Annotated in this window: 83 protein-coding genes (2 of these 83 only partly in view); 39 read left to right on the top strand and 44 right to left on the bottom strand. The window is 42.3% G+C overall.

Annotated features, from left to right (window positions below; translation table 11 throughout):
• The 3 genes in view from MMU05_RS03470 to MMU05_RS03460 are tightly spaced (at most 38 nt apart) and all read left to right on the top strand, a layout consistent with a single transcriptional unit that may run on beyond the window.
• Window positions 1-1832, top strand: partial view of a cation-translocating P-type ATPase gene (locus tag MMU05_RS03470; RefSeq protein ID WP_241140276.1) — the 3' portion only. The gene continues 916 nt to the left of window position 1, outside the view; 1832 of the gene's 2748 nt are visible here — the last part of the coding sequence; the start codon falls outside the window, past its left edge; it ends in the stop codon at window positions 1830-1832.
• A 32-nt stretch (window positions 1833-1864) separates the two neighbouring features.
• Window positions 1865-4003 carry a glycoside hydrolase family 97 protein gene (locus MMU05_RS03465; protein ID WP_241140275.1) on the top strand — a complete coding sequence of 713 codons (2139 nt, stop codon included), beginning with the start codon at window positions 1865-1867 and terminating at the stop codon, window positions 4001-4003.
• A 38-nt stretch (window positions 4004-4041) separates the two neighbouring features.
• Window positions 4042-5547 carry a glycoside hydrolase family 32 protein gene (locus MMU05_RS03460; RefSeq protein ID WP_241140274.1) on the top strand — a complete coding sequence of 502 codons (1506 nt, stop codon included), beginning with the start codon at window positions 4042-4044 and terminating at the stop codon, window positions 5545-5547.
• A gap of 180 nt (window positions 5548-5727) precedes the next feature.
• Here MMU05_RS03460 and MMU05_RS03455 read toward each other — a convergent pair whose 3' ends face one another.
• Both MMU05_RS03455 and MMU05_RS03450 read right to left on the bottom strand, forming a co-directional pair.
• Window positions 5728-8577 (bottom strand): PD-(D/E)XK nuclease family protein, encoded by a 2850-nt coding sequence (locus MMU05_RS03455; RefSeq protein ID WP_241140273.1) that lies wholly within the window; start codon window positions 8575-8577, stop codon window positions 5728-5730.
• Window positions 8570-11794, bottom strand: coding sequence for a UvrD-helicase domain-containing protein (locus MMU05_RS03450; RefSeq protein ID WP_241140272.1), 3225 nt, complete (start codon window positions 11792-11794; stop codon window positions 8570-8572). The genes MMU05_RS03455 and MMU05_RS03450 overlap by 8 nt, the downstream gene beginning before the upstream one ends.
• Before the next feature lie 267 nt (window positions 11795-12061).
• Between MMU05_RS03450 and MMU05_RS03445 the strand changes: the two genes are divergently transcribed.
• A complete protein-coding gene (locus MMU05_RS03445) occupies window positions 12062-12376 on the top strand; it encodes a hypothetical protein (RefSeq protein ID WP_241140271.1) in 315 nt (104 codons plus the stop codon).
• Complete coding sequence (locus MMU05_RS03440; protein ID WP_241140270.1) at window positions 12366-12692, top strand: hypothetical protein; 327 nt, start codon at window positions 12366-12368, stop codon at window positions 12690-12692. The genes MMU05_RS03445 and MMU05_RS03440 overlap by 11 nt, the downstream gene beginning before the upstream one ends.
• Before the next feature lie 127 nt (window positions 12693-12819).
• On the opposite strand, the gene MMU05_RS03435 is transcribed toward MMU05_RS03440, so the two are convergent.
• The 10 genes from MMU05_RS03435 to MMU05_RS03390 all read right to left on the bottom strand — a co-directional run bounded on the left by MMU05_RS03435 (window position 12820) and on the right by MMU05_RS03390 (window position 29139).
• Entirely contained in the window at window positions 12820-15765 is a 2946-nt protein-coding gene (locus tag MMU05_RS03435) for an FAD-binding and (Fe-S)-binding domain-containing protein (RefSeq protein WP_241140269.1), read from the bottom strand.
• Between the two features lie 253 nt (window positions 15766-16018).
• Complete coding sequence (locus tag MMU05_RS03430; RefSeq protein ID WP_241140268.1) at window positions 16019-16744, bottom strand: DUF6438 domain-containing protein; 726 nt, start codon at window positions 16742-16744, stop codon at window positions 16019-16021.
• Window positions 16745-16878: 134 nt separating this feature from the next.
• Complete coding sequence (locus MMU05_RS03425) at window positions 16879-17988, bottom strand: Gfo/Idh/MocA family protein (protein WP_241140267.1); 1110 nt, start codon at window positions 17986-17988, stop codon at window positions 16879-16881.
• Window positions 17989-18351: 363 nt separating this feature from the next.
• Window positions 18352-18744, bottom strand: coding sequence for an HIT family protein (locus tag MMU05_RS03420; protein WP_241140266.1), 393 nt, complete (start codon window positions 18742-18744; stop codon window positions 18352-18354).
• Between the two features lie 51 nt (window positions 18745-18795).
• On the bottom strand, window positions 18796-19269 hold the full coding sequence (gene greA, locus MMU05_RS03415) for a transcription elongation factor GreA (RefSeq protein ID WP_241140265.1): 474 nt from the start codon (window positions 19267-19269) through the stop codon (window positions 18796-18798).
• Between the two features lie 168 nt (window positions 19270-19437).
• Complete coding sequence (locus MMU05_RS03410) at window positions 19438-20367, bottom strand: 2-hydroxyacid dehydrogenase (RefSeq protein ID WP_241140264.1); 930 nt, start codon at window positions 20365-20367, stop codon at window positions 19438-19440.
• A gap of 161 nt (window positions 20368-20528) precedes the next feature.
• On the bottom strand, window positions 20529-21278 hold the full coding sequence (locus tag MMU05_RS03405; RefSeq protein WP_241140263.1) for a TerC family protein: 750 nt from the start codon (window positions 21276-21278) through the stop codon (window positions 20529-20531).
• A gap of 212 nt (window positions 21279-21490) precedes the next feature.
• A complete protein-coding gene (locus MMU05_RS03400) occupies window positions 21491-22945 on the bottom strand; it encodes a sulfatase (protein ID WP_241140262.1) in 1455 nt (484 codons plus the stop codon).
• Between the two features lie 7 nt (window positions 22946-22952).
• Entirely contained in the window at window positions 22953-23864 is a 912-nt protein-coding gene (ypfJ, locus tag MMU05_RS03395) for a KPN_02809 family neutral zinc metallopeptidase (protein ID WP_241140261.1), read from the bottom strand.
• A gap of 151 nt (window positions 23865-24015) precedes the next feature.
• A complete protein-coding gene (locus MMU05_RS03390; RefSeq protein WP_241140260.1) occupies window positions 24016-29139 on the bottom strand; it encodes an adenylate/guanylate cyclase domain-containing protein in 5124 nt (1707 codons plus the stop codon).
• Window positions 29140-29364: 225 nt separating this feature from the next.
• Between MMU05_RS03390 and MMU05_RS03385 the strand changes: the two genes are divergently transcribed.
• Entirely contained in the window at window positions 29365-30927 is a 1563-nt protein-coding gene (locus MMU05_RS03385; RefSeq protein ID WP_241140259.1) for an SRPBCC family protein, read from the top strand.
• Between the two features lie 226 nt (window positions 30928-31153).
• Here the strand turns inward: MMU05_RS03385 and MMU05_RS03380 are convergent, their stop codons facing one another.
• From MMU05_RS03380 to MMU05_RS03310, 15 genes are all read right to left on the bottom strand, one after another.
• Entirely contained in the window at window positions 31154-32680 is a 1527-nt protein-coding gene (locus MMU05_RS03380; protein ID WP_241140258.1) for a Dyp-type peroxidase, read from the bottom strand.
• A gap of 7 nt (window positions 32681-32687) precedes the next feature.
• Window positions 32688-33947: a hypothetical protein gene (locus MMU05_RS03375; protein WP_241140257.1), complete on the bottom strand. Its 1260-nt coding sequence runs from the start codon at window positions 33945-33947 to the stop codon at window positions 32688-32690.
• A gap of 10 nt (window positions 33948-33957) precedes the next feature.
• A complete protein-coding gene (locus MMU05_RS03370) occupies window positions 33958-34863 on the bottom strand; it encodes a patatin-like phospholipase family protein (protein ID WP_241140256.1) in 906 nt (301 codons plus the stop codon).
• Between the two features lie 161 nt (window positions 34864-35024).
• Window positions 35025-36362 (bottom strand): SanA/YdcF family protein, encoded by a 1338-nt coding sequence (locus MMU05_RS03365; protein WP_241140255.1) that lies wholly within the window; start codon window positions 36360-36362, stop codon window positions 35025-35027.
• Between the two features lie 101 nt (window positions 36363-36463).
• Window positions 36464-37939, bottom strand: a complete 1476-nt coding sequence (locus tag MMU05_RS03360) for an MACPF domain-containing protein (protein ID WP_241140254.1) — start codon at window positions 37937-37939, stop codon at window positions 36464-36466.
• A gap of 425 nt (window positions 37940-38364) precedes the next feature.
• Window positions 38365-41595: a S41 family peptidase gene (locus MMU05_RS03355; RefSeq protein ID WP_241140253.1), complete on the bottom strand. Its 3231-nt coding sequence runs from the start codon at window positions 41593-41595 to the stop codon at window positions 38365-38367.
• Window positions 41596-41958: 363 nt separating this feature from the next.
• Complete coding sequence (locus MMU05_RS03350) at window positions 41959-55245, bottom strand: CARDB domain-containing protein (RefSeq protein ID WP_241140252.1); 13287 nt, start codon at window positions 55243-55245, stop codon at window positions 41959-41961.
• 598 nt (window positions 55246-55843) lie between these two features.
• Window positions 55844-56143 (bottom strand): hypothetical protein, encoded by a 300-nt coding sequence (locus MMU05_RS03345; RefSeq protein WP_241140251.1) that lies wholly within the window; start codon window positions 56141-56143, stop codon window positions 55844-55846.
• A gap of 34 nt (window positions 56144-56177) precedes the next feature.
• The gene (locus MMU05_RS03340) at window positions 56178-56915 is read right to left on the bottom strand and encodes a hypothetical protein (RefSeq protein ID WP_241140250.1); all 738 of its coding nucleotides are present in this window, start codon (window positions 56913-56915) and stop codon (window positions 56178-56180) included.
• A gap of 273 nt (window positions 56916-57188) precedes the next feature.
• On the bottom strand, window positions 57189-57857 hold the full coding sequence (locus tag MMU05_RS03335; protein ID WP_241140249.1) for a hypothetical protein: 669 nt from the start codon (window positions 57855-57857) through the stop codon (window positions 57189-57191).
• Between the two features lie 227 nt (window positions 57858-58084).
• The gene (locus MMU05_RS03330) at window positions 58085-58690 is read right to left on the bottom strand and encodes a hypothetical protein (protein ID WP_241140248.1); all 606 of its coding nucleotides are present in this window, start codon (window positions 58688-58690) and stop codon (window positions 58085-58087) included.
• Window positions 58691-58724: 34 nt separating this feature from the next.
• Window positions 58725-58874, bottom strand: a complete 150-nt coding sequence (locus MMU05_RS03325) for a hypothetical protein (RefSeq protein ID WP_241140247.1) — start codon at window positions 58872-58874, stop codon at window positions 58725-58727.
• A 261-nt stretch (window positions 58875-59135) separates the two neighbouring features.
• Entirely contained in the window at window positions 59136-59744 is a 609-nt protein-coding gene (locus MMU05_RS03320; RefSeq protein ID WP_241140246.1) for a hypothetical protein, read from the bottom strand.
• A 152-nt stretch (window positions 59745-59896) separates the two neighbouring features.
• Window positions 59897-61435 (bottom strand): histidine kinase, encoded by a 1539-nt coding sequence (locus tag MMU05_RS03315; RefSeq protein WP_241140245.1) that lies wholly within the window; start codon window positions 61433-61435, stop codon window positions 59897-59899.
• A gap of 12 nt (window positions 61436-61447) precedes the next feature.
• The gene (locus MMU05_RS03310; RefSeq protein ID WP_241140244.1) at window positions 61448-62170 is read right to left on the bottom strand and encodes a LytR/AlgR family response regulator transcription factor; all 723 of its coding nucleotides are present in this window, start codon (window positions 62168-62170) and stop codon (window positions 61448-61450) included.
• Between the two features lie 291 nt (window positions 62171-62461).
• Between MMU05_RS03310 and MMU05_RS03305 the strand changes: the two genes are divergently transcribed.
• Both MMU05_RS03305 and MMU05_RS03300 read left to right on the top strand, forming a co-directional pair.
• A complete protein-coding gene (locus MMU05_RS03305; protein WP_241140243.1) occupies window positions 62462-66403 on the top strand; it encodes a hybrid sensor histidine kinase/response regulator transcription factor in 3942 nt (1313 codons plus the stop codon).
• A gap of 69 nt (window positions 66404-66472) precedes the next feature.
• Entirely contained in the window at window positions 66473-66796 is a 324-nt protein-coding gene (locus tag MMU05_RS03300) for an antibiotic biosynthesis monooxygenase family protein (RefSeq protein ID WP_241140242.1), read from the top strand.
• 123 nt (window positions 66797-66919) lie between these two features.
• Here MMU05_RS03300 and MMU05_RS03295 read toward each other — a convergent pair whose 3' ends face one another.
• From MMU05_RS03295 to MMU05_RS03275, 5 genes are all read right to left on the bottom strand, one after another.
• Complete coding sequence (locus MMU05_RS03295; RefSeq protein ID WP_241140241.1) at window positions 66920-67309, bottom strand: helix-turn-helix domain-containing protein; 390 nt, start codon at window positions 67307-67309, stop codon at window positions 66920-66922.
• Window positions 67310-67331: 22 nt separating this feature from the next.
• Window positions 67332-67637, bottom strand: a complete 306-nt coding sequence (locus MMU05_RS03290) for a type II toxin-antitoxin system HigB family toxin (RefSeq protein WP_241140240.1) — start codon at window positions 67635-67637, stop codon at window positions 67332-67334.
• Between the two features lie 289 nt (window positions 67638-67926).
• Entirely contained in the window at window positions 67927-69036 is a 1110-nt protein-coding gene (gene dinB, locus MMU05_RS03285) for a DNA polymerase IV (protein ID WP_241140239.1), read from the bottom strand.
• Between the two features lie 3 nt (window positions 69037-69039).
• A complete protein-coding gene (locus tag MMU05_RS03280) occupies window positions 69040-70290 on the bottom strand; it encodes an anthranilate synthase component I family protein (RefSeq protein ID WP_241140238.1) in 1251 nt (416 codons plus the stop codon).
• Window positions 70291-70369: 79 nt separating this feature from the next.
• Window positions 70370-71089, bottom strand: a complete 720-nt coding sequence (locus tag MMU05_RS03275; protein ID WP_241140237.1) for a YceI family protein — start codon at window positions 71087-71089, stop codon at window positions 70370-70372.
• Between the two features lie 150 nt (window positions 71090-71239).
• Between MMU05_RS03275 and MMU05_RS03270 the strand changes: the two genes are divergently transcribed.
• The 7 genes from MMU05_RS03270 to MMU05_RS03240 all read left to right on the top strand — a co-directional run bounded on the left by MMU05_RS03270 (window position 71240) and on the right by MMU05_RS03240 (window position 77707).
• Window positions 71240-71764, top strand: a complete 525-nt coding sequence (locus MMU05_RS03270) for a gamma carbonic anhydrase family protein (RefSeq protein ID WP_241140236.1) — start codon at window positions 71240-71242, stop codon at window positions 71762-71764.
• Entirely contained in the window at window positions 71761-72252 is a 492-nt protein-coding gene (locus tag MMU05_RS03265; protein WP_241140235.1) for a hypothetical protein, read from the top strand. Before MMU05_RS03270 ends, MMU05_RS03265 begins: the two co-directional genes overlap by 4 nt.
• 533 nt (window positions 72253-72785) lie before the next feature.
• Complete coding sequence (locus MMU05_RS03260; protein ID WP_241140234.1) at window positions 72786-73499, top strand: alpha/beta hydrolase-fold protein; 714 nt, start codon at window positions 72786-72788, stop codon at window positions 73497-73499.
• Window positions 73500-73516: 17 nt separating this feature from the next.
• On the top strand, window positions 73517-74473 hold the full coding sequence (locus tag MMU05_RS03255) for an ATP-grasp domain-containing protein (RefSeq protein WP_241140233.1): 957 nt from the start codon (window positions 73517-73519) through the stop codon (window positions 74471-74473).
• A 3-nt stretch (window positions 74474-74476) separates the two neighbouring features.
• Window positions 74477-75586, top strand: coding sequence for a carboxylate-amine ligase (locus MMU05_RS03250; RefSeq protein WP_241140232.1), 1110 nt, complete (start codon window positions 74477-74479; stop codon window positions 75584-75586).
• A 95-nt stretch (window positions 75587-75681) separates the two neighbouring features.
• On the top strand, window positions 75682-76506 hold the full coding sequence (locus tag MMU05_RS03245) for a type 1 glutamine amidotransferase (RefSeq protein WP_241140231.1): 825 nt from the start codon (window positions 75682-75684) through the stop codon (window positions 76504-76506).
• A gap of 10 nt (window positions 76507-76516) precedes the next feature.
• Complete coding sequence (locus MMU05_RS03240; protein ID WP_241140230.1) at window positions 76517-77707, top strand: hypothetical protein; 1191 nt, start codon at window positions 76517-76519, stop codon at window positions 77705-77707.
• A 5-nt stretch (window positions 77708-77712) separates the two neighbouring features.
• Here the strand turns inward: MMU05_RS03240 and MMU05_RS03235 are convergent, their stop codons facing one another.
• Entirely contained in the window at window positions 77713-78405 is a 693-nt protein-coding gene (locus MMU05_RS03235) for a polysaccharide deacetylase family protein (protein WP_241140229.1), read from the bottom strand.
• Between the two features lie 428 nt (window positions 78406-78833).
• On the opposite strand from MMU05_RS03235, the gene MMU05_RS03230 reads away from it, so the two are divergent.
• Genes MMU05_RS03230 through MMU05_RS03220 form a run of 3 tightly spaced genes read left to right on the top strand, consistent with a single transcriptional unit; the run spans window position 78834 to window position 81675 of the window.
• Complete coding sequence (locus tag MMU05_RS03230; RefSeq protein ID WP_241140228.1) at window positions 78834-79958, top strand: Re/Si-specific NAD(P)(+) transhydrogenase subunit alpha; 1125 nt, start codon at window positions 78834-78836, stop codon at window positions 79956-79958.
• Window positions 79959-79960: 2 nt separating this feature from the next.
• Window positions 79961-80278, top strand: a complete 318-nt coding sequence (locus tag MMU05_RS03225; protein ID WP_113924364.1) for an NAD(P) transhydrogenase subunit alpha part 2 — start codon at window positions 79961-79963, stop codon at window positions 80276-80278.
• Entirely contained in the window at window positions 80275-81675 is a 1401-nt protein-coding gene (locus MMU05_RS03220; RefSeq protein ID WP_241140227.1) for an NAD(P)(+) transhydrogenase (Re/Si-specific) subunit beta, read from the top strand. Before MMU05_RS03225 ends, MMU05_RS03220 begins: the two co-directional genes overlap by 4 nt.
• 482 nt (window positions 81676-82157) lie before the next feature.
• Here MMU05_RS03220 and MMU05_RS03215 read toward each other — a convergent pair whose 3' ends face one another.
• A complete protein-coding gene (locus MMU05_RS03215) occupies window positions 82158-83285 on the bottom strand; it encodes an aldose epimerase family protein (RefSeq protein ID WP_241140226.1) in 1128 nt (375 codons plus the stop codon).
• A gap of 126 nt (window positions 83286-83411) precedes the next feature.
• Here MMU05_RS03215 and MMU05_RS03210 point away from each other — a divergent pair, with 126 nt between their 5' ends.
• Entirely contained in the window at window positions 83412-84260 is an 849-nt protein-coding gene (locus MMU05_RS03210) for an OmpA family protein (RefSeq protein ID WP_241140225.1), read from the top strand.
• 102 nt (window positions 84261-84362) lie between these two features.
• On the opposite strand, the gene MMU05_RS03205 is transcribed toward MMU05_RS03210, so the two are convergent.
• From MMU05_RS03205 to MMU05_RS03195, 3 genes are all read right to left on the bottom strand, one after another.
• Window positions 84363-85808: a PhoPQ-activated pathogenicity-related family protein gene (locus tag MMU05_RS03205; protein ID WP_241140224.1), complete on the bottom strand. Its 1446-nt coding sequence runs from the start codon at window positions 85806-85808 to the stop codon at window positions 84363-84365.
• Window positions 85809-85955: 147 nt separating this feature from the next.
• Entirely contained in the window at window positions 85956-86522 is a 567-nt protein-coding gene (locus tag MMU05_RS03200) for a fasciclin domain-containing protein (protein ID WP_241140223.1), read from the bottom strand.
• Window positions 86523-86661: 139 nt separating this feature from the next.
• Complete coding sequence (locus MMU05_RS03195; protein WP_241140222.1) at window positions 86662-87099, bottom strand: RrF2 family transcriptional regulator; 438 nt, start codon at window positions 87097-87099, stop codon at window positions 86662-86664.
• Between the two features lie 165 nt (window positions 87100-87264).
• Between MMU05_RS03195 and MMU05_RS03190 the strand changes: the two genes are divergently transcribed.
• On the top strand, window positions 87265-87891 hold the full coding sequence (locus MMU05_RS03190; RefSeq protein WP_241140221.1) for a class I SAM-dependent methyltransferase: 627 nt from the start codon (window positions 87265-87267) through the stop codon (window positions 87889-87891).
• A gap of 59 nt (window positions 87892-87950) precedes the next feature.
• Here the strand turns inward: MMU05_RS03190 and MMU05_RS03185 are convergent, their stop codons facing one another.
• The 5 genes from MMU05_RS03185 to MMU05_RS03165 form a co-directional block, all read right to left on the bottom strand.
• Window positions 87951-90221 carry a TonB-dependent receptor domain-containing protein gene (locus MMU05_RS03185; RefSeq protein ID WP_241140220.1) on the bottom strand — a complete coding sequence of 757 codons (2271 nt, stop codon included), beginning with the start codon at window positions 90219-90221 and terminating at the stop codon, window positions 87951-87953.
• Window positions 90222-90380: 159 nt separating this feature from the next.
• Entirely contained in the window at window positions 90381-90755 is a 375-nt protein-coding gene (locus MMU05_RS03180; protein WP_241140219.1) for a hypothetical protein, read from the bottom strand.
• Between the two features lie 85 nt (window positions 90756-90840).
• Complete coding sequence (locus MMU05_RS03175; RefSeq protein WP_241140218.1) at window positions 90841-91935, bottom strand: hypothetical protein; 1095 nt, start codon at window positions 91933-91935, stop codon at window positions 90841-90843.
• Window positions 91936-92005: 70 nt separating this feature from the next.
• A complete protein-coding gene (locus MMU05_RS03170) occupies window positions 92006-92203 on the bottom strand; it encodes a DUF542 domain-containing protein (protein ID WP_241140217.1) in 198 nt (65 codons plus the stop codon).
• A gap of 129 nt (window positions 92204-92332) precedes the next feature.
• On the bottom strand, window positions 92333-94129 hold the full coding sequence (locus MMU05_RS03165) for a hypothetical protein (protein ID WP_241140216.1): 1797 nt from the start codon (window positions 94127-94129) through the stop codon (window positions 92333-92335).
• A 327-nt stretch (window positions 94130-94456) separates the two neighbouring features.
• Here MMU05_RS03165 and MMU05_RS03160 point away from each other — a divergent pair, with 327 nt between their 5' ends.
• Window positions 94457-95830, top strand: a complete 1374-nt coding sequence (locus MMU05_RS03160; protein WP_241140215.1) for a hypothetical protein — start codon at window positions 94457-94459, stop codon at window positions 95828-95830.
• A 12-nt stretch (window positions 95831-95842) separates the two neighbouring features.
• Here the strand turns inward: MMU05_RS03160 and MMU05_RS03155 are convergent, their stop codons facing one another.
• Window positions 95843-96079: a hypothetical protein gene (locus tag MMU05_RS03155; RefSeq protein WP_241140214.1), complete on the bottom strand. Its 237-nt coding sequence runs from the start codon at window positions 96077-96079 to the stop codon at window positions 95843-95845.
• 43 nt (window positions 96080-96122) lie between these two features.
• On the opposite strand from MMU05_RS03155, the gene MMU05_RS03150 reads away from it, so the two are divergent.
• From MMU05_RS03150 to MMU05_RS03105, 10 genes are all read left to right on the top strand, one after another.
• Entirely contained in the window at window positions 96123-97502 is a 1380-nt protein-coding gene (locus tag MMU05_RS03150; RefSeq protein WP_241140213.1) for an MBL fold metallo-hydrolase, read from the top strand.
• Between the two features lie 397 nt (window positions 97503-97899).
• Window positions 97900-98799, top strand: a complete 900-nt coding sequence (locus MMU05_RS03145) for an SDR family NAD(P)-dependent oxidoreductase (RefSeq protein WP_241140212.1) — start codon at window positions 97900-97902, stop codon at window positions 98797-98799.
• Window positions 98800-98844: 45 nt separating this feature from the next.
• Entirely contained in the window at window positions 98845-99309 is a 465-nt protein-coding gene (locus tag MMU05_RS03140) for a phosphate-starvation-inducible PsiE family protein (RefSeq protein ID WP_241140211.1), read from the top strand.
• Between the two features lie 48 nt (window positions 99310-99357).
• Window positions 99358-100134 (top strand): glucose 1-dehydrogenase, encoded by a 777-nt coding sequence (locus tag MMU05_RS03135; protein ID WP_241140210.1) that lies wholly within the window; start codon window positions 99358-99360, stop codon window positions 100132-100134.
• 26 nt (window positions 100135-100160) lie between these two features.
• Entirely contained in the window at window positions 100161-100958 is a 798-nt protein-coding gene (locus MMU05_RS03130) for an SDR family NAD(P)-dependent oxidoreductase (RefSeq protein WP_241140209.1), read from the top strand.
• 60 nt (window positions 100959-101018) lie between these two features.
• The gene (locus tag MMU05_RS03125; RefSeq protein WP_241140208.1) at window positions 101019-102749 is read left to right on the top strand and encodes a hypothetical protein; all 1731 of its coding nucleotides are present in this window, start codon (window positions 101019-101021) and stop codon (window positions 102747-102749) included.
• Between the two features lie 20 nt (window positions 102750-102769).
• Window positions 102770-103225 (top strand): hypothetical protein, encoded by a 456-nt coding sequence (locus tag MMU05_RS03120; protein WP_241140207.1) that lies wholly within the window; start codon window positions 102770-102772, stop codon window positions 103223-103225.
• On the top strand, window positions 103222-103938 hold the full coding sequence (locus tag MMU05_RS03115) for a hypothetical protein (protein WP_241140206.1): 717 nt from the start codon (window positions 103222-103224) through the stop codon (window positions 103936-103938). The genes MMU05_RS03120 and MMU05_RS03115 overlap by 4 nt, the downstream gene beginning before the upstream one ends.
• Complete coding sequence (locus MMU05_RS03110) at window positions 103935-105002, top strand: PCMD domain-containing protein (protein WP_241140205.1); 1068 nt, start codon at window positions 103935-103937, stop codon at window positions 105000-105002. Before MMU05_RS03115 ends, MMU05_RS03110 begins: the two co-directional genes overlap by 4 nt.
• A 26-nt stretch (window positions 105003-105028) precedes the next feature.
• Window positions 105029-105622 (top strand): DUF502 domain-containing protein, encoded by a 594-nt coding sequence (locus MMU05_RS03105; protein WP_241140204.1) that lies wholly within the window; start codon window positions 105029-105031, stop codon window positions 105620-105622.
• A gap of 6 nt (window positions 105623-105628) precedes the next feature.
• On the opposite strand, the gene MMU05_RS03100 is transcribed toward MMU05_RS03105, so the two are convergent.
• Window positions 105629-106276, bottom strand: a complete 648-nt coding sequence (locus tag MMU05_RS03100) for a TetR/AcrR family transcriptional regulator (RefSeq protein ID WP_241140203.1) — start codon at window positions 106274-106276, stop codon at window positions 105629-105631.
• Between the two features lie 1211 nt (window positions 106277-107487).
• Between MMU05_RS03100 and MMU05_RS03095 the strand changes: the two genes are divergently transcribed.
• The 8 genes in view from MMU05_RS03095 to MMU05_RS03060 are tightly spaced (at most 45 nt apart) and all read left to right on the top strand, a layout consistent with a single transcriptional unit that may run on beyond the window.
• On the top strand, window positions 107488-107745 hold the full coding sequence (locus MMU05_RS03095) for an HPr-rel-A system PqqD family peptide chaperone (RefSeq protein ID WP_241140202.1): 258 nt from the start codon (window positions 107488-107490) through the stop codon (window positions 107743-107745).
• Entirely contained in the window at window positions 107732-108778 is a 1047-nt protein-coding gene (locus MMU05_RS03090) for an ATP-grasp domain-containing protein (RefSeq protein WP_241140201.1), read from the top strand. The genes MMU05_RS03095 and MMU05_RS03090 overlap by 14 nt, the downstream gene beginning before the upstream one ends.
• Before the next feature lie 21 nt (window positions 108779-108799).
• Window positions 108800-110158: an alanine racemase gene (locus MMU05_RS03085; RefSeq protein ID WP_241140200.1), complete on the top strand. Its 1359-nt coding sequence runs from the start codon at window positions 108800-108802 to the stop codon at window positions 110156-110158.
• 30 nt (window positions 110159-110188) lie between these two features.
• Window positions 110189-112369 carry an urea transporter gene (locus MMU05_RS03080; RefSeq protein ID WP_241140199.1) on the top strand — a complete coding sequence of 727 codons (2181 nt, stop codon included), beginning with the start codon at window positions 110189-110191 and terminating at the stop codon, window positions 112367-112369.
• Window positions 112351-113700, top strand: a complete 1350-nt coding sequence (locus MMU05_RS03075; RefSeq protein ID WP_241140198.1) for a tetratricopeptide repeat protein — start codon at window positions 112351-112353, stop codon at window positions 113698-113700. Before MMU05_RS03080 ends, MMU05_RS03075 begins: the two co-directional genes overlap by 19 nt.
• Window positions 113688-114347 (top strand): tetratricopeptide repeat protein, encoded by a 660-nt coding sequence (locus MMU05_RS03070; protein WP_241140197.1) that lies wholly within the window; start codon window positions 113688-113690, stop codon window positions 114345-114347. Before MMU05_RS03075 ends, MMU05_RS03070 begins: the two co-directional genes overlap by 13 nt.
• A 45-nt stretch (window positions 114348-114392) precedes the next feature.
• Window positions 114393-114872: a hypothetical protein gene (locus tag MMU05_RS03065; RefSeq protein ID WP_241140196.1), complete on the top strand. Its 480-nt coding sequence runs from the start codon at window positions 114393-114395 to the stop codon at window positions 114870-114872.
• A gap of 27 nt (window positions 114873-114899) precedes the next feature.
• A protein-coding gene (locus MMU05_RS03060) for a protein-L-isoaspartate(D-aspartate) O-methyltransferase (RefSeq protein ID WP_241140195.1) crosses the window boundary here: on the top strand, window positions 114900-115343 show its 5' portion. 231 nt of this gene lie beyond the right edge of the window; only the first 444 of its 675 coding nucleotides appear in the window; its start codon is at window positions 114900-114902; the stop codon falls past the right edge of the window.

The raw sequence follows: 115343 nt of genomic DNA, 5'->3' as shown, positions 1-115343 counted from the left end.
AAAGGATGGCCAAAAGAAATGTCATAGTCAGAAAACTTACTTCTGTTGAAAGTTTGGGTAGCTGTACAGTAATAGCGAGTGATAAAACCGGAACGCTAACAGTTAACCAGCAAACTGTGAAAAAAATCTACCTTCCAAACGGTAAATCATTTGACATTTCAGGGGAAGGATATAATGGAGAAGGTGAAATTTACACCACGGAACCCTATGAAAGAGTGAGGGATCTTTCCGATTTTATTGGATTGAAACAAATCATTGAAATTTCCATTTTGGCAAATGAAGGTGTGCTGGAAAAGAAGAAGGAAGGATGGGATTACCATGGTGATGCCATGGATGTCGCCCTCCTTGGGTTGGGATATAAAGCCGGAATATCCCCCATGGAGATCAGTAAAGTTTTGCCTTGTCTGGGAAAAATACCCTATGAATCGGAGAAAAAATTTTCTGCATCCTTTTATAAAAGAGGATCCAATACTCATTGCGGGATGAAAGGGGCTGTGGAGACTGTATTGGATTTTTGTGTAGTTCCGGAGGAAGGAGGGTTTTCCAAGCAACAAGTCCTTGACCAGGCAGAAGAACTGGCAAAGAATGGCTATAGGTTACTTGCTTTTGCTGAAAATACTGTCGGCTTATTCAAACCAGAAGATCATGCTAGGGAAGAAGATATACCGAAACTTGAATTTGTAGGTCTGATTTGCTTCATAGACCCATTGAGAGCGGAAGCCAAATCATCGATAGACAAATGTAAAAAAGCAGGGATCAAAGTCATCATGATTACAGGAGACCATCCTGCCACCGCTGCAAATATTTCCAGAGAACTTGGAATCCAAAATGATGATCAGCCTGTAATCACCGGGAAAATGCTTCTCCAAGCAGGCAATCCCGACGGAGATAAATTTAAAGAATTGGTCTTGTCGACATCCGTATTTGGAAGAGTTTCTCCCCAACAAAAACTTGAAATCGTCGATGTTTTGATAAAAAGTGGAGAATTTGTCGCAGTAACAGGAGATGGAGTCAACGATGCACCGGCACTGAAGAGGGCAAACATAGGCGTTGCGATGGGTTCGGGCACTGATGTTGCAAAAGATGTTGGGGCAATGATTGTCGTGGACGATAACTTCAGCTCTATCGTTGCCGGCGTAGAAGAGGGAAGATTTGCCTATGATAATGTGAGGAAGGTAATTTATTTATTGGTCTCTACCGGTGCCTCAGAGGTATTTATGGTTCTATTAGCCATTATATTTGGACTTCCGTTGCCGTTGTTAGCTGTCCAACTACTATGGCTTAATTTGGTTACAAATGGTATTCAAGATAAAGCTTTGGCATTTGAAGCAGGTGAACCTGAAACAATGAAAAGGAAACCTAGGAAGCCAAGCGAAGGAATTTTTAATAAAATCATGACCATGCAAATTCTACTGTCCGGTTTAATAATTGGCAGTATCGCCTTTGGATTTTGGTACTACCTGATCAAACAGGTGCAAATGGAGGAAGAATCTGCTAGAAATCTGGTTTTACTCTTTATGGTTTTGGTGCAGAATGTACATGTTTTTAATTGCAGGTCAGAAAGAAAATCAACCTTTAAGATTTCAATACTCAAAAACTATTGGTTGATAATTTTTATTATTGCTGTTCAGGCCCTCCATATCAGCAGTATGTATATCCCATCTATGCAGGAGATGTTAAGAATTTCTCCGATATCCTTAAATGATTGGGTAACTGTACTTATTTTAGCTTTTCCAATTGTCATTGTAATGGAAATTTTTAAATTAATTTACAACAAGATGGCAAGTGATAACAACGAACATTTCCCAAAAAGGAATTCAATTCTTTCTTAAGGTATTAATCTAGACAAAATCAAATAAGCTTCATGAAAAAGCACATTATACTCCTTATCATTTTCTTTCTTTTCCCAATATTAATATGGGCACAGACCCTGCAATCCCCCGATGGTAACCTGATATTAAACTTCGAACTGAAGGAAGGCCAACCGACCTATCAACTTGCATTCAAAGGAAAAGAGGTCATCAAGCCTAGCAAATTGGGCTTGGACCTTAAAAACAAACCTTCGCTTACAGATGGATTCAGCATGAAAGATTCCAAACTTGACTCCAAGAATGAAACCTGGACTCCGGTCTGGGGAGAGGAAAAGGAGATCCGTAACCATTACAATGAGTTGGCTGTCACCCTAACGCAGCCAGAAACAAGCAGGACTTTGATCATCAGATTCCGCTTGTTTGATGACGGTCTGGGATTCCGATATGAATTCCCTTCCCAGCCTAATCTTGCGCATTTCGTGATCAAGGAAGAAAAAACCCAGTTTGCAATGGCAGGTGACCATACTGCTTTTTGGATTGCTGGAGATTATGATACGCAAGAATACGACTACACCGAATCCAAACTATCTGAAATCCGGCCTTTGATGGCATCTGCTGTTACAGCCAATTTAGCGCAAAAGCCTTTTTCCCCAACAGGAATACAGACATCGCTGATGATGAAAACTGATGAAGGTCTCTATATTAATCTTCACGAGGCGGCCTTGATCGATTACTCGACCATGCACCTGAACCTCGATGATAAAAATATGGTTTTCGAATCTTGGCTGACACCCGATGTTTTGGGGGACAAAGGCTATTTGCAGACCCCAAGTCATTCGCCATGGAGAACCATCATCGTAAGCGACGATGCAAGAAAAATCCTCGCATCAAGGATGACCTACAACCTCAATGAACCATCCAAAATCGAAGACACTTCATGGATCAAACCCATGAAATATGTGGGTGTTTGGTGGGAAATGATCACCGGAAAAAGTTCTTGGTCATATACAGACGAGTTTCCTGCAGTGAGAATCGGAGAAACTGATTTCTCCAAAGCGAAACCAAACGGAAAGCATGGTGCGACGACTGCTAATGTCAAAAAATACATCGATTTCGCAGCAAAACACGGTTTTGATGGCGTTTTGGTGGAAGGATGGAATGTGGGATGGGAAGATTGGTTTGGCAATTCCAAAGATTTTGTATTTGATTTCCTGACACCCTATCCTGATTTTGACTTGGTTGGAATCCGCGATTATGCCAAAAGCAAAGGCGTAGAAATGGTCATGCACCACGAAACGTCTTCTTCTGTCAGGAACTACGAAAGGCATATGGATGAAGCCTACAAATTCATGAAGGACAATGGCTACAATTCCGTGAAAAGCGGTTATGTGGGATTTATACTTCCCCGTGGAGAGAATCACTACAGTCAGTGGATTGTCAACCACTACCAATATGCTTTGGAAAAAGCAGCTGACTACAAAATTATGGTCAATGCCCACGAGGCTGTTCGTCCGACGGGAATTGGCCGAACCTACCCCAACCTGATCGGAAATGAATCCGCAAGGGGAACAGAATACCAGGCATTTGGCGGTTCAAAGCCTAACCACGTGACCGTCCTTCCTTTTACCCGATTGATCGGAGGGCCGATGGACTATACTCCGGGGATTTTTGAAATGGATATCAGCAAGATCAATCCACAGAATAACTCTTGGGTCAACAGTACTTTGGCAAACCAACTTGCACTCTATGTGACCATGTACAGCCCGCTTCAGATGGCTGCTGACTTACCGGAAAATTACGACAGGTTTCCCGATGCATTCCAGTTTATCAAAGATGTAGCTTTGGATTGGGATGAAAGCAAGTACTTAGAAGCAGAACCTGGATATTACCTGACCATTGCAAGGAAAGAAAAAGGGGCTTCGAACTGGTTTGTCGGAAACGTGAACGGAACGAGTGAGAGGGTTTCCAATATCAATTTTGATTTCTTGGATGCAGGCAAAACTTACATTGCGACCATTTATTCAGATGCAAAAGATGCTCACTACCGAAATAATCCCCAAGCCTACAACATCAGAAAAGTGGTCGTTACTTCCAAATCCAAATTATCCCAAATGAGCGCTCCCGGCGGTGGCTATGCCATCAGCATCAAGGAAGCAAGTAAAGAGGAAATAAGGGGGCTGAAAAAATTGTAAATCATAGAGTTATTTTGAAAGGAGATATTTCCAAAACCATGAAAAAAATTAATCTTTTACCCTTCTTACTATTTCCAATTTTGACGATTTCGTGTGATCAGCAGGGATCTGTGGCGCAAGAATCAATCATAGAACACAACGAACCTCACCGGCCGCAATACCACTTTACCCCTGCCGCCAATTGGATGAATGATCCAAATGGCATGGTGTATCTCGATGGGGAATATCATTTGTTTTATCAGTATTATCCAGACAGTACCATATGGGGTCCGATGCATTGGGGCCATGCGATTTCCACTGATTTGGTTCATTGGGAGCATCTGCCTGTAGCCATCGAACCCGATTCTTTGGGTTATATCTTCTCTGGTTCGGCAGTGATCGACCATGAGAACACCAGTGGTTTAGGAACCAATGAAAATCCTGCCATGGTAGCCATCTATACCTACCATGATCCTGTGGGAGAAAAAGAAAAAAGAATCGATTTTCAGACTCAAGGAATAGCTTACAGCACGGATAAAGGTAGAACTTGGATAAAATACGCGGGTAATCCTGTGTTGAAAAACCCGGGAATCAAAGATTTCAGAGACCCAAAAGTGGCTTGGTTAAAAGGAGAAGATGGTTCAGGCAAATGGGTTATGTCCTTGGCGGTTTTGGACAGAATCAGTTTTTATTCTTCTCCAAACCTTTTGGACTGGACTTTGGAAAGTTCCTTCAACCCGGATTGGGCGGCATATGGAGGCGTTTGGGAATGTCCAGATTTGTTCCAATTGAAAGCAGCAGACGGAACTGAAAAGTGGGTTCTGTTTGTCAGCATCAATCCCGGTGGTCCAAACGGCGGCTCCGCAACCCAATACTTTATTGGAAACTTTGATGGGAAAAACTTCACAGCAGAACATGACGATATAAAATGGTTGGACTATGGTGCTGACAATTACGCCGGAGTAACATGGTCCAATGTGCCTGAGCAAGACGGTAGAAGGCTTTTTATTGGTTGGATGAGCAATTGGGATTATGCCCAAGTCGTACCAACACACCCTTGGCGCTCAGCGACAACTTTGCCCAGAAGTCTGGAATTGGTTTCATCGAGAGACGGCTATCAAGTAGCTTCAAGACCTGTAGCAGAATTACAAGCCTTACGAAAATCCACGTTGGAGATCTCTGGGGAATCCATTGTTTTGGAAGAGGAATTGGTGGAATTAGAACTTGCACCTTCCGTCGGAATTGATTTTGAGATTGAACTTTCAAACGAAAAAGGAGAAAAAGTCATTTTCAAAAAATCAGAGAATAGTTTGGTTTTTGACAGGACAGCTTCAGGTTTGGTAGACTTCGAAGCAAGATTTGCCAAAGTCCATACCGCCCCGCTTAATGGTTTGGAAGTAAAATCCCTCAAAATATACATCGACCGCTCGTCTGTTGAGATTTTTGCCAACGATGGTGAAATGGTCATGACGGAATTGGTTTTTCCAACTGAAGCCTACAGCAAATTGAAACTTACAGGCTTTGAAAATCCTGGATCCATGCATTACCTCAAGTCAATTTGGTAAGAGAAAAGCCTATCGCCTTTGGCAATGTCTCCACTGCCAAATTTACTTAAAGAATGTCCGTGAAGGCACGCAAGGAGGGCAAAGTTTTCGACATTGGCAGTGTCTCCACTGCCAATCTTTCAAGGATCTGAATGTTCGTGGAGACACGAACGTTGGCTATGATTTTCATGAATTGAATACTCACCTTCCACAAATTTCTGAATAGGGGCAATATTTACATTTTTCCAGATTATCTGTTTGTGAAAAAGAAACTTCAGGATCGTACATTTCTTCAAGCATTTTCCTCAAACCTGATTCATATTCGACTGCATATTCTATGTAGTCCTGTACTTCAGATTTTTGTTCTTTGTTTTTGAGGTATGGATTGAAATCCTCTTTGAAAATCTCCTTAAAATTAAATAGCGCAGGTTTCAGAGGTTTGGAATTTTCAGGATGCATGGCCTGATATAGCAATCCATAATACATGGTCTGCATGGCTGCTTTGTTCCGGTTTCTATCCTCCCGGTCAAAAAGACTTGCCACATTGGAAAACACTTTCTTGTCCCCGCCGGATTTATAATCAATCAACCTAATCGTACCTTCTTTCTCATCCACCCTATCAATAAAACCTTTGAGGCTGATCTTTTTGATTCCGTTTACAGTCTTGATTTCGAATTGGGCTTTGTGGGCTTTTTCCATAGATACCAGGCGGAAAGGCGCATCTTCTTCATCAATCTCGAGCAAGCGGACCATGTATTTTTGCATCACATCCCTCACGATGGTCATTTGCCCACTGAGTTTGGTATCGGCATTTTCTTCAAGGTGATAAAACTTTCTTACCCCCAGTTCGATTGATGGGAAGACCCAATTTTTCCTCAAATCCTCGAAATCCCCTTTTTCAAGTACATCTCTGTTTTTCCTTTTCCTAAACCCATCATAGAGAAATTCCATGCTGTAATGGGCAATATTCCCAAAAACTGCTGCGTCAATCTCTTCTTTTACCTCATCTTTTTCCTGAATGTTGGCGAGGTATTGCAGGTAAAACTTAAGCCTGCAATCCAGATATACGCTCAGAGCGGAAGGTGAAAATGAAGTCTGCGCAAAACCTTCCGCGGAAATCACATATCTATCCAATAGATTGAGCACTTCGGGAGTTTTGGAAATGGAAATGGCATCTGTATTTTTCAAGTCAATGGGTACATAGATGATTTCTTCCTTCATCTCAATTCCCAACTCGACCATCATCTGCTGAATATATCGGCTCTTTTCACCGGCCTTGCCCTGATCGGAAGCGGTGGTATAGATCATATGTACTTCCTCCGCACTATGCAAAAGCCTGTAAAAAGTATAGGCATAAATGGCATCATTCTGTTCCTGAACAGGAAGACCAAAGGCCTTTCGGATATTAAAAGGAATCATGGAATTAAGCCCGGCTGAAGGAGGGAAACTGTCCTCATTCATATTACAAATGATCACACGGCGAAAATCCAGGTTCCTGGATTCCAACACACCCATGACCTGCAATCCCTGCAACGGTTCCCCTTCAAATGGCAATTTTACCTCTCTGAATACCTGTCTGAACAATCGGATAAAAAACTCGCGGTCCACAGTCGTCGATTCCTGCTTTTCAAAGATTTCCCTTAACCTGTTCAACTGCTTGAAGCATTGGTAAAGGTACAAGCGCTGCAATGGTTCATCTGTCAATCTCTCCGCAAGCTGTTCCATCAGGACAGAGAGATAAGGAAATAGGGTTTCACTTTTGAGTTGCTGAAAGATAAGCTGGAACAAAGCCCCACCTTGATGGAGCGTAGACACAGGAATATATATTTGATTTTTCTCCTGCATGTCTGCCAAAGTCTTTGCTACAAAAGACTCATTTTCAGCTTTGAGGTAAATCGAAGACAGCAGGTTTTTGACAGGCTGATGGTAAAATAAAACTTTCCCTTCCTCGACTTTGATAAAGCGCTGCATTTCCAAAACAGCCTCCAGAAAAGCATAGACAGGGGCGTTTTTGACAGGATAACCCATCGTCACGTTGACTTTATCGATTTGGCCGGGTAAGGTGTGTAGAATCGGAAACAGCATCTGCTCATCCGGCAAAATCACCACTGTCTCCTCCCAATTTTCATCCTGTCCTCCTTTTTCTAAAATAGACCCAACCAAATTCGCCTGATTGGTTTTGAGCGGGGTGGCATAGGTATGGATTTTAGCTTTTCGGTTTTGGATATGGGTGGGAATTTCCTTTGGAAATGTCGGCCCAAAAATTTTGTCTTTTTGGTATTCTCTAAAGAAAAGACCGGCTTCCTGATTGGCATCATCCAAATAATATCCATCGATATCCCAAAAAATCCTGGCTCCAAACTCAGAAATGAAATGCCTGATCAATTTCTCTTCCGTACAGGTAAACGCATTGAAACCGATGAAGATAAAATGCTTTTCAGGCTTTGAAATCTCATCCAATGACTGTGCTACTTTTCGGTACAACTTTCCTGAATAAGCCAATCCTGAAACTTCCAGAGAAGCCTGGTAAGCTTGGTATAATGGACTGAGCATTTGCCAAAACTTCAGAAATTTTTCCTGATGGCTTCTGTCCTGTTTTTCAAATGAATTCCAGAATTGACGGATCAATTCAATCTGACTGTTGCTCAAAAAGCTAAGGTCAGATTCCAGTTCCTTGATTTCTGACAAATGGAGATAGAGTTTTTTGGCATCAGCCATAAACTGATCCAAGTCATTGAAGTCTTTGAGGATCATTTCTCCCCAAAAATAAAACCTGTCAAAAGTCTCCGGTTCAGGATGAAGGCTTTGGTAAACTTTATAAAGTTCAAATATCAAAGTCAGATCGTCTGAAGGCCGCTGTCCGGCATATTGGTAAAAAACATCCTCAATCGTCTTTACCTCCGGCATCCAAGTCGGCTCCTCTATCAATGCCCCCAAATGTTGTGTAAAGAACAATCCAGCCCGGCGATTGGGTAAAACGATAACCAGATTTTGGAGTTCCTGATATCCTTGAAGAATGGAAGCTGCTGTATTTCTTAAAAAACTATGCATTGATCTTGACTATTTCTCCTGTTTCCAAATAACAAATAAATCCTCTGACTGGCTTTGCAGCCAGTTTTCCTACCAAGTCCATATATTCGCGAACCTGATTTTTATATTTTTCATAAGCTTCACCTGTCTTAAAATCCACGATAAGAGCCTCAGAATCTTTGAGAATAATCCTGTCCGGCCGCTTTTGCTTTCCTCCCGGAAGGAGGATTCCCTGTTCGGCCAACAAAACACCTTCTGTATCAAACCAAGAAGCAAAAAGCGGATCCGCAAACAATCCCTGAAGTTGGCTTTCTACCTGAAGACGCTCCTCTTCTGAAATTCTTCCTTCATAGTAAAAGGCTTGTAAAATGGATTGGCATTCAGTCAATGTCCCGGATTTTTCTAAAATCTCATGAACCAACAATCCGAAATTCTGCTTTTTCCGCTGCGCTATCCCTTCAGCAGAAAAATCAACGGCATACTGTTTCACCTTCAGGAGTTCCGACCAATTTTGGTAAGCCCACCGGAGTTGTGGCATATCCTTCTCCTCCTTTTTCTTGGTTTCTGTTTTTGGCCAAGATCCATAATCAAAGACCTTGGTGTCAGGATCGAAATATTCGGAAAGGCTCAATTCTCTGTCATTGTCTATAAAACCGCTGAGAACCTTTTGAAGATGTATTTCCAAGTTGTTCAATGAAGGATCCTTTTTGATTTCTTTAAAAGGCACCAAACCCCAAATCACTTCCTCAGCCCTTGTCAAAGCCACATAAATCATGTTCAGACTGTCCAGATACGCCAAAGTAGCCTCCTCAGAATAGGTTTCATTGAAATCTGATTTGGCCAATTTGCCATTCAAAGTCAGAGGAATGATGGCAGATAAATTCCATTCAGAATCCTGAAAAGGTGACCAAACCACATTGCCCTTTCTGGTATCAAAAATTTCCCATTTCAAAAATGGCATCAAGACTACTTTGAACTGCAACCCTTTGGATTTATGGATAGTAAGGATCCTCATGGCATTATGTCCCTCGGGAATTTTGACAGTGCGCTTTTCTTTGTTTTCTTCCCACCACTCCAAAAATCCTGATAAATCAGCTCTGTTGTTAGCAGTAAAATCATAAACAGCTTCTTTGAAACCCGAGATGTAGGCTTTCTCCAAGCCATTTTGCTGAAGCTCCAATTCCCCGATCAACTCCTCCACTGCCTCCATCAAAGGCAACTGCAAAAGAATTGTCTCCTTTTCTTTGAATGACTTTTCCTTTTTGACTAAGTACTCGGGGGTTTTCTCCAAAGCAAACAAGTCATGGTTGACCGCTTCGTTTTTCAGAACGGAATAGTAGTACCACATCGTCTTGAACTGAACTTTGTCTTCAGGTTCATGGAGATAATGGAGTCCTGCCACCAAGGCCTTGACAGAAGCGGACTTCTGCAGGTACATTGACTCATCCGAGAGTACATCAAAGCTGTATGGCAATTCAGGATTGTCTGCTCCAAATCCCATCAAAGTATCTGCGATGGCTTCTCCTTCTGACTTTCTTCTAACCAAAAAAGCAATGTCTCTAAGCTCGTACCCTTTATCCTGTAACTCCATCACGATTCTTGGAAGTCGGGAAAGTGCCTGTGCGTCAAATTTTCCCTCTTCCTCACTTTCCTTGACATCGATAAATTCAAATCGAACTTTTCCTTTCGATTCCAGATTGGCTTTTCGGTCGGAGACCTTTTGGTGGACATCATGGTATGCCCGGGAAATAATACCCGCATCGCTTGCGCTATAAACTCTTTCCACCACCTCTTCAAAAGCCTTGGGAAGCTGCTTGAAAAGTGCATTGTTGAAGTTGATAATATTGGGAAGGCTTCTGAAATTGGTGTCCAAGTTTTCATTTCTGACCCTTTGGGCGCCGATTTCTGATTCCACTTGCTCAAGCAAAAGCTTCATCTCTCCTCCCCTCCACCGGTAAATCGACTGCTTGACATCTCCTACAAGCAGGTTGATATTTCCTTGGGAAAGGGAGTTTTCAAGCAATGGTTTGAAACTCGCCCATTGGAAACCTGAGGTGTCCTGAAATTCATCAATGAGGTAGTTTCGATATTGGTTGCCCACTTTTTCATAGATAAAAGGAGCATCGTTTTCTTTGGTGATTTCTTTCAAAAACTCATTGGCATCAGAGATCAACAGGATGCTTTCTTCGTCTTTGAGCAGGGTAAGTTCTTCAAGGAGGTTTCGAAAAATCCCAAAAACAAAAATATTCTTGGATATTGCCTCGAGCGTATTCCATTTGGTCAATAGGGTGTCAAACTGAGAAAGGATAAGGTTCAATCCCTGATGGTAGGCACTTTCGATCCGCTCCATATTCGGATCTTTTTTCTTGTACCAACTTTCAGGATTCCCGATTTTGTCCACCTGCGTAGGGCTGAGTTCGGGGACAGGATTGTATCGGTCGCCCAAAAGGTCAAACTTTTTAGCAAAAGAAACGGTCGCTCCGGAAAAATCAGTCCATTCCAAACCATTGTTGATTCGGATCTGATTGGCTTCTTCCTTGAGTTGACGTGTGACCTTGATGAGTTCTGCTTTCCTTTCGCGAACAAAAGCATTCAGGTTTTTGATGTTTTCTTTTTCCTTCAAAAACTCCCTGATCTCATTCCCATATTTCTTGAAATCTTCCTGAAAAATCTGCTTTCCAAGTTCTTTTATATTTTTTCGGATATCCCAGGATTTGCCGTTTTGGATTTGCTCGACAGCATAATCCACGAGCCATTTGTGCAAAAACTCATCGTCCATCACCTTTGCCACCACCCTGTCTACAACGCGGTCTAGTACTGCATCCTGATCCATTTCGACTTCAAACTTTGCATTGAGGTCCATTTCTCTGGCAAAAGACCGAACGACTTTCTGGAAAAAACTATCTATCGTACTGACAGAAAACCTCCCGTAATCATGCAGTATAGCAGTCAGGACTTTAGTTGCACGGGATTTCAATTCGTCTTCACCGATATTCAAACCGTCCAATAATTCCCGATCCATTTTTTGGTCAGGCTGTACGGTATGTTTAAGCCTTTTCAACTCTTTGAGGATTCTCTCCTTCATTTCGGCCGTTGCTTTATTGGTAAAAGTCACCGCCAAGATGGATTTGAAACTATCAGGAAATTTTAAGGCCAATTTGAGGTATTCCATTGTCAGGGTATAAGTCTTACCCGACCCTGCAGAGGATTTGTAAATGATAAAGTTTTTGTCTTCCATTTTCAAAAATCAAGATAGACAAAACAAGTAGAATTTAGGAGGATAAAAAAACGGTTGACGGAGACTGTCTGATTATAAAAAATAAAATTTACTTTGGGAGAGGGGATATAATTTTGCTATTTTCCAATAAAATATTCCAAATCCACTCAGTTTAGGTTGAATTTGCTTAATAAATTGAAATAAATAATAATATTTACTTTATAAACATTAATATTTTTATTAACCTTAAGTTCAAAATTAATAAAACAAAAGTCACTGCATAATACTATGAAAATTGAAATCAGTATAAAAGACAACAAAGTTGATTTTGTACTTGAGGTTTTGAGCAACTTCAAGTTTGTAAAAGTCTTAAATCCAAAAGAAGCTCCCGTTAGGATTCCCGCCACACAAATTGACCACGACAGCGACAGAAGGCTTTACCGATATGAAAGAATTCGGCAGATTAAAGAACCTATCCCTGTAAAACAACCGAAAGTCATTACCCTGCCTAAACCTTACGCGGAGGCTGTAGAACAGATAAAACAGTCCCAAGAAGGTAAAATAAATCTTAAATCCGCTAAAGAATTATTAAATGAGCTTTAACATAATCTGCACGGATGCCTTTACAAAAGAACTCAAAAGCTTGGTTAAAGAACATCCCTCATTCAGCCACGACTTCAAGTTATTATTGGATAAGTTAGAGGAAAACCCTGACACAGGAACTCCACTAGGAAATCAGTTTTTTAAAACAAAACTATCTTTCAGATCAATGGGAAGACAAAGTAGGGAAAAACCAAATGTTCAGGTCTATTTCTGCATCAGACAGAACAACGTTTATCTCATTGCCACCCAAAACCGACACGTTTCAAGTGACTTTCCTGAAAAGGACATGCAGTTAGTTTTGAAATCTATCAAGTAATTAGATTAAAGCTTTGCTTATTAATTGAAAATCAGGTTTTCATAAACCAGACCCTATGACTTGCTTTTGAAAAAATAAAGCGCAAAGATTATTTTCCTTGCGCTTTATTTTTTTGATATCTCATTGGTCACTTTAAGGCTTCCCAAAAAATTTCAACCGGATGTTTGGCTTTCCTGCCTGTCCCATCCGAGATCTGATGACGGCATGACGTGCCTGGAGCTGCAATGATCGTGGCAACTTCAGCATTTCTAACTGCCGGAAATAACACCATCTCCCCTATCTGCATGCTGATGTCATAATGCTCCGCCTCATAACCAAATGACCCTGCCATGCCGCAGCAACCTGAAGGAATTGTTTCTACACTGTAGTTTTTTGGCAAGGAAAGCATCTTCTGTGTCCAAGTCATGGAAGACAAGGCTTTTTGATGGCAATGTCCGTGAAGCTTGATTTTTTTGGTTTCCTCAGTAAAGGAATCAGATTTGATGTTTCCTGCTGCAATTTCCTTCCCTATAAATTCCTCTATGGTTTGGGTATGAAATTTCAGTTTCTTTGCTCCCTCGACCAATTCCTTTCCCACCAACCTTGGATATTCATCCCTGAAACTCAAAATAGCAGAAGGTTCGATTCCCAACAAAGGTGTGTTTCCATCAATGATATCCTGAAATATCCTCACATTGGCTTCTGCATGTTTCTTAGCTTTTTCGAGCAATCCCTTGGACAATGCGGAACGTCCACTTTCCTCGTGGTCCACTACCTTTACCTCATAACCCAATTTCTTAAGCAATTTGATCGCTGTGATCCCAATTTCAGTATCGTTATGGTTGGTAAATTCATCTATGAACAAGTACAGCGATTTGACCACAGGAGTTTTCCCGGGAAGTTTGCTGTAATTGTTTTTGTACCATTTTCTCAAACTCACCTTGCTGATTTCCGGCAGATTCCTTTTTGGAGCCACTCCCAAAACCGATTTCATCAATCCTCCTGTAATTCCATTTGCCAAGGTAAAATTGGCTAAACCTGGAACGATTGCCGCCAATCCATTCAGTTCATTGATATGGGCAAAAGCTTTGGAGCGCAACGGAACCCCGTGGGTTTTCTGGTATTGATATAAAAATTCCGCTTTCATCGAAGCCATGTCGACATTGGATGGACATTCTGCAGTACATCCTTTGCAGGAAAGACATAAATCCAAAGCCTCCTTGATCTCCGGATGGTCAAAGGCATTTTCCTTTTTGTCCATAGTCAAAAACTCGCGCAAAGTATTGGCACGGCCACGGGTAGTATCTTTCTCATTTCTGGTAGCCTGATAACTTGGGCACATCGTGCCACCAGAAGCCGGCAACTTGCGGCAGTCACCTGAACCGTTACATTTCTCCGCCAACCTCAAAATGCCTCCTGCGGCACTGAAATCCATCAGGGTATTTTGCTCCGGAGTCACCATTTCGGCTTCATACCTCAATGAAGTATTCATAGGGGCAGTGTCTACGATCTTGCCGGGATTGAAGATATTATCAGGATCCCAGGTGTATTTGACCCGGCGAAGCAATTGGTAATTTTCCTCGCCCACCATCATCGGGATAAACGGCGCACGGACCCGGCCATCTCCATGTTCGCCACTGAGTGAGCCATTGTATTTTTTGACCAATTTGGCAGAAGCCTCCGAGATTTTATAAAACTCCTCCTGATCTGCTTTCTTCTTCAAATCCAAAATCGGGCGCATGTGGATTTCCCCTGCGCCGGCATGGGCATAATGCACAGGATTTTGGTTGAACCCCTTCAGGATTTCATCCAATTCATCAATATAATCCGCCAGATCATCGATGTCCACCGCGGTATCTTCAATACATGCCACGGCTTTTGGGTCACCGGGAATATTCGCCAACAGTCCCAAACCTGCACTACGCAAAGCCCAAGCGGACTTGGTCAGGTCAGGCCCGATGACAGGATAGGCATATCCCAATCCTGCAGCTTTCAGGTCAGCGATCAGTTTGTCTCCTTTTTCCCTTGCTTCAGATTCTGTTTTTCCGGTGAATTCAATCATCAGCAATGCCATCGGATCGCCCTCGACGAAATAGCGGTTTTTGCTGTACTCGATGCTTTCTTTGGTACAATCCAAAATGATTTTATCCATCAGCTCCACGGCTGTGGCAGGATGTTTCATGGCAACCTGTGCAGCTTTCATGCTTTGGTGGATGGACTCAAAGTGTGCGGCCACCACGATTTCCAAAGGATCGGGAACAGGGTCCAAAAGGATTTTGATCTCTGTGGTAAAGGCCAATGTTCCTTCTGAACCGGCCAACAGCTTGCAGAAATTGAACTTCCCTCCACCTTCTGTAAATATTTCGGACTCCAAAAGAACATCTACTGCATAGCCTGTATTGCGGCGGTGAATGGTTTTCTTTGGAAATTGTTCTTCAATGTTTTTTTGGTTTTCCGGATTGGAAAGTTCCTGTCTGACCTGACGGTAAAGCTGTCCTTCCAAAGTTTCATAATGGCACTTGGCTTCAAATTCAGCTTGGGACAATTCGCCAAAAACCACCTGAGAGCCATCACTCAAAAAAACTTTCAACTCCATGACCTTATCCCTCGTGGTCCCATAGACGATCGAGGTCGTTCCGCAGGAATTGTTCCCCACCATTCCACCGATCATGGCGCGGTTGGCGGTGGAAGTGATCGGACTGAAAAACAACCCATGTGGTTTCAAAAATTGGTTGAGTTCGTCCCGGACTACGCCCGGCTGCACACGAACCCATTTTTCTTCTTTGTTGAATTCCAGGATTTTGGTAAAGTTTCTTGCCACATCTACCACGATACCGTTACCGACACACTGTCCTGCGAGTGAGGTTCCCGCTGTCCTTGGGATCAGGGAAGTTTTATTTTTACCTGCGAAAAGGATCAGTTTTTGGATGTCAGACTCTGATTTTGGAAAGGCGACAGCCAAAGGAATCTCCCGATATACGGAAGCATCGGTGGCATAAAGAGTTTTGGTAAGTGTGTCAAATTTGAGTTCCCCTTCTATTTGGGTAGCCAAATTCTCCAATAAAGGCAATAGGTTAGGTTTGGTCAAAGTCATGGTTCAAAAATAAATAAAAGAAACAGGGTATAGGAGAAATTCACGTTGGTTTGGGAAATTATTTTGGGGAAGACAGAAGACGGAAGTTTTTGAAAAAGACCGATGACCGATGACCGATGCTTTAGGTTTGGATGGGCCAAAATGGTTTTAAATAATCTTAAAGAAGATTGGGTATAAAATTGATATTTCATCTAGGTGGACGCTACATATAGTGTATCCATTAAACCTTAATCTCAAAATAGAGGGGGACAGATTATTTTAATCCTTCTTCTATTAAGTGTTTATCTATTAAATAAAATATTGGTTTGATTCTATAAGGAAGTTCCCAATCTGTTGTTGAAAAGGTTACTGTTTGATTGTCATTATAATTAATGTCAAAATTTATCAACCAACCATCCATAGCAGGAATGGCCACCCATTCAGGATCAATTTCCTTTATATTTGACCATTTAAATAGACTATCTATCTCCTTTAATAAAATATCATTCAATCTGCCTTCCTTTAATCCAGAAGTCTGAGTATTGTATTTACCATTAAATACCGCAAAGCCGTCGCTTTGTATCGTAAAATCAAACTCCCAACATAAATCCATACATCTGTAAGTGGAAATTGAGATAGAATTAAATTTCAAATCAATATCGTATTCTAATTTTCTTGAATAGTAATGGGTGATCATTCCATTTTTTTCAAGTGTTAAACTATCTTTGGTATGATTTAGAATAGTGAATTCATCAATACCATCAAAAGTATCCGCAATAATACGATCTTCAAAAATAAAATAAGGACCAATTACCACGTCCCAACGGTCACTAATTTTAAATACAGTATCATTTTCAAAATTAAGACCTGACCAATCATAAAAAAAACCAATGTCCTCAAAAACTGGAATCCACTCTCCTTCTATGGAAATAGGCAGTTCACTTTCAGTTCTTGGAAAACAAGAAATGAAAATTATCAGAATCAATGGTAGGTATTTCATTTTTTATTTTCACATAAGTTTAGCTTTCCTCTATTTTTAAATAGCCTCTCTATTATTAACTGCTTTCTCAAATATTGGATAAAGATTCCCCATAAAACTAAAAGAATTTTTAGCAATCTGATTTACATAAACCCCTATTTCCCCAAAAATACCGTCTCCCCTTTCTCTGCTGACTTTCGGGCGGCATCGAGGATTTCGGCGACAATCATATTGTTGTTGAGGGAATAAAGGCTGTAGTCCTCCACTTTGATTTTGCCCCGTATCACCTCTGCGAAATAGGAAAAAGGATCCACATACACACCGACTTCATCGGGCTGAACTTCGAAGGTTTTTTCCTCAGGAATTCCCCAAGTTCGCGTCCGCATCTTGGACTTATTTTCACTGATTACCTGACCGGTCTTTCCATAAACTTCCATGTCCTTCCTGTCAAAAGGCCAATTCCAAGAGGCTTGGATAATCGCCTGCGCATCTCCATAATCCAAAATGATCGTCGCCTCATCATCCACTTTGGGATAAATGTCCGGCTTGTAGGTGTTCGTAATAGCGGTGACGGAAATCGGCTTTCGCCCTTCCATCAGGTAGGTCATGATATTGGCACCATAGCAACCGAAATCAATCAGCGCTCCGCCGCCATTTTGAACCGGATCTGTCAGCCAATCCAGAAACTCCTTCCCCACCCCGATTTCTTTGGGACCTCGGTGTCCGTGATGGAATACAGCTTTGCGGATCGGCCCATAGGCTTCCTTGTCCTGAAGCAATTGATAGGTCTTTTCGGTGCTTGCGTACCAAGAAGTCTCAAAGTTGGTCAGGAGGTGGATGTTGTGTTTTTTGGCCAAAGCTTCCATTTTCTTGGCTTGGTCGAGTGAGTAGGTCAACGGCTTTTCCACCATGACATGAATCCCTCGAGGAGCAGCGAGTTCCACTGCTTCTAAATGGGCATAAATGGAACCAAAAGCCAAAACAGCTTCCGACTTCACCGCATCAAGCATCACTTTGACATCGGTAAAAAACAGTTTTTCATCCAAGTTGTAGCGCTTGGCATAGGCGGCTGCAAGTTCTGTATTGGGTTCATAGATCCCAACCAATTCTACATCAGTTTTGTCTTTTCTATTGAAAATCCATGGTGAATGCCCGTGCGAAAGTCCCATCATCGCCATGCGGACAGGTTGCTGACTGCTTTGCTGCGCAAATGAGTATTGGAAAAAAGAGAAACAGATGAAAAGAAAAAGGAGGAGTTTTTTCATGGTTTGGCTTGGGTTGATGGATGGAATATCTAAAATGGGAATTTTCATTCTATCTAATATCTGGCCGACAAAGTAATTCTTTTTTAGGTAGCGCACCCAACTGATGGGGTGAATTAATTACACGACAACCTTTTAACATTTTCACTCATTTCCATTTTTCACATCATATCAAATTTGCATCAATCCCGAAGGATAGCAGATGCCACTTTTGAATTGAAGGTTTTGTTCGATATTTCCGTATCGGAAAAGCCGAATACCATCTCCAAGCTGGTGAGGAATCACAGTGACAGTATCAAAGTCTAAACTAAAAAAAATAGAAAATATATTTTGACCGCCCGCGCAATCTAAGAACTGACCGATGGATTAAAACCCTTTCCTGATCGTCTCCGCGATCTCCGCCAATTCTTCCTTGGTGATTTTAAGCTTTGGTCGGGTAAAATTGATGTCATCCATCGTACGAAGCGGAACAAGGTGGATGTGAACATGGGGAACTTCCAATCCGATCACAGCCACTCCGACTCTGGTACACTTGATGGTTTTGTCAATGGCTTTGGCTACTTTTTTTGCAAAAATATGGAGACCTGATAATGTCTCGTCATCGAGGTTAAAAATATAATCTACTTCTTGCTTTGGGACCACCAAAACATGGCCTTTGACCAAAGGCATGATGTCGAGAAAAGCAATGAACCTTTCATCCTCTGCGATGATTTCTGCAGGGATTTCTTTGTTGATGATTTTGGTGAAAATTGTTGCCATGGGAGTAAAAATAAAAAATCCCGAAAGAGAATCCATCGGGAGAAAAGTTTTTTAATAAGAAATATCCAGAATTTCAAACTGCAACGTCCCCGCAGGAGCAACTATTTCGGCAATTTCCCCGATAGCTTTTCCGTTCAGACCTTTTCCAAATGGTGAAGCAAGAGAAATCTTACCTGCCTTGAGGTCAGCTTCTTCTTCCGAAACCAAAGTGTAGGAAACGGTCATGCCGTTTTTGATATTTTTGATTTTCACTGTGCTGAGAATTCCCACTTTAGAAGCATCCATTTTGGAATTGTCCATCACACGGGCATTACCGACCACAGCTTCCAATTTGGAGATTTTCAATTCAAGCAATCCCTGCGCATCTTTGGCGGCATCGTATTCTGCATTTTCGCTCAAATCCCCTTTGTCCCTTGCTTCAGCGATCTGCTTTGCAATGTCTGTCCTGCCCTTTGTTTTCAATTCCTGAAGTTCATCTTTCAGCCTTTTCAAGCCTTCTTCAGTATAATACTGTATTTGTCCCATGGTATTCTAAATTATTACTATGCCTATGAAAAATAAAAGAACGGTCTCATTGCTGAAACCGTTTCTTATATTCTATTTCTTATGTGATGTTACAAATGTAATTAAATCAGTCAGAGAAAGCAATCCTATGATAAAAAGAAAACTTGTTGGATTTTTTAGAACTGGCTTTCAAAGGAAGGATTGCCTTATCTTCTCTACCAACACCTCATTGATTTTGACATAGGACTGATGCGTCCATCCTGCAATATGGGGACTGAAAATCACATTTTCCCGAGCTGCCAGTTTTGAAAACTCCACTTTTTGTTCGGGAGAATAGGTGTTGAACTTCTCGTTTTCCAACACATCTAAGACGGCACCTTTCAAAATCCCGAGGTCCAAAGCCTGGTTTAACGTCTCAAAGGAAATGATTTCTCCTCTAGCTGTATTGATGAGGTAGATGGGTTTTCTAAACTTTTTGAGGACTACCAATGTGAAAAAATCCCTTGTTTCGGGTGTCAATGGCACATGCATGCTGACGATATCTGATTCCTCAAGGATAGACTGAAAATCGGTTTCTTCGACGAATTCATTTCCAAAACTGCTTTTGTATTTGTCATAAGCCAAAATCCTGACATCGAATCCGGTCAGCTTTTTAGCCATAGCCGAACCCATATTGCCATATCCGATGATGCCAACTGTTTTTCCCTGAAGTTCTTCCCCTCGGTTATCTTCCCTTTTCCAGATTCCTTTTCTGACTTCCTGATCTGCTTTGCCGATATGGTTAAACAATGCCAATAACATCCCAATCGCCTGTTCTCCCACTGCATCCTTATTGCCTTCGGCAGCATGAAACAGATGGATTCCCTTTTCTTCCAAATACTCCAAATCTATTTTGTCCAAACCTGCACCTGCCCTGCCGATGAACCTGAGTTTGGTAGCTTTTTGTAGCAAAGGTCTATCCATGGGTGTTTTGGACCGGATGATCAATCCCTCATACTCATGGACAATCTCCATGATCTCCTCTCTTTTGATCTCCGGATTGTAGTCCACCTCAAACCCATCCTTTTCCAACAAAGGAATAATGCTCAGGTGCATTTCATCGATGATAAGGACTTTCATTTGAAGGTTAATGTTGTTGTAATGGTTATAATTGTTATAATGGTTGCATGAGTCGAAACCTTATAGAGTTATCATGTTTTCTGAGTCTGAAAGTCTTAAGAATTCGGGAAATTTTTCTCAATTCCTTCAATTCCCTTCTTACCTCTTTGAACTGAAAACTCTCACTTACCCTCCTTGAGTCGCGGGTTCAATTTGACAGGTTTTGCGGTATCTTTTTTCCTCATTCTCATATTAATCACCTCAACCGCCAGGGAGAAGAATACCGCAAAATAGATGTAACCTTTCGGAACTTCTACATGGAAGCCTTCGACGAGCAGCATAAATCCGATCAAAATAAGGAAAGAAAGGGCCAAGATTTGTAAAGTCGGGTGCTTGTTGATAAAACTGCTGATTTTGCCTGCAAATACCATCATAATCCCAATTGAAATCGTCACTGCGATAATCATGATCAACACTTCTTTGACCAAGCCAATGGCTGTCAGAATACTGTCAAAGGAGAATACCAAGTCCAACAGGATGATCTGAAAGACTACCCTAGCAAAATTATTAGCAGAATTAGGCTTGACTTCCTCGGCCTTGCCTTCCATCTTATGGTGGATTTCAACGGTAGATTTAAAGAGTAAAAACAAACCTCCACCGGCCAGGATCAAATCCCTTCCACTCATTTCAAAATCAAAAACAGTGATCAAAGGTTGGGTAAATTGAATAATATAGGAAATCCCCAAAAGCAAGAGAATCCTAAAAACCAATGCAAAAGCCAATCCTAATGTTCTTGCTTTTCCCTGCTGTGATTCAGGAAGTTTGTTGGATACAATGGAGATAAAAATAATATTGTCTACCCCGAGGACTATTTCCAAAAAGGTCAAAGTCAATAATGCAATCCAGGTTTCGGTTTGAAGAAAGATTTCCATGTGTGGTTTAGTTGAGATTTAGCCGATAAGACGTGCGAAGGTAAATAGAGTTGTGAATATTTGATTAAGGATATTTAAGATTATCATAAATTGACAACAAATTCCATGAATTGTATAATACCCCAAAAACCGGATTCCAGGCCTTCAATTTTTTTTCTTTAGAGATTTGAGAAGTGTAATTAGGTCGAATAGTTCCTATTTGTTTCCAAAAATTATCCGGCCTTAATGGGAACCCTTGCATTTGTTTCCTCTAGCCATTTCTCTAGTTTTTTCAACAGAAAACCGGCCGTTGCCGGATCCGAATCAATCCTATTCAAGCTTTCCCCAGGATCATTTTTTAAATCAAAAAGTTCTGACTTACTGCCATCAAAATAATGTATCAACTTAAAATCCTTAGACCTGACAATGGCATAAGGAACGACATCCGCACCCCTATAATGTGGAAAATGCCAAAACAAATCTCTTGGGATAGTTTGGTCAGGATTACAAAAAGCAGAAACCAGGCTGACGCCATCCAAGGCCTCTATATTCGATTCTTCTCCCAAATATCCCAGGATGGTGGGAATCCAGTCCATAGTGATGATTGGGTTTTTATTTACCTGGCCAGCTGCTATTTTCCCAGGCCATCTCACAATCGTTGGGACCCTGATTCCCCCTTCGTAAGGATATCCCTTTTGAGAGCGCAAGGGGGAATTGTCCGTGATGGGCTGAGTTGGATTACCGATCAAACCACCATTGTCGGAGGTAAATATGACCAGGGTATTATCCCTCAAACCCAACCTATCCAGTTCCGCCATCACTTTTCCTACATTTTGATCGAGGCTTTCGACTAGGGCGGCATAGACAGGATTGCCCTGTTTGCCTTTTTCTTTCTGTTGGTATTTGGCGATGATTTCGGCTTTGCCCATGATCGGAGTATGGACCGCATAAGGCGCCCAATGAATAAAAAACTTTTTGTCCCTTTGGTTCTGAATAAAAGCTACCACCTCATCCCCTTCCCTGTCTATTAAAAATTCACCGGTTTTTCGGGCAGGAAGGTTATTTAAATGATAATTTTCTATTGGTTTTTCCGGCAGGTATGGATCAAAATAACTTGGTGGCTGACCCAAATCATTTCCGCCGATATTGATATGAAAACCTTGGTCCTCCGGAAAATGACCTTCTTCTCCCAAATGCCATTTACCAATATGAAGATTGGTGTAACCATATCGAAGCAGTCTCTCGGCCAAGGTGATTTCCTCTAGAGGCAAAAAGCCCTGATTCTTGGGTGTCCGCCATTCTTTTCCTTGATTTTCTTCATAGTCACTAGGCAAAGCCATCTCGCTTCCCCCTTGGAACTTTGCCCGAATCCAATCAGTGATGCCCGTCCGAGCCGGATATTTCCCTGTCAGCAATGCCGCTCTCGTCGGCGAACATATGGCGGCAGCAGCATAAGAGTTGGTGAACAAGATGCCTTCGGCTGCCAGCCTGTCAATATTTGGCGTTTCATAAAAATCACTCCCCAGCAAGCCGATATCTGCCCAACCCAAATCATCCACATGGATCAAAATGATATTGAATTCTTCCTTTGCTTTTTGGGCAAAGCAGACGGCCCTCATGGAAAGCACCATCACCAAAAACAAGAGAAATGCCTTTAAGTGCCTATTTTGAAAAAAAGATGAAAGCATTGTTTTATTACAGTCTTCTTGCATTAAAAGTGTCTCCCTGAGTTACATCTCCTGTGTCAAATCCGAGCTTAAACCAACGGGATCTTTGTTCAGAGGTACCATGGGTAAACGAATCGGGAACAACCCGGCCTGTTGCCTGCTTCTGAAGACGGTCATCTCCCACCGAGCTTGCCGCATTCAAAGCTTCTTCTATATCCCCGGGTTCAAGGGAATTGTTAATCTTTTGGGTATGGTGTGCCCAGACACCCGCATAAAAATCAGCCTGCAATTCCAGCATCACCATCAGCCTGTTGAATTCTGCTTCGGGTAATTGTCCACGCTTAGACTGTACCCTTTCTAGTGTTCCATCCAATCTTTGTACGTGATGTCCAACCTCATGCGCGATGACATAAGCTTGGGCAAAATCACCGTGCGCTCCCAACTTCCTCCCCATATCCTGAAAAAAGCTTAAATCGATATATACTTTCTCATCACCGGGACAATAAAAAGGTCCTGTAGCAGCCGAAGCGTTGCCACAGGCAGAACTGACCTGACCGGTAAATAAGACCAAAGCCGGTTCCCTATACCCATCCATCAATTGGTTCCAAACATCCTCTGTGTCTGCCAGGACAACAGCAGTAAATTCCGCCAATTGTTCTTCTTCGGGAGAGGCCTTGTACTCCCCTGCTGCCATTTGGGTAGTCGGACCACCTGTAAATTGGGATAATAAAGCGAGAGGATTGGTGCCTGTGAGCCACATGACAAGGATCAATCCTCCTACTATGACCAAACCTGTTTTGGAAAAAAGCATCTTTAGCAATGGAGCAAGCAACATTGGATTGATCCCCCCTCCACCACTCCCGCCAAAATTAACTCCGCCACCCGATTGACCCCTCCGGTCTTCTACATTGCTACTTTTTCGTCTTCCTTGCCATTTCATGGTCGATTGATTTATATTGTGATGAACAAAGGTTATTGTTTGCCCCTTTTGGGAGCATTAAAAATGATCTTGAATACTTTTGTTAGTAATGGTCGTTTTGCAATTAAATGACCATAATCAGGGATGGCAATTGACATGCCAATAAAACTGATTACCTGGCCCCTTCCACAAAATACATATCTACCACTCCCTTATTTTTTGCCATTATTTTACCACGGTAAGTACATACAAAATGGTCTTTGACCAGCTCATAAGTTGTTCCTGAAATATTGATCCTTCCGGATTCACTGCTGCTTTCCATGCGGGAGGCGAGATTTACAGTATCTCCCCAAATGTCATAGGCGAATTTTTTTAGCCCTACAATCCCGGCTACCACATTTCCGGTATGGACTCCGATACGGACTTCAAAAATCGGTTTGTTCTGTGCTTTCTTTTTCTTCTTGTGCTCCTCTATAAAATCCCTGATTTCCAATGCAGCCTTAATGACATCTACAGCATGGGTTTGGTTGGTGACAGGAAGACCGCCCACAGCCATGTAGGCATCCCCGATGGTCTTGATCTTTTCAATTGGATATTTTTGGATAATCCTGTCAAATTCTTTGAAGCAATAATCAATCTCCGAAACAAGCTCATCCGCACTCATATTTTCCGCGATGATGGAAAATCCCACAAAATCCGTAAATAGCACTGTGACACTTTCAAACTTTTTGGCTTGTGCAGTACCTTTTTCCTTGAGCTCACGGGCAATATCCAGCGGTAAAATATTTAGCAGCAACTCATCTGTTTTTTCCTTTTCGGATTGCAGGTCAATGGTTCTTTCGTTGACTTTAAATTCTAGATTGGCGTTGTATTCCTCCAGCCTTTTTTTATTGATTCTGAGGCTTTCCTCTACTTCTTTTCGTACTTCCACCTCTTGTTTGAGTTCCTCATTGAGATGGATGGTCTGTTCCAACAGCATCGCGTTTTGAAGAGAAATGGCTGTTTGGGTGGCCATCACCTGTAGGATTTCAATTCTTTCCTTGGTAAAAGCCCCTGAAAGCAGCCTGTTTTCCAGATACAGATAGGCAAAACCTTCGCCTGCATGTTTCAAAGGAAGACAGACCACTGATTTAATTTTGTTTCTCAAAATATACTCATCATTGGAATAAGGAAGTATTGCACTTGCATCTTCCAAAACCAAGGTCTCTCCCGTTCTGATGACATAATTGACCACCGAGTGACTGATTTCTTCAAATTGGTCAAATGGATCATCCTGCAATACCCGGATCTCATTGTTTGAAATATCCAAAGATGCCTTGATTACTTTTTTATCCTTTTCCTTGGTGACCAGAAAAGCCTTTTCGGCTCCGGCGTTTTCAGTGACCAACTTCATCAGGCCGGTAAGGATGTTTTCCAGGACCATTTCCCCTGAGATCAGGTTGATGGTTTTCAGTATGGTGTCCAAGTCAAGATTATTGGATTTCAGGCCAATTTCCTCAGGAGAAATAAATCCTGAATACGCCTCTTTCATCTGTTCAAGCTTGGCTTTGGCTCCCCATTTTGAATATGCTTTGTAGGCATTGGAAAAATAAAACTGGGCAACTTCAGATTGATTCTGGGATTGGTAGAAAATCCCAAATCGTTCCCAAGCCAATGCTTCGTCCTGTATGAATTTGTTTTTTCTTGCATACCTGATGGCATTCGAAAAATGTTTTACTACCGGATCCATATCATTTAGCAACCAATGATATTCAGCTTCCATCATTTCTAATCTGTGAATAAAGTTATCCTCATTATGTTCAAGGTATTTTTTGAACTTTTCGATATTCTTCTTGACGGTTTTTAAGAACTTTTTTTGCTCTTCGCCATTTCTTGAATGATAAATCAGGGAAATACAAATGTTTTCATAGAAGTAATAGAGATATTCTCCCATGGTACCAATTACGGAGACCAAATATGGCTTTTGCTTGACTGAATTTTCGTAGGCAAGCTCATTCTTGTTGAAAACAATGGCTACCACTTTCTTCAATTCATACAGATTTCCATAATAACTGGATGAAACCGGTCCATCAGGAAAGTCCAGCTTATCCTCATCCAAAATCTCTCCCTTGATCTTACTGTAATCAGAAACTCCATCAACCAAGGAGATTGCGACCTGTCTGAACATCTTCACTCTTTCAATCTGCAAGGATTGATTTAATGGAGTCATCTGCTTGGTCAACAATTCACCCCTCTTTATTATATTTTTCAAAGGTTCCCCTGAAAAAAACTGATTGAACATGATCATCAGTGCGTTGAGGGAATTGAATTCAAATTCACCTGTTTGCAGTCCTCTTTTGAACGAATCCTCCAAATCTGGAAGCGTTTTGGACATCGGCATCAACCAAAACGAGATGAAAATATGGAAGTTGGCTCGGACTTTGGTTCCATTTTCCTCATCCGTCAATAGTTCCGATAATTTATACCCCAATTGAGCCAAATCAAGACCCTTATCAATCTTGTTCATGAATACAATATTGATGTATCCAAATACCACAATAACAAAAGGGGAGTTTGGAGAAAGTCCATGTTTCAAGGTCAGCCTGAACATCTTAAAAATATACAGGGGCACAGACATTGGCGCAAGAAAATAGGAAGCAAAGGCCAGATAAGACAATATTTCCATGGAAAGGATGACGGACTGATCGGTATTCTTTGGAAGCTTTGCTATATCATCCAATGAAAACTTCCTCAACATGTAACTTGTAAAGAAAAACCCTGCAAGAAAATCAGCTTTTGAAGGTTTTTTCTTGGGGTGATAATCAATCTGTTTGAGGGCATCCAAGCCAATTTCAATCACCAACTGTTGGTCATTTTTAATGTTGGCATTTTTGATCTTTAGAATTGCCAGCTTGAGTTTGTTGATTTTATCAGCAACATGCCCGTCCAAGGCTTTTGTCAATTGCCCAAATCGCTCCTGATTATTGGATTGGTAGGCTGCTTCCGCTCCTTTGAAGAATACATTGAAAGAAAAATCTTGATCAGAACCCCATTCTTTATTTCCAATCAGAGCAATTGCGTTTTCAAAATACTGTAAAGCGAGGGAATATGCAGTTGCATTTTGCGACCGCTGTCCGGCAATGACATTCAGTTCCTGAAGCCTCTTTGACTCTATTGGGTCCGAAATAAGTTCTTTGGCAAAATTGAATTGGTTTACAATATCGAAAATACTTTCCCTTAGGTCTTCTTCATCGGTATTTTCCAAAAGCAGTCTACCGATTTTGAGATGATATTCTCTTTTGCCCAGTTCATCATTCAATGAATAAAATGCCTGTTGCACCCTATCATGCACAAAGTACAGGTAGCCATCACGACTTTCGATGATGAGATCGAGATCCAACGCAGGCTTCAGATCCTGGTAAACTTTATTTTTGCCGCCTTTCGTGATGATGGCTAATTCTCCCAATCCAAATTTATTTCCTATACAGGAAGCGAGTTTGAGGGCGGCGATACTTTCCGCAGGCAGTTTTTTGATGGTTTGCAAAAAGAGGTTGACGATGTCTCCCTCCACATTATAACCCATCAATTTTTCAGCATCCCATTTCCAACTTGACTCTACGCTGTCAAAATAAAGCATTTCGTTTTTGTAGATGGCTTTCAAATACTGATTGACGAACAAGGCATTTCCTCCGGATTTTTTGTCCACGATTTTGACCAATTCGTCCAATGGAGTTTTTGATTTTCCCAAGGTAGTGGTTACCAAACGGTAGATGTCTCCATATTGGAGGTTATCAAGGTGGATTTCTTCCGGTTTGATGCCCAATTCTTCAATCTCCAACTTAAACTGCAGAAACAAATGGCCGGTGGTGATTTCGTTGTCCCTGTAGGCACCGATGATCAATATGTTTTTAAGGTCTTGGCTGGAAAGGATATTCCTGATCAAATTAAACGATGAAAGATCGCTCCATTGAAGGTCATCTATGAAAATAACGAGCGGTTTATTGGAATCCGAAAACACCTGAAAGAAATTATTCAGGGCATAATTAAACCTCAATTGGGCCTCCAAACCGCTCAAAGCAGGCAGTTCCGGTTCGTTTTCCAAAAGTTTTTCCAAACCCGGGATGATGTCATACAACACCCTACCGATCGGGTGAAGAAGCCTGTGAAGCTCATGCTTCCAATGGGCAAGGTCCTTTTCATTTAGAAGCAAAATTTGATCGACCAATCTGCCCAAAGCCTGGGAAAAAGCAAAATAGGGAACATCTGTTCTGAGCTGGTCAAATTTGCCGGAAATAAAAAAACCACCTTCTTTGATTACCGGACGGTAAAGCTGTTCTACAAGAACCGACTTCCCAACCCCTGAATTTCCAAAAACAAGCATGAGGATTTTTTCATCCTCCATCACCCTTTGGAAAGCCTCATTCAGTTGCCTGACCTGATTTTCCCTGCCATAGAGTTCATCTGAGAATCTCAGGGTTCCAGAAGTATCGTTGGTGCCGAGTTCGAAACCAACCGCAACGCCTTTTCTCTGTAGTGCGTTCAGAATCAATTCCAAGTCAAATGCAACCCCGGAAGCAGAATGGTATCTGGACGGAACATCCTTTTCGAGCATTTTCAGAATCAGGTCCGAAATGATTTTGGGGATATCGACAATATCGCTTGGACTTCGGGGAGTCAATGCGATGTGCGCATGAATTTTGGAAGGACCTACTTTGGATTCGAAAGGGAGTGTTTCTGTAAACAACCAATAAAAAACCACTCCCAAAGAATAAATATCCGTGTAATAGCCAATGTCTGTACTTATCCTACCTGTTTGCTCAGGGGCTATAAAATCATAATCCGCTTCGGAAAATATCAATCTACTCTGGACACCGATTTTCCTTTGAATGCTGGTGGCCAAACCAAGGCTGATAAAATGAACCTTGTTGGTACCGGATTCTATGAGGATATGGTCAGGGTTGAGATTGAGGTGAACTAATTCCTGACGGTGAACTTCCGCAAGCCGCTTGGCGATGGCAATGCAGATTTTTAACTTATCGACAATGTTGAGAGGAACAGCATTATGTTCCCGGAGACTTTGCCCTTTGATAAATTGAAGTTTGAGATTGAGTTCGGAATCGCTGTTTTCGCTCCCCAACACTTTTCTGAAACCTTCGACCGATACTCCTGCAAATGAGGCCTCATTCACTGCCTTGAGATGCTCTATCTGTGACAGTTTGGAAAGTGGAGCCCTTTTTATTACAAAATTCTGTTCAAAAAACGATTCTGACCTCAGAATAGAGTGAATTTTATTTGCATACAAAACATGCAATTCCATTTAGATTGATTTTTGAGGGTAATAAAATAAGCGTCAATAATTCAATAACAGGGTAAAGATGACAAGCGGGAATAATAGGTTTCGTCTTAAATATAATACATTTTTTATTATCTGAACTACCTAATAATATTTTGTTATCAAGAAACTTTACCCTATTTTTAATTACTTTCAGGCTATTTCTATAGGTTATTGGATAAAATATTCAAATTTAAAAAACTTAATTTTATGTCAATTCAGGTTTCAGGTAAAAAGATAGGGCATGAATATGTCTCAGCCGATGAGGACACGATTGCCTCTCAAATGGTAAATGAATTTGAGGCCCAGGTCACGCGGATGTACAAAGACAAGAAAATGCTCCGGCAGGTACATACCAAGATGCATGGCTGTGTCAAAGCTTCTTTTGCAGTAGAACCAAACTTACCTGATGAATTTAAAGTAGGAGTTTTTGCCGGAGCACCTAGAAAATACAATGCTTGGGTACGTTTTTCTAACGGAAACACCGAAACACAAAAAGACAAGAAAAAAGACATCAGAGGGATTGCCATCAAACTGCTGGGGGTACCCGGTGAAAAAATATTAAACGACGAACATTTCCTGGAAACCCAGGATTTTTTGTTGATGAGCAGTGAGACATTTTTTGCAAAAACCATCAAAGAACTGAATACTTTATTAACTGCCCTGACATCTGCAAGCAAGATCAAAACCCTGCTTTACTTTCTGAACCCTTTGCATCTCCCTACATTGATGCGGATCAAAAAAAGTATGGTAGCCTGCGATAATCCACTCAATATCCCTTACTGGAGTACACAGCCTTACCAATTTGGTATAATAGAAAAGGCGGTCAAATATCATCTCAGACCCTCTCCTGATAATCAAATCGTTGTCGAAAACACCACAGATTACAATTACCTGCGGTATAATCTGGCCCAAACGCTCTATGACAATGAGGCAAAATTTGACTTTTATGTACAGTTCCAAACTGATGCGGAAGCCATGCCGATCGAAGACCCGACCGTGCCTTGGACTTCGCAGTATATCAAATTGGCAACACTGACCATCTATTCACAGGTTTTTGACTCCAATGCCCAAATTGAGTTTGGAGACAATTTATCTTTCAACCCATGGCATACTTTGCCGGCCCACCGACCGTTGGGAAGCTTCAACCGTGTCAGGAAAAGAGTGTATGAAGTGATGTCAAAATTTCGCCATGACAAAAACAAATTGCCAGTTATCGAACCAAAAGATTCACCTGATTTCTTGAAGGACATTGTTCATCCATATCGTAAAAATAGCATTGACCAACAGGTGCCTTCCAAAAAAATCCTCCAAACGGCTGCGGAAGTGATTGTTAATTGCAGCAAAGAAAAGGCTTACAAATATATTTCAAGTAATAAAGAATTACCTAATTGGCTATTGAAAGCCGGGCCTGTATACGGTATCATCAATGTGACTGGTTTGCAGACAGGATATGAAAAAGTGGGTGACAAAAGGTGGATCGAAAGAGGAGACAGCGGCAGGTTGAAGGAGGAATTGATTTCAGTTCACCGATATTCCCATTATGCCTATCAGATGACCGACTTCAGCGACTTTTTTAAAAATTTAACCGATAAGGCTTTTGGACAGATGTGGTTTGATACTGTCGATGACCAAACAAGAATCCGCTGGGTGTACACGTTCACTTACAAAAATATTTTGGGTAAATTATTCCTGAGCCTTTTCATACCATTTGCTCTCAAAAAATACCTCCAAAACGGCCTCAACAATGCAAAGGCTTATTTGGAGGATTGATGCAAAAATCTTTATGGTTATCCACTTTTCGGCCAGTCATCCAATATTCTTTTGCAGACTGGTTGGAAGACGGAAGTTGGAAGTCAGAAGTCGGATGAACTCCGCCTTTCGGAGGGCAGGGATATACCGGACATTTCACTCACCTCTTGTTTCTTGCCCCTTGTATCATTCATAATTTTGAATTCCCCAAGTCTCAAGTCTCAAATCTCACATCTCCCGTCTTCTCCTAAACCGTTGCCAAATACCGCAAAGTACTGATGGAAGGAAAGAAGAAATATGCGCCGCCTTTGACAGTGATGACTCTTGGCAGGTCATGGATTGTTCTGTTTACCGGAAGGTCCTGAATGGTGAAATTCTGTTCTTCTCCCTCATCCGGCTTTTCCTTTACTCCGATGATCGGATCAGGATCATTGTACAATTCTTTGACTTTGGGAAGTTTTCCCCAAGTATATTGGAGAAACTCAAACTGTCTGCTAATGTCGGCATTGAAGCAGGCAAAAAGCAATCCCACTTCCCCTTCAGGGGTTGTGTTGGTCGGTGACCCTTCAAAAATCTGTCCATACAACCTCGCTCTTCTGATGATTCGGTGCTGCTTGCTGAGTTTGTAGGATTCTTTGATCCCATGGTCATCCACGCTGTCCCGTGGGTTGCTTCGTCGCAAGTGAGATCCAAAAGGACATTTCAAACCGTCCGGATCAAATTTAGAATAACCAAAATCATTGATGTCGCTGATAACCCCGGGATCTTTGTCCGGAAAAAGGGTGATCGGCGCCCCACTCTGCCACCTTCCCATGATTTTTGCCCCCAATTTCAGGCTTTCTTCTTCATTGGGAGATCCATCAGGATTCTTTGTTTTTTCATTTATAAAAGTCCAAAACTTATGGACATCCTGTTCCAATTGCCGCATAACAAGAAAAGACCCATTCCGTCCTAAATCTTTCAGCCCACTTCCTCCTGCATCAGGGGCAAGGAGGTTCATATTCCCCTGATCTTTGACTATCAGCGGTGTGTCAGGATAAACGCCGAATTCATTTTCATACCCAAAAAGAAATTCCCCGGCCTTCACCACATCATCTTGGGGACCTACCCTTCCCGAACCTTCTATGATCGGTTGGGAAATACCATCCCTAAATCCAAAATGCTCTTTGTTGTCAGGCTGTGTCTGTCCGTCAATGGAAAAAAGTTCCTTCAAGCCACTTTCTGCAAATTGGGCTTTCAACTCCTCATAATAATTCAAACAGACGATTTTATCTTTTTCAATATCATCAACACTCTCTTTGTCATTACCAAAAATCATTAGGCAAAGGTGGATGGGATAATTACGATCCTTTGGTTCAATGAAATCATTGGTATCATCAGAATCACCGGAATCATCTGAATCATCTGAATCACCGGAATAATTGCCCCAATTCCAATGCTTTGGTGCACTGCTATCTGCATCCCCAAGCAATCTTGACCTGTGGCGAGAGACCATTCCCTGACGGAACTCCCTTGAAAAGCCATTAAGATTTTCGTCATTTAGTCCAAGAACACCCAAACCTTTATGGGTAAAAGCAATATTCAAATGCGTATCGGAAATCTTGGCTTTATCATGAATATGTACCGCTGTAGTCATGTCTACCCAAGATTTGGAGAGCCATTTTTTGGCAGCGGTGCGATCCGTTATTTGAAGGTAAACAAACCGTGAATACATCATGTGGGCGTAACCGCGGATGATATAACCTTGAATATCTTCGAGTTCTAACTTTGTCATAAGGATATCAAATGAGTTTTAGGAATTTGGCCGCCTGACGTTCGGAAAGTGATTTCATCAGCAGCACCCTGATTTTAGTGTTGTTGTTGACGTTTTTGATGGAAAGTTTCGGATAGGCGGTGTACCATACATTGGTGACCAATTGCGAATTTCGACTCCAAGCCAGGAAATGCTCCTCGTCGTAAGCACCACCTGTGAGTAAAAAATTGGTTTTGGGAAAGACCTTGGTATTGGAAAAAATACCGGTCAGTCCCCAACCGCTGTTGTCGATAAAGTCCCCGAGGTATTGCTGCCAACTGCCATCAAAATTGCTGAAAAACAAAACCCTTGAATTGTCTTCAAACATGACCCATTTGGCAAAGTGTATGGTCGGGATCCCCATCAGTTTTCCTTGTACAAAGACAAACCTGATCAGACCTTTGGACAGGGCAAACATGGCTTTGATGGTAATCAGCCTGACTTTTCCTTCCTTCATGTCTACCAATTGGGTAAACTGATTTTGGTTTTTGAAGTCCTCATACCTTTCAAGTTCGGTTAAGTAATGACTGTCCAATCCACTCCGCTTTTTGGTAAAGTTCACATCCTTTCTTTCGTAGAAAAAATGGACAATCAACAGCCAAATGATGATCAAAGGAAGTAAAGCAATCAGGATCAGACCGAGGAAAATCAGTCCCAACCAATTTATCCTTGGCATATGGACTTTTTGCTTGAGAAATAAAAATTCTTTCCTATTCAGTACATCCTCTTTGATTTTCTTGTGGATGGTATGCGCGGACACATCCTGCCAAGACCTGGAGTCTAGGTATTTCCTGATATGGTTTCTCAGTTCACTTTCATCCTTTATCTGCTGAACTGTCCGTCCTGGAGCTCCTATATATACTGCAACATCCTTCACCATGTGTTTTTTCAAAAAGGAAATCCTGCTTTCAGTATCCCTCTGTTCTTCTACCGGAAAACCCTCACAAAATGTATAGACATTGTCCAAGATGTCAGAAGAATCCTTGCAAAACCCTTTAAAAAAAGCATCCACTTCTCCATCAAAATCAACCACAAAAACAAGCTTGGGAACTCTCGGAGTCGGGTCATTGATATAGGATTTTCCGTTGTCAATCACCGCCCACCTTGCAAAATGGATAATATCCAATTTTTCGAATTCGGGAGGTCTTCCCTCGTCCAAGTCGGCTTTTATTTTGTTTAGATATTTCAATAAGTCATCAACCTTGTTTTGGATGACCGGGACTATGATGGTGACTGAGCTTTGCCTCATAAATTTTGCATTAACTTATAAGTTTATTTTTCAAGAGAAACATTTTGGTGCATTCACTTCCTGAACGGATCAAGCTATCCATGTCCGAAAGTGACAAATTGAAATCAGTAGCAGGAATCCCCAATCCATCTATCCTGATAGAACGGTTCCCTTCGGCTGTTTCAAATCCTATATCTATGTTTTGGACATTGAGAAGTGTTTCGAATAACTGCTTTAGAAAACTCAAAGGTTGGGAAAAATGCAGGTCCACCTCCTTATCGCTGTCTTTGTCATGCAGGTACAGCCCAATTGCCTCCTCGCAAATAAAATCCGGGGCCGGGGCAAAGCGCTCATTGTCAAAGAATCCCAAGGGATAGTTGAAGGCAATGCCACCGTCCACGAAGATATGGTTGTTGGGATTGGAATTTCTGAATTGCCATGACTTGAAAAAAAGAGGAATGGACATAGAAGCACGGATGGCTTCCGCGACGACGACTTCAGGGGTTTTGAATGCAGAAAATTCCTGAATTGTATGGAGATTCAGGTCGCAGGCAAAGACATATAGTTTTTTGCATCCGGCTTCTTTCATTTGTCTGAAAGTCACATTGGGAGGAAGATTTTTTGGGGATTCGATCAGATACCTATGGATGAAATCAAGAATATAACTCCCTGAGTAAAGCCCGTACTTCCTGAATATACCAAGCGGATTCCAACCTATCTTGAATTTCTTTAAGTCAAAATGATGCTTGAGGAGATTTTCGATCTGATCGACTGAATAGCCTGCACAGATCATTCCTGCCAAAAGCGAACCTACCGAAGTACCGGCCACCCTTTGGATTCCAGAAAGAAGACCTACATGATCCAATTCCCTCAAAGCACCGACATAGGCAATTCCCTTAACTCCCCCACCTTTTAATGCCAGATTTTCGATTGCCATGCGGATTATAAACAGGATTTATGTAACTAATAGAGGTAAATAGGTACTTTGAATATAAAATAAATTATTGGATTATCTAGAATTGAGGGGATTATAGGGATAATTGGACGGGGATTTTGAAAAATCTAATGAAAAATGAGTGGAAATCTAAAAGGAAAAAATCAAAATGGAAATCTTGTTCTCGGTTGGTCTAGGTCAATATCCAGGTAAATCTTAGAAGCAACTTGATGACCGTTTAACTCACCAGGTTCCCAAGATTTCATATCCTTTATAATTGTGGAAATCTGGTTTTTTAAATCACCCAAATACTTTTCGTTGGAAGGCTTTAAGTTATGAATGTCAAATTGCCACTTTTCAATCTCCCCGTTTTTGTTAATCACCATTTCCAATGAGACATGTTGTCTTTCATGTTCCATGTTTACAGAATCCCATTTTGCCGGAAATTTGATTTTGTGCTTTATGAAACTGTCCGCATATCCATAGTTTTCTGAATATTTCGGTTCCTTATCAAGATACCAAGACCTATAAATCTTAGTTTCGAATAATGCTAAAAATATGCTATCAGCTTTAACTCTTTGAAATTCAATGTAATCTTTGCCAAACTTGGCTGAAACTACACTATCCATAAAATAAGCATAGCATATTTGTCCTATCCAAAGTGGATCATAAAACAATTCAGTTTTGATACCATCCATTTCTAATAAATCATCAAATTCCTCTCTATATCTAATGATTTCCATTGATTCAAAAATAGGATGCACGATCTTACCTTTTGAAAAATCAGACCGGGCTGAGTCTAAATAAAGAAGACAATCTGGTTCATTAAAATCAATAAAATCTCTCCAAGTCATTTCTCTTTCCTCTATAACAATTTTTTCTCCCAGGAATTTTGGTTCTTGTTTTAAGATCAAGTCAACAATCATTTTTACCCTTGCAAATTTTTCTCTAAGGTTAGTTTTGAAACCCATAGAAGCATTAAGATCAACAGCATTAAACCCTATCGCATCTATTTCAAAAGCACTTGCGATAAAAATTGCTCTTTCATTATGAAATTCCTGAGAAATCACTGTAAAACTATCTTGACCAAAAATCTCCCTCATCCTGATTACCGAATCATAGGTCCTTAACCCAGCATAATCTAAATAGATATCATTTTCATAGACACCAAGCTTGATCAGCTCCTCTTTCATGTCTTGAGGTTCGTTGTAATCTTTCCGACTATTGTCTCCACTAACAACAATTCTATGGATCTTACCAGAATGATATAATTCAGCAGCGGCTTTAATTCTATTAATAAAATATGGATTTATATTTCCTGAGGAAAGAAATTTGGATGTACCCAAAAGTAAACCTGCATGGTTTTTAGGAATCAGATCGACTGAATTGAATATTTTTGGTTTTGTGGATGAATCTATATAGGAATCCAAACCGAAAACCACAGCCAGAGAAACCAAAATTCCTATTGAAATAACATAAAAACTCTTGGAATTATTTTTCATGATCAGGATCCGCGAATTTGAAAATAACATAATAAAAATCCCCTTTCAAAACCACTGCTTGAAAAGGGATTGGTATTTAATCGAATACTTAATAAATAATGTCAATAGGCGTAAAAAACAATCCCTTCATCCGCGTACCCATTTTTCAAGGCATTTTGATGTTCTGAAATATCTGCAGTGAGTAATTGATGGGTATTGTTTCCTTTGGTCTTTTTGCTGCTGAAGATAGGCTTGGTTCCTGGCGCTTCTGATTCAAAAGCATAAAAAGCGATTTTTTCAAAAACATTATCCCCACCAATAAATGGGTCTTTTATAAAACCCTGAGAAAGGTTTGGTTCCATGGTAAAAAGATGGTTCGAGCTTTCAGAATTTAAATACCTATATACCGGGCGGGTACCAGGAGCGAGATAGGTGAAAGCTTGAAAGGAAACTCCCTCATAATCATATCCCAGCAGACTTTCTTTCGCAGGTTCGGTAGTGTAAATATGGTTACTCCCCTTTTTGTCATGTAACCTATGGATATTTGCCTTCTTGTTGAAAAGTTTGACACTATTATCCGAAATATATTGGTCAACATAGGCTTTAACTTCGGCTTTTTTGACAGGATCTTGGATAAAATAGTATACCGGAATTAAACCATTTGGAAAAAATCCGAGCAAAACACTGTTATCTTCAGTAATGGTGCTTTGCCATTTTGCATGACTTATTGTTGGAGGTGTACCATCTGCCAAATAATGTTTCCCTTTCACTGCGAAAGTCGTATCTCCACCAATCGTTCTCCAAGTATAGACTTCATTAAAAGTTTCATTTGCTCCCGGATAAGATTTAAGAGGGAGTTTTTGAAAAGCCAATTCGCTTCTATTTGGCTCATTCGTTTCAGCTTGAAAATTAACCTCTAACCTTGCACCAAAACTGGCGTCTCTTATTACATGCGTCCCAAAATTTCTGACTATGCTCTGTGCATTGTTGCTTTTGATAAAATTAGCAAAATCATCTGAGAGGTAGTCCTTCTTGATATTGATTACAGTAGGAGATTCATCATTTGTAAAACCGCCAAGAACTTTTGAAAATTTGTACACTATTGACAACTCCCAAGTGCCATAGATTTTCTTACCATCAAATTCCCCTTGGGCATTTCTTTTATTTCCAAACCGGTTAAGTATAGCTCCTCCAAATACCGGTGTTGAACCATCCAAACTTGAATTTAAGGTTAATTGTAAGCTATAATTGGCCGCATCACTACTTACAAGATCAATTGTTTCTTGCCTATTAATAGAACCTGAAGAAAGGAAAGGTTGGCTAGAATTAACTATTTTTTGAATGTCAATCACTTGACCCTTGTTGGAAATGCCATCTTCGATTGCATAATCTTTGGTGACATCATATCCGTGTCCAAGAATGCCAAACTCGGCATAGGAGCCTGTTTTGAGCGGGAAAATCGATGCTTCATCTGCTTCTTCAACAGGAATAAACTCAACGTTTTCTTGAGGAATATTCTCGAGATTCGGTTCGGAAAGGCAGGATGAAAGCAATCCGGCCACCAACAAGAATGAGGGTAGGGTAAATTTTAACTTCATGGTGAATGGGGATTAAGTTAGAGCTGGGATGAATGCAAAAGTAATTTTTTTGTATTCAGATTAACAACGAAAAAGTATAATTTAGGTTAAGGATTTGAAAATTAATTTTTTGCCTAATTTTGTTTCATAGACTACCCATTACTTATATTTTTATTCTGTTTGGAGATGTTATTTTCACTTTAAAATGCAGTCAAAAAATCGACGCTCTTAACAAAAAGGCTAAAAAAAAGACTTCTCCTACGTCGAAGTGACAAGGAAAAGTCTTTTTCTCAATTATTTATTTTTTGTTTCGATTGGCTAAGGTCTTGCCTCTTGGTCCCTGAGCGAAGTCGAAGGGCTCGCTTCTAGTAAGAGATTCTTCGGTCGTTCCTCCCTCAGAATGACGGGTAAGTCTCGCCTCTTGGTCCCTGAGCGAAGTCGAAGGGTTACTTCACATCTTTCATCAATTCCTCCACGGCTTTTTCCAGCTGTTGGTCTTTGCCTTTGTCGATTTGTCCCGGCATGTTTTTTACTTGGAACTGCGGCTTGGTTTCGTTGTTTTCCATCCAATTGCCTGCTTTGTCTTTGGCAGAAATCGGAACCATTCCCCATCTACCGCCATCAGGCAACATTTCCCAACCTGCAAAAGAACAGGTTCCCGGAGTAGGCATGCCGACGGTTTTCCCTATTTTCAGGTCGGTGTACCCACAGGCAAAACAATGTCCATCGGAATAGTTGCTTTCGTTGAACATCGCTAATGTCGGCTTCGTCCAACGGAATGTCGGTTCATAACCTACTTCTCGGTCTTCAGTGGCATAGGTGATGAATTTTTCTCCGGTAAAGAACATGGCCAAATCCGCCACCAAATCTCCCCCACCATTGAATCTTGTATCCACGATGACTCCTTTTCGGTCATGGTATTTGCCCATCATTTCCTCGTAAGTGGTTCTGTATGGCCCATCAGACATGCCGGGGATATGGACATAGCCCAAAGTCCCGTTGCTCAACCTGTCCACTTCTTCCTGGTTTTTCTTTACCCAACGCTTGTATAGCAATTGGTTCTCCTCACCCAAACTGATTGGCTTCACTGTGACCTGTTGACGGGTATTTGTCTTTGGGTCCATTACTTCGATCAAGGTGAATTTACCGGATTTCCTGTTGAGGTATTGGGCAATGTCCTTGTCCAAAGCAATGGTTTCTCCGTCAATTTTCTCGATGACCATGCCGCTTTGGATGTTCATGCCAGATTTGTCCAATGGACCGCCCTTAATCACTTCAACGATTTTGATTCCGGGGTTTTTGAAAGAATAATCCATAAAAATCCCAAAAGATGCCGTGGCATCAGCCTGAGGTATGCTTCGGCCATACCGAGCTCCGGCATGCGAGACATTCAGTTCGCCGATCAATTCAGAAACCATCTCGGCAAACTCATAGCTGTTTCCGATATAAGGAAGGTATTTTTCATATTGCGCGGTCAGGGCGTCCCAATCCACCCCATGGAAATCCGGGGTGTAGAAAGCTCCTTTCGTACGGATTTTGATATGCTCAAACATCTCTGCACGCTCTGCATCGGTATCCAAGGTCATTTCCTCGGCGATTTTGATCTGCTCTCTTTTGGTGCCTTTGTCGGTGATTTTGGAGATGTTTCCATCCGCGAGGAGGTATAGGTTTTTCATTTCTTTGTCCCATTCCAACCTGCCAAATCCGGCATCGAGTTTCAGTTCCATCTTGGTATCTCTTGTGCGGAGATCGGTACTCCAAAGGTTCATCCCTTTTTCAAAACGGGCGAGGTAAAAAAGTTTCTCGCCATCCTTGTCTATGACCGCATCACCCAAAGCAGACGAATGGATCGTCAATTTGGCTTTCCTTTCCCTCAGATCTTCCCAATCGATTTTGATGTCCTCTACTTTCGGAGTTTCCTTTTTCTCCTCCTTTTTGTCTTCCTCCTTTTTTTCCTTTCCTGCTTTCTCTGTTTCTTTCAGCAAGTCAAATTCATCCTTGGTCAACCTGAACCTGTCATAGGCATCCTTGGTCAAAAACAAAGTGAATACATCATTTTGAGAACCTCCACTCGTTGCAAAACCTTTCAAACCGTCTCTGTTGCTGAACCAAATCAATTGCTTACCGCCATTGACCCACTTGGGTCTGCTGTCACCATAACCGCTTTGAGTCAGGTTTTCCATGGCTTTTTTGCCTGAAGCATCCAATAGCACCACTTCGCCATTGGCCATGGTAGGATTGAATTCTGCCAACAGCCATTTACTGTCCGGACTCCAAGTAAAATATTGGTCACCGTCTCCCATGTGGAACAACTGCTCAGGAGTCATCAAAGTCACGGAAGTTTTGGTGGCCAAATCGAGAACTTTCAAGGTCCTTCTGCCTTCGACATAGGCTAGTTTTTTTCCGTCAGGAGAAAAAATCGGCTGGTAATTGTCTACCTCCGAACTCACCAAAACTTCTTCTTTCAATAATGTACTGGCAAAGAAGAAGATCTCCTCTTTTTCCCTCAGCCTTTTGGTTTGGTATATCTGCCACTTGCCATCCCTTTCGCTTGAATACACGAGTGATTTGCCATCCGGGGCAAACTGTACAAAACGCTCCTGCTGTGGCGTATTGGTGATTCTTTTGGTCAAAGAGCCATCCACAGATGTTACAAAAACCTCTCCCCTAGCAATAAAAGCGATCTCTTTTCCGTCGGGAGAAATTGACATTTCCCGCACGCCACCATTGATACTGATATAGCTGTCAGCATTGGATATCCGCTGTGTGGTGATGGAAACCACTACTTTTTTTGGTTGCTCCCCTTCTTTCAAAGTATAAAGTTCTCCGTCATAAGAAAAACTCATCAGTCCATTCTTGGAAATACTCAAAAACCTGACAGGAAAATCCTTCAGGCTTGTCAATACTGTTTTTTGGGTAGGATTGTCCAAACTCATTTTTTGGACATTGAAGCTTCCCTTCTCTTCGGTAAGGTAGTAGACCGCTTTTTCTCCAGGAGCGAAAACAGGATTTCTATCCTCTCCGCCAAAATCTGAGATCATTTTATGGGTATTGGTTTTAGCATCATACACCCAAATATCTCTGGTGATGGCTGATTGGTGTCTTTTGCGCCATTCATTCTCGCCGCCTTTTTTGTCATGGTAGATCATCTTGCTACCATCGGCGCTGACCTGCACATATTCTGCAGGCAGTGTCCAAACCTGATCTACCCTGCCGCCTCCTATAGCTACCTGATAAAGTTCTGCCTGCGAACCTGTCGGGTATTGTCTGTGTTCGGCAAGGTCCTGACGCACACCTCCAAAGATTACATTCCTGTCATCTGCAGAAAAAGTATAGGGCATTTCATCATTGGAATGGTAAGTCAGACGCTTGGCATCTCCGCCAAGAGCACTCATGACATAGACATCAAAATTACCGTATCGGTCAGAGGCAAAAGCGATCTTGCTGCCGTCCTTGCTCCAAACAGGCATAAAATCATGTGCTTCATGGAAAGTCAATTGGGTGGCTTTTCCGCCTGAAGCGGGAATGCTGTACAAATCACCTTTGTAGGTAAAAACAATCTGTGAACCGTCAGGAGAAATGGAAGGATAACGCAGCCATTTTGGGGATTCTTGGGAAAAAGCAAAAGAAAAAACAAAGAGCATCATCATGCTCAAACTCGATTTGATGATAGACATATGGGAATTGGAATAATTTGGACGAAAATAAATAAAAAGAAACAAACTGTTCTTTCTTCTTATAGGAATGGGGCTATACTAAATTTAGAATGAAATAATCCAAACAAAAATCTTACCCGTAGCGAAGCCTTCGCATTATTTCAGGTATTTTTTCTCGTAGACAAAATTTCAACCTAGAGTCTTTAAAACCTCATTAATCAATTAAATTCCCGAAAATCTCTAGTTGGATTCATTTTAATTTGGCTCCAAGTTCATCGGCTACAAATGAATAAAATCTACACATTAAGTCCAAAATGAGGCAAAAAAAGCCTCCAAAATCAAAAAAGAATTTGGAGGCCGGTATTAGTGAGTCAATTGCTAAGTCTACTTTTTCAGGAACTTAAATACTTGTTGGTTACCGTTTGTATTGACCAAAAGGACATGGGTTCCCGGTTTCAACCTCAATTTTGAAATATCCAAAACCAAGGATCCATTTTCAGATTCGTACTCTTGATTTAACAAAAGGATTCCCTTCATATCGAAGATCCTGATCTCGATAGACTCGTTTTCCAATACCGAAAACTCAAGACTAATATGATCTATTACAGGATTTGGATACATCGTGGTAACATGTGGAATATCCCTTTGAATAGAATCTTTTTCTATCACCGAAGCATTTTCATTTGAGTCATCGGATTCGCCATTTTCTGTTTGGTTTCCATCGATCCTGAATGCAGAGCTGGTGATAGAGAAATTAACGGTTTTGGTTGTCCCCATAGTGCCTCTTCTTCCGGATTCAGAATATGCCGTTGCTGTCAGAGTGTAATTACCGGAAGGCAAAGTCCTTCCTTTATAATTGCCCCTAGTATCTCCGAACAAGGCGTAAGGTGCCACATTTTCAGTGATAGAGGCATTTACTGGACCTGATAGTGATATGTACACACTTCCTACCACAGATGGGGCGGTATTTGCCCTGACATTGAGTTTTAGTCCTTGGATCTGGGCTTGCTCGATTTGCAAACCCTCAGTCAGAGTAAACAGATCTCCATTAGTATCTGAATTGATAAGGGTCAGGCTCGTGATACTCAACGGCGGAGCACTTTCGATAACGGTCACCAAAGTCGTAGCAGAGAAATTACCATCTTGGGTGGTGGTGGTGATGGTAGCATCACCTTTTGCTATTGCCGTGACCAATCCATTAGCGTTTACAATTGCAACACTTTGGTCGGAAGAAGACCAAAGTACTGTTTTGTTGGTTGCACTTGTAGGTGAAACCGTAGCTGAAACTTGAAGTGTGCCCCCAACCATCAAAATGGAATTGGATGGCGTTACAGTTATTCCTGTCACAGAAACAGGGGTAGGTACTATTGAGAACTGTAATGACTGGGTCTCTCCTGCTGTACCTCTTCTTCCGGATTCAGAATATGCCGTTGCTGTCAGAGTGTAATTACCGGAAGGCAAAGTCCTTCCTTTATAATTGCCCCTAGTATCTCCGAACAAGGCGTAAGGTGCCACATTTTCAGTGATAGAGGCATTTACTGGACCTGATAGTGATATGTACACACTTCCTACCACAGATGGGGCGGTATTTGCCCTGACATTGAGTTTTATCCCTTGGACTTGGGTTTGATCGATCTGCAAACCGTCAGTCAGGGTAAATAGATCGCCATTGGTATCTGAATTGATAAGGGTCAGGCTCGTGATACTCAATGGTGGCGCACTTTGTGTTACTGTAACATTTTGAATTACTTCATCAGCTTGATTTCCCGAAGCATCAGAAGCTCTCCATGTAACAATAGTCAATCCGACCGGAAATGGCGCGCTGAGAAGTGCGCCATCACTCCTCGAGCCATTGGCCTGAATCAGATTGTCACAATTGTCCGTTACCACAGGAGCTACGATGGCGATAATCGCTGTCGATCCCCCCACGTCGACGGACTGGGTTATAGCGCTGACAGGAGTAATCACCGGTTTTTGGTTGTCGGTTACGGTTACAATTTGTGTAGCGGTCACCCTCATATTTCCTTCCAAATCAGTTGCAGTCCAGATAACCTGAGTCTCCCCGATTGGGAAGGCCAAAGGTGCATTGTTACTGAAAAGAACTTCACCACAATTATACGATGCACTAGCTTCTCCCAATTCTACATTACTTGCTTCACAGCTTCCGATATCCGTATTGATAATAAGATCTGAGGGTACAATGATCAGTATAGGATTCTCTTTGTCTTCAACTGTCACCACCTGCTTTAATTGAGTTGTGTTTCCGGCTTCATCCATTGCAGTCCATAGTACTTCCGTTTTTCCTAATGGGAAGATGGCAGGTGCATTATTGTTGACAGAAACTCCTCCACAATTATCCGTGGCATTTGCTTCTCCCAATTCTACATTGCTTGCTTCACAACTTCCAAGATCTGCTTGGACAGTGAGATCACTCGGAATAGTGAGGTCTGGGGCTTCAATATCAAGGACAGTCACAATTTGAGATGAAGTAGCCACGTTACCATAATTATCTTTGACAGTCCAAGAAACTATTGTCTTCCCGACAGGGAATACCTCAGGCGCATCATTTGTTACATCAGCTAGGTCCACTTCTCCGGTGATTTCCGGCGTACCCAAGTCCGCGATAACCGCTTCACAAGAACCCATCAATGAACTTAATGTTATGTCTATCGGAGCCAAGATGGTTGGCAAACCTGCTGCCCTCACAGTCACTTTTTGGAGAGCCGAATTGGTATTCCCGGCAGCATCTTCAGCAGTCCAAGTAACAGTAGTCTCACCCAATGGAAATATATTTGGAGCATTATTGCCTACAACAACCTCAGAGCAATTATCACTTGTTATTGCAATTCCTAGGACGACGTCCAAAGCTTCCGTTTCTCCAGCACTCAGGTTTATAAACACATTCTCCGGGGCTGTGATAATTGGCATTTCATTATCAAAAACAGTTATGTTCTGTATTATTTCTACCGAATTTCCTGCTGCATCTGTAGCTGTCCATTTAACCTGAGTTTCTCCTATTAGGAAAGTTTCCGGTGCATTGTTACTTAGAGAAACTAATCCGCAATTGTCCGTAGCAGTAGCTTCTCCCAAAACAACGTCAGTTGCTTCGCAGCTTCCAAGATCAGTTCCGATCATGAGGTCCATTGGAACAATCAAAATTGGCCCTTCCCGGTCTTCTACTGTTATATTGAAACTTTCTTCTGATACATTGCCATTGGCATCTCTTGCAGTATAGGTGACTGAAGTGGCACCAATTGGGAAGAGTGAACCGCTAACAGGTCCGGCGGTTTGTTCTATACTGTGCCCGAGGCAGTTATCTATTGATTCAGGTGCATTCCAGGCAACAATAGCACCACAGGCTTTGGGATCATTTGCGACAACCAAATTTGTAGGCATTCCAACTATTTCAGGAGATATATTATCCACTACAGTGACGATTATCTCTTTGGAGGATTCATTGCCTGAGAAATCTTTTACTGTAAATAATACAGCCTGATCTCCGGTTTCGGCGCAACCAAAATTTGTCTGACTCAAAGTCATTCCTGCAATTCCGCATTGATCAAAAGATCCATTATCTGCCAATTCGGGTGAAATTTCCGCAAAACCATTTTCATCAAGATAAACTGTGATGTTTTGGGCATGAACAATTGGTGGCACGATATCTTTAAATTCAGCCCAAATCCAGTTATCCAAATCATCAAATTCAACCGGATCTGAGTTCTTGATTTCCACATAAACGCTATACTCAGGATTGATCACCGTCCAATTGATGGATGTTGAAATCGCACTTTGCAAATCAATTGAAACATTAACAAAATCAATCGGTATGGTATCTGATTCGGTTATGTAATAGAAGTGAACTTCGGCGTTGGAAGCCAAATCTCCTTCATTTTCGATATCTACCTTTATTTCAACTTCTTCGCCTTCTTGCGGGCAAGAGGTACTTAGGCTGATTCCTGTAAAGAATAAGTTTGGTGCTTCTCCTACCACAATTGCCCTGCTCGCCTCATTATTACCATAGTTGACATCATCAGCCTCTTGTTCGACATCGATAAAGCCTCTTACCACTTTCACCCCGGCAGAAGCGCTACTGTAAGGAACTCCAACGGGGACGGTGGTCAATTGACCGGCATTCAAACCATTAACCGGAATATCTATTCCGAGTGGCTGATCATCTACCGTAACCCTAACTTTGAAAGGAAGTGCCGCTGCTGCTCCTATATTTTCAAAAGACACAAAAAGATTGACTTCCTCATCTAAATCAGGATTAAGATTGGTCGGTGAAATGTATTCGGACAAAATCCTTAGGTCAGGCTGAGGGCCACGAACCAGAATATCTCTCGAAACCGAGTTATTAGACTCGTTACACTCTTGATAATTATCTCCCCGATCTACCACCATCTGAAGATTGAAAGTCCCTACTTCCCTGAATGTATATGGAATTGAAACTCCCACTCCCGAGGTGTTGTAACTTGGCGGAAGGACCGCTATGACTTGCGAACCGATTTCCACCCCATCCAACAGGAAGGTAACTGTTACATCAGTGGCTGTAAACAAGCCGAGATTCCTGACTCTTCCGGTAAGACTTTGTGAGGTGTTGACAAAGAAGCCACCATTCCAAACAGATCCAGATTGGACAGCCAAAAAGTCCACACAGAGCGGCATTCCGGCTTTATTGTCAAATTCCGAACTCTCGTCAATCACATCCTCAGAATCCAATTCCACCAAAACCGAGTGATTACCATTGCTTCCTAATAAAGTTTCGATTTCAACCAGTTTTTCTCCGCCATTTAGTATTTGGTCAGAAACAAGGACTGGAATTACCCTTGTTTCTGTTCCTTCAGTCACAGTAAATCTGACTTCGAAAGGTTCAGAAACCGGAGCGCTGCCATTATTTCTGACCTTGGCTTTGATCAGGAAGTTTTGACCGATACCCGGAAGAACAGGACTTACCGACAAATCCGCGATCCCTATTGCAAGATTGGGTCTCAAAACAGGAGGCGGACTGTATCGAACCATGCTGGTGAATTCATTATTGTCTTCACGATACTCAGTGATACTACCGCTGCCAAGAGGTTCGTCTACTTTGATCTTGATCACATGATCCGCTTGAGTTTCAAATTCCAGAGTAATAGGATAGCTAACATGACTGCACTTTCCGAGGTCTTCGAAGGTTCTGGAATCTTTCAAAACATCATCTACATAGACATTGACCACAAATGAACCGGTAGTAGATACTCCTCCAATATTATCTACGCGAACGGTAAACTGGAATGGAGTTTCCATTCTTGAGCTTGTTGCTACAGAACTTTGAGATGGCGTGAGATCAGGCAAAGTTGGAAGTACAGTAAGTCTTCTACTCGCAGAGTTGTTGGTTTTGGTCTGTTCGACTACTTCATTATTGACATCAGCGCTGGCCGTGAACGTACAGTTGTTTGGATTGAAGCAGCTTCCAACCTGACTGAGGGTAGTAGAGAAATTAAAGCTTCTACTTTCCCCTGGTGCTAAGGCTGTTATCAGGACTTCTGCCAAAACTCCTTCACAGGAAGAATAGCGGAACATGAAATTATTCGCAGTCAAATCTCCGAAATTGGAAACCGTGGCAGTACCTGTTACTGTTTCTCCAGCTAGCACTTCAGTTTGATCCAAAACGATGGAAGCCACCAAATCTGGCCGCTCAGGATACGGTATTACTTCTACCTGGAAGGACGGTATTTCACCGGTTAAGGTATAATCTGTGACACTTCCGGTGAAGGTGTAAATTCCAGGTACTGATGGCATTTTCACTGATCGGCTGAAAGAACCATTGGAACCCGTGGTAGCTTGGAAGGAACCTTGTTCGTAAGACATCGAAACATTCGCTCCTGCCACATCCGGATCCACTCCTTCATCAATTCCGAAATAGGATGCTTTTCCGGAAATGGTCACAAAAGAATTCACATAGACAGTCGCTGAATTTGGACTTGCCGTGGCTTCAATACCACCTGGAAGGACATAATTACCGACAATGACAGGACGGATTGCAAAATTGTTGAGCTCATTGATTTCCTCCACGACATCCGTTTCATCGATTACCACTTTGATCGGATAGAAACCGGCTTCTCCAAAACTATATTGCCAGGAAAGATCGTTATGCGATCTTGGTGATAGATTATCGATAGTAGTGGTAAAAATCCGTACATCACCATCATAGGCAGAGACCACAAAGTTTTCGGCTGGGAAATCAGAAATATTTCTGACCCGGGCGAAAATGGTGATCGCTTCATCAGTGTTCGGATTTTCTTTAGTAAAGCTGATATTGTTTGCAAAAATGGCCAAGTCCAGATTACTTGTTTGGATTACAGGCTGATTGATAAATGGTGATTCGGTAATACATCCAAAGTTGTTGACAGCGACCACTCTTGCTTTCCAATCACTTGTTTCCTTCAAACCGCTGACTCGTACCTGATACAATTTGCCATCAGTCATATTCAAATCACTTGGATCTACCTCTTCCATTGCAAAGCTCAAATCGCCTGCATCCGTCAGTACCCCGTTACCGTTTGAATCCAGTTCAAGCCTAGGGAATCCAAGGTTTAGTTGCAAATTGTTAGAATCAACATAGGAGATAGTGAAGGTAAATTCGGTTTCACTTGTACCGAGATCAGGCGTAACCTGTAGTGTTGTAAAGCTACTTTCACAAACCACCGGTAGGCATTGGCCAGCATAACAGCTTGTACCCGGAGGACAATTAATAATTTCACAAGGATCAGTACAAACACCATTGTCACAGATCTTGCCATCCGGGCATACAACGTCCTCACAACCACCAACTGGGGTCATAAATATTTCCAACACCTCAAAATCTTCCGTCACCAATGGCGAATACTCCCATTCATACCCTTCAGCTATAAACAGTATTTGCTCTCCATAAGGCACGGTAACAATGAAGTACCCATTGTAATCTACCAAAGTCGGCAATCCATTGACTACTGCAGAGGCTGGTATTGGTGCTCCTGTATTGATATCTTTTACTGTACCTAAGATGGTCAAATCAGGGACTGGGAAACAGGTTCCATTAAAACAGAATTCACCTGGCTGACAGACTATTCCGGCACATGGATCAGGCACACAATCTCCATTTTTACAAGTAAATCCAGATTCACAAGTGATACCCTCACACTGATCCGGCCCGAGAAGCACATCATACCCTGGATTATCAGCAGACACATTTGGAGACTGGAGCGAAGCATAGCCATCCTTTTCAAAGAAAATGGCATTGCCCATAATCACCTCAATCGTATAAGAGCCAGCTTCATCTGTCTGAGTCTCGGCACCGGGAGTTTTCACAAACGCACCAGAGATCGGTAGATTGGTCAGTTCATCTCTGACTGTACCGGAGACAGTGTAAAAGATGGTTTGACATCTACCGTCAATACAGACCTGTCCTGGCTGACATTCATTGAGTAAGCACCAATTTTTGTGCAACTGCACGTTGTACTGACTTCTTGAGAATGCCACCGGGGGACTGGCGAACTCAGTATAATCCCATCTGGAAAATTCAAGCACATATCCGAATGGGATTTTGACAGAATAAAATCCATTTAGATCGGTGTAGGAAATCGGGTAAATTCCAACTCCCTTATTCACTTCTACTCCAGAAAGTGGCAAACCGGTCCTGGCATCTGTCACTTGTCCTGACACGGTATAGTAGGGATCATTAGCTACTATACAAAATCCTTCCAAGCATAAAGAACCGGGAAGACAGTTGGTATCAAAGCAAGGATCATCAGGTGCAATACACCGGCCTCCCTGACAGATGCTACCTTCAGGACAATCACTGAGCAGACAAAATTCATCATATGCCAGGCAGACTCGATTTCCCATACAAATGGTACCCGGAGGACAATCCAAATCTTGAGAACAGTTTGTTTTGCACTCTCCTGCTACACAACTGGTACCTAAGGCACAATAAACATCCTTACAAGGATCTTGGGGGTTAAACTGCAAAAAGACTTCTAATGGCGCCTGGCCAATACTTATCTCAGGACTGAGATAACTATCGTAGTCAGTTAAATCAAAACCTAATTTATCCCCTTCTAAGACGGTAAATTGGAAGTTGCCATTTTCATCTGATAATATTAGTTCTAAAGTAAAATAACTTCTCACTCTAACATTTGCCAATGGCAGATTTGAGTCAATATCCCTGACAACTCCAGTAACCAGAACTTCCTCAAATGGCATACATAGGCCATTTGAGCACTTAGTGCCCGGAGGACAATCTTGATCCAAGCTGCAATTGAGGTAACATTCACCCTGGAAGCAGGATCTCCCAATAGCGCAATAAGTTCCATCACAATTGCGAGTAAGCGTAACGTTAAAATCACTTGAACTTTGAACTATTGGCTGAGAAGTAAATGAATCAAAAAATTCTCTTTCAAATTTTATTTGTTCTCCATCAAGAACGGAGATCGTATAAAACCCATTTGAATCAGTATATACAACATTGTCTCCTGATCCCTCAGGTACCGAAGAAACTTTCACATATCTAAGAGGACTTTCAGTGGAACTAATAGTGACGATACCAGATACAGTGAATACCTCACTAAACTCAAAGCAATTTCCAAGGTAACAAACTTCGCCAGGCTGACACGTGACTCCCTCACAGAGGTCTATTTTCGGTTGAAGCAGCACATCCAAACCACTTGTCTGTCCTAGAATCGGATCAGAATTGAAATTCTCATAACCTATTTTGGAAAAGGTGATGATAGCTTCATACCCCACTGTAATAGTATAGTTACCATTTGCGTCTGTCAAGACCTCCTCAAGCCCGAGTGAGGTACCAGATGATGCCAGCACACCGGAAAGAGGCTCGTTGGTTTCGGAGTCGCGGACCGTACCTGAAACAGAGTAAAATTCGTCAAAACAGCCTCCTTGGACACATCCAAATCCTGGTGGGCAGGTGACGAACTCACATAAATCAAGGACAGGAAGCAGTAAAATGTCCAAATCTGCTCTAGATTCAAGAATCGGATCAGATGTGAAATCCACATAGCCTATTTTAGAAAAGGTAATGACATCTTCATAGCCTATGCCAATGGTATAGTGACCATTTTCGTCTGTCAAGACTCCCTCAGTAACTGATGATGCCAGCACACCGGAAAGAGGCTCGTTGGTTTCTGAATCGCGAACTGTGCCTGATACTGGATAAAAAAATTCAAAACAGCCTCCTTGATAACATCCAAATCCTGGTGGGCAGGTCAAATCTTTGCAGGCAATATCCACCATAAAAATCTGTAATCCTGTTTGGGAATCAATGATAACCTCGGACTGAACTGTTTCGTATCCGCCCTTTTCGAAAATCATTCGGTCTCCCGACATCACATCTACTTGGAATTCCCCTTGTCCATTTGTCGTCCCTAAAGAAGCCCCGGTTTGTTGCGATTTGATTGCAACGCCGGAAAGCTTATCACCAAGCCCTGAACCAACCACCGTGCCATTCACTTCAAATGAAGTCGGAAAGCATGTTCCTTGAAAACAAGCTTCACCTATAGCACAAGTGACTCCTTCACAGAGATCTATAGACGGCTGAAGCAGTACATCCAAATCACTTGTCTGTCCTGGAATCGGATCAGAAGTGAAATCCTCATAGCCTATTTTGGAAAAGGTGATAATAGCTTCATACCCCACTGTAATGGTATAGTGACCATTTTCGTCTGTCAAGACTCCCTCAGTAACTGATGATGCCAGCACACCGGAAAGAGGCTCGTTGGTTTCGAAGTCGCGGACCGTACCTGAAACAGAGTAAAATTCGTCAAAACAGCCTCCCTCATAACATCCAAATCCCGGTGGGCAGGTGACGCCATCACAGATATCAGGTACAGGAAGCAGTAAAATGTCCAAATCTGCTCTAGATTCAAGAATCGGATCAGATGTAAAATCCACATAGCCTATTTTGGAAAAGGTGATGATAGCTTCATACCCCACTGTAATGGTATAGTGACCATTTTCGTCTGTCAAGACTCCCTCAGTAACTGATGATGCCAGCACACCGGAAAGAGGCTCGTTGGTTTCGAAGTCGCGGACCGTACCTGAAACAGAGTAAAATTCGTCAAAACAGCCTCCCTCATAACATCCAAATCCCGGTGGGCAGGTGACGCCATCACAGATATCAGGTACAGGAAGCAGTAAAATGTCCAAATCTGCTCTAGATTCAAGAATCGGATCAGATGTAAAATCCACATAGCCTATTTTGGAAAAGGTGATGATAGCTTCATACCCCACTGTAATGGTATAGTGACCATTTTCGTCTGTCAAGACTCCCTCAGTAACTGATGATGCCAGCACACCGGAAAGAGGCTCGTTGGTTTCGGAGTCGCGGACCGTTCCTGAAACAGAGTAAAATTCGTCAAAACAGCCTCCTTGGACACATCCAAATCCTGGAGGGCAGGTGACACCAAAGCACGGATTTGGAATCACCTCTACAAAAACAGTCCGAACAACCGAACAGCCATTTGCATCCGTGATTTCCACAGAATACGCTGTAGATTCCATAGGCTGTACCGTGATCGAGGAATTAGTTTCTTCAGTATTCCATAGGTACTCAATTCCTCCAGTCACTTCCAGAAGAATGGATTCTCCTTGTGTAATAGTTGAATTTGGCGTGATGGTAGTGACCAACTCAGGATAGTTTTCTACCGATACAGTCAGAGCATCATTAGCGGAATCGATATCTCCCGCTAAAGCCAAGGAGACAGAAACCTGATAAACTTGTTTCGCTGAGAGATCAGCTTTTTGTGTGAACGTATAGGTCAATGTCCCATTTCCAGGGATCAGATTTTCTCCAGTCAACTCCTCTACGATTGGAGTCCCGCCATTGATTGAGTAGGCCAGGCTAAAGGCACTTACTGGGGTTGAGCTCTTGTTTGTCACCTCGACTGTGATTTCCTCCAGTTGGGTTAAATCACATCCTGAAAGCGGACTGATAATACTAGAAATCCCTAAATCTAGCGGCTCATTTGTCCTCTGTGAAGACGTATAGGCAGGTGCCAAGTATAGTGCACCTTGCTCAGAAAGACTGTATTCAAAAAATGCCAAATGGTAAGTAAGCCCTGGTTCTAGTCCTTCTAAAAGGAAGTTTTCTCCAGTATCATTATAGACAACAAAATTTCCAGATCCGATCTGATCGCCTTGACCAAAACTGGAATTCGCTAAATATTTTGCAAAATCTGAAGGACCTGCATTGACCGGAGCTCCTGCACGTGCAAGCACTAGTCGACGGGTTCCATTTCCTTTTGCAAAAGCAACATCGAATGAATCAAAATCAATATTGGAATAAGAAGCATTCGAAGACTGTACGGTAGGTCTTTCTCCAAAAGTCTCTAAGGCAAAAGCGTATCCAGGTCTTAGGTAGAGCTTTGCCGAACTTCCATTGTATTCAAAAAGGGCAAAGTTATAATTCGTGCCGGATTCGAGATTGGTAATATTAACATTAGTGCCACTTCCTTGATAAAGGAGATAATTTCCCGTTCCGATTTCTCGGGTTCCATACGTTGAACTTACCGTATAATTACTCAAATCTTCAGGCGACACATTGACTGGACCGTCTTTTCTCCCAATCAGAATACGATCCGATCCATTACCTTTGGTCCAGGAAACATTGATCGAAGAACTACTTCTGCTACTGATGAAAGCATTGCTGGATTGGACAGTAGGACTGCTCAAAGTACTTCCTGCAGCAGACAGGTATTGATCTGTCTGAAAAAAAATCTCCGATCCGGTTCCGTTGTATTCGAACACCGCAAAATGATAGGTGGTTTTAGGCTCCAAACCATAAAGCCACATCGCATTGGCTGTCCCGTTGCTCACCACATATTCACCGGGTAAAATCTGAGTTCCCGAGCCAAAAACTTCATTTCCCGTATAGCTCAATCCATCTGCCGGCAAAGCGGTTACCGGACTCCCCTTCTTTGCAATCACTACCCTGCGCGTACCATTTCCCCGAGTAAACTCATAGATAAACCGATCGCCGTCAATGCTTCTGGTGGAAAAATTAGTCGCGGGAAGGGTTGGTGCTGAGGCAGTCAGTTGGCTCCCCGTTGCTCCCGGACGAAGGTAAATCTTCCCATCTCCGCCGTTGTATTCAAAAATCGAAAAATGATAGGTCTTGTTTGGAGCCAAATTTGACAGATTCATGCTCGTCCCTGTCCCGTTGTATATCACATAATTCCCCGGACTGATCTGAGTTCCTCCTCCAAACGAACTGCTCGCTCCGTAATTGGTCAGGTCCACTGGCTCTGCATTCACAGAATCATCCACCCGGGCCACGATCATCCGGGATGTACCATCTCCTTTGGTCCAGTTTAGTGTCATCGAGTTTCCGGTAATATTGGTAAAAGTCAGATTGCTCGCCTGCACCGTCGGACCCGTAAGCGTGCTGCCCGTGCCAGTCAGATAAGGATCTCTGAGGTAAAAAGTCTGCGTTCCCGTCCCATTGTATTCGAAGACCGCAAAATGATAGGTACTCCCCGGCTCCAATCCGTAAATCCACATTGCATTGGCTGTCCCGTTGCTCACTACATATTCACCGGGTAAAATCTGAGTTCCCGAGCCAAAAACATCATTGCCCGTGTAGGTCTCCCCATCCACCGGAACAGCTGTCACCGCACTCCCCTTTTTTGCAATTACAATCCTTTGGGTACCATTGCCTCGGGTAAATTCATAGATAAACCGATTCCCGTCAATGCTTCTGGTGGAAAAATTAGTCGCGGGAAGGCTTGGTGCTGAGGCAGTCAATTGGCTCCCCGTTGCTCCCGGACGAAGGTAAATCTTCCCATCTCCGCCGTTGTATTCAAAAATCGAAAAATGATAGGTCTTGTTTGGAGCCAAATTTGACAGATTCATGCTCGTCCCTGTCCCGTTGTATATCACATAATTCCCCGGACTGATCTGAGTTCCTCCTCCAAACGAACTGCTCGCTCCGTAATTGGTCAGGTCCACTGGCTCGACGTTCACCGGAGCATCTACCCGGGCCACGATCATCCTCGACGTTCCGTTTCCTTTGGTCCAATTTAGCGTCATCGAGTTTCCGGTGATATTGGTAAAAGTTAGACTACTAGCCTGCACCGCCGGGCCCGTGAGTGTGGTCATAGAACCTTCTAAAAATTGATCAGTCAAATATTCAGTAGTGAAATTTGAACCGTTGTATTCGAATATTTTTAAATAGTACGTCGTCGAATGGTTAAATCCATAGAGCCAAGTAGCATCAGCAGTACCCTTGTAAACCACAAATTGCCCCGGACTGATTTCATTTCCCAGTCCGAAATTTCCGGCCAAATAATCTGCTCCATTGACAGGCACAGCCGTAACAGGACTCTCACTGGCAATTATGATCCGATTTTGTCCGTTGCCTCTGGTAAACCTTGCTATAAACCGGTCCCCATCCAAATTCGTAAAGGTAAGGTTAGAAGAGGGTACCGTAGGCGCTTGGGCAAAACTTGGTGATTGTATTAAAACCAGGTAAAAAACAAAGAGACAATACCACACTCTTTTTTTGAAAGATTCAAAAAAATTGAGATGGTCAAAAATTTTCCGAAAACAAGACTGATTTTCAGAATTTTCTAGGAAAAGGAAGAGAATTGAATTCCCTGAATTTCTTAAAAATCGCAAAGCAGAGGCGTAAAATTTTTCCATGGCACTTTTGATTTAATTTTTATCAAAGCAAAAATCAAAAACACCTGACATTGAAGATATCAGAGTTGTACCAAAGAGTATCACTCATGTAACATCCTTAAAAAAAAAGCTCAAAAGTTTATTTCAGGCTTTTGGCATCAAATATTTTTGGACTCATCCCAGTGAGTGTCTAACCACGGAACTGTTACGAAATCATCATTATCAATTTTGCCGCAGATGTACAAATCCCTTGTCACATTATCACACGAAATAATTAAAACTTGTGCTTCAAAAAGATTAAAGGGTTTGCAATTAGTATGATCCATTGATCAAGAAATATCCATTGGCAATTTTCAATGAAAAGAAGGGTTCTCAAAAGTTGTTTTAATATTCTTCAAACTTATCAGTCAGGATCAAAACCTCACCAAAATGACACAATAGGAAATTTTTTAAACATCTTGATGAGGTAACTAAAAAAAACCTGCCCTTTTGGGGCAGGAAAAAAATCGTGTTTAAGTTCTAAAAAAGTGTTTGGTCAAAAACTCCCTGTTTCAATCGATGTCGATTGGAATCAAAATCAATAACTTTTCATTTTCATCACAATCAATAATAATTGGGATCAGAAATAACTCCCAATCCAAAGCATTTTGGAGGGGTCTTTGAGGTTGCTGATGGTTACTTTGGAAGGAAAGGAAGCCCTGATGCTGGGGTCGGTCTCATGCACTTCATGAATGGTGTACTCTACCCAATTGAAGCCCTTTTTCAATTCGATATCAAAACTGTAATGGGATTCAACTTGTTGGTTTTCGTCAACATACACACTGCTGACACAGGTCATGTTGATTGCCACATCTTCCTCCACATACATCACCTCATAAAAAGATCCTTTGACGGCATTAATATAACCTGGGTCTTCCATCCAAGGTCTCAATCCTTCATCTGAAACGCAAAAATCACTTCACCCTCACCCATATAAGATCATTTGGTAAATTTTCTAGTTTTGTTACTTTGATGACCTCTGGAAAAACACCTCCGTTTTTTGATTCAAAAACCTCTTCGATTTCGTATTGGACAATGTTCCAGCCTGGCTCAAGTTCAAGTTCATATAGCGTGAACTTATCATAATTCTCCTCCCCTAATCCCGTATAATTTGTGCCCATGCAGGTCCCCATTGCCGAAGCTTTGTCCTCGGCAAAGTAAAATATCAAATAGTACCCTAAGCCAATATTCCCTTTTTGATCATGATGCAACCAATTTGCAATGAGGGAGTTGTTGACTGCGTAAATTCTTCCGTTCTCTGCTTTTTTCTTATTGTCGGTAAGCATTAAGTCCGGCAAACCGGAAACCAAGCAACCGGGATTTTCAAATTTGACATCAGGATACCTACAAGTAAAAGAATCTTCGACGGTGGGTAATTTTAAGGTAAATCCCCTAGGTGCTTTTTTCTGTGCTTTAGCAGCCATTTTCTTGATCTCGTCCAAATAAGTGGCTGATAAAGGAACCGTAATCATACCATTGTCATCAATTGAGCCCCAAGTGTGTTTATCCCCTGTTACGATATCATACGAAATAATCAGACCATTTCCTTCCGTATAATCAGAGATAATGCCGGATAAAGTCCCTTGGGCAACAGCCACATGATGTAAGTTTAAAATCGAAAGGGATACTAGCAAATATATAGTTTTCATCATCTTTTGGTTAATATATCCAGTCATCTCCTCAGGACTGAATTCATATTTCAGTACTGAAATCTAAACTTAAACAACACCTGATCGGAAGGATATCAAAATTGTATCAAAGAGTATTACTGAGGTAACTAAAAAAAACCTGCCCTTTTGGGGCAGGAAAAAATTGTGTTTAAGTTCTAAAAAAGTGTTTGGTCAAAAACTCCCTGTTTCAATCGACGTCGATTGGAATCAAAATCAATAACTTTTCATTTTCATCACGATCAATAACAATTGGGATCAGAAATAACTCCCAATCCAAAGCATTTTGGAGGGGTCTTTCAGGTTGCTGATGGTTACTTTGGAAGGAAAGGAAGCCCTGATGCTAGGGTCGGTCTCATGCACTTCATGAATGGTGTACTCCACCCAATTGAAGCCCTTTTTCAATTCGATATCAAAACTGTAATGGGATTCAACTTGTTGGTTTTCGTCAACATACACACTGCTGACACAGGTCATGTTGATTGCCACATCTTCCTCCACATACATCACCTCATAAAAAGATCCTTTGACGGCATTAATATAACCAGGGTCTTCCATCCAGTTCTTTATTTTTTCATCGGAGACCAAAAATGCAGTACCAGACCAATCTCCGTTTTTTGTCATCCTGACAAAATCCTGTCTGGCTGCCAATTTTTCTCCATTTTCTCCAAAATCTTTGGCGTCGTCACAATTGAAGTGAAAATTGAAATATAGAGGTCCTAAAGACATTGACTTGAATTCTTCAGGTATTTGGTCGATTTTAATATCGGCAAGGTCAGCGGTAAACTGGCCGTTTTTATCCACAGTGCCAATGGAAATTGGATAATCCATCCCAAATAGCATCAAAACCAGATCCATTTCGGATTTTTCATGATTTTTGACAGTACCTGTGATTTCTTGGGCATTTGCCCAAAAGAAAGCGCACATAAAACATAGTGTTGATAACGTTTTTATATTTTTCATTAGATTATTAGTAATACTTTAAAAGTTTTAATTGTCTAATTTATTTGATCCGCTTCTTTTTGAATATCAAAAATGTATCATAAAATACTACTGATGTAACAAAGCGGAAAAATCTGGAAAAGTTTGACTTGTTGAGTCGCTCCAAATTTTTGAACAGGGATACCTATTATACATCCGGTCCATCATGCTGATCAATCCTTCAAATCATCGTCTTCAGGCCTTACCTGAAAGACCAGTCTCTCTAGGTTCAGTCTCCTGTTGCCATTGAAATTGTATAGCTTGAGTGCCTTGACTTCTCCTTTCAAAAGACCTCCTTCACGCCATACCTTGACAGAAGTATTGGTATTTTCAAAAGTGTAGAATGATATATAATCAACCCTTTCTTCACCGTTCCAGTAACTCACAATCGCATGGTCCGGATAGTTGAGCAATTGATTGATGTAAGGAGTCCTGTACTCCTTATCCAAGGTCCAGGGCTTGGAATCTTTGGATTTGATAGTGATGGAAATCACATCAGAACTGCGGGGATGATCGTCCGGAGGATAAAAATTAATGGTAATCAAAGGATCCATTTGAACCCCTGTAATGGCAACATAGGCATCAAAATCATCTGTAAGGGGCGAATTGGCAGAGGATAAACCTACGTATTTACTTTCATCATAAACCATTTCTCCCTTCAGGTCTCCTGAAAAGACGGCCTCGAATTTCTCAGGGTCATTTATGGTTGGATTCGGTTCGTCCTTATCACAGGCTATAAAAACTGAGCATACTACAAATAAACTGAATATCTTTTTCATCTTTCTATTGGTTAGCATTGTCTGACATTTGCTTTTAAGTCCATTGGTTCGTAGGCCACGCATTCCATGATGCCGCCGGTGTTGTTCTTTCTTCGACCTTTTTCTTCAGGTCCTTTAAAAACTGTGCTTCCGACTCATTGCCCATCATCATAATGATGCATACCAAAAGCAATATTTTTTTCATGGGGAGCTTATTAAAAATGTTTCTCAAATCTCCTTAGGAATACAGAAAAAGGATGAAAGAGATGTATCAAAGAATGCTACGTGTGTAACATCATCCATAAAATCAAAAGAATTATGGCCTTTTATGCCCAGTCCCCAATCTTTTTCGTGTGTTAAAACCAAAAACAGCTTTTTCCAAAACAGAAAAAATACTTTACCGAATTTTAAAAATCTTCTATCTTCTATCTTCTATCTTCTACCGGCACAACCCAAAGAAAAGAACCTAATTTCCGAGATTATCGAGATCAAGGTTATCAGCAAAAAACCACAGATCCTCATGCCGGATATGGTCTCCTTTGATCAATACCAGAAACCTCTGACCGTATATAAATTCCAGACCTGAAAAGTCCTTACCGGGATTTTGTACTTCCCATACCCGCTGTCCATTTCTTTCGTGAATTTTGGAAAAATTATTATCCTCTTTTTCTTCAAAATCCTGTTCCAATTTTTGGAGACTGCCTGCCAAAATAACGGAAGCGACCGGTCCGGCACCATCTAAAATTTCCAACAAAATCTGTTTTGTAGAATCAGAACGGTGGCCGTAAGTAGCCGTAATGGCGCTCATATCTGCAGCATCTTTATATCCTATTACTGTCTTCAGGATATGGAATTCGCCGATACGGTCCGGTAGCCAATTTTTAAAAGCTTCCCGGCTTAAGGGGATCTGAAGGGACAATTCCTGCATCGGCAATTCAGCCTTCCCCGACTTCTCATTGCCTTTCTGCCGGGAGGAATCGCTTTTTTGACAAGAAAGGCCCGGAAATACCATCGCAAAAAGCAACAGAAGTACCTTGACATGACTTTTCGCCACATTCATTTTTCCATTCATCATTTTGGCTGGGATTAATAAAAATGATGGCAAATATAAACCAGCCAAATCCGAAGGGATGTCTCCATTGTATCAGAGAATAAGAAAATTGTAACAAATCCAAAAAGAGAGAACTGTCTCGGGTCAGTCTTGGAAAAAATGTTCTTTTATCAATCTTAATTAGACAATACCTCTTTTCCTAGATAAAGAACCACCTCTGTCCCTTCTCCTCCTGATTGGGCATGATGGTCAAAAATTTCAAAATGGTATCCTACATTCTCACTTTCATTGAAGTACCTCAATCTCTCCGAGGTAAGGTTGATTCCAAGAGATTGTTTTTTGATGATCTTATTGACCATCAATTCCTCAGATTTCTTTCTTCCTACACCATTGTCCCGGATAGATATCACCAGATTGCCTTCTGATTTAAAAACTTTCAATACAATGTTTTTATCCCCTTTTTTCATCGTGAGTCCATGCCATATCGCATTTTCCAGAAAAGGCTGCAAAATCAAAGGCGGCAACTTGCTGTTTCTCAGGTCTACATCTTCCCCGATGATGATTTCAAAATTGATGCTTTTTTCAAACCTTATGGACTCCAGACTGACATATAGCTTGGCAATATCAAGTTCCTCTCCCAATTGAATGCTGAACACCCTCGAACTTTCGAGAACCATCCTGATCAATTTTGCAAATTTATTGAGGTAGGTGATTGCATTTTCTTTGTCATTTTCGATAAGATAGACCTTGATGGAATTGAGCGCATTGAATATAAAATGCGGATTCATCTGACTTCTCAGTGATTGAAGGTGAAGAAGGGTGATTTCCTTTTCATAGTCAGCCTTTAATTTTGCCATCCGTTGTTCTTTGGCATCAGCTTCGAGGGTATTGATTTTTTTCTCTTTGAGCTTTAGTTCCTCCTGAAGTTTTTCATTGAGCTGTGCCCTCAGGATTTCATTCTCTCCCAATTGGTCAAAAAGGTCTTTTTGAATGGAGATTTTCTCATTATACACCTCCCGTTGTTTGATGGCAAGGGCGAAAGTGTAGAGAAAATTTTCGATTAAAACAGGGATATAATACAGGTAATAATACTTATTGGTGAAACTGACATCCTTTCCAAAAGTCAAAAAAGCGAAGATGGACGTGAAGACCGCCAAAACCAAAAATCCTGTGAGAATAAAATATTTGACTTTTTCAGGAATCCTTATGACCAGAAATATTCCAAAAAGTGTAAATAAAAGGGTGATGGGCATAAAAATATTGATGTAAAAACCCCGCATCAAGTCATATCCATCCCACAGATACCGTCCCGCTACCAAAGTCCCAAAAACCAAACTAATGACTATGGCATACTTGGTAAAAAATGCTTTGAATTTGGGGTAATGCTTTTTGAAATTGAGGATTTCCAGAATAAAAAAGGAAAACAACAAATAGCTCGCAAACTGCACCGGGAAATTGGTATGGATAAAAAGGTCCGGCCAAGAATTGTAGATATCTTCGATAAATACCCCTTTTACCCTTTTGATCAGGTTAAAGGCATTGATAAAGGCATAAACGCTGTAGAATAAATAGAACTTCTCCTTGTTTTTGATATACAAGAAGAAATGGTAAAGTGATAGATAAAAAAGAATAGCAGTCACTGCCAAACCCAACCCGTTATAGTTGCTGTTCTCAAAGAAAGCCATCCAAAACCCTGCTTCTTCACCCTCCTTCATATCTTTTTTCGATTAAAACATGTTTAAAAATCCCGCTTTTTTTAATCTTGAAACAGGAAGGGAAATTCCAGTTGCTAAAACCACCTTTGAAGTGTTTTTTTCAAATACGCTGACTTTCTGAAGATTGATCAGATAACTGTTATGAATTCGAAAAAACTGCTCCGAAGGCAACATTTCTTCAAGGTATTTCAGTTTTTTAGAAACATACACCACCCCGTCATTTTCTGTAATTATTCGCGAATAACTCCCGTCGCTTTCACAATAAACAATGTCCGCGGGATTCAAAAAAACCATCTTGTCATCAGAATTGATTTTTAACCTTGTCCCCTGAAAGACTATCTTTTCATTTTTAAAGACCTCTCCCGAATTCCTTTTTTTCTTGTTTTCGCTTATCCTTTGGATAGCATCGGCCAACTCATCTTTTTCTATGGGTTTCAATAAATAGTCAAGGGCTCTTTCTTTGATGGCCTGAATGGCATGCTGCGCATAAGCCGTCACAAATACAACCTCAAAATCCCTGTCCTTGAAATACTCAAGAAATTGAAAACCATCTATTTCCGGCATTTCTATGTCAAGAAATACCACGTCAGGCTGCAATCCTTCAATTTTCCTAATAGCCTCGATGGCATTGGAAAAGGTTCCCACCACATGGATTTTGTCGGAAAAAAAATTCAGATCCCATTCCAAAGATTGGATCGATTTGGGCTCGTCATCGATTATTATTGCTCTTATCATGCAGATAGAAAAAAGATGCTGGATTTTGGTGCATGGGTATCTTTTTCATCTCTAAATTATAAAAATCAAGATAAATCAAACATTTAATTGTTCAGAACCCATTGCTCTGACATACTAAGTGATCTACAGGCGATACCAAAAACAGCAGATTTCAAACTGATTGCATGCCAAAACATGCCTGTTATGAACAATTGGACACATATGGCCTTAAGCCAGATTATTTTTTAGAACTTAAAGCCTTTGTTAAAAAGCATGCGACACTTTTCTAAGTCCCTAAAATTTTTAAGCCTTTTGGCAGTTTTACACTCCCTCTTTGCGGTGGGATATGGTCAGACAGACCTTTCTTTTAGACAGCTTTCTGTCAATGACGGGCTTTCCCAAAATTCGGTTGTCTCGGTGGCACAGGACATTGATGGCTTTTTGTGGATTGCGACCCAAGAAGGCCTCAACAGGTTTGACGGCAAAGAATTTGTCATCTATAACAGGAAATTTTTAGATGTCACCGAAAACGATAGGCTTTTGTTGGGAAAGGTCTTTGCAGATAGCAAAAACAGGATCTGGATCATTCCCGAATCTTCTGTACCTGAGCTGCTTGACAGGGAGGTCAACGACTTTGTGGCTATTGAAGGAATCCAGGCTGCCAACTGTATTTTTGAAGACAAAAAGGGAAACGTGTGGTTCGGAACACTTTCAGGTCAATTATATAGGTGGAATGATTCGATCCAAAAAGCAGAAATGATCTGGTCAGACCCCGCAATGGAGTTTGCTGCCATATCAGATTATGACGGACAGCAAATGCTCATCACTTTCAGCCACCACCTGGCACTTTGGAATCCTGAATCTTACAAGTTGACGCAGATCTGGGAAACCAACAAAAACATCAAACTATCCTCGGCAAAAACAGATCAGGAAGGTAAAATCTGGATCGGAACATTGAAAAACGGAGCTTGGATTATAAAAAGTCCCGGAGAAAAGGCAATTCCCCTATCTGATTACTTTTCTGATCCCACCGACCAAAACGAAATGATTTTAGACATCTTCATAGACTCTAAAAAAAAGGTTTGGTTCGCTACCTATGGTGAAGGTGCTGCCATCGTCGATGAGGAGAAAAAGACAGTTCAGAAATTCAGATATTCCAAGCAAAACCCCCGGTCAATTTACTACAATGATATTCTTTGTGTTTTTGAGGACTATACCGGGACATTATGGTTTGGCTCAGATGGAGCCGGCTTGAGTTTTTATGATGCTTATTTGGAAAAATTCAATTTTTACCATAACGCGCAGGTACCTGAAGATATCAATATTGATGTCGTCAGGGCTATTTTTGTGGAAAACAACAACCAAGTTTGGCTGGGAACCTCCGGAAAAGGACTGACAAGATTCAATCCTACTACAAAATCATGGAAGACTTTTCAGCATCAGCCATCCAATCTCCAAACCATCTCAAGTGACCGGGTGATGAGCCTCCTAGGCGATGGAGAAGACAAACTATGGATCGGCTATCAGGATGAAGGATTGAGTATTTTGGATCTGAAAACAAATACCTTTCGCCACTTCAATGAGAGGACTGCCGTCAAATTACCAAATACGAGCGTGTGGAAAATCCATAAAGACAAAGAAAACAGGTTTTGGCTTTGCACCCGAAATGAAGGATTGATCTGGTTTGATCCTCAAAAGGGAGTGATCAAAAAGTTTACCCACGACCCCTCGGATCCAAACAGCATTCCCGATAACAATATCAGGACCATCACTGATGGTGATGATGGTGAATTGTGGATCGGTACAGAAAACCATGGCATTGCAAAATTTGACCTTAAAACCGAAAAATTCTACCCGATCCAAAAACAAGAAGGAAGCCAGCAAGCTATCAGCAGCAACAGCATCAAGTCGCTGTATTTTGCCAAAAGGAATGTCTTATGGATCGGAACCAATGGTGCCGGGCTCAACCGACTTGACCTTAATTCCATGGAGTTATCGGTTTTTAGCACAAAAAACGGCCTTCCAAATGACGTCATTTATGGGATAATGCCAGATCAGAATGGGAACCTCTGGATGAGTTCAAACAAAGGAATCACCAAAGTGGCCGGAAAAAGCTCGGTATCTCCTGAGTTTGATATCACCAATTACAGCAACTACGATGGTTTGGCCACAGAATTTAATACAGGCGCTTATTTCAGGCAAACGGATGGAACCCTCTATTTTGGAAGCTTGGAAGGCTTTTACTGGTTCAATGCCAAAGATATCTTCCTCAATGAAATCGAGCCAAAAACCGCCGTCACAGATATTTTTGTTTTCGACAAAAAAATTCCGATCAAGAATGGGCTTAAACTTGGCCATGATGAAAACACCCTGACAATCAACATGGCCAGTTTGGTTTTTTCCTCTCCAAGAAAAAATGAATTCCGGTATAAGCTGGAAAACCATGACGAGAACTGGGTGCAGGCAGGCAATAACAATCAGGCAAGATATACGGACCTTTCTCCCGGTGAGTATACTTTTTTGGTAAAATCCAGCAACTACGACGGCATTTGGTCCACAGATCCTGTTTCTCTCCAATTCACCGTTCTCCCACCATGGTATTTGACCATTTGGGCCAAATTGATTTATTTTTTGTTTTTCACCCTTTCTTTAATCTGGCTATACCTCTATCTAAAATGGAGATGGAAAATAAAATTTCTCATCAAAATGAAAGTCGATGAAGCCAATAGGCTGTTGGAAATAGACAGGTTCAAGACCAATCTTTTTACCAATATCTCCCATGAGTTCAGGACGCCACTTACGCTGATCGCGGGACCTGTCGAAAGGCTGATGAGTCAGTCCGAAAACCCTGTCTTCAGATCCCAGCTCAACCTCATCAAACAGAATTCCAATCGGTTATTGAATCTTGTCGATCAGCTGTTGGAAGTTTCCAAAATAAAATCAGGAAAGCTCCAACTGAAAATCCAAAAGGGCAATATGGGCCTTTTGCTTCAGTCAATAGTTTCCAATTTCTTCTATTTTGCCGCCGAAAAAGACATCCGCATCAGTCCCGATATCCCGTTGATGACTGAGGTTTGGTTTGACCCGGACAAAATCGAAAAGATTGTTAGCAACCTTCTACAGAATGCCATCAAATACGGAAAACCCGGCACAGTCGTGCGCCTCAGCTCAAAAATCCACGATGGCCAATTGCATTTACATGTCAGCAACCACAGTCAGGTTACTTATACCAAAGAGGAAATTTCCCGTCTTTTTGACAAATTTTATAAACCGGACACCAAAACCGAGGGCTTTGGAATTGGCCTTCCTCTGGTCAAAGACCTTGTCGAACTCCATAAAGGTCAAATCACCCTCGATCTGGAAGATAAAGAGGCATTTAAAGTGTCCATCACCATCCCTGTTGAAAAGTATTCCTTCCGTCCCGAACAGGTAGTGGAAGAGGAAGATTATGAGCAAACCAATGGATATAGGCCACAGGAAATATTAGCAGGAGAAGATGCCCCAATGGTCCTTGTAGTGGAAGACAACCACAAAGTGAGGTCATTTATCATCGGCGAACTCAGTCCCTATTACAAAATACTGGAAGCAGAAAATGGACGCGAAGGTCTTTTCTTAGCCTTAAAGAAAATCCCGGACTTGGTCATATCTGACGTAATGATGCCGGAGATGGATGGAATTGAACTTTGTCAAAAACTCAAAAATGACGAAAAGACATCACATATCCCGATCATCCTCCTGACTGCCAAAACTCAAGAAGAAAACATACTTAAAGGACTCGAAGTAGGTGCGGATGACTACATGTTGAAGCCCTTCGGGATCAAACAGCTTTTGGTTAGGATAGAAAAATTGATTGAATTGCGGCGAAATCTAAGAATACGTTATTCGGGAAAAACAAGTATTTCGCCAAATGACATCGCTATAACCTCCACAGATGAAAAATTCCTGGCAAAATTACAAAGCATTGTAGATGAAGACCTTGGAGATTCAAACTTCACTGTTGATGAGTTTTGCAAAAAACTAGGCATGAGCAGGATGCAGCTGCATAGAAAACTGACAGCCCTTACGGGCCTTTCTACCTCAGCATTTATCCGGGACCAAAGACTCCGGATGGCGGTACAAAGACTTGAAAAATCCGGAGAGTCTATCTCTGAAATAGCCTATGCTGTGGGTTTCAGCTCCCCTTCCTACTTTATCAAATGCTTTAAAGAAACCTATCAGATGACGCCAAATGAATACCTTGAAAAAAGAAATTGAGAATAAGTCAGAAGGAAAATTTTAATAGGATTTTGCTTAGTATTGAAATATGAAAATATCCCAAATCCTATGATATCCCGGACACCTTCCCCGCCTTACTATGCAGTTATTTTTACCAGCATCCGAACAAAAGTGGATGAGGGTTATGGAGAAATGGCGGATCAAATGGTCGAACTTGCAAAAAAGCAACCAGGTTACCTCGGGCACGAATCGGCTAGAGAAGGACTTGGCATCACGGTCAGTTATTGGGAAAGCCTTGATGCCATCCACAATTGGAAAATGGTCAGCGAACACATCTTTGCACAGCGGATGGGAAGGGAAAAATGGTATACCTCCTACAAGACAAGGATTTGTTTGGTAGAGAGGGATTATGGGTTTGGATTGGAAGATTGAAAATTAAAAAGTTGGAAAATTGGAAGATTGAAAAATTGTAAAATTAAAAGGTGGAAGGTTTCAAGGATGCAGACATTTGGAGAAACATTCTTGGAAACAACTTACCTGAAAATTTTCTTATCATCATTTCACCAATTCCCGCTCTCCATTCAGTTCATAGGGTTGGATGAGGACTTCCAAAGGCAGTCCGAGTAATTCTTTGAGGTTTCTGATCATATCTACAGTCATTGCCCTTTTGCGATTGAGTACAAGACTAACAGTAGTTTTGCTGCCTATTGCAGGAATTAGGTCTTTTTCTTTTAAACCCTTCATTTCAATCGCTTCTCTAATCGCAATAATTGGGTCGGGTAAATTAATTGGGTAGTATTCTTTTTCATACTTTTCAATCAGTGTAACCAACAATTCCGCTTCCATTCCCTCAGGGCTATCCGGGTGAGCGTCAAAGACCACAGCCAATCTATTCAAGGCCGTTTCATATTCCTTTTCGGTAGTGATGATTTTATCCCATTTCATTTTTTTAAATTGTTTTTAAAGGTTAAAACTGATCAATTGTGTTCGCGTCAACCTTATTGTATTCGGCATGTGTTCCAATAAATTTGATAAAGACCCATTGCCTAACATAACTTATTTGAACAATCAACCTGTACTTGTTTCCCGCAATGTTGAATACCACTCTGTTATTTTTCACAGGATCAGCATCAGGAAAATCTCTGACAACATCTGAAGACTTCTGCCAAACAGCACTTTTCGTGATCGCAAGCCAAGTTTCAATACTTGCTTTTGCATCAGGATGCCTATTGTAAAACCTGACCAGATTCCTTAAAGCGATAATGTTTTTCAAAGACTTATTTTTTCAACATTTAAATCTAACATAAAGTTTTCAAAATGAAAACAAAAAAATCCAATTCATGCGACTGAAAACTGAGACTGACCACTGCAAACTGTGACTGAAAACTCCCTTTAGCATTCAAAACCACAATTAAGAGATTCTTCGCTTCACTACCAATGACGTGAATCTCTTGGTCGTCACCCTGAGTGAAGCGAAGGGTCTCTTTTTTCTGAGATCTTTCATCCTCGTACCTCGGATTCAAGATGACGCAACACCATACGTCATTTCTTTTCTGAACATTTTAAAATGTTGGGGACTCCGAATGACGATCCCCCTCCCCAAATTCAATCCAAAGCTGCTTTCCTACATATAGACTCTCTTCTTCGACATTGAGGTTGGAGATGCCGATGCCGAAGAGGCGGACAGGGGATTTGAGTTCTTCTTGGTGGAGGAGTTCCAAGGTGGTTTCCCATATTTTTTCGGGTTCGGTAAATTGCTCAAAAGTCTTGCTTCTCGTCTGAACAGTGAAATCGTGGTATTTGATCTTTAGCGTGACAGTTCTTCCTTTGATCCCGCTTCGGCTGATGCGTCGTTTGAGTTCTTCGAAAATCTCCTCCAATTCTACCAGCCACTCTTCCATTTTAGCCAAATCAGTTTCAAAAGTATTTTCAGCACTCAGCGATTTCCGGATGCGGTTAGGTTGGACTTCGCTCAGGTGGATACCGCGGACGATGTTGTAAAAGTGAAGCCCTGATTTGCCAAAACGCTTGCTGAGGTATTGCAGGGAAAATTGCTTCAGGTCAAAACCATTGTGGATGCCGAGTTCTTTCATCTTGTCAGCAGTCACTTTTCCGATTCCAAAAAACCGCTCTATCGGCAACTTCTCCAAAAATGCTTCCGCATCCTTGGGCAAGATGACGGCCTGACCATTGGGTTTGTTGATGTCAGAGGCAGTTTTTGCCAAAAACTTGTTGTAGGAGATTCCCGCTGAGGCATTCAATCCGACTTCTTCTTTGATGCGTTTTCGGATCTCAAGAGCGATTCTTGTCGCAGATGGGTTGTTCACCTTGTTTTCTGTCACATCCAAAAAAGCTTCATCCAAAGAAAGTGGCTCGACCAAATCGGTATAAGCATAAAAAATCTCTCTGATCTGATTGGAAATCTCTTTGTACCGCTCAAATCTAGGAGGAACAAAAATCAGGTGAGGACATTTCAGGGCAGCCATTTTGCCGGACATGGCCGAGCGGACACCGTATTTTCTGGCTTCATAGGAAGCTGCAGCTACCACTCCCCTTTCCCTGTTTCCGCCTACTGCAAGGGGCTTTCCACGCAAGTCGGGATTGTCCATCTGCTCCACAGACGCATAAAAAGCGTCCATGTCGACATGTATGATTTTCCTGACGATTTCCATAAACTATTTTCTTTCCAAAACCTCCATGATCGCAGAAGCCTTGAGCAGACACTCTATATATTCGTAGGCTGCATCCGCATCATAGGTGATCGCCGAACCTACCGCAAAGTATCCTTTGCCTTCATTTTGATCAAAAATAATACTTCGGATAACCACATTGAAATCGAAATCCCCATTCGCTTGAATATGTCCCAAAGTTCCTGAAAACCATCCTCTCTGGAAATTTTCATACTTCTCGATCAATTCCATGCACTTGATTTTTGGAGCGCCTGTCATACTGCCCATCGGAAATGTGGCATGGAAAATTTCCTTAAGACCCACCTCTTTTTTAATAGTGGAACTCACCGTCGAGATCATCTGATGAACTTTGGCAAAGGGATAGACACCAAAAAGTTCCTCCACATCCACAGAACCTGTTTCGGAGATTTTGGAAAGGTCATTCCGCATCAGGTCGACAATCATGAGGTTTTCGGCCCGTTCCTTTTCCGAGTGCAGCAATTGGTTTTTAAGAATTTCATCTTCGACAGCATCCTTCCCTCTTTTGATGGTGCCTTTGATCGGTTGGGAGATAAGTTGATTTCCTTCTTTTTTGAGAAATCTCTCTGGAGAAGCTCCGATAAGATATTTCTCTTTTGCTTTGAATAAAGAGGAAAAAGGCATGGGAGACTTTTCCATCAATTCTTTAAAACCGATAATCGGATTCCAATTTTGACTTTCAAAGGTAAAAGCCATGCAAAAATTTAGCTCATACATGTCTCCTTCCTCGATGTGGTTTTGAATGGCTTTGATGGCAGAGAAATAGTCCTTTCTGGTAGTCAAAGGATTCACTTTTACTGTGGGATTAAACAAAAAAAGTTGGAATGACTCCCTGATTTCTTCCCCTATTCTTTTTCCTTCAGGATGAAATACAACAAAACTTTCTTCACTGAATTCCATCCTGATTTCAGGAATAAAAAATAAGGATTCAGGACAATCGACCGGTATAGAATTGTTGCTCCTGAGTTTTTCAACCTTGTTTTTGTAATCGTAACTGACTATTCCTACCAACTCATTTTTTCCATAAAACCGGTCTGCCTCAGCCAAATCCAAGCATTGATGGGCTGCAAAAATAACATTTGGAAATCCATCATGCGGATAGATGATCCCGTTGTTATGAAAAAATGAAAAATACGGATACTGATTGTCAAACCATTGTAGCAAATGGCTTTTCCAATCAGGATGATCAGGAATCGAAAACACAAACTTTTCTGACATGTTGCAAAAGTAACGTAATGGCTCAAAAAAAAGAGGAAACCTTGCGGCCTCCTCTTTTGGATTTATATACTATGTTGGTTTAGTTTGCTTTGATGTCAAAACCTACAGAAACTGTATTGTAGATGAATTGATCTTTTGCTTTGTCAACTGCAGAGCTTTCGTCATTGTAAGCCAAGCCCCAAGCTGTTCTGTCGATATTGAAACCTGCAGAAGCAGAAACCGCTCCATCCACAATAGACACAGAAGCCGGGAATTTGATGTTTTTGGTAGTACCTCTCATAGTCAGGTTACCTGAAATCCAATGGGTTGGATTGGCAGGAGCAACTTCAGAGTCCTTCTTTGGTGTATTTTCAGAAGCGAATTCTTCTTTGTCTGCAATCGCACCTGCTGCATAAGGCTCTACAGAAGTCAATTCAAAAGTAGCCTGTGGGTGGTTAGCCGCATCAAAGAAATCAGGAGACTGAAGGTGTCCCCAAAGTTTTCCATAAAACTCGTTTGATTCTTCCATATCCTGGATTTTCAAACCGGTGACGTCAAATACAAACTTTGCGCCTGTAAGTTCTTCACCTTGAACAGTCACTTCTCCTGTAGTCACAGGAATAAGTCCAAAATGTTGACCTGTTGGCTTATAGCCTCTCCAATTAACTTGGCTCGTAGATGGATTGATGGCCAAAGTTTTGCCCGTAGCCTCAGCTACTTCAGCTGCTTCTGTTGCATCTACGGTGTCAGATGGTTTGCCACAGGCAACCACAATAAAGGCAAGTGCAATGACCAAACCTGTTTTTTGTAATAGTTTCATAATGTTGAGTGTTGTTGTTTGAATTGAATGTACATACATATGTGTATATACATGTAAAACTATTTTTGGTAAAAAAAGTTCAGATGGTTTAAAAAAAAATAAATTTGACCTTCATGTATTTGTACACAATCAGACTATAGACCGAAAAAAATGGCTTTAATTAAAAGTGTAAGGGGTTTTAGCCCAGTTTTTGGGGACAACTGCTGGATGGCAGAAAACGCGACAATAGTCGGAGATGTGATCATGGGCAAAAACTGTACGGTGTGGTTCAATGCCGTGGTCCGCGGGGATGTACACCACATTCGCATCGGTGATGACACCAACATTCAGGACGGCGCAGTGATTCATTGCACCTATCAAAAATCGGGAACTGTCATAGGGAATAAAGTTTCTATCGCCCACAACGCTGTGGTACATGGCTGCACGATCCATGACAACGTGCTGATCGGCATGGGTGCTATCATAATGGACAATGCCGTGGTCCACTCCGGCGCGGTCATTGCTGCAGGCGCGGTGGTTTTGGCAGGAACAATCGTAGAGGCCAATTCAATTTATGCAGGAATGCCTGCCAAAAAAGTGAAAGAAACAGGCCCCGAAATGATAGAAGTCATAGAGAGGACAGCACGCAACTATCCGATGTATGCAGAATGGTTTAAAGAAAGCGATGCAAAATGAAGGAATTCTTAACCAAATTCAGCACCAACAGAAACATTGCCCTACTTTTTGTCCTGTTTCTGGGATTTAATCTTTGGATCTTACCGGGTATGATGCCGGGAGAAAAACCGCTTGATTTGGAGATTTTTTATACTGCAGACGAAGCCTTTGACAGGATTAACGGATTCACTCCTGAAATCAGGAAAAGCTACCGGATAGGTTTGATGGTTTCGGACATGCTCTATCCATTGGTTTACGGCGCTCTGTTTTCATTCCTTATTTTCAGGCTTTGGCAAAATGAAAAGTTGGTCATTTTTCCCCTTGCCATCCTGTTGTTTGATGTCATCGAAAACATCAGCATCATCAATGTTTTAATTCTATTTCCTGAAAAAAGCCACTTTTGGGGATCATTGGCCGGTATTTCAACAGCTATAAAATGGACCTTTTCCGTGCTAACCATCTTCATTGTCTTGACAGGGGTAGGCAAAAAGATATCGTTGAAAAAATAATATGTATATCCACCTTCTTACCAGTATAGGATTACTTACAGAACGGTCTCGTCCACGATAATTATCGGGATCGACCACCGGAATTTATTGATATTGAAGGGGGGTGGTAGAAATGCGGCAAAGCCGCATTTCTACCACCCCCCTCTGATCTCACGATAACTGTTCACCGAGCTTGCCGAGGTGTGGAAAATTGATATTTGGCTACTGGTATAAAAGCGGATAATCATATAGAATAATTTCAAGACCAATTTTTTTATGATGATTGAAAGGAGTAAGCATTTAAAATAATCAAGGTATCAGTTTCCTGCAATGCCAAAATTTACCGGAATTGATATCTCCAAAAATAATTACGCTTACCATTTTTTAAAAATCTATTCTTTTTTGACCTCTTTTTTCTCCTTAACCAATTTGATAAAATATAAATTATGCAGGGTAAAATATTTATTTGAATCAGGTCCCGAAAACTTTAACCATATTTTTTTGTGAATCCCCAAAAGCGGACTATTTTTATTCAGATAAGAAAATTTTGTGTTATGAAAGAGGAATATTTTAAGTGGTACTCACCCCACCTGCATAGAGAAGTACAAATGCTATCGTTTGGTCATGCGGGTTATCCAGTTGTATTGTACCCGACCTCAATGGGATCATTCCACGAAAACAGGGACATGGGTTTGATAGGATCGGCAAGTTGGTTTATCCAACAAGGTTTGGTGCAGATATTCTGCCCGGAAAGCAATGACAGGGACAGTTTTTACAACAAGCAAATCCATCCCCATCAGCGGATCCAAAATCACATTGCCTATGACCACATGATCCGCCATGAAATAGTCGAAAAAATCAGGCATAACACTTCGGTCGGCAAGGTCGTCGTGGCAGGTTGCAGCTTTGGAGGATACCACGCGGCCAATTTTGCTTTCCGATATCCCGGTTATGTCAGTCACATGTTTTCATTGTCCGGGGCGTTTGAAATCAGAAACTTCATGGATGGGTATAACCATGGCGATATCTTTTACAATTCCCCATTGGAATTTTTGCCGGGCAACCATGACGGTGATTTGTGGAAAATGGACATCGTCCTTGGGACTTCCAATTGGGACATCTGTTTTGATGCCAATATCAAGCTAAGTGATACCTTGGAAGGAAAAAGCGTCCGTCATTGGCTTGATGTGCGCAAGGACAAGCACCATGATTGGCCTATCTGGAAGGAAATGTTCCCCCACTATTTATCAAGAATCAAGTTCAATTAACCAAATACCAACCATATATGAAAAAGATAGGAATTCTGTTTGGCATGGAAGACACTTTTCCCCATGCATTTGTCGAAAGAGTCAATGAAAAAAAAGAAAAAGGAATTATTGCAGAACCTGTTTTGATCGATAAGGTAATCCAAAACCAACTTTCTGAGTATGATGTCATCATAGACAGGATCTCACAGGATGTTCCGTTTTACCGTGCTTATCTGAAAAACGCCGCTTTGGCAGGCACCGCCGTGATCAACAACCCCTTTTGGTGGAGTGCAGATGACAAGTTTTTTAACAATGCCCTCGCCGATCAATTGGGTGTACCGCTGCCAAATACCGTGATTTTGCCCTCTGCACAGCATCCCACTGACACCACGCCGAAGTCATTCAGAAATTTGAAAATGCCGTTGGATTGGCAGGGGATTTTTGACTATGTAGGGTTTCCAGCCTATATGAAACCCTATGCGGGCGGGGGTTGGAAAAACGTATACCGTTTGGAAAACAAAGAAGAATTTTTCCAAAAGCACCAAGAGACAGGCCAATTGGTTATGTTGCTTCAAGAAGAAATCGTATTTCAGGAATATTTCAGGGTGTATTGCCTTGGGGGAAAAGCGGTCCGCATCATGCAGTATGAACCGCGTAATCCACACCATCTCCGCTACGTGGTAGATGGACCTCCTGCCAGTAAAAAGCTATTGGCAACAGTGAAGGATTACACCATCAAACTTTGTGAAGGGTTGGGATATGATTTCAATACAGTAGAATTTGCTGTAAAAGACGGTGTCCCTTATGCCATCGACTTTGGCAATCCCGCGCCGGATGCAGACATCAACTCGGTAGGTCAGGCAAATTTTGATTGGGTGGTGGAAGAAGCCGCAAAAATGGCGATTGCCTATGCCAAATCACATAAACCAGGTCAGGTTAACCTCACTTGGGGCACTTTTATGAAAAATGCTGTCAGCTCCGCAAAAAGATTCTGATATATGAGAAAGTTACCTGTATTTACTTTAGGGGTCGAAGAAGAATATCAAATCATCGACCCCAACACCAGGGACCTGAGATCCCATATGTCCAAAATTGTGGATGGTGCCAAAATCATCCTGAAAGAGCAGGTAAAGGCAGAAATGCACCAATCTGTGGTGGAAGTTGGAACCAATATCTGCCAAAACATCGCCGATGCACGACAGGAAGTCTCTTATTTGAGAAGAAAAATAGTGGACTTGGCCGATGAGCAAAAATTAATTGTCGGTGCATCGGGAACCCATCCGTTTTCTAAATGGCAGGAACAACCCATCACCGATGATCCGAGGTACCACATGATTGTCAATGAACTTCAGGATACCGCAAGGTCCAATTTGATTTTTGGCCTACATGTCCACGTAGGCATCGAAAACAGGGAGCTTGCGCTTCAGATCATGAATCAGGCTTGCTATTTCCTTCCGCATATTTATGCGCTTTCGACCAACTCCCCTTTTTGGGAAGGAAGAAACACAGGCTTTAAAGCATTCAGAGCTCACGTTTTCGCAAAGTTCCCGAGAACAGGACTTCCGGAATATTTTGATTCGGTGCAGTCTTATGACAATTTCCTCGAGACTTTGGTCAAGACAAACTGTATCGACAATCCGAAAAAAATCTGGTGGGACCTGAGGATGCATCCTTTCTTCAGCACGATCGAATTTAGGATTTGCGATATGTGTCTGACCGTGGACGAAACGATCTGCATCACGGCATTGATCCAGGCGGTTGTCGCCAAGCTCTACAAAATGAGCATGATGAATACCAGCTTCAACATATACCGGATAGCCTTGATCAGGGAAAATAAATTCCGTGCTGCAAGGTATGGGACAGATGGGTTGATGATTGACTTTGGTCAGAAAAAAGAAGTCGCTTACAAGGAATTGATGGTGGAGCTGTTGGAGTTTATCGATGATGTGGTGGATGAATTGGGTAGCAGGGAAGAAATCAATTATGTCTATGAAATCCTCAAAAACGGCACCGGTGCAGACAAGCAATTGGCTGTATTTGAAGAGAAAAACCATGATTTGTCCAAAGTCGTGGACTTCATCGTGGGAGAGTTTACCAAAGGAATCTGATGAGAACGGGATTTTGAATGTAGGTTGGGAAATACTTTTCACCGATCTACATTCAATATTCTTTAACTTTCGGCCCGAAAAATCAAACAATCACCATGCAAGAAAAAATCAAAGTTGCTGTTTTGGACATGTACAACGGCAAAGCCAATCAGGGCATGCGTTGTATCCATGATATTGTAGGAAGATTTGGCGGCGAACTGAGTCTTGAGGTTTTTGATGTCAGACAAAATGCGGCTGTCCCCAATGTAGAAGACTTCAATCTCTACATTTCGTCAGGTGGACCCGGAAATCCCCTCGAAGGTGATGGTATTTGGGATGCAAAATATTACCAACTGATCGATGATATCTCGGTTTGGAATCAGACCAATGAAAGAAAAAAATATATCCTTTTCATTTGCCATTCTTTTCAGATGGCAGTACAGCATTTTGGCCTCGCAGAAGTGACCAGGAGAAAATCCACCTCTTTTGGGGTAATGACCATCCACAAAATCGAATCCGGAATGACTGATCCGCTTTTTGAGGGATTGGACAATCCCTTTTGGGCGATTGATTCCAGAGATTATCAGGTAGTGAAACCCCATCTGAAAAAATTCAAAGAAATGAATGCGCATATCATCGCTCTTGAAAAATACCGAAACCATGTAGAATATGAAAGAGCAATCATGGCCATCAGGTTTTCACCGGAAATGGTAGGAACCCAATTCCACCCCGAAGCTGATCCTGTCGGTTTTTTGAGCCACCTCAAAAAGCACGAAGTCAGGGATGAAATCATTGCCCTGAGGGGAAAGTCCCGGTACCTAGCCATGCTCGAGCACATTGTCGAAGAGCACACCATCTACAAAACCAACGAAACGCTGATACCAAACTTCCTTTCCCAATCCATCCAATTTATCAAAGAGCAACAGGCCATCCTTCACTAATTAATGAAATATGATTCAGCAGCATCGGGAATTTTTCAACAACGGATTCAGCAAAGAAAAATATCAGGCTTTCCTAAATGACCTAGCCTCAGATTTTGACTACTTACCGACATTTAGGGTTGCAGAGACCCCTTTTTTTATTCCAAATCAATTGAAAGACCAACTGTTGGAAGGTTGTCAGCATGTCATTGATTTCATCAAAAGAAAGGATTTCAACCAACTCACCGAACCTTCATTAGGTTTCAATTTCAATGTCCCAAACCAAAACAGCAATACTGAATTCTTGGCTATCGACTTTGGAATCTGTGAGGAAGATGGCAAGATCATTCCCAAGTTGATCGAAGTACAGGGCTTCCCATCCGTATTCAATTTTCAGTATAACCTTTTTGAGAAAATCAAAAAAGCCTATCCCTATCTTTCCCAATTCACTCCCTACTTCAATGACCTAGACGCCGATGGATACCTGAATATTTTCAAAGAAACTGTCCTAAACGGGCACAAACCCGAAGAAGTCATTTTGCTCGAAATCGAACCTGAAAAACAAAATACGAAGATTGACTTTTACTATTGCCAAAGGGATCTCGGAGTTCCTTTTGTCTGCGTCACCGAGGTGATCAAAAAAGGGAAACAGCTTTTCTATACCAACAAAGAAGGTAGAGAAATCAGAATCAAAAGGATTTATAACAGGGTGATTTTCGATGAATTGGAGGCAAGAAAAGACCTCAACATGCAATTTTCTTTTTTGGAGGAACTGGATGTGGAATGGGCAGGCCACCCAAATTGGTTTTATCGCATCAGTAAATTTATCCTGCCATATTTAAATGGCCCCTATTTCATAGAGACAACTTTATTGAGCGAGTTGAAGGAAATACCTGAGGATTTGGAAAATTACGTTTTGAAGCCTTTGTTTTCCTTTTCAGGAAGCGGGGTGATTTTTAATGTCAAAAAATCCGATGTTGAAGCGGTAAAAGACAAAGACCTTTACATCCTTCAGAAAAAAGCCAAGTACGTCCCTGTTCTCCAAGCCATTGAAGGAAAGGTTAAAGCCGAGGTGCGGATTTTGGCTGTTTGGCCGGAGAAAGACGAAAACCCTACCCTGATCGGGAATCTTGTAAGGTTAAGCCGTGGAGAAATGATCGGAGTCAAATTCAACAAAGACAAAGATTGGGTAGGCGGCACTTTGGGATTGTTTGAAAAATAGTTGGCTCAAATATTTTCGAGCAATTCATCCAAACCCACTATTTCGTATCCGGATTTTTGCAAAATTTTGATCAAATCCGGAAGGAGTTTATAAAATTTATCTGTTCGCTTTTCCCCTACCCCAATGTGCAGAAGTATCATATAACCATTGAGTCCACTCGGGTCTTTGAATTCAGCCTGCCGGATAGTTTGCATGATTTCTTCCGAACTGATATAATTCTCCATTCCCGGATCGGTGTAATCAGCATTGGTTCTCGGGCCCGGTGTAAAATTGATGAGCTGAAAACCCAGCTTGCCGGTCCATTCACTGATGTTCTGATTGTACCATTCGTAGGGAGGTAAAAAATATTTGGCATCTTCCTGTTCAATCCCAAACCTCTTCATCTCGGAATAATTGTCCAACAGGTCTTTTGAAAAAGTATACCTGTCAATCAATAACTGTGACCTGTCCTCCCAAGAACAATAGAGAAGGTGCTTGTCCGAATGGGCACCAAGATAATGGCCTTTGTTTTTAAGGGCTTTGATCAACGGTTCAAACTCATGATTCCTATAAAAATCCCCCGTAAAGAAAAATGAAGCTTTGAGATTACTCCGCTCCAAAGTTTCCAAAATTTCCCAACCCCCTTCAGCGTATTCATGACCTGTCAATACGAGAGAAACCTGTTTTTTGGAGATGTCCCCTCTGATAATTCCGTCCAACAAACATTGGTTTTGACAAAAGGATTCCTGATAAAAAAATAGAAAAAAAGCCATTAACAGGCTAAATCGGACTAGGTTGGTTTTCATGAGATAGATATAAATAATTACTGAGGGCTGATTCCACCATCACATTGCCTACCTAATTTTAATAGGATGGAATTTAACAGTGGATTGATTTTGCTTAAATAACTGCTTGTCCCTGACAAAAAGGTTCTATTTGGACTAAAAACAGCTGACGTTTAAGGGAATTGGTTTGGGGTGATACTTACTATACCTGCGAGATTTTGCACAATATTCCAAAAAAATCACTCAAATCAAAATAAACCAATACCGCCTGATTAAAATCACTTTATTTTTACAATCTTTTTGATAGTTTCATGACTTCAAATCTTTTGAGCATATATTTATCGCCATCACATTTTCAACCAATGATAATAGGGATTTTAAAAGAACCCCAAGACGAGTCCAGGGTAGCACTTTTGCCGGAAGCGGTCAAAACTCTCCTCAGCTGGAAGGTCTCGGTTTGGGTAGAAACACATGCAGGCGCCAGAGCCTATGCATCGGATGAACTCTACAAAGAAGCCGGAGCAGAAATCCACAGCAGACAGGAAATACTAACACAATCAGATTTGGTCATCGGTATCCAGCCAATCTCCCAAGCGGAAATTGCCGGATTGAAACCAGAGGCAGTGCTGATGGGACAAATGGGTGCCTTGTTCAATCCTGAACTTACCAAATACCTGATCCAAGAAAAAAAGACTGCATTCAGCATGGAGTTGGTTCCGAGGACCACCCGCGCGCAATCCATGGATGTGCTTTCTTCCATGGCTACAGTCACAGGTTATAAGGCAGTGCTCATGGCGGCAAATCTCCTTCCGAGATTTTTTCCGATGTTTATGACTGCTGCAGGAAGTATCACTCCTGCAAGGGTCTTGATTTTGGGTGCCGGTGTAGCGGGATTACAAGCCATTGCTACTTCAAGGAGACTTGGAGCCTCTGTTTTTGCATTTGATGTCAGACAGGCAGCCAAGGAAGAAGTACTTTCTTTGGGGGCAAAATTTGTCGATGTCGAAGGCGCCAAGGAGGACAAAGGAGCCGGTGGCTATGCTGTCGAACAAACTCCGGAGTACATCCAAAAACAAAAAGACACCATCCATGAGCATGCCACCAAGGCAGATATCATCATCACTACCGCCCAGATTCCTGGACGAAAAGCACCACAGCTCGTAGAGGAAAGAACTGTCAGGGCTATGAAACCGGGTTCAGTGATCATTGACCTTGCCGCTTCCTCAGGCGGAAACTGTGCACTCTCCCAACCGGATCAAACTGTGGAAGTCAACGGCGTGCGCATTGTCGGAGTCGGAAACCTCGCTTCAAGCATGCCTCAGGATGCCAGCAAAATGTACGGCAAAAACTACCTTAATTTCCTCAAACTGATTATCAAAGACGGGAATCTCAACCTGAATTTTGAAGATGACATCGTCACCGGCACTTGTGTCTGTCATGCCGGCAATCCGATCAGTCCAAGAATCATACAAATGCAAAGCAACTGACCATGGAACAAGTATTAAGTTATATAGGCGAAAACATGGAGATGGTATATTTCCTGTTGTTGGCCATCCTTTTGGGCGTGGAAGTGATTTCCAACGTCCCTGCTATCCTCCATACACCTTTGATGTCCGGTGCCAATGCGATCCACGGAGTGGTGGTCGTAGGTGCCATCATCGTCATGCTGCAGGCTTCTCCTGACAATTACCTTGCCTTGTCAGTCGGCTTTTTGGCCGTATTGGTGGGCACATTGAATGTCATAGGAGGATTTGTAGTGACGGACAGAATGTTGGAGATGTTTAAGAAAAAACCTAAGAAATCATGAGCCTGAACATATTAGAAATCTGTTATCTCATTGCATCCCTGACTTTTATTCTGGGATTGAAAATGCTCAGTAACCCTGATTCGGCAAGAAAAGGAAACCTCATCGCAGCTGCAGGTATGCTGATCGCCATCATTGCGACCATCACCCTATATCAGGATTATGATTCGGGAAAATTGATCAATTACGGGTTGATCTTCCTGGGATTGATCATCGGAACCGTCATCGGAACCATCATGGCAAAAAAAGTCCAAATGACTTCCATGCCCCAAATGGTGTCTTTCTTCAACGGGATGGGCGGTGCCTGTGCGGCTTTGATCGCCATCATCGAATTCCAACACCATCAGCACAGCACGGTTACCGGTTTTGATGGTGAACTGTTGGTGATGCTTTTGGGCCTTTTGATCGGTTCGGTTTCATTCTCCGGCTCTATCATTGCCTACGGCAAATTGGAAGGAAAAATCCAGGATAAAGTATTGCCGATGAACCAAGTCATCAACATGGTCATGTTGGGAACAATAGTCGTATTGATCATCTACCAAATGGTCAGCGGTTCTGACCCTCTCCTATTCTATGTGCTTCTTGGAATTGCTTTGATCTACGGAGTGCTGTTTGTGATGCCGATCGGGGGTGCAGATATGCCGGTGGTGATCTCCCTGCTTAATTCATTTACAGGTATGGCAGCGGCTTTTGGTGGTTTTCTTTATGGCAACAAAGCCATGTTGACAGGAGGTATTCTGGTCGGTTCAGCAGGAACAATCTTAACTATCCTGATGTGTAAAGCGATGAACAGGTCGTTGACCAATGTATTATTGGGTGCATTTGGTAGCGCTGCCCCCGGAGGTGCAAAATCCGCAAGCGGAGACCAATCCGTCCGTGAGATCAGCATCTCCGATACTGCCGTTTTGCTTTCCTATTCACAAAGTGTAGTCATCGTTCCCGGTTACGGATTGGCTGTGGCACAGGCGCAGCATATTTGCCATGAACTCGAAAAATTATTGGAGGAAAAGGGAGTCGAGGTCAATTATGCCATCCATCCGGTGGCAGGGCGTATGCCGGGACACATGAACGTCCTATTGGCGGAAGCTGATGTACCTTATGAAAGGATGCAGGAAATGGAAGAGATCAATTCCAAGTTTGCCAACACAGACGTCGTAGTCGTGATCGGGGCCAATGACGTGGTCAATCCTGCTGCCAAGAATGACCCTTCCTCTCCGATATATGGCATGCCAATCCTCGAAGTCGACCAAGCCAAAAATGTAATCATCCTCAAAAGAGGTATGGCGGCAGGTTATGCCGGTATAGAAAATGAACTCTTCTTCTATCCTAAAACCAGAATGCTTTTTGGAGATGCAAAAGCTACACTACAAAAGCTGACTGCTGAGGTGAAAGAAGTGTAAAAAAATTGTCCGATGAAGGATGACAGATGTTTCGTATCCTTGAATTATTCTTGTTTAATTTAATGAATTGTTAAAAAATATATTCTTTCCTGATTAAAGTCAAAAAAGCCCTCGCTAACAAGCTTGGGCTTTTTGCTTTTCGACTAATCAGACAATCGCATCAATAGTGGCTAAAATTTCAAAAGAAACTCCTGATAACCTATCGATTCTCAATACTCCAAAAAATAAAACTGCTTTCTCTGCGAAGATACATCAGCGAAGAAAAAGCAGTTTAGATGATTTGATCTAATTCTACTAAAATATGCATCTATGCATTGATTTCAGTAAAATGATTTCCCAATTTAAATCATGGCCGGAAACCATAATGAACGGTACATCCCTGCCCGACGGCAGGCGGGGGTCTTCCGACTTCCGTCTTCAAACCCGTTTGTAGAAGATTATTGGCCTCCTGGCAAAGTAGCGGACAACCAAAATAAATAGATCTACCTTACTCCAAAAACATATTCGATCTTATGGCTATAAGTTTCTCCGGGATTCAACCTTGCTGTTGGGAAATCAGGGCGGTTTGGTGAATCGGGAAAAAACTGAGGCTCCAGGCAAAATCCATAGTTTTTGGTGTAGGTCACTCCGTTGGTAGTCTGCTTGCCATCCAAAAAATTCCCGGTATAAAACTGCACTCCGGGCATATTGGAATACATCGTAAAAACCCTTCCGGTACCTGCATGATAGGCTTCCGCCATTTTTGCAAGTTGGCCATCGTGTTCTTTTTTCACCACAAAATTATGGTCATAGCCACTACCGGTATCGGCGATTCTTTCACCGATCTGATGTGGGGTAGTGAAATCAAATGGGGTACCGGCTACAGGAGCAATCTCTCCTGTCGGTATCAGACCGGCATCCACCGGTGTATAGTGCTCGGCAAAAATGGTCATCTCGTGTCCAAGAATATCCTCTTTCATGTCGCTCAGGTTGAAATATCCATGTTGGGTGATATTGACGACAGTCGGCTTGTCCGTCTTTGCCTCGATGTCGATGGAAAGTTTGTTATCTTTTGCCAGTATAAAAGTCATCGTCGTGGTCAAAGTACCGGGATAACCTTCCTCTCCGTCAGGGCTCACATAGGTCATTTTGACTCCGACGGCATCTTCCAATTCCAGCATTTCGGCATCCCATATTTTTTGGTTGAACCCGACTTCTCCTCCATGCAGGTGGTTTTCCCCGTTATTTGTAGCCAATGCATAGGGCTGACCGTCTAATTCAAATTTACCTTTGGCGATCCGGTTGGCATATCTTCCCGCAGTCGCACCAAAAAAGTACCTGTCTGTGACGAAATCCTCCACTTTATTGTAAGTAAGCATGACATTCCCTGAATTGCCATCACGGTCAGGCACGAGTATCCTTGAAATCGTCGCCCCGTAGTTGGTCAGTTCCACTTCCATGCCATTCCCGTTTTTCAGGTTAAATACCTTGGCATCTTTGCCATTCATTTGGATATTTTTTATCATGACTTCAAATTTGATCTGTTCCTCTACCTTTTCCTCTTTAGGAGCTTGGCAGGAAGCCAGTGAATAGTACAATATTAATGTTAGTAAATAGGTTAAGTTTTTCATTTCAATGGGTTTATCAGGTAAATTAAAACTAAATACTAGAAAACGAGGCCTAATTTAAGTGAATATCAATTTTAGTATTTTCAATGGCTTCATTTTTGGAAGTAAGGTAGAAAAACTGTTCTATCTATGAAAAAAATTATCGTATTATCTCTCGCAATCGCTACCATAAGCGTTTCGTGCGTTTCCAAAAAGAAATATGTCCAACTTCAGAATGACAAGTTCCAAACTGAAGCCGCCCTTGCCGAAACACGCCAGGAAAAAGAAGCCTTAGAAGCTGAAAAACAAGTTTTAGAAGATAAAATGGGAAAAATTGAAGCCCGGGTAGCGGAATTCAACAGCAGGATCAATTCCTTGAAAGAAGAAAACGATTCCAAATTCACTTTGAATGGAAAAACTCCGATGTCAAACGACACTAGAGGAAAACTCAATGCAACATTAGCCAATGTCTCTGCCGCCCAACTTGAGGGTGCCAAAAACCTGGAAGATTCTATCAATGTGGCGGTTTCCCATAACCTGATGAAGTCAATCACTGACGGTTCAGCCGAGCAAAATGACGACATCCAGATCACGGTTGACAAAACCGTCGTGATGATCAATGTTTCTGACAGATTACTTTTCAATACCGGTAGCTACCAGGTATCCAAAAATGCTGACAACCTGCTTAAGAAATTAGCCGAAGTCATCAATTCAGAGCCTTCTCTTGAGGTGATGATCGAAGGTCATACTGACCCTAGAACAATCCAGACCGGTGTTCTTCAGGACAATTGGGACCTGAGTGTAAAAAGAGCAACTTCTATCGTAAGGATACTTGAAACCAAATACAATGTATCTCCAGAAAAGTTGATCGCTGCAGGTAGAGCTAGCTACATTCCTTTGGTGGAAAACGACAGTAAAGAAAACATGGCCAAAAACAGAAGAACTAGAATCGTCCTCATCCCTGATATGGATGAGTTTTTTGCCATGATCGAAAATTGAGTTGACTTAATATCCAAACGAAAAAATTTTATTCGAATACAAAAAGCCGGGAAAACTCCCGGCTTTATTTGTTTTGGGCAGATAGGTGGCTAGGCCGAAGGCTTATTTGCTGCCTTTTGGCTCTTTGGATACATAGGGTTCGAATGGATAAACCCTTGGCAAAACTTCTACTCCTGTTGTGACCTTGATCGGCGCTTCACCCGGATAGGAGATTTCCACAAAATAGCCTTTGTATCCTTTTTCTGGTTCTTTGATATCTACCTCATACCTTCCGCTTTCATTGACAAGGATTTCTGAAGAAGTCCATTTTGGTCCCAACGCATCGATCCTGAAATCACGGGATTCCTCATTTTGGGCAGACCAAAGCTTGATGGAGGCAGGTTTCTCATTGGGATCGGTGGTGATCAATATTTTTTCTCCGTCTATCTTCCAATCATATTTAGGTCTATCCTTTCCATTCAATACAGAAGAATAAAACGCAATCATATTGGGCAAGGCATCAGACTCGCTGAGGTCATGTCCAAAGTTAGGGACGTATTGGACGTGCTTTTCTCCAGGCAGGCTGTCCCAATAAAACTTCCAGCTATCCGGCAAGAAGAATTGATCTCCGGTAGCATTGATCAGCAGCTTGGGCATGTCGTAATTCTCCCGGAAAGAATAGGGCTCGGTGATTTCCAGAAGCCTGTCATATTCTTTGGAGCCCTGCCATTCCATAATCCCCTCTCTCACATAATCATCCACAGCAGGCGCCCAAAAACCATAATTTCTCCAGTGATGCTGAAAGGAAGGCACCACGTTGAGTAGGTCGATCACGATGGGAACTATCGCCACCACCCTATCATCTACAGCAGCAGTGGTCCAGGTAGTCCATCCCCTTTTTGAAGCACCGGCTACCACATATTTATCCACTTTTTTACTGTGTTGTTTTTGGGCTACTTCCGTAACCACGTCCATGGCCAGTTTGACAGCTTTGGTCATGGGCAAGCGGGCAAGCCAAAAGGCATCTTCATCCTTTGCTCCCCCTTCCATGAATTTTCTCCATCCGTAAGCGATGATGGCGTCTTCATACCTTTCACCAAAAGTATCATTTGCAAATACGATAGGCTGAAAAGGAATATTGTGAACCTGTGCCACAATGGAATTGGTTTGGGTGGCAGCAGCCAAAATCAAAGCGTCAGGTTCGGTGGGTAACTTGGAGTTTTTACTCCCTCCGCCTATCCACATCATGCCGGTCTGGAAGGGTGTGTCTTTAGGAATCACCACCGAGACATAGTGCCACCATTCTGTGTCATCCACGATTTCTTTGGTAAGCCAATGTTGGGAATACATCTTCATGACATGATAATCGTACCCATCCCCTTCCGAGCTATGGATGATTTCATACCTGAAAGTAGAATCAACGGCATGCACATAATCATGGAGAAGGGTATCGGATTTTTCTGAAGAGGTGATAATTTCTTCCTGTTTGGGCTGACAGCTCCAGCAAGCGAAAAGAAGTACTGCAAGGGAAAATACCCTAAAAATCAATGGATTGAAATGTCGTTTCATAGAGGTGGTTTTATTTGTTTAGCATTTCAAAAGTTACTGAAAAAAAAGCCAACTCTCCAATTTTAAAATATCAGAAGTCCTTAAAATACAAACTAAAAAAAAGCCAGGTTTCAAAGAAAACCCGGCTTTCGAAAATCCATTCAACCTTTATTTATTATCTGCTGGAACGAGAACTTTGTCTATAACGTGGATAATGCCATTGGAGGCTGGAACTGTTGCGATTATTTTACCTCCATTGATCAAAATGGTACCGTCAGCACCGACTTCTACCTCTAGAGACCTTCCATCAGCTGTTCCCAGTTTTCTACCGCTTACAAAAGCATCAGCCTTATACACACCCAACACCACATGGTATTCAAGGATGTCCCTCAGTTTCCTTTGATTTTCGGGTTTGGTGAGTGTCTCCAACGTTCCCGCCGGCAGCGCATCAAATGCGGCATTGGTGGGGGCAAAAACTGTAAACGGACCCACATTGGTCAGCGCATCTACATATTGGGCAGCCTGCAAGGCGGCCACAAGGGTGGTGTGGTCAGGGGAACCAACTGCTACCTGCACGACATTGGGATTGGAATCGTCATCGACAACGCCCGACTGTCCGACAGCTTGGGGAGAGGCATTGTTTTCAGTACTTTGTTGCTGTTCTCCGGAACTGCCACAACTCATTGTTATCAGCAATAAGGCCAATAATGGAAAATATTTGACTAGTGATTTCATATTGTTTTGGGGTTTTGAATGTAGGACAAAAATAATAAAGGATACTTTTATCCTTTATGATAAAAGTCATGCTTTTCCAGATAATTAAAACCAGCCGCAAATATTTTATAAAAAGGTTATTCCCTTTATGAGAAAAAAATCAGGCCAACCTTGCCAAAACCGTCGACCCGTCTCCTACTTCCTCAGCAAGCTGTTTCAGACTTTTGGAAGTCAGCATATAATGAATATTGGAGCGGACTTTGACAATTTCAAAATGCAACGGACAGGGATTTTGTTCTGAGCATTGATTCAGCCCCAAGCTACAACCCTGAAAAAGTTGATCACCATCAATGGCCAAAACAACGTCTTTCAAGGTTTTGAATTCATGACTTTTATCTACATAAAAACCACCGGTGGGACCCTTGAATGAACCGACCACATGCTGTCTCACCAACACCTGAAGAATTTTAGCCGTAAATGCATCCGGCGCATCTATTTCCTGACCGATCTCCTTCGCCCCTACTTTTTTTCCCTCCAAAGATTGCTTATGGATATAAATAACCGCTTTGATTGCGTATTGACAGGTTTTTGAAAACATATGAATAAGTTGTTTGACTCGACTGACAAGATTAGGAAAAGAATCCCAAATAAAAGATATTTTCATCTTATTATCGGTAATTTTTATTACAAAACAGAAAATGGTTTTTTCAGACTTTTGAATAATTTATTTAGTCAGAAAAAATTCAAATTCCGATATCCAATCATGGCAAATATTGACAAAGAGCAGCATTGGGAGAAAATCTACGAAACAAAAAATTTTACCGAAGTGGGTTGGTATCAGAAAACACCTACTGTTTCCCTATCCTTCATTGAAGAATCGAAAATCCCAAAAACCGCCAAAATCCTTGACGTGGGCGGTGGGGACAGCTATTTGGTTGACCACCTTTTGGATTTGGGGTTTGTGCATATCCATGTCCTCGATCTCAGCCGCAAAGCCATAGGAAAAGCCAAGAACAGGTTGGGTGAAAATGCTACAAAAGTAACTTGGATCAATTCCGATATCCTGATGTTTGAGCCCAAAGAAAAATTTGATGTATGGCATGACAGGGCAGCGTTCCACTTTTTGCTTGACCCAAAAGAAACACAAAAATATGTTCGAATAGCCAATGAGTCCATTTCCGAAGACGGATTGATGCTTATCGGGACTTTCTCTGGCCAAGGCCCTACACATTGCAGCGGACTGCCAGTCAGACAATATTCGATAGATAAATTAACAGAAGTTTTCAGCCCATATTTCCAGAAAACCAAATGTTTCCAAACCGACCATATCACCCCCGGCGGCGCAAGGCAACATTATACTTTTTGCGGTTTTAAAAAGATTGGAAAATAGAAAAACCGGTTCCCATCGAGAACCGGCTTTTCAAACCAAACAACAATCAACACTATGTATTAAGGAAATTTGAAACTTAACATCAGGAAGAAATTTCTTCCCGGAGCAAAAAGCGGCAAACCGGTGGAGGGAATCGGTCTGTTCAAATGCTCATAATAAGTTTCATTCAACAAGTTTTGTGCACCGCCCTTGATAGCGACAACGGAGGAAACCGCATAACTTACGTCAATGTCCAAAAGCGTAAACCTTGGACTTGCCTTTTCACCAAAGCTTCCGGAAACACGGTTTTGCCCAACGACATGCCTCAGCCTGATGGCGGAATGCAACTTATTATCCAAATGGCTGCCCAATATAGAATACCTGATATCCATCGGGGCGATCTCGGGCAAAGCCTCCGAAATCACCAGATTTTGCCCATAGGTATATGCCACCATCAATTGATGGCTGATTCCGTAAAATAATGCCTGACTGAATGCCGCCTCAAATCCCGTTTTGACAGCCCGGTCCACATTGACATATTGCCTTACACCTGGACTTGTCGGGATTCTTGGCTTCAGTTCAGTTTTTTCAGCGGTGATATAATTGGTAAGGTAAGCCGCAAACAAGTTGACTTCGGCTGTAATTTTTGATTTGCTAAATCCAAAAACCAAATCGACTTGGTTGTTGGTTTCCGGTGCCAAATCCGGATTCCCCAGCATTTCATAAGGATCAACTCCCACAGGGAAATAATTGATAAACCGCTCGGTGATGCCGGCACTACGCCTGACACTGGCCAACCACAGTCCTGCATTGAAATTCTCTCCCAAATCCCGCTTGATTCCTGCGGAAATCCCCGGATTGAGTTGGGTGATGGATTGGGTAGGATTGACTTGGACAAATTCCTCCGCATTGTCTGAGGCTTGTGCATGGTTCACATCCAACCTTCCCGCAAGACTGACCACATAATAACCGACCGGTGCATGATAGGAAGCAAAAGCACCGGTTTTGGAAATTCTGGAATCCTGCCATGCATTGTCATATAAAATCTTCCCTGCATTTGGCCCCATCAAAAATTCTCTTTCTCTAGTTCCTTGGGCCGCCTCCGACCTAAAGTCCGCTCCTGCGTACAATTTAGCTTTTTCCAATTGCCAAAGACCTTCTGTTCTGGCGCCAAGATTTTGGGTGTTGGCCGGGGTTTTTGCATTCATCATGCGGGGATTGAGTTCTCTCAACCCATTGTCCATCAAGTGGTCCACAAAAGTGAAAAATCCTGAGGTGTTCCAATTTTGTAGTTTTCTACCTTGAAAGGTTTTGGAATGTCTTAAGCTCCCCATCCATGTATCGTCTGACCGGAGGTCCATCGCCAAAGTCGGAAAATCCACATCCCTAGCAAAATTCCTATTGACTGTCACCTGCAAAAGATCAGAATTTGAAATCTTAAAATCTCCAAACATCCCGACAGTTCCTCTTTGGAAATTTGCTGGAACAATATTCCCATCTCCGTCAACGTAATCAGTTCCTTTTGACCAAGAACCAAGTACACCGATATCATATTTTTGACCGTTGAAACCGACCCTTCCCTCGTTTCGGAATACATTTCCATTGGATTCATACATGGTCGAAAACCTTGCGTTTGCACCTCCTTGGGAGGTGAAAAATGGATCTTCCTGAATGAAGTTGATCGTACCTCCCAAACCGATACCATATCGGAGTGCATGTGGCCCTTTTAGGATTTCAATCTGCTTGATTCTGTTTAGCGCAATCTGCGAAGTCGGGGGATCCATCCGATTGGGACAGGCAGCATTCGCAGACTGCAATCCATCTATGACAATATTGAGTTGGTCGTATTTGAATCCTCTCATCACTGGGTCAAAAGCAAATGCGCCGCTTTTCCTGATGGAGGAAACTACTGGATTGAGATTGAGAATGGCTCCGGCGTCATGGTGAAGCCTTTCCTGATCTGAAATCAGGATTTTCTGATCTTTTTCTTCTGTCATTTTAAGAGAAATGACTGACACCGGCTGGAGGTTGAGGATATTTTCTTGACGAAAGAGAATTCCCGTTTCTAATACTTTTAATAGCGAGCTTTCCTCCAAGGTCCATTTCCCATAATTAATGTGGCTAAAATGGATAGAAGTTCCTGCCTCATACTCCAATTGGATAAATCCTTTTTCGTCAGAAAGTCCCTTTTGGGAGGCATAATGGTAAATAAGTCCGATGATCGGTTCTTGGGTTTGCTGATCCAGAACCTGAAATTTTTTAAGGTTTTGGGACAATGAACTATTGATGGACAAGGCAAGAAAAAACATCGCCAACAAAATGGATTTTTGGAATTGTATATAAGATTTCATGATTGAAAATTCTTTTGGATTGAAATATTTTGAACAGACAGACCCTGGCCAACTCTGTTCTGAGGTAGTTTCAGTATTGACCGCATCGTGAAAGCTTTCCTCTAAAAGCAATGACTTTTGGGACTAGAATTTCTGATGTGGTTGTAGAAAATCAGGAGGTCAACCTTGCGGTGGGTGAAAAAAATCGTCGATGTTCAAAAGCTGGTTTTGATTTTCATCTAAATCTCCAAAAACCAGATCAATAGACTTCCAAATCGGTAGGATGTTAAAAGCAGTAACGGGCATGCTATAGATGAGCAGGAACCCCTCAAAAGCAACTTTTTGTTGGTTTTCCTCTTGGTCTTGCGCCTGATCGAGTCTCTTGGCTAGTTCACACTTGCCGTTACATTCGAGTTCAGGCCGGTCCTGATTGATGCAAAAAAGGGCAGAAATTTCCTCCCTGTTCATGTGAAAATTTGCCTGAATCACTGAATACGCCATGCCGTTGAGCAGGAAAATCAGAGAGAAGACGATATGTAAGGTACTTTTCAACATGACAGGCAATTTGTGCTATTAATCTACTTCATTGTGTGATTTTGGTCACAGGATTTGGTGTTTCTATATACTCATTGCATACACTTTACTTGAAACTTTTGACGGTACCCAATTCTCTTTGGCTGAAAATCATTTTGACCACAGTGATGACCGCCATTAGTGCAAACATGCCCAAAATGGCCCATCCAATGAGCATGCCAAAGAAAGTCCTCCACTCCGGCAAGCCCATCAAACTGAATGCAATCCTTCCCAGCAAACTCAATTGGAATACTGCCCACCCTATCCAAAGGATGGGATGAAAGGGGTTTTGCCTGATATTCAGGACCATCGGGAGTATGGTCGGCGCATGTGCCCAGATCATTGAGAATGTAAATCCCAAGAAGAATGTATGGATATACAGGTCGTAATACAAAGCATGAGACTCAAAGAAACAAAGCACAATCCCGTGTAAAGTCAGCCAAACATAGCCCACTTGGAGACCGATGCCGATGTATTTGAATTGATCGGCTTTCTTTGAAGCGATCTTTGCCATGTCAAAATAAAGCAGCCAATAAGAAATCAGAATGGCCGAAGCTCCCATGAGGATATTTCCATACCGGTGAAAAGGAAGCCATATTCCAAGAAAAAACAGGGCCAATAATACAAGTAGGCCATTTTTAGCAGACTTCGGAGTGGGAAGGAATTTGCTGAGCTCCAGTCTTTCCCCAACAATCGTAAACAAAATAAACCCCATCCACCAAGGAACTGCTGCGGGTACAAATCCTGAATAAAGCAAAACAAAATTTCCTATCATCCAAAGTACAGCCCCCATTGTCATCACATATTGGTAGATAACAGGATGTCTGACTGACTGCAAATACATGATGGCCATCAATCCCAAGCTTGCGCCCAATAACAGTCCATGACCAAAAGCGGGCCATCCCGGCACCAACAACAAAGCCGGGATGGAAAGCCCACTTAGGAGGGGAATAAGCAACCATATTCTGTTTTTCATGACCATGGCCCGCTCTAGGGATATGAGCGTTCCCAAAAATCCACCTACCATCAAAATCCCGTGATTAGCCGCAGTACCAGGGACCATCATCCCGAGGTACCCAATCCTGACCCATCCTCCTGCGACGCCCAAAACCAGGGCCAACACAATGAGGGGAAAAAGATAAATGCGTTTGAGCAGTTGCATGTCCGGATCTTATTGATGATAGGATTGGGATTTGGTCAATTTGTCGAGGTGAAATATTTTGATTTTTTGATCAGGAAAGGTCTTGGACGATAGCCTCAGCCATGTAGTCCAAAATCACTTCAGGGCTGATATGCTTCTTCTTGCAAACCTCCTTCAGGGTTTTTTCCTGACAATTAGTATAATCAATCCCAAGCTTTTCAAAAACCCCGATTGCCCTGAAGTCGGTGTCGACTATCTCGCTCATTTTAAATTCTTGGAAATTTTTCATCTGCAAATCGTTTAGAGGATGTTATTATCTTTTATTTTATCAAACTTTAGGGAGCTTTCGCTCCCCTTCATTTCTATACAAATATAATAGAAAAATATTATCGGATAATAATATCCTTTATTATTTTTTTTAGGCTTTCACAATTTCAAGACCAGCGATTTTTTCTTTTAACTCCAAGAGCTGAGCCTTCATAGTCTCTATCACTTCCTCCGTATCTATTGGGAAAGAAGCAACCAAATCTTGGTAGTATGCAATTCCCTGAGAAAGGTTGGTTTTGAATTTTTCAATATACGTTTCAAACTTCTGCGTTTTTTCAGGAATAGATTTACTGAGCTCATGTTGGAGATGTTGGACATAGAGTTGCAGTTCTTTCACAAAAACCTGAGGCCTTTCGGGATCGAGAACAATGGCAGCTTTTCCATAAATATGGTCTAACATTTCCTTCAGGCTGAAAATTCCTTTGAAATAGGCAAGGTTAGGTCCTGGACAGATGGTGACTGCCTTCAGGTTTCTCCTTGGCTCTTCTCCCTGATTCAAAATCACTGCAGCACTCAAACCTTCACAGAGGCAGTCTTTTACCAAAACTTCATCTATTTCATATTGGGTCGTTTTGCCTTCAGCATAATCTTTCAATTTGAGATTTTGGTATTCGCGCGAAGCGGTACAGATGGGTTTGGCTGAAAACTCCGTGCTGAAAGACAGGAATTTCTTATAGCAGGGACTTCCGGGTTTGTTTTTCTCAATCCTTGAAAGCCGCTGTTCTTCCCCGCTGCTTGTCCGGAGATTATTGAAAGGGATACCCAATGGAGAGGCATGACTCAGGTAATAGTCTGATTTTCGGGATTGAACCAACCTGTCCAAGGTATCCTTGTCCACGCTTGTAGCCTCGGGAACGAGCAAAAACGGACTGCCCCACCCTGTTCCGTCAAGTTGGTAATGGTCTATCAGAAACTTGTCTTCTGCTGCAGAGCCGATCCCACCCTGATAGGTGATTTTCGGTATGGTATCTTCCGGAAGCAGGTTGTTTCCTTTATCAGTCAGGGCCTTTTGGCAGGTATCAAACAATACCTGTCTCAATTCCGCCCTGTTGTTTTTGAACTCTTCCAAAATCGGACCGATCAGCAAACCGTCCGTGGCAAAGGCATGACCTCCACAGTTGAGGCCTGATTCGATCCTGAATTCCGATACCCACAATCCTTTTTTGGCCAAATATCTACCCTGGATCAAAGCTGAGCGATAGTCGCTAACTTTGAGGATGATTCCTTTTTTGATTTTCCCATTTGCATCAGGAAAAAAATCAGCAAACTGCTCTGCATAGCCGTAGAGCGCAGGATTCATCCCGGCAGAAAACACAACAGAGGATTCTAGGTCACTTTCTGCAAATCCCCTAAGGGCGGAGAGTGCATCGGAATATTCCCTTGGCAATTCATTTCCTTCTTTGTCAAAGTTGATTTTGTCTACTTTTGTCATGATGTTGACATCAATTTTCCCGGGGGAAATGGCGACTTTCAACCTGTTTTGGATGGCCTCTTTGGCTTCTCCCACTTCTTGCTTCATTTTTTCATAAAGCAATTTCATGCCATGACTGTCGGGCAATAAATTGAAGTATTCATTGATGGCAATGCCGTATTCAAAAGATTGGGATTTGAGGTCCTCCATTTGCTTATTGACCGCATTGTGCAAGAGATTGAGGTAGGCTTTGATCCGGTTGGCACGGGAATCCTCTGTCTTGTCTGCAATCGGCAGGTAAGGAATCTCCAGCTTTCTGCTGTAAATGCGCCTCAGGTCTTCCAGCATGTGGTCATCCATGATGGAGACTACAGAGGATATTCCGTATTTGGCAACTTTGATCGGGGTGTCAGCGGTAAAACCCAATCCCATGACCGGGATATGGAAACTATGTGCGGTTGTCGGGGAATTGAACATATGCGAGAGCTTGATCGGTTTTTTTATACTTAGGACAAATATGAAGCAGGCAAAGCTAAAGGCATTGGGAAGCCAATTAGGAAACCTCCATCATTAGAGAATATGATTTTGGTCAGGAAAAATGAAAATCGGGGCCTCGTAAATCACGAGGCTTTTCCCAAAAACTGGTGTGATAACCATAAGTTGACTGAAAAAAAAGCACACCACATCCTAAAACCTAAGGAGTAAGACCTGCGTAACAATTTTTGGCAATTATTTAATTTCAGTTGTTTATTCTATTCAATTGTCCTTTTCTTTGATTCTCTTTATCCAACTTTATAATACTCTATGAAACCCAACTACTATTTCTCCATTTTCCTCTTTTTCCTTGCCTTTGCCCTTAATACCCAAATGAATGCGCAGGGAATCTATACCGCAAGGGGATATTGGGAAGAATCAAACAAAGAAACATACCGGATCATCAAGCAGAAAAGCAATACCGGCATCGCCCTGACAGCAGATGAAACTTCCTATTTACAGGATTTCGAGACTTACCTTTCCAATTATTACCAGCGTCTTTCAGAAGATGAAAAAGCCTTTTATTCCAAAATGAAAGAGCAATGGGACAGGGAACTCATGGGGCCCGAACAAAGAATTATCGTTGAAGAAGAATTTGAATGGAGGGGAAGAGATTATGCGACCAATATCTTATATGGGGCATATTACGGGGCAAGTTTGGTAGGCATCGCAGAAATCAGCAGTGCAGCCGTTGTGGGAATCCCCTTATTGACAGGTGGGCTTTGGGCATTGGGACCGGTCATGGTACCAAAAAAATATGAAAACATCAACCGCTCTGTCATCCGGGCAAGCAATACAGGAAAATTTCTCGGCCTAATCTATGGTGGATCTTTGGCATTGATGATAGGTGGAGGTCAAGACTATACAGACCAATTGGCACTTGGACTTTCTACATTGGGAAGCATTGCATTGGGTGAAGTGGGTTTCAAATTGCAGAAGAATAGAAACTTTTCAGAAGGACATATCGAGCTTGTCAGGCATTACGGCATCATAGGACCTTGGATTGGTGCAGCGGCTTTGATTACGGCAGAATCCGAAAACTCAAATCTATATGGCGCCGCACTCTTGGCAGGTGGGGTCGGTGGAATCCTTGTCGCTAATAAGGTGTCCAAAAAATATGATTACACCAAAGGAGATATAGACAATGTATCCGCCATGACCCTTGCTGCTACAGGTATTGGTTTTGCAATTGCTGCAGAAACCTTAAACGATGATGCTTCAGGTGCTGCAGTATTAATTCCTGTGGCAGGTACTGTAATCGGTACCATTCTTGCCCAGAAAGCAGTCAAAGGAGTCTACCTCAACAAAAGACAAGGAAGTACCATCGCACTTTCTACAGGCGGTGCGGCACTCGTAGGGCTTGGGATGGCAGCGATTTTTGAGGCGGAATCCGCTGCTGTGTGGATTGGAGTTCCTTCAGTTCTTGCCTTAGCGACACAACAAATCCTTTTCAATAAATATAAAAAAGAAAACCTTGCGGGAAATCTCCTAAGCAAAATCAACAAGGACAAGCCCTACAAATTCACCATGAAGGTCACTCCTGAAAATTACTTTGTCAACCAAAGAATGGCTGTTCCTTCAGGAATCATCGGGATCAATTCCAATGTTTCCAATCCATTGGTCAACCTGAAACTGGCATTTTAAAAGTTATTCTTCTCATCCTGAGATTCTAAAAAGTAATCTCCAAAATCCAAAAAAGCCGGAATCTTTAGAAATTTTCAAGAAATCAATTGAGAATTTCCAACGGTTGCGGCTTATTTTTATTATTAAAAAAATCCCCAAACCCAAATTCCAAAAAATTTGTTTCGTGCCAATAGTCACACCAAATGGGCTAACTTGTCCGTAAACTTGTACTTTATTAAAAGATGGACCTGTCCCAAAAACAGTTTTCACCTTCTTTCATTTAAAAAATTTAAAACAAAAAATAATAAGAATTATGTTCTTCGAATTAGTTTATGACAAAAGTCTGGCGCAAGCGAGTTACGTGATCGGTTGTCAGGCAAGCGGCATTGCAGCTGTAATTGACCCAAAAAGAGACGTGGACACTTACCTCAACATTGCCAAAGCAAATAATTTTAAAATCACCCATATCCTGGAAACACACATCCACGCCGATTTCCTTAGCGGTTCGAGAGAACTTGCTGCATTAACAGGGGCTGAGATGTACCTATCGGATGAAGGTGACAAGGACTGGAAATATGAATTTCCACACAACAAAATCAAGCACGGAGATATCATCAAATTGGGCAATATTACCTTCGAAGTGCTCCATACACCGGGTCATACCCCGGAATCCGTCAGCTTCCTGTTGACCGACAGACCGGCCACCACCGAACCTGCGATGCTCTTTACCGGAGATTTCGTGTTTGTGGGAGACGTGGGAAGACCGGATCTATTGGAACAGGCTGCCGGAATAAAAGGCACCCAGGATATCGGAGCTGCACAGATGTATGATTCTCTCCAATCTTTTGCCAAACTCCAAGAGTACATTCAGGTTTGGCCGGGTCACGGTGCAGGTTCTGCCTGTGGCAAAGCATTGGGAGCAGTGCCGATGACGACTGTCGGTTATGAAAAAATCAGAAACTGGGCATTGAACCTGCTCGATGACAAAGCGGCATTTGCCAAAGAACTCCTTGCTGACCAGCCTGAGCCACCAAAGTACTTCGCGATGATGAAGAAACTGAACAAGGTGGACAGAAAGCTGCTGACTGAAGTACCAAAAATCAAAAACCTGTCAAAGGATGAATTTGCGAAAGCCAAGAAAGAAGGCCTAAAAATCATCGATGCCAGACCATGGGAGGAATATGCCAAAGGTTTCCTAAAAGGCACGCTTAGCGTCAGCAACAACAACTCTTTCTCCACTTGGATGGGTTGGTACCTGAACTACGAAGAGTCTTTCGTATTGATAGCCGCAGAATCTGAAATCGAAGACCTGACCAGAAAATTGATGCGAATCGGTTTGGACAACATCCATGGATTTATCACTCCGGATCAGTTGGCTTCGTTCGAAGCAGGTCATCTCGAAAGCTACAATCCTATCGACAAAGAAACTGTCAAAGCAAAACTTGAAAAAGGAAACGTGCAGGTAGTCGATGTCAGGGGTGTGGCGGAATACAAAAAAGGAAAAATAGATTCATCGGACAACCTCTTTGTGGGTAAACTTCAATTGAACCTTGACAAAGTATCCAAAGACAAACCTGTCATCATCCACTGCCAAGGCGGTGCAAGGGCTGCTATCGCCTACTCTATATTGAGAGCCAATGGATTTGACAATATCCTGAACTACTCCGGCGGCTACAACGACTGGACAGCTTAAGCATATTTGATTCCCAAAACCAACTAAGGAGGACTGAAAAGTCCTCTTTTTTTTTGTGGTGTTTTTTCTATCAAAGTCACAAAGCCGCAAAGGAAAACGCTTAACCTTTCAATAAAGCACACGTTGCGCCACTTTGCGAAACCTTTGTGTCCATTGCGGTTAAAAGAGGAATATCACCCACCAAAGGACACCACTCCCTCCTATTAAAACCCTCCGGCTTACAGGATTCAAAACCAAATTAGGCTTCAAAATTGAATGATGTTTTCTATGATTATTAAAAATAAAAATATTTTTTTTATTTTTAATTTCTTTATTATTTTTGACTCACAATAGACGGAGAAAAGCACCAAAATTCTTCCTGCAAAGCTCTTGAACAACCTCCTTATTCTTTTCAAGTATGAAACAACAAGGAATTAATCCTGTATCCCCTGATGCTTTTTTCCCAAATAGGCTAAAGGAAAAAGTTTTATTCATCACCGGTGTTGCCAAAGGAAGTATAGGGGGAGCTACTGCTATCCGGGCCGGCAGGGAAGGTGCCAAGGTTTTTTGCGTAGATCTCAAAGAAAAAGAACTGCAGGAAACCTGTGATCAAATAAAGGTGGAAGGAGGAGATGCATTTCCATTTTTGGCAGATGTCCGTGACCCTCTTCAGGTAGAAATTGCGGTAAAAAAATGCGTCGAAGTTTACGGTAAAATAAATCTAGTCTTAAATGCTGCAGGTGTAATGGATGGAAATGATCCGTCAAAACCTCAGGATTTTGAAAACAACCTAAACCTTCTCCCCTCTCCTATTCACAAAGCCACAGACGAATACTGGAAAAATGTGATGGATGCAAATATCAACGGACTTTTTTATTGTTTGAGAGCGCAGTTAAATCAGATGGTTAATCAAGGAGAGGGAGGAAGCATTGTCAATATCAGCTCCATCGCAGGGATCATCGGATTACCCGGAAATTGCGCCTATTCAGCCAGCAAACATGCCGTCACAGGATTGACCAGAAATGCCTCCATCGATTATGCCCCATACGGAATCCGGATCAACTCTGTGAATATGGCTCAAACTGACACCCCAATGGTTTTTCGTGCCATGGAATTTGTGAAATGGGCAGTAAGTCAAGGAAAGGGAAGCGGAATGGCCGGATTGAAGTCCGCCAGCCTTCTTTCAGCAAATGATCCACAGCATAGGGGATCGACTCCCTGGGAGCAAGCCGCCACCATTTTATTTCTTCTTTCAGACGACGCAAGCAATATCACAGGATCATGCATAGCGACAGATGGTGGATGGACAACTTATTGATTCGATCCTCCGGATTTATCAGAACGTCTAAAAAAACTTTAAAAAATGAAAATCATCTCACAATTGACCCTTTTGACAATTAGGATTTTGATCTTTTTCCTAATCATTATTTTGATTGTGAGCTTATTGGAATTGGGAGGAATCATAGTAAAAGCGATTCTGGCAAGTGACGAAATCTTCATTTTCCGCGATAGCCCCTTGGTTAAAGAAGGACTTTTTCTTGCAAAAGTCCAGGGTTTGATCTCTGCAGTACTGCTTATCACCATCCTCATTGAACTCATCGGTTCCTTGGTAGAATACATCAAAGAAGGAAACGCAAACTACATAAAAATCATAGTTGAAATTGCACTCATTGCATTGCTCAGGCACCTTTTAGGACTTGATGTAGAGCATGTTGCAACAGGCACATTGTTAGGAATTTCTGCACTCCTACTAGTTCTCGGAGGGTTTTACTACCTCTTGAAAAAAATGCCTGCTGAGGCACCGGCAGGTGAACTTACAAAAGAATAAATAACCATTCACGACTATTCAGCTAACTCTACTAAAAACCAATTATTTATGGAAATCAATCAATTATTCAACCTTAAAGGAAAAGTAGCCATTGTTACCGGGGGCGGCAATGGAATCGGAAAAGCCTGTGCGATCATGCTTTCAAAAGCAGGCGCGTCAGTAGCTGTCAGTGACCTCAAAATAGCCGATGCCCAATCCGCCGCGGACGAAATAGTAGCCCTGGGCGGGAAGGCCATTGCCGTGGAATGCAACGTAACGGAAGATGCACACTTGGTCACTTTGGTAGAGAGAACTAAAAAGGAATTGGGTGGTGTCCATATTCTTGTCAACAACGCCGGTGGCGGTGGAGGAGGCAGAGAAAGCCCATACAAAATCTCTGTTGATGACTTTGCCTGGAGGTTCAAACTCAATGTGTATTCCGCGTGGAGACTCTCCCAACTTTGTGCGCCGCTTATGAAAGAAGGTGGATACGGATCCATCATCAACATCACCTCTATGGCAAGTATCAACAAAAGTCCAAACATGAGTGCATATGCTTCTTCCAAAGCTGCGATGAACCACATGACTGCCAACCTCGCCTTGGATTATGGAGTTGACGGCATCCGTGTCAATGCAGTCGGCCCGGGAGCTACCAAAACAGCAGCATTGGCCTCCGTCCTGACACCGGAAATAGAAGCCAAAATGCTGGCACATACGCCAATCAAACGCCTTGGAGAAGTCGAAGATATCGCCGGAGCGGTACTTTACTTTGCAGCCCCTGTTTCCGAATGGATAAGCGGTCAGGTACTTTTTGCCAATGGAGGTGGAAATCAGACTTTGGATTAATTCAAAACCTTAAAAAATAAACCAATATGTCAGCCATAGAAAAACTTTTTTCCTTTGAAGGAAAAGTAATCATCATCACAGGCGCTGCAGGAGCTATCGGAAGCACCGCAGGCCATCTTTTTGCTTCCTTGGGTGCCAATGTCGTCATCTCAGATCTCAATGGAGAAGGCGCCATAAAAGTAGCGGCGGAAATCGAAAAGAAATCCGGTAAAAAGACCTTGGGAATCAAAACAGATGCTACAAACGAAGCAGACCTTGAAAACCTGGTCAAAACAACCATAGACAAATTCGGAAAGATTTCAGGTTTGATCAACAACGTCGGTTGGGGAGCCAATACCCCTATTTGGGAATCGAATTCTGAAAAAATGGTCAAGTCCTATTTGCTCAACACCGTAGGCTCCTATAACCTCACCAAGATGTGCATGCCTTACCTTGAAAAAGAACCCAATGCCTCTGTGGTATTTTCAGGATCAATGGTGGGCGTATCCCCTTCTCCTGAATTCATTGAATACAGCACCGCAAAAGCTGGATTGATGAATATGGTCCGCAGTATGGCGGTTGTTTCGGGTCCAAAAGTAAGGTTCAATACCGTTTTGATCGGTTCGGTGGACAATGGAGACAGCACATTGGCAGCCGGATACACTCCGGAAATGCTAAAGGCACTTTCAGATATGTTTGTAATGAAGCGCCGTGGGGCTCCTATTGAGATTGCTTATGGAATGATGTTTTTGATGAGTGATGCTGCACAATGGATTACAGGAATTGACCTGAGGATTGATGGCGGAGGATCTTATAAAAGTAAAATGCCTACCAACAAAGACTAATAACTGCTACAAATGGTACGGATTGAACCCTCCATCCGTACCGTTTTTTTCTAAAACCACATGAAAAACCTTTACACAAGTTTCACTCTGTTTTTGCTTTTTACTTTGTTAAGAATCCCGGCATTTGGACAGATAGACCAAATATTTGGGGTTGAAGTAGTGCCTAACACCGTGGAGGGAAGCCCTATCCGGGCTGTTGTGATTCTTTTGGAAAAAGACGGGAAAGAATACCTGGCAGATTCCCTTGAGATCCAGGCATTTTACGATGCTTTCAATATCAAACCAGGCAGTGTTTTTAGACAATTTTCTGTGGATTTGGCGATCTCTGTTTTCTTGAAGCAAGAAGAAATCAAATCCGCCGGCTACAAAGTATACACTCCCGAAATTTCCGGTCCTGTAGTATTGGTGATCCGATCATCTTTTTGGAGTGAGGGAGAGAAAAAGGAAAAAGAATCCAAAAAGGATCTTCCTTTTCCTACCCTTATTGAGACCGAAAGGACTAAATTGACCTTGATCCTCAACGGTGCAGTTGGTTTTTACCATGACCAAAATGCGTTTTTTTCGAAAGGTGCTGAATTTACCCAAGGCAATACCGTAGCAAACAATCCTGCAGGTCGGGGACCGAGATTTTGGGGGGAGACATTTTTAGAGCCGGGTATTGCAGGTATCACCCAATTGGGCAAAAGCAAAATATATCCCTATGGGGCAGTGACATTTTTGGTTTCCGGAAGAAATTCCAGCGACATCTATTCAGAAGGGATCGCCGGAAAAGGAACAATAGAAAGGCTTTATGGAGGAGTCCTTCTTCCTCAATTGGGCAAAAGCCAACAACTCCATATTGACCTATCGGCCGGGAGGCAATTCTTTCAACTCAATGACGGCTTCTTATTCTCGAGATTTTCGGGGTCGGCAAATGCCGGCGAGAGGGGAAGTGTGTATCTGAATTCAAGGACAGCTTTTCAAATGACCGCTTGGGCAAAAGTCCATTGGAAAAAATTCAATTTCTCGGCATACTATGTTGAGCCACAGGAATTATTCAAAGATAGACAGAGCGATACCCGGTACCTTGGCGGGGGTGTATCCTACAATGACAACAAGCATCTGGACCTGGCACTTCATTACATCACCATCAATTCTTCAAAGGCCACCTACGCCACTCCGGACGGGAGGATTTCTTTAGAGGGATTGCAAACCATCAATCCGAAAGTCTGGGTCAATAACATTGCAGGAACGGGGATTTTTGTCAAATCAGAATACGCCTTCCAAAGGAACCGCAATGCGGATATGGTGGCAAACGGCTGGTATTTGGGAGGAGGAATAGTGAAGCAGGCTTGGAAAAAAAGCCCTTCCCTGTACTATAGGTTTGCTTTTATGCAGGGAGACGATCCTGAGACAACAAGATTTGAACGCTTTGATATCCTCCAGGGAGGCGGTTTGGGCAACTGGATCCAAGGGATCAACTTTAAGAAAATACTTGGGGACGGGAATCTCTTGACCCATAGGATCGAAATGAAAGCTTTCTTAGCCAAAAACATGGACCTGAGCTTTGACTATTTTATCCTGATGGCCGATTCCAAAAGTAACTTGGGTTCCCTCGCCCCTATTGCTACTCTTCAGGATAAAAATTTCGGACAGGAATTTACCACTACTTACCGCTACTTCTTCAAAAGAAATTATCTGTTTCTTGGCTTATTTTCTTGGGCAAACCCCGGAAAAGCAATTTCATCCAGCTTTGAATCCAATGTATATGATTGGTTTACATTCCAAGCCTCCACATTCATGTTTTTCTAAAATCAAAAAAAACACACTGTATGACAACTACATCAACTTCACTTTCGGAATTGAAAAAATCAGCTTTCATAGCCGGAGGATTTAACGCCGTTATCAATGGAATCATCAACTGGTTTTCGGTCAAAGACCTGGACAAAGTTTTGGTAAGCGACAACCTCATCTCCTCCACGGAACATACCCTCCTGTCAGGCGCTGTCCCCTTGGCTGTTTCCCTGGCATTTATCCTTAGCGGAGTAGCCTATCTGACCACGAAAATCCCAAACAAACCCTCCTATTTTCCAAAAATATTCTGGCTATCCATGAAACATACTTTCATGGCATTTGGTATAGCGGTCACTTTTGGGGTGATGTGGCAAAGATGGATGGGGTCCATTGAGATTTCTCCAATATTGGCTACTGTCTGTACCGGATTGATTGCAGGGATTGTGGCCGGAATAGTGAATTATTTGACAGTCAAAGAAATCCTAAAAAAATGAAGAATTCTATAACCTTAATTTTAGTTGTGACCCTCATTTTTTGTGGATTACAGAAGGGATATACCCAAACCAATAGCACCCAATCCACAGGGATTCCCATTAAAAAAGGCATGTGGTTTAGCAGCTTAAGTTTGTCTGCTTCCAGTAAACAGGCGGAAAACGAACGGCAGCTTTTTGCCACTTACCTCAATGAGTCAAGAAGCTCGTTTTTAATCAGGCTTGACCCAGGGTATGTGATCAAAGACAACTTGGGAATAGGCCTTGGTTTGCTCTACGGAAGTACCGAAGATATCAGCACCCAACAGGCTAGCGACGGCGTCATTTCAGATGTCAAACTTGCCGAAAGAAGGATGGCATTCCGACCCTATATCAAAAACTTCATCCCATTGGGCACGAGCAACAGGTTTTATATCATCATCCCCACCGAACTCCAAATCGGGTATGGAAGCCAACTGAAAGAAGTCACTGCCAACCAAGTCCTTACCAGAACCCATTCCAATACTATCTATTATGGATTGGAAATGAGACCAGGCATGTTGGTTTTTGTCCACAAGAACTTCGGTTTTGAAGTCAATGTAGGCGCATTCGGAATAAGTAATTCAGTCTCGCGGGGCACGGCTACCAACCTACCTGACTCCAAGGTGGTTAACAATGACCTGAGTTTGAAAATAAATCTATTGGAACTAGCACTCGGATTTTCTATTTACATATGAAACAATTAGAATCTTTCTACGGACTATTCATCGCCATATTGATGATATTAATTTGCAATGCCTGTCTGGATGAGCATCACTTTGGCAAATCCTCCCTGAACCAGATCTTGCACTTTTCTGTGGCGGGCCAGGTTGGAAACACTCAGATAGTATCTGACAGCCTTTTGATCAGGGTGACTGTAGGTTCCCAAGTCAATACAGCCAATCTTTTTGCAGACTCCATCAGGGTAAGTTCTTATGCCAACGTCAATCCAGGAAAAGGTGATTTGGTCGATTTTACCAAACCAACATTTTACGAAGTGACTGCTGAGGATGGCAGCGTGGCCAAGTATCGGGTGATCGTCACCAAAGAAACGGCTACTCCCCAACTTGAAAACTCAGGCTTTGACGATTGGCATACCCCTGCAGGAAAAAATTACCAGGAACCGGGTAAAGATGAAAATACCATTTGGGCTTCAGGCAATGCAGGAGTGGTCACTTTGGGTCAGGCCAATGTGGAGAAAACCGAAATCGCACCGGGTGACTTTGGAGCCAAGCTGATCACAAGGGACTTGGGACCGCTTGCCCAATTGGTAAAACAGGGAATTGCGGCGGGGTCCATGTTTACAGGAAAATTTCAGTTGAATATATCAAACCCCCTTAGTTCGGCAAAGTTTGGAACACCGTTTTCTGCAAGGCCAAAAAGCTTCAGCATCACCTACACGTATGTTCCGGGTTTGGTATATAAAAATGGCCAAGGTCAGGTTTTGGATAAAAAAGACCAGGCAGACATCTATCTTCTTTTGGAAAACAGGAGCGGAGAAACAATAAAAAGGATCGGGACTGCTTGGTTTAGATCCGGAGACAAGGTGGATAACCCCAAGGAAATCACCATTCCCATTATCTACGGCAATTTACCCCAAGGTTCTCCGGAATTTTGGTTTCCTACCAATGGCACTATTGGCAATGCCACAGATGAAATCACACACATCAGTTTTGTCCTGGCCTCAAGTGCCGCCGGAGCCAACTTTGAGGGAGGCGTCAACAGTACTTTGATTGTCAATAATTTCAAGTTGAACTATTAAATTCCAATGGTAAAGCAGAAAAGGTCATGCTAAAAAACAAAACGCAAGAAATTATCAAAACCTTCTGGGTAGGTATATCCTTTATTCTGCCATTCTTTTTTGTTGGTTTTATAATATGGAAAATTGCTGAGCTGATATTCAGCCCTTTGCTTCCGGTAATTGATAAATTAGGAACTTGGCTTGGCGTAACAGATTTTGCAGAAGTATTCGGTGTGATCATTTTGATTGCTTTTATTTTCTTGGTTGGGTTGGCACTTCGTCTCCGAATCCTCAAAAAGTATTTGACCGAATTCGAAAATAAGCTGCTCTTCTACATTCCGGGGTATAAATTTTATCAGGCCTTAGTAACCACCCCATCAGATGCGGAAGACAAAATATTAAAACCTTGTTTGTTGAAGGAGGATGGTCTGCTGAAAGTATGCTTTTTGGTCGAAAAAAATGCGGAATGGGCCACCCTAATGGTACCTGAAGCCCCCACTTTCACTACCGGTGAACTCATGGTAGTTCCTCTTTCCAAGATAACCCCTCTCACTGTCTCCAATTTTAAAATGACAGGCATCATCCGAAACTACGGCGAGGGAATTTTAGACGTCCTCAAAAAAAATGAGCTGAAACTCTGAAATTTTCTAGGCTAAGCTAACCGCTGACATTTGCGCCATGCCTTTTTCAGTCAGGTGTTTTTCAAAAACACGGAAAATCCCTTCCAAATAGATCGGTTTCATGGATTGAAAACTTTTTCTGGAATCATATAAAGAATAGGATACCATCCAGGTGGTAAACAGGTTGACATACTGAAACCGAAAAACTGCAAATTCTTTGGGTTCAAGAATGTTTTTTTCCAACAAACCAATGCTCACCAATGTATTTGCCAAGTTTTCCAACCTGGTTTGACGATTGAGCCAAGTTTTCAGCACCTGTCCCATCATGATTGTTTGGGACTGATGCATCACTGAGAAAAACAGGATTACTGAACGATGTTTGTATTGAATATCCATCACCTCCGAAAAAAAAGACGTCAATTTGCTGAAATCCAATTCAGGACCAAATTGAAATCTGGAAGTCAATTCATTCAATTCATTCTCATACTGTTCGGATAGGCCAACAAACAAATGTTCTTTGGTAGGAAAGTGGTTGGTGATTCCGCCTGAGGTGATTCCTATTTTCTTTGATATCGCACTTAGGGTTAAAAAAATACCTTCTTCATTAAAGATTTTTATTGCCTCATCCAGTATAGATTCTTTTGTTTTTTTCCCTTTGGTAACCTTTCGTCCCATCTTAAGATTTTTCAATGTGGAAGCAAAAATATAACAAATTGCCAACCTTATCCTCAAATCCTTTCATTACAATTTTTTAGTTTTTTTGAGCGGAGTAATTAAGCAAACCCAATTCAGATTCTCGGGGTGGACTGTTCTAATTTAGGAATTTTCGGCTTTTCCGGCAAATAATTTTCAAACAAAAAAAACCTTTTTTTTCAATACAAACCCCTAAAATCCGGATTATAAAAGAAAGAAAAATGAGCATTTTTTAAACGCTGATTTTGACGGTATACCCCGTCCCTGTGGTTTATCATTTCTTTGAGTCCATCAAAGTCCGAATTCAAAGAAAAAAAGAAAAAGTCCCGGCGCTGTCTTGACACATGAAATTTACGGCTTCCGTAAAGTTTGGTACAGACAAGGAAAGCCGTCCCTACAGCCTAGACTTGTTTTAATGGTAAACATCTGCCAATTGAGTCTGACCAATTATTAATGCTGAATTCATAATTCTGAATTAATATTTCTCTGCGCCCTCTGTGAGCTCAGTGGTGAAATTTTAATCTCCATTGCGACCCATTGCGAAATCATAGCGTCCATTGCGGTAAAAGGAAAATTATCTCATGCAGAGGATAAGAATGTTTGTGAAGACACAAACATGGGCAGTTAAAATGTTTGAGGAGGCACGAATATGGGAGGAGGGGCCTTCTGCGTCAATCTGCGATATCCGCCGGAGAAAAGGAAACCTACTATTCTCTGCGCTCCCTGTAAGCCTTGTGGTAAAATCATTATATCCAGCTTCTGGAGAATCAGGTTAACGGAATCGGTTTGCCTTTGGGATCTTTTCTCTGCGCCCTCAGTGCGCTCTGCGCTAAAATCAGTTAATCCCCATTGCGACCCATTGCGATACCTTCGTTTCCATTGCGGTAAAAGAAAAAATACCTCACGCGGAGACGCAGAGAAATAAATCAGGAAGATGTTTGTGGAGACACAAACATTGGCGGTGAGAAAAATGATGTTTGAGGAGGCACGAATATGGGCGGAGGGGCCTTCTGCGTCAATCTGCAATATCCGCCGGAGAAAATGAAACCTACTATTCTCTGCGCCCTCAGTGAGCTCAATGATGAAATTTTTATAATAGATATAATCTATTGGGTGATAAAAGTCATAAAATGCCGGAGATGGTTTTTGTAGCTTTAATAGTTGGGTTAAAGCAAACTTATTGCAAAAATACCATGGTAAAAATCAAGAAAAACATCGCCATCAGTGATTCCGGATTTGTTTTTGATCCTGGTTCGGGAGACTCCTATTCACTGAATCCCAGCGGTTTGGAAATTGTCCAAATGATCAAATTGGGAAAAGACTTTAGCGCAATTTTGGAGGCTGTCACCGAGAAGTATGAGGTGGACAGCGGCAGTTTTGAAAGGTACTATTACGACTTTATAGCCACTTTGGCCCAGCTTCACCTCACCGAACCCGATGGAAAAGATTAAGTTGACCATCGCCCTCTCCGGACTCAACAACATCGACAGCCCGGGTCCCGGGATTCCTGTTGTGAGAGGCTTGAGAGATTCGAAGGAAATCGATGCGAGAATCATCGGCTTGGTTTACGACAACCTCGAGCCAGGTCCCTATATGCACGACTTGGTGGACAAATCCTACAAAGTCCCTTATCCTTCTGATGGAGTAGAGCCATTTTTGGAAAGGATTCGCTACATCCATCAAGTAGAAAAAATCGATGTCCTGATCCCCAATTTTGATTCGGAGCTATTCACTTTTATGAAATCTGAAAAAATCCTGCGGGAAATGGGCATACGCACTTTTCTCCCAACCCTGCAGCAATTCGAAGAAAGACACAAATCCAATCTTCCGGAATACGGCAAAAAGTATGGCGTCAATGTTCCCTACAGCGCCCCGATCACAAGTGTCGAGGACTTTAGGAACATGCAGGACAAGTTTGAGTTCCCCGTCGTAGTCAAAGGAAAATTTTATGATGCCTACATCGCCTATGACATGGATCAGGTGGCGTTGTATTTCAATAAAATTGCTGCCAAATGGGGTCTTCCCATCGTCATCCAGGAATTCGTCCGGGGTACGGAAGTGAACGTGATCGCCTTGGGGGATGGCAAGGGCAATACCATTGGCGCCGTTCCCATGCGGAAAACCTATATCACCGACAAAGGAAAAGCTTGGGGAGGAATCACTTTGGAAGACCCAACCATGATGGACCTCACCTACAAAATCATCTCCCAAACCAAGTGGCGTGGCGGCATGGAACTCGAGCTTATCCGTACCACCAAGAACGAACTCTACATGATAGAAATCAACCCGAGACTTCCGGCTTGGGTTTACCTCGCCGTGGCAGCGGGCCAAAATCTCCCTGAGGCTTTGGTCAAATTGGCCATGGACATTCCTGTCACCCCTTTTACCAAATACGATATCGGCAAAATGTTTATCCGCTACTCATTTGACCTGATTGTTGAATTAAATGAATTTGAAAAGTTGTCCACCAAAGGAGAACTCTGAATCAATAAGACTTAAAAACCCATGACAAAGCTAGCTTTTGAAAGACCGATTATACAGCGGATCAATGCCGGTTTGCCAAGCAAATACGGCATGTCGCACCGCTTGGAACCTCTCAGCCACATCGATGGCACACCGATCAAAGACCTGATCGGGGAGTTTGGTTCTCCGCTATTTGTCCTCTCTGAATCCACAATCCGCAAAACCTACAAGGAAGCCCACCGTGCCTTCAGCAGCCGATACCCCAATGTGCAGTTTGCCTGGTCTTACAAAACCAATTACCTCAATGCCGTCTGCAATGTCTTCCATCAGGAAGGCGCATGGGCGGAGGTGGTCTCTGGATTTGAATATGACAAAGCAATCGCCAACGGTGTTCCGGGTGAACTTATCCTCTTCAATGGTCCGGACAAAAGTACCGAAGACCTCCAAAAAGCCATCCGTAACAATTCCCTGATCCATTTAGACCACTTTGATGAGCTGTATGAAATCATCCACCTCAGCAAGGAAATGACCGAGCGGCCCAAAGTCGCCATCCGTGTCAACATGGACACGGGCATCTATCCCAAATGGGATAGGTTTGGATTCAATTATGAAAACGGCGAGGCTTGGGATGCACTCAACAGGATCATGGCCAACAAAAACCTTGACCTGATGGGACTGCATACCCACATCGGTACCTACATGATGAGTGTCGACGCTTACAGGATTGCCGCAGGCAAATTGGCAGACCTTGCCATCAAACTGGAGCGGAAGCATGGCCATGTTCTCAAATACATCGACATGGGCGGGGGCTTTGCTTCCAAAAACACACTCCGGGGCGCTTACTATCCCGGAACAGATACGGCACCTTCTTTTGATGACTTTGCTGAGGCCATCACCTCCGTCCTCATGAGCTCCGACATCAAGCCCGACCATCTTCCGATGCTGATCCTCGAAACGGGCAGGGCCATGATCGATGATGCAGGCTACCTTGTCGGTACTGTCATCGCCAACAAGAGACTGGCGGACGGAAGAAGGGCCACCATCCTGGATGCAGGGGTAAACCTGCTCTTTACCGCTTTTTGGTATGAGCATGATGTCAGGCCAGTGCAGCCGGTATCCGACCAAACTGAAGACACGACCCTGTACGGTCCATTATGTATGAACATCGATGTCATCCGTGGCAATGTGATGTTTCCCCTTCTAAAAAAAGGTGACCAATATGTGATCAAAAGGGTGGGAGCATACAACAATACCCAATGGATGCAATTCATCACCCTCCGGCCAAATGTGGTCATGCTCGACAGCAAAGGGAATCCCCACCTGATCCGAAAAAGAGAAGTGCTCGAGACCATCAATTCTCAGGAAGTGATGCCCGAGCACCTGAAGCAATTCAAACTCTAAAAGTTTCCTTAAAAAGCCAAATCAGCTTCCATGAAAAAGTTTGAATGGTTAGGTCAGTCCGTATTCAACAGTTATGCGCAGGTATTTTTCTCCAACAACAAATGGTTTGGGATCATCCTGCTATTCATCACTTTCGTGGATGTTTATGTCGGTTTTTTTGGGTTGACAGCGGTCTTGGCGGCTTTGTTGACTGCCTATTTTATCGGACTGTACGAGCCAAACATCCGTCAGGGATATTATGGATTCAATGCCCTCCTTGTCGGAGTGGGACTTGGAATTTACTTTGAGCCCGGAGTCTTACTCTTTGTTCTAGTATTGATAGCAGGGATTTTGACTGTCTTTATTGCTGTGACGATGGAAGGGGTTTTGGGCAAATATGGCCTCCCCTACCTCAGTATCCCTTTTATCCTTGTTTTTTGGATGGTCAGGCTCGCCACGCGGGAGTTTGGGGAATTGGGACTGAGTGAAAGAGGAGTTTATGTCTTGAATGACCTCTATCTCTTAGGCGGGAGATCACTCGTCAATATGTACGAATGGTGGAACCAACTCCCCATGCCGCTTTCCCTCAAAGCCTATTTCCTTTCCCTGGGAGCCATATTTTTCCAGAGCAATGTCTTTGCGGGAGTCTTGGCAGCCTTGGGAACCCTGATCTATTCCCGGATCGCATTTACACTTTCACTTTGGGGATTTTACATCGCCTATGTCTTTTACCTGCTTTTGGGAATTCCTTTCTCCGAAGTTTCATTCAGCTATATCGGATTCAATTACATCCTTACCGCCATTGCCCTCGGGGGATATTTCATCATCCCCAGCCGCAGTTCTTACCTTGGCCTCATTGCCATCATCCCCGTGGTCACGATCTTGGGCATTGCCCTGCAGCAGGTTTTCAACTTGATCTACCTCCCGATCCACTCTTTTCCTTTCAACCTCGCAACTTTGACTTTCCTCTATGCGCTGAAGTTCCGGGTGGACAACAGGATCGGTCTCAGCACGATCTTTTGGCAGCAAAACTCCCCCGAAAAAAACCTTTACAGCTTCAGCAATTTTCATAAAAGGTTTGGGGAAGACAGCCCTGTGCCCATTTACCTTCCCTTCTTTGGCGAATGGACAGTCACCCAAGGACACAACGGCGCCTATACCCACAAAGATGCCTGGCGATATGCATGGGATTTTGAAATCAAGGACGAACAAAACAAGACTTTCAAAGACGAAGGGGATTTCCCTACAGACTATTACTGCTTTGACAAAAACATCCTCGCTCCTGCCGATGGGACCGTGGAAGCTGTGGTCAACGACATTCCCGACAATTCCATTGGGGAAAATAACCTGGAGAAAAACTGGGGAAACACCATCATCATCAAGCACGCGGACTTCCTATACAGCAAACTGAGCCACCTCAAACAGGGTTCCATCCAACACAAACCCGGGGACAAGGTCAAAAAAGGAGAAGTTATCGGGAAGTGCGGCAACTCCGGAAATTCACCCTATCCCCACCTCCACTTTCAGATCCAGACGACCCCCTATATCGGGTCAAAGACGATCGACTACCGGATTACCGATGTTTGGATGAGGGTCAGCAGCGAAGAAAAACTGATGTCCGCCGCCAATCCACCGATGGATGCTGTAGTCAGTTCGCTTATGCCTGAAAATGACCTGAAGAAAGCTTTTTCTTTTGTCGTAGGCAACAAACTCCACTTTGAAACCGTGGATGGAAAGCGGCATGAATGGGAAGTCAAAAGGGACTATAGCCTCAACAAATACCTCGAATGCCAACAGACAGGATCCAAAGCCTACTTCAAATTAGATGAGGCGATGCTTCACTTCACACACTTTGAGGGAGATAGGAAATCCCTCCTCTATGCCTTCTATCTCTCCGCCTTCAAGGTAAGTTTCGGCTTTACAGACGGACTCAAACTAAAGGACCGCTTTCCGGTCCATATGGTTTTCCATATCAACACCATCTTCCTTCAGGATTTTATCGCCCCTTTTTACCAATACCTCAAAGGGGAATTTACCCTGATCTATCCCGAAAAAAACAAAGGCTTTTCCACCAAACCACTTTCTCTCAAAGGCCAGATCCTCAAAAAATCATGGGGAAAAACCTTGGCTGTTTCGGAGTTCGAATTTGTATTGGATGGCGGAGGACTCAAGACATTCAAATTTAAAAACAACAAAAACCAAATTCTGGCAAAATGTATTTACGACAGTTAATGCCCGGAATCATTTTGCTTTTGGTCTGCACTTCTTTGGCTCAGGCCCAACAGCAAAAAAGCCTCTCCCAAGTGGATGCTGATACCTATTCCCTTTTCCAAAAAAAGGAATGGCAAACGCTGATCAAGGAAGGCAATGAAGCGCTTCAGGACGGCATCGACTATTACTACTTGCGGGTGAGGATGGGGATTGCTTATTATGAAACCGGCAATTACCACTTGGCTTCGACACATTTTGAAAAAGCAATCAAAATGAACAGCAGTGAAGAGTACCTTCAGGAATACCTTTTCTATGCTTACCTCTTTGGGGGAAGGTCCGCTGAAGCAAAAGTCGTTGCAGCAGATTTTTCTCCTGCTATGAAACAAAAGATAAAAATCGGTACTGTCAAATTCATCGAAAAACCCGATCTCGCCTACAACTATACAGGCCTTACCGACCAAAATGTGACTGATGGATTTACCGCTTCTCTCAGCCCAGATTTGGAAGGAAGTCAGTTTATCCCAAACCGGCACCACTATTTATTCGCAGGTCTGCAGCATGGATTCAGCCCAAGGCTGACTCTGTATCATGGCTTTTCGGCATTGCAGGTCAGCCACCTTCTCTACAGCCAATCAGCAAGGGAAATCCTGCTCGACAGGGATTATCAATCCAGTCTGTTTCAATACTACGCCGCTGCCAATATCCTTTTGGCAAAAGGCCTCAGCCTGATGGGTGGACTTCATTTCATCAATATCAACTACTCCCTGCCGGTCCAAAGTCAGGTGGGTCAAGGTCCCAATGTGATTACCAGGGAAATAAACCAAACCGACACCGACATGGTATACTTTGGCTCGCTGTACAAGAGATGGTCTTATGTTACACTTGGAGCATCCTATTTTTACGGCACCCTCGCCAATGCACGGCAGGACCAAAAGGACCTCAAACTCATCCTCTATCCCAAGGGAAACCTGAACCTCTACACGGTTTCCGTTTTGTCCCACCAAAGACAGCAAACCGACAGGCAGCCGACAACCAACCGACTTGTCTTTGAACAGCAGATCGGCACCAAGTTCAACAACCACTTATGGCTTGAAGCCTATGGCAGTTTTGGTGAAATGGAAAATTTCCTGCTCAATGACGGCATAGTCGTCTTCAACAGGCTGGACAAAATCAAGCAAAGAATCGGTGCGAGGGCCATTATCCTCCCAAATCCCCGATGGAGCATTACCCTGGATTATACCCTCTTCACCAACCAAAGTGAATTCAACACAGGCGGGTCCGAAGCCGAACCCCTCAACTTAAAGGAATACAACATTCAATCCCTAACCGGCATCTTATCATGGAGATTCTAGCAAAACAACCAAGACCCAAAACCAATTGGATCATTACCACCGAAATCCTGGTTTTGGCATTTCTGATCGGCCTGATCACCGCATTCACTGCGCAGGCACAGGACAAGGTCACCGAGGCATTTCGCGAGAGCTACTCCCTCGAAAAATCCCAAAACTTCAAGGCTGCCATTGACCAATTGATGGCAGTTTATCAGGCGGATTCCTATGAACTCAACCTCAGGTTGGGTTGGCTGCACTACCAAGCTTCCAAGCTTGACCAGGCCACAGGATATTACAACAAGGCAGTGGCCCTGAAACCTTACGCCATCGAACCCAAGCTTGGCTTGGTCCTCCCACTCTCTGTGCAGGGAAAATGGGATGAAATCTTGGATATCTACCGCCAAATCCTACAGACTGATCCCCAAAACAGCCTCGTCAATTACCGCGTAGGATTGATCTACTATAACCGCGGGGAATTTTCCAAGGCTGATCCCCATCTCGAGAAAGTCGTCAATCTCTATCCCTTCGACTATGACGGACTGCTGCTCTTGGCCTGGAACAAATTCAGCTTGCAGAAATCAAGGGAAGCAAAGGTGCTGTTCCAAAAAGTATTGCTGAACAATCCCGGTGACGAATCCGCCTTGGAAGGACTAAAGCTGATCAAATAACAGATCTTACTTCGACATCTATTTTCCATGTAAATGATAGACACTATGACCAAGAGACTTATCATTCTCTCTTTGCTGCCCGCCTTGTTGTGGATCGGGATCCTTTTGTACCTGCAACAGAATAAAAAGAACGAAGTCCCTATACAACTTCAAAAGAGTGAACAAAACTTAGATGGCATGGTATTGATGGACAGGTATTGCTTTGCCTGTCACCATCCCGGAATGGGTGGAGGTCCGTCCGGACGAACAGGTCCGCCGATGTTCAGGGTAAGGGAACATTACTTTAGGGAAGGGATGGGAAGGGAGGAGTTTGTCGAACCCATTATTGCCTATGTGCAGCGTCCCAGTCAGGACAAATCCAAAATGCCCGGAGCCATCCGAAACTTTGGGCTGATGCCGCCGCTGCCCATTGATCAAAAGGACCTGGACAGCATCGTCAATTACATTTATGACCATGACCTTGCATCCGAAGAATGGATTAATGAATGGACTGAATTTAAAAAGCAGGAAAATCCACCTCTCTAAAAGAAACAAATTACCGATATCATTGCCATGAAATACCTGATCTTTCTCTTATTCTTTCTGCTCCCGCAAACAGACCCCTACAAAGCTATGAGAGAACAGATGGTCAAAAACCAGATCGAAGCCAGGGGGATAACCGACCAGGAAATTCTTAGGGCCATGAGAAAAGTACCCCGGCATCTATTGGTTCCCGAAGACCAAAGGGTATATGCCTATGAAGACCGCCCGCTTCCCATCGGTGAGGGACAGACCATTTCTCAGCCATACATTGTCGCTTACATGACGGACCTGATCGCTCCAAAAAAATACATGAAAGTCTTGGAGATTGGGACGGGTTCCGGGTATCAGGCAGCAGTTTTGGCCGAAATGGTAGAGGAAGTCTATACCATTGAGATCGTCGAAAACCTCGGGAAACGTGCAAAAAAGGATTTAGACAACTTAGGCTACACCAATATCAATTTCCGGATCGGAGAC

It is taken from the genome of Cognataquiflexum rubidum, from assembly GCF_022538115.1.
GTDB classification, from domain to species: domain Bacteria; phylum Bacteroidota; class Bacteroidia; order Cytophagales; family Cyclobacteriaceae; genus Cognataquiflexum; species Cognataquiflexum rubidum.
The sequence above is the reverse complement of the archived record's forward strand: the minus strand, read 5'-3'. Positions and strand labels throughout refer to the sequence as shown.

Excerpts from the sequence above, each read along its gene's own strand:
- MMU05_RS03465 (WP_241140275.1), top strand. The coding sequence starts at position 1,865 with ATGAAAAAGCACATTATACTCCTTATCATTTTCTTTCTTTTCCCAATA.
- MMU05_RS03460 (WP_241140274.1), top strand. The coding sequence starts at position 4,042 with ATGAAAAAAATTAATCTTTTACCCTTCTTACTATTTCCAATTTTGACG.
- MMU05_RS03455 (WP_241140273.1), bottom strand. The coding sequence starts at position 8,577 with ATGCATAGTTTTTTAAGAAATACAGCAGCTTCCATTCTTCAAGGATAT.
- MMU05_RS03450 (WP_241140272.1), bottom strand. The coding sequence starts at position 11,794 with ATGGAAGACAAAAACTTTATCATTTACAAATCCTCTGCAGGGTCGGGT.
- MMU05_RS03445 (WP_241140271.1), top strand. The coding sequence starts at position 12,062 with ATGAAAATTGAAATCAGTATAAAAGACAACAAAGTTGATTTTGTACTT.
- MMU05_RS03440 (WP_241140270.1), top strand. The coding sequence starts at position 12,366 with ATGAGCTTTAACATAATCTGCACGGATGCCTTTACAAAAGAACTCAAA.
- MMU05_RS03435 (WP_241140269.1), bottom strand. The coding sequence starts at position 15,765 with ATGACTTTGACCAAACCTAACCTATTGCCTTTATTGGAGAATTTGGCT.
- MMU05_RS03430 (WP_241140268.1), bottom strand. The coding sequence starts at position 16,744 with ATGAAATACCTACCATTGATTCTGATAATTTTCATTTCTTGTTTTCCA.
- MMU05_RS03425 (WP_241140267.1), bottom strand. The coding sequence starts at position 17,988 with ATGAAAAAACTCCTCCTTTTTCTTTTCATCTGTTTCTCTTTTTTCCAA.
- MMU05_RS03420 (WP_241140266.1), bottom strand. The coding sequence starts at position 18,744 with ATGGCAACAATTTTCACCAAAATCATCAACAAAGAAATCCCTGCAGAA.
- greA (WP_241140265.1), bottom strand. The coding sequence starts at position 19,269 with ATGGGACAAATACAGTATTATACTGAAGAAGGCTTGAAAAGGCTGAAA.
- MMU05_RS03410 (WP_241140264.1), bottom strand. The coding sequence starts at position 20,367 with ATGAAAGTCCTTATCATCGATGAAATGCACCTGAGCATTATTCCTTTG.
- MMU05_RS03405 (WP_241140263.1), bottom strand. The coding sequence starts at position 21,278 with ATGGAAATCTTTCTTCAAACCGAAACCTGGATTGCATTATTGACTTTG.
- MMU05_RS03400 (WP_241140262.1), bottom strand. The coding sequence starts at position 22,945 with ATGCTTTCATCTTTTTTTCAAAATAGGCACTTAAAGGCATTTCTCTTG.
- ypfJ (WP_241140261.1), bottom strand. The coding sequence starts at position 23,864 with ATGAAATGGCAAGGAAGACGAAAAAGTAGCAATGTAGAAGACCGGAGG.
- MMU05_RS03390 (WP_241140260.1), bottom strand. The coding sequence starts at position 29,139 with ATGGAATTGCATGTTTTGTATGCAAATAAAATTCACTCTATTCTGAGG.
- MMU05_RS03385 (WP_241140259.1), top strand. The coding sequence starts at position 29,365 with ATGTCAATTCAGGTTTCAGGTAAAAAGATAGGGCATGAATATGTCTCA.
- MMU05_RS03380 (WP_241140258.1), bottom strand. The coding sequence starts at position 32,680 with ATGACAAAGTTAGAACTCGAAGATATTCAAGGTTATATCATCCGCGGT.
- MMU05_RS03375 (WP_241140257.1), bottom strand. The coding sequence starts at position 33,947 with ATGAGGCAAAGCTCAGTCACCATCATAGTCCCGGTCATCCAAAACAAG.
- MMU05_RS03370 (WP_241140256.1), bottom strand. The coding sequence starts at position 34,863 with ATGGCAATCGAAAATCTGGCATTAAAAGGTGGGGGAGTTAAGGGAATT.
- MMU05_RS03365 (WP_241140255.1), bottom strand. The coding sequence starts at position 36,362 with ATGAAAAATAATTCCAAGAGTTTTTATGTTATTTCAATAGGAATTTTG.
- MMU05_RS03360 (WP_241140254.1), bottom strand. The coding sequence starts at position 37,939 with ATGAAGTTAAAATTTACCCTACCCTCATTCTTGTTGGTGGCCGGATTG.
- MMU05_RS03355 (WP_241140253.1), bottom strand. The coding sequence starts at position 41,595 with ATGTCTATCATCAAATCGAGTTTGAGCATGATGATGCTCTTTGTTTTT.
- MMU05_RS03350 (WP_241140252.1), bottom strand. The coding sequence starts at position 55,245 with ATGGAAAAATTTTACGCCTCTGCTTTGCGATTTTTAAGAAATTCAGGG.
- MMU05_RS03345 (WP_241140251.1), bottom strand. The coding sequence starts at position 56,143 with ATGGAAGACCCAGGTTATATTAATGCCGTCAAAGGATCTTTTTATGAG.
- MMU05_RS03340 (WP_241140250.1), bottom strand. The coding sequence starts at position 56,915 with ATGATGAAAACTATATATTTGCTAGTATCCCTTTCGATTTTAAACTTA.
- MMU05_RS03335 (WP_241140249.1), bottom strand. The coding sequence starts at position 57,857 with ATGTGCGCTTTCTTTTGGGCAAATGCCCAAGAAATCACAGGTACTGTC.
- MMU05_RS03330 (WP_241140248.1), bottom strand. The coding sequence starts at position 58,690 with ATGAAAAAGATATTCAGTTTATTTGTAGTATGCTCAGTTTTTATAGCC.
- MMU05_RS03325 (WP_241140247.1), bottom strand. The coding sequence starts at position 58,874 with ATGAAAAAAATATTGCTTTTGGTATGCATCATTATGATGATGGGCAAT.
- MMU05_RS03320 (WP_241140246.1), bottom strand. The coding sequence starts at position 59,744 with ATGATGAATGGAAAAATGAATGTGGCGAAAAGTCATGTCAAGGTACTT.
- MMU05_RS03315 (WP_241140245.1), bottom strand. The coding sequence starts at position 61,435 with ATGAAGGAGGGTGAAGAAGCAGGGTTTTGGATGGCTTTCTTTGAGAAC.
- MMU05_RS03310 (WP_241140244.1), bottom strand. The coding sequence starts at position 62,170 with ATGATAAGAGCAATAATAATCGATGACGAGCCCAAATCGATCCAATCT.
- MMU05_RS03300 (WP_241140242.1), top strand. The coding sequence starts at position 66,473 with ATGATATCCCGGACACCTTCCCCGCCTTACTATGCAGTTATTTTTACC.
- MMU05_RS03295 (WP_241140241.1), bottom strand. The coding sequence starts at position 67,309 with ATGAAATGGGATAAAATCATCACTACCGAAAAGGAATATGAAACGGCC.
- dinB (WP_241140239.1), bottom strand. The coding sequence starts at position 69,036 with ATGGAAATCGTCAGGAAAATCATACATGTCGACATGGACGCTTTTTAT.
- MMU05_RS03280 (WP_241140238.1), bottom strand. The coding sequence starts at position 70,290 with ATGTCAGAAAAGTTTGTGTTTTCGATTCCTGATCATCCTGATTGGAAA.
- MMU05_RS03275 (WP_241140237.1), bottom strand. The coding sequence starts at position 71,089 with ATGAAACTATTACAAAAAACAGGTTTGGTCATTGCACTTGCCTTTATT.
- MMU05_RS03270 (WP_241140236.1), top strand. The coding sequence starts at position 71,240 with ATGGCTTTAATTAAAAGTGTAAGGGGTTTTAGCCCAGTTTTTGGGGAC.
- MMU05_RS03265 (WP_241140235.1), top strand. The coding sequence starts at position 71,761 with ATGAAGGAATTCTTAACCAAATTCAGCACCAACAGAAACATTGCCCTA.
- MMU05_RS03260 (WP_241140234.1), top strand. The coding sequence starts at position 72,786 with ATGAAAGAGGAATATTTTAAGTGGTACTCACCCCACCTGCATAGAGAA.
- MMU05_RS03255 (WP_241140233.1), top strand. The coding sequence starts at position 73,517 with ATGAAAAAGATAGGAATTCTGTTTGGCATGGAAGACACTTTTCCCCAT.
- MMU05_RS03250 (WP_241140232.1), top strand. The coding sequence starts at position 74,477 with ATGAGAAAGTTACCTGTATTTACTTTAGGGGTCGAAGAAGAATATCAA.
- MMU05_RS03245 (WP_241140231.1), top strand. The coding sequence starts at position 75,682 with ATGCAAGAAAAAATCAAAGTTGCTGTTTTGGACATGTACAACGGCAAA.
- MMU05_RS03240 (WP_241140230.1), top strand. The coding sequence starts at position 76,517 with ATGATTCAGCAGCATCGGGAATTTTTCAACAACGGATTCAGCAAAGAA.
- MMU05_RS03230 (WP_241140228.1), top strand. The coding sequence starts at position 78,834 with ATGATAATAGGGATTTTAAAAGAACCCCAAGACGAGTCCAGGGTAGCA.
- MMU05_RS03225 (WP_113924364.1), top strand. The coding sequence starts at position 79,961 with ATGGAACAAGTATTAAGTTATATAGGCGAAAACATGGAGATGGTATAT.
- MMU05_RS03220 (WP_241140227.1), top strand. The coding sequence starts at position 80,275 with ATGAGCCTGAACATATTAGAAATCTGTTATCTCATTGCATCCCTGACT.
- MMU05_RS03215 (WP_241140226.1), bottom strand. The coding sequence starts at position 83,285 with ATGAAAAACTTAACCTATTTACTAACATTAATATTGTACTATTCACTG.
- MMU05_RS03210 (WP_241140225.1), top strand. The coding sequence starts at position 83,412 with ATGAAAAAAATTATCGTATTATCTCTCGCAATCGCTACCATAAGCGTT.
- MMU05_RS03205 (WP_241140224.1), bottom strand. The coding sequence starts at position 85,808 with ATGAAACGACATTTCAATCCATTGATTTTTAGGGTATTTTCCCTTGCA.
- MMU05_RS03200 (WP_241140223.1), bottom strand. The coding sequence starts at position 86,522 with ATGAAATCACTAGTCAAATATTTTCCATTATTGGCCTTATTGCTGATA.
- MMU05_RS03195 (WP_241140222.1), bottom strand. The coding sequence starts at position 87,099 with ATGTTTTCAAAAACCTGTCAATACGCAATCAAAGCGGTTATTTATATC.
- MMU05_RS03190 (WP_241140221.1), top strand. The coding sequence starts at position 87,265 with ATGGCAAATATTGACAAAGAGCAGCATTGGGAGAAAATCTACGAAACA.
- MMU05_RS03185 (WP_241140220.1), bottom strand. The coding sequence starts at position 90,221 with ATGAAATCTTATATACAATTCCAAAAATCCATTTTGTTGGCGATGTTT.
- MMU05_RS03180 (WP_241140219.1), bottom strand. The coding sequence starts at position 90,755 with ATGTTGAAAAGTACCTTACATATCGTCTTCTCTCTGATTTTCCTGCTC.
- MMU05_RS03175 (WP_241140218.1), bottom strand. The coding sequence starts at position 91,935 with ATGCAACTGCTCAAACGCATTTATCTTTTTCCCCTCATTGTGTTGGCC.
- MMU05_RS03170 (WP_241140217.1), bottom strand. The coding sequence starts at position 92,203 with ATGAAAAATTTCCAAGAATTTAAAATGAGCGAGATAGTCGACACCGAC.
- MMU05_RS03165 (WP_241140216.1), bottom strand. The coding sequence starts at position 94,129 with ATGTTCAATTCCCCGACAACCGCACATAGTTTCCATATCCCGGTCATG.
- MMU05_RS03160 (WP_241140215.1), top strand. The coding sequence starts at position 94,457 with ATGAAACCCAACTACTATTTCTCCATTTTCCTCTTTTTCCTTGCCTTT.
- MMU05_RS03150 (WP_241140213.1), top strand. The coding sequence starts at position 96,123 with ATGTTCTTCGAATTAGTTTATGACAAAAGTCTGGCGCAAGCGAGTTAC.
- MMU05_RS03145 (WP_241140212.1), top strand. The coding sequence starts at position 97,900 with ATGAAACAACAAGGAATTAATCCTGTATCCCCTGATGCTTTTTTCCCA.
- MMU05_RS03140 (WP_241140211.1), top strand. The coding sequence starts at position 98,845 with ATGAAAATCATCTCACAATTGACCCTTTTGACAATTAGGATTTTGATC.
- MMU05_RS03135 (WP_241140210.1), top strand. The coding sequence starts at position 99,358 with ATGGAAATCAATCAATTATTCAACCTTAAAGGAAAAGTAGCCATTGTT.
- MMU05_RS03130 (WP_241140209.1), top strand. The coding sequence starts at position 100,161 with ATGTCAGCCATAGAAAAACTTTTTTCCTTTGAAGGAAAAGTAATCATC.
- MMU05_RS03125 (WP_241140208.1), top strand. The coding sequence starts at position 101,019 with ATGAAAAACCTTTACACAAGTTTCACTCTGTTTTTGCTTTTTACTTTG.
- MMU05_RS03120 (WP_241140207.1), top strand. The coding sequence starts at position 102,770 with ATGACAACTACATCAACTTCACTTTCGGAATTGAAAAAATCAGCTTTC.
- MMU05_RS03115 (WP_241140206.1), top strand. The coding sequence starts at position 103,222 with ATGAAGAATTCTATAACCTTAATTTTAGTTGTGACCCTCATTTTTTGT.
- MMU05_RS03110 (WP_241140205.1), top strand. The coding sequence starts at position 103,935 with ATGAAACAATTAGAATCTTTCTACGGACTATTCATCGCCATATTGATG.
- MMU05_RS03105 (WP_241140204.1), top strand. The coding sequence starts at position 105,029 with ATGCTAAAAAACAAAACGCAAGAAATTATCAAAACCTTCTGGGTAGGT.
- MMU05_RS03100 (WP_241140203.1), bottom strand. The coding sequence starts at position 106,276 with ATGGGACGAAAGGTTACCAAAGGGAAAAAAACAAAAGAATCTATACTG.
- MMU05_RS03095 (WP_241140202.1), top strand. The coding sequence starts at position 107,488 with ATGGTAAAAATCAAGAAAAACATCGCCATCAGTGATTCCGGATTTGTT.
- MMU05_RS03090 (WP_241140201.1), top strand. The coding sequence starts at position 107,732 with ATGGAAAAGATTAAGTTGACCATCGCCCTCTCCGGACTCAACAACATC.
- MMU05_RS03085 (WP_241140200.1), top strand. The coding sequence starts at position 108,800 with ATGACAAAGCTAGCTTTTGAAAGACCGATTATACAGCGGATCAATGCC.
- MMU05_RS03080 (WP_241140199.1), top strand. The coding sequence starts at position 110,189 with ATGAAAAAGTTTGAATGGTTAGGTCAGTCCGTATTCAACAGTTATGCG.
- MMU05_RS03075 (WP_241140198.1), top strand. The coding sequence starts at position 112,351 with ATGTATTTACGACAGTTAATGCCCGGAATCATTTTGCTTTTGGTCTGC.
- MMU05_RS03070 (WP_241140197.1), top strand. The coding sequence starts at position 113,688 with ATGGAGATTCTAGCAAAACAACCAAGACCCAAAACCAATTGGATCATT.
- MMU05_RS03065 (WP_241140196.1), top strand. The coding sequence starts at position 114,393 with ATGACCAAGAGACTTATCATTCTCTCTTTGCTGCCCGCCTTGTTGTGG.